97 protein-coding genes and 1 pseudogene (1 of these 98 running past the window's edge) are annotated in these 115,343 nt (G+C 48.8%); 38 read left to right on the forward strand and 60 right to left on the reverse strand.

Features of this window, described 5'->3' with window-relative positions:
• Nucleotides 1-314: 314 nt before the first annotated feature.
• The 8 genes from ACYVC2_RS00005 to ACYVC2_RS00040 form a co-directional block, all read right to left on the reverse strand.
• The gene (locus tag ACYVC2_RS00005; RefSeq protein WP_461100202.1) at nt 315-869 is read right to left on the reverse strand and encodes a DUF922 domain-containing protein; all 555 of its coding nucleotides are present in this window, start codon (nt 867-869) and stop codon (nt 315-317) included.
• A gap of 705 nt (nt 870-1,574) precedes the next feature.
• Entirely contained in the window at nt 1,575-2,402 is an 828-nt protein-coding gene (locus tag ACYVC2_RS00010; RefSeq protein WP_461100204.1) for a sugar phosphate isomerase/epimerase family protein, read from the reverse strand.
• Between the two features lie 3 nt (nt 2,403-2,405).
• On the reverse strand, nt 2,406-3,575 hold the full coding sequence (locus ACYVC2_RS00015; RefSeq protein ID WP_461100205.1) for a glycoside hydrolase family protein: 1,170 nt from the start codon (nt 3,573-3,575) through the stop codon (nt 2,406-2,408).
• Nucleotides 3,576-3,741: 166 nt separating this feature from the next.
• Nucleotides 3,742-5,766 (reverse strand): alpha-L-rhamnosidase-related protein, encoded by a 2,025-nt coding sequence (locus ACYVC2_RS00020; RefSeq protein WP_461100206.1) that lies wholly within the window; start codon nt 5,764-5,766, stop codon nt 3,742-3,744.
• A 522-nt stretch (nt 5,767-6,288) separates the two neighbouring features.
• Nucleotides 6,289-7,101 (reverse strand): phytanoyl-CoA dioxygenase family protein, encoded by an 813-nt coding sequence (locus tag ACYVC2_RS00025; protein WP_461100207.1) that lies wholly within the window; start codon nt 7,099-7,101, stop codon nt 6,289-6,291.
• Nucleotides 7,102-7,158: 57 nt separating this feature from the next.
• Nucleotides 7,159-9,576, reverse strand: a complete 2,418-nt coding sequence (locus tag ACYVC2_RS00030; protein ID WP_461100208.1) for an alpha-L-rhamnosidase C-terminal domain-containing protein — start codon at nt 9,574-9,576, stop codon at nt 7,159-7,161.
• 143 nt (nt 9,577-9,719) lie between these two features.
• Complete coding sequence (locus ACYVC2_RS00035; protein WP_461100209.1) at nt 9,720-11,252, reverse strand: RagB/SusD family nutrient uptake outer membrane protein; 1,533 nt, start codon at nt 11,250-11,252, stop codon at nt 9,720-9,722.
• Nucleotides 11,253-11,284: 32 nt separating this feature from the next.
• On the reverse strand, nt 11,285-14,302 hold the full coding sequence (locus tag ACYVC2_RS00040; RefSeq protein WP_461100210.1) for a SusC/RagA family TonB-linked outer membrane protein: 3,018 nt from the start codon (nt 14,300-14,302) through the stop codon (nt 11,285-11,287).
• A gap of 471 nt (nt 14,303-14,773) precedes the next feature.
• On the opposite strand from ACYVC2_RS00040, the gene ACYVC2_RS00045 reads away from it, so the two are divergent.
• From ACYVC2_RS00045 to ACYVC2_RS00060, 4 genes are all read left to right on the forward strand, one after another.
• Nucleotides 14,774-15,658 carry a helix-turn-helix domain-containing protein gene (locus ACYVC2_RS00045; RefSeq protein WP_461100211.1) on the forward strand — a complete coding sequence of 295 codons (885 nt, stop codon included), beginning with the start codon at nt 14,774-14,776 and terminating at the stop codon, nt 15,656-15,658.
• A 324-nt stretch (nt 15,659-15,982) separates the two neighbouring features.
• Nucleotides 15,983-16,603, forward strand: coding sequence for a DedA family protein (locus tag ACYVC2_RS00050; RefSeq protein WP_461100212.1), 621 nt, complete (start codon nt 15,983-15,985; stop codon nt 16,601-16,603).
• 429 nt (nt 16,604-17,032) lie between these two features.
• Nucleotides 17,033-17,935: a magnesium transporter CorA family protein gene (locus ACYVC2_RS00055; protein ID WP_461100213.1), complete on the forward strand. Its 903-nt coding sequence runs from the start codon at nt 17,033-17,035 to the stop codon at nt 17,933-17,935.
• On the forward strand, nt 17,904-18,167 hold the full coding sequence (locus tag ACYVC2_RS00060; protein WP_461100214.1) for a hypothetical protein: 264 nt from the start codon (nt 17,904-17,906) through the stop codon (nt 18,165-18,167). The genes ACYVC2_RS00055 and ACYVC2_RS00060 overlap by 32 nt, the downstream gene beginning before the upstream one ends.
• A gap of 283 nt (nt 18,168-18,450) precedes the next feature.
• On the opposite strand, the gene ACYVC2_RS00065 is transcribed toward ACYVC2_RS00060, so the two are convergent.
• From ACYVC2_RS00065 to ACYVC2_RS00130, 14 genes are all read right to left on the reverse strand, one after another.
• Nucleotides 18,451-21,108: an excinuclease ABC subunit UvrA gene (locus tag ACYVC2_RS00065; RefSeq protein WP_461100216.1), complete on the reverse strand. Its 2,658-nt coding sequence runs from the start codon at nt 21,106-21,108 to the stop codon at nt 18,451-18,453.
• Nucleotides 21,109-21,406: 298 nt separating this feature from the next.
• Entirely contained in the window at nt 21,407-22,573 is a 1,167-nt protein-coding gene (locus tag ACYVC2_RS00070; RefSeq protein WP_461100217.1) for a zinc-dependent alcohol dehydrogenase, read from the reverse strand.
• Nucleotides 22,554-23,408 carry an SRPBCC family protein gene (locus ACYVC2_RS00075; RefSeq protein ID WP_461100218.1) on the reverse strand — a complete coding sequence of 285 codons (855 nt, stop codon included), beginning with the start codon at nt 23,406-23,408 and terminating at the stop codon, nt 22,554-22,556. Before ACYVC2_RS00075 ends, ACYVC2_RS00070 begins: the two co-directional genes overlap by 20 nt.
• A 24-nt stretch (nt 23,409-23,432) precedes the next feature.
• A complete protein-coding gene (locus ACYVC2_RS00080; protein WP_461100219.1) occupies nt 23,433-24,461 on the reverse strand; it encodes an L-dopachrome tautomerase-related protein in 1,029 nt (342 codons plus the stop codon).
• A 42-nt stretch (nt 24,462-24,503) separates the two neighbouring features.
• On the reverse strand, nt 24,504-25,130 hold the full coding sequence (locus ACYVC2_RS00085; RefSeq protein ID WP_461100220.1) for a TMEM175 family protein: 627 nt from the start codon (nt 25,128-25,130) through the stop codon (nt 24,504-24,506).
• Nucleotides 25,131-25,260: 130 nt separating this feature from the next.
• Complete coding sequence (locus tag ACYVC2_RS00090) at nt 25,261-25,806, reverse strand: hypothetical protein (RefSeq protein ID WP_461100221.1); 546 nt, start codon at nt 25,804-25,806, stop codon at nt 25,261-25,263.
• 11 nt (nt 25,807-25,817) lie between these two features.
• Nucleotides 25,818-26,978 carry a zinc-dependent alcohol dehydrogenase gene (locus tag ACYVC2_RS00095; protein ID WP_461100222.1) on the reverse strand — a complete coding sequence of 387 codons (1,161 nt, stop codon included), beginning with the start codon at nt 26,976-26,978 and terminating at the stop codon, nt 25,818-25,820.
• Between the two features lie 795 nt (nt 26,979-27,773).
• Nucleotides 27,774-29,039 carry a sensor histidine kinase gene (locus ACYVC2_RS00100; protein WP_461100223.1) on the reverse strand — a complete coding sequence of 422 codons (1,266 nt, stop codon included), beginning with the start codon at nt 29,037-29,039 and terminating at the stop codon, nt 27,774-27,776.
• A 647-nt stretch (nt 29,040-29,686) separates the two neighbouring features.
• Nucleotides 29,687-30,247 carry a sigma factor-like helix-turn-helix DNA-binding protein gene (locus ACYVC2_RS00105; RefSeq protein WP_461100322.1) on the reverse strand — a complete coding sequence of 187 codons (561 nt, stop codon included), beginning with the start codon at nt 30,245-30,247 and terminating at the stop codon, nt 29,687-29,689.
• 6 nt (nt 30,248-30,253) lie between these two features.
• Nucleotides 30,254-30,472: a hypothetical protein gene (locus ACYVC2_RS00110; protein ID WP_461100224.1), complete on the reverse strand. Its 219-nt coding sequence runs from the start codon at nt 30,470-30,472 to the stop codon at nt 30,254-30,256.
• Nucleotides 30,473-30,980: 508 nt separating this feature from the next.
• Nucleotides 30,981-33,518, reverse strand: coding sequence for an AMP-binding protein (locus ACYVC2_RS00115; RefSeq protein WP_461100225.1), 2,538 nt, complete (start codon nt 33,516-33,518; stop codon nt 30,981-30,983).
• Nucleotides 33,502-34,263 (reverse strand): hypothetical protein, encoded by a 762-nt coding sequence (locus ACYVC2_RS00120; protein ID WP_461100226.1) that lies wholly within the window; start codon nt 34,261-34,263, stop codon nt 33,502-33,504. Before ACYVC2_RS00120 ends, ACYVC2_RS00115 begins: the two co-directional genes overlap by 17 nt.
• A gap of 580 nt (nt 34,264-34,843) precedes the next feature.
• A complete protein-coding gene (locus tag ACYVC2_RS00125) occupies nt 34,844-35,881 on the reverse strand; it encodes an alpha/beta hydrolase family protein (RefSeq protein ID WP_461100227.1) in 1,038 nt (345 codons plus the stop codon).
• A 70-nt stretch (nt 35,882-35,951) separates the two neighbouring features.
• On the reverse strand, nt 35,952-36,521 hold the full coding sequence (locus tag ACYVC2_RS00130) for a Crp/Fnr family transcriptional regulator (RefSeq protein ID WP_461100228.1): 570 nt from the start codon (nt 36,519-36,521) through the stop codon (nt 35,952-35,954).
• Nucleotides 36,522-36,913: 392 nt separating this feature from the next.
• Between ACYVC2_RS00130 and ACYVC2_RS00135 the strand changes: the two genes are divergently transcribed.
• A complete protein-coding gene (locus ACYVC2_RS00135) occupies nt 36,914-37,165 on the forward strand; it encodes an SDR family NAD(P)-dependent oxidoreductase (protein ID WP_461100323.1) in 252 nt (83 codons plus the stop codon).
• Here ACYVC2_RS00135 and ACYVC2_RS00140 read toward each other — a convergent pair.
• Nucleotides 37,152-38,030 (reverse strand): glycoside hydrolase family 16 protein, encoded by an 879-nt coding sequence (locus tag ACYVC2_RS00140; protein ID WP_461100229.1) that lies wholly within the window; start codon nt 38,028-38,030, stop codon nt 37,152-37,154. The two genes, ACYVC2_RS00135 and ACYVC2_RS00140, sit on opposite strands and share 14 nt — an antisense overlap.
• Nucleotides 38,031-39,110: 1,080 nt before the next feature.
• Here ACYVC2_RS00140 and ACYVC2_RS00145 point away from each other — a divergent pair.
• Nucleotides 39,111-41,561 carry an ABC transporter permease gene (locus tag ACYVC2_RS00145; protein WP_461100230.1) on the forward strand — a complete coding sequence of 817 codons (2,451 nt, stop codon included), beginning with the start codon at nt 39,111-39,113 and terminating at the stop codon, nt 41,559-41,561.
• 725 nt (nt 41,562-42,286) lie between these two features.
• On the opposite strand, the gene ACYVC2_RS00150 is transcribed toward ACYVC2_RS00145, so the two are convergent.
• The 3 genes from ACYVC2_RS00150 to ACYVC2_RS00160 form a co-directional block, all read right to left on the reverse strand.
• The gene (locus tag ACYVC2_RS00150; protein WP_461100231.1) at nt 42,287-42,679 is read right to left on the reverse strand and encodes an ester cyclase; all 393 of its coding nucleotides are present in this window, start codon (nt 42,677-42,679) and stop codon (nt 42,287-42,289) included.
• Nucleotides 42,680-42,780: 101 nt separating this feature from the next.
• Nucleotides 42,781-43,479, reverse strand: coding sequence for an NADPH-dependent F420 reductase (locus ACYVC2_RS00155; protein ID WP_461100324.1), 699 nt, complete (start codon nt 43,477-43,479; stop codon nt 42,781-42,783).
• A gap of 43 nt (nt 43,480-43,522) precedes the next feature.
• Complete coding sequence (locus ACYVC2_RS00160; RefSeq protein WP_461100232.1) at nt 43,523-44,137, reverse strand: Crp/Fnr family transcriptional regulator; 615 nt, start codon at nt 44,135-44,137, stop codon at nt 43,523-43,525.
• 604 nt (nt 44,138-44,741) lie between these two features.
• Here ACYVC2_RS00160 and ACYVC2_RS00165 point away from each other — a divergent pair.
• Both ACYVC2_RS00165 and ACYVC2_RS00170 read left to right on the forward strand, forming a co-directional pair.
• Nucleotides 44,742-45,197, forward strand: a complete 456-nt coding sequence (locus ACYVC2_RS00165; RefSeq protein ID WP_461100233.1) for a CHRD domain-containing protein — start codon at nt 44,742-44,744, stop codon at nt 45,195-45,197.
• Between the two features lie 301 nt (nt 45,198-45,498).
• Nucleotides 45,499-45,645, forward strand: coding sequence for a hypothetical protein (locus ACYVC2_RS00170; RefSeq protein ID WP_461100234.1), 147 nt, complete (start codon nt 45,499-45,501; stop codon nt 45,643-45,645).
• 351 nt (nt 45,646-45,996) lie between these two features.
• Here ACYVC2_RS00170 and ACYVC2_RS00175 read toward each other — a convergent pair whose 3' ends face one another.
• A complete protein-coding gene (locus tag ACYVC2_RS00175) occupies nt 45,997-46,614 on the reverse strand; it encodes a DUF2306 domain-containing protein (protein WP_461100235.1) in 618 nt (205 codons plus the stop codon).
• 23 nt (nt 46,615-46,637) lie between these two features.
• A complete protein-coding gene (locus ACYVC2_RS00180) occupies nt 46,638-47,489 on the reverse strand; it encodes a helix-turn-helix domain-containing protein (protein WP_461100236.1) in 852 nt (283 codons plus the stop codon).
• A gap of 585 nt (nt 47,490-48,074) precedes the next feature.
• Between ACYVC2_RS00180 and ACYVC2_RS00185 the strand changes: the two genes are divergently transcribed.
• From ACYVC2_RS00185 to ACYVC2_RS00200, 4 genes are all read left to right on the forward strand, one after another.
• Complete coding sequence (locus ACYVC2_RS00185; protein ID WP_461100237.1) at nt 48,075-48,410, forward strand: hypothetical protein; 336 nt, start codon at nt 48,075-48,077, stop codon at nt 48,408-48,410.
• Between the two features lie 501 nt (nt 48,411-48,911).
• Entirely contained in the window at nt 48,912-53,003 is a 4,092-nt protein-coding gene (locus ACYVC2_RS00190) for a hybrid sensor histidine kinase/response regulator transcription factor (protein ID WP_461100238.1), read from the forward strand.
• Between the two features lie 203 nt (nt 53,004-53,206).
• A complete protein-coding gene (locus ACYVC2_RS00195) occupies nt 53,207-57,544 on the forward strand; it encodes a beta strand repeat-containing protein (RefSeq protein WP_461100239.1) in 4,338 nt (1,445 codons plus the stop codon).
• Between the two features lie 76 nt (nt 57,545-57,620).
• On the forward strand, nt 57,621-57,899 hold the full coding sequence (locus ACYVC2_RS00200) for a hypothetical protein (protein WP_461100240.1): 279 nt from the start codon (nt 57,621-57,623) through the stop codon (nt 57,897-57,899).
• An 870-nt stretch (nt 57,900-58,769) separates the two neighbouring features.
• Here ACYVC2_RS00200 and ACYVC2_RS00205 read toward each other — a convergent pair.
• Nucleotides 58,770-59,567 carry a serine hydrolase domain-containing protein gene (locus ACYVC2_RS00205; protein ID WP_461100241.1) on the reverse strand — a complete coding sequence of 266 codons (798 nt, stop codon included), beginning with the start codon at nt 59,565-59,567 and terminating at the stop codon, nt 58,770-58,772.
• Between the two features lie 399 nt (nt 59,568-59,966).
• Here ACYVC2_RS00205 and ACYVC2_RS00210 point away from each other — a divergent pair, with 399 nt between their 5' ends.
• Nucleotides 59,967-60,305: a PadR family transcriptional regulator gene (locus tag ACYVC2_RS00210; protein WP_461100242.1), complete on the forward strand. Its 339-nt coding sequence runs from the start codon at nt 59,967-59,969 to the stop codon at nt 60,303-60,305.
• Nucleotides 60,293-63,037 (forward strand): ABC transporter permease, encoded by a 2,745-nt coding sequence (locus ACYVC2_RS00215; protein ID WP_461100243.1) that lies wholly within the window; start codon nt 60,293-60,295, stop codon nt 63,035-63,037. The genes ACYVC2_RS00210 and ACYVC2_RS00215 overlap by 13 nt, the downstream gene beginning before the upstream one ends.
• 170 nt (nt 63,038-63,207) lie before the next feature.
• Here ACYVC2_RS00215 and ACYVC2_RS00220 read toward each other — a convergent pair.
• The 4 genes and pseudogenes from ACYVC2_RS00220 to ACYVC2_RS00235 all read right to left on the reverse strand — a co-directional run.
• A pseudogene (locus ACYVC2_RS00220) lies at nt 63,208-63,330 on the reverse strand (helix-turn-helix domain-containing protein); the annotation flags it as partial.
• Nucleotides 63,331-63,873: 543 nt separating this feature from the next.
• Complete coding sequence (locus ACYVC2_RS00225) at nt 63,874-64,716, reverse strand: sialate O-acetylesterase (protein ID WP_461100244.1); 843 nt, start codon at nt 64,714-64,716, stop codon at nt 63,874-63,876.
• 25 nt (nt 64,717-64,741) lie between these two features.
• The gene (locus tag ACYVC2_RS00230; protein ID WP_461100245.1) at nt 64,742-65,353 is read right to left on the reverse strand and encodes a TetR/AcrR family transcriptional regulator; all 612 of its coding nucleotides are present in this window, start codon (nt 65,351-65,353) and stop codon (nt 64,742-64,744) included.
• Between the two features lie 548 nt (nt 65,354-65,901).
• A complete protein-coding gene (locus ACYVC2_RS00235) occupies nt 65,902-66,195 on the reverse strand; it encodes a putative quinol monooxygenase (RefSeq protein ID WP_461100246.1) in 294 nt (97 codons plus the stop codon).
• 301 nt (nt 66,196-66,496) lie between these two features.
• Here ACYVC2_RS00235 and ACYVC2_RS00240 point away from each other — a divergent pair, with 301 nt between their 5' ends.
• The 7 genes from ACYVC2_RS00240 to ACYVC2_RS00270 all read left to right on the forward strand — a co-directional run bounded on the left by ACYVC2_RS00240 (nt 66,497) and on the right by ACYVC2_RS00270 (nt 70,973).
• Nucleotides 66,497-67,444 (forward strand): polysaccharide deacetylase family protein, encoded by a 948-nt coding sequence (locus ACYVC2_RS00240; RefSeq protein ID WP_461100247.1) that lies wholly within the window; start codon nt 66,497-66,499, stop codon nt 67,442-67,444.
• A gap of 146 nt (nt 67,445-67,590) precedes the next feature.
• Nucleotides 67,591-68,025, forward strand: a complete 435-nt coding sequence (locus ACYVC2_RS00245; protein WP_461100248.1) for an SRPBCC family protein — start codon at nt 67,591-67,593, stop codon at nt 68,023-68,025.
• 135 nt (nt 68,026-68,160) lie between these two features.
• Nucleotides 68,161-68,517, forward strand: coding sequence for a PadR family transcriptional regulator (locus ACYVC2_RS00250; RefSeq protein WP_461100249.1), 357 nt, complete (start codon nt 68,161-68,163; stop codon nt 68,515-68,517).
• A 14-nt stretch (nt 68,518-68,531) separates the two neighbouring features.
• Nucleotides 68,532-69,221 (forward strand): hypothetical protein, encoded by a 690-nt coding sequence (locus ACYVC2_RS00255; protein WP_461100250.1) that lies wholly within the window; start codon nt 68,532-68,534, stop codon nt 69,219-69,221.
• 296 nt (nt 69,222-69,517) lie between these two features.
• A complete protein-coding gene (locus tag ACYVC2_RS00260) occupies nt 69,518-69,925 on the forward strand; it encodes an EthD family reductase (protein ID WP_461100251.1) in 408 nt (135 codons plus the stop codon).
• Nucleotides 69,926-69,974: 49 nt separating this feature from the next.
• On the forward strand, nt 69,975-70,409 hold the full coding sequence (locus tag ACYVC2_RS00265; RefSeq protein WP_461100252.1) for a YybH family protein: 435 nt from the start codon (nt 69,975-69,977) through the stop codon (nt 70,407-70,409).
• A 135-nt stretch (nt 70,410-70,544) separates the two neighbouring features.
• Nucleotides 70,545-70,973, forward strand: a complete 429-nt coding sequence (locus ACYVC2_RS00270) for a nuclear transport factor 2 family protein (RefSeq protein WP_461100253.1) — start codon at nt 70,545-70,547, stop codon at nt 70,971-70,973.
• A gap of 577 nt (nt 70,974-71,550) precedes the next feature.
• Here the strand turns inward: ACYVC2_RS00270 and ACYVC2_RS00275 are convergent.
• The 4 genes from ACYVC2_RS00275 to ACYVC2_RS00290 all read right to left on the reverse strand — a co-directional run bounded on the left by ACYVC2_RS00275 (nt 71,551) and on the right by ACYVC2_RS00290 (nt 75,266).
• The gene (locus ACYVC2_RS00275) at nt 71,551-72,534 is read right to left on the reverse strand and encodes an aldo/keto reductase (protein ID WP_461100254.1); all 984 of its coding nucleotides are present in this window, start codon (nt 72,532-72,534) and stop codon (nt 71,551-71,553) included.
• 150 nt (nt 72,535-72,684) lie between these two features.
• On the reverse strand, nt 72,685-73,557 hold the full coding sequence (locus tag ACYVC2_RS00280; protein WP_461100255.1) for a helix-turn-helix domain-containing protein: 873 nt from the start codon (nt 73,555-73,557) through the stop codon (nt 72,685-72,687).
• A 176-nt stretch (nt 73,558-73,733) separates the two neighbouring features.
• Nucleotides 73,734-74,231: a GrpB family protein gene (locus ACYVC2_RS00285; RefSeq protein WP_461100256.1), complete on the reverse strand. Its 498-nt coding sequence runs from the start codon at nt 74,229-74,231 to the stop codon at nt 73,734-73,736.
• 279 nt (nt 74,232-74,510) lie between these two features.
• Complete coding sequence (locus ACYVC2_RS00290) at nt 74,511-75,266, reverse strand: formylglycine-generating enzyme family protein (RefSeq protein ID WP_461100257.1); 756 nt, start codon at nt 75,264-75,266, stop codon at nt 74,511-74,513.
• Nucleotides 75,267-75,707: 441 nt separating this feature from the next.
• Between ACYVC2_RS00290 and ACYVC2_RS00295 the strand changes: the two genes are divergently transcribed.
• The 3 genes from ACYVC2_RS00295 (at nt 75,708) to ACYVC2_RS00305 (ending at nt 77,967) form a co-directional block, all read left to right on the forward strand.
• Nucleotides 75,708-76,520, forward strand: a complete 813-nt coding sequence (locus ACYVC2_RS00295) for an oxidoreductase (RefSeq protein ID WP_461100258.1) — start codon at nt 75,708-75,710, stop codon at nt 76,518-76,520.
• Nucleotides 76,521-76,636: 116 nt separating this feature from the next.
• On the forward strand, nt 76,637-77,104 hold the full coding sequence (locus tag ACYVC2_RS00300) for a hypothetical protein (RefSeq protein WP_461100259.1): 468 nt from the start codon (nt 76,637-76,639) through the stop codon (nt 77,102-77,104).
• Between the two features lie 35 nt (nt 77,105-77,139).
• Nucleotides 77,140-77,967 (forward strand): helix-turn-helix domain-containing protein, encoded by an 828-nt coding sequence (locus ACYVC2_RS00305; protein ID WP_461100260.1) that lies wholly within the window; start codon nt 77,140-77,142, stop codon nt 77,965-77,967.
• A 199-nt stretch (nt 77,968-78,166) separates the two neighbouring features.
• On the opposite strand, the gene ACYVC2_RS00310 is transcribed toward ACYVC2_RS00305, so the two are convergent.
• Nucleotides 78,167-78,877: a hypothetical protein gene (locus ACYVC2_RS00310; RefSeq protein WP_461100261.1), complete on the reverse strand. Its 711-nt coding sequence runs from the start codon at nt 78,875-78,877 to the stop codon at nt 78,167-78,169.
• A gap of 266 nt (nt 78,878-79,143) precedes the next feature.
• Nucleotides 79,144-79,602 carry a hypothetical protein gene (locus ACYVC2_RS00315; protein WP_461100262.1) on the reverse strand — a complete coding sequence of 153 codons (459 nt, stop codon included), beginning with the start codon at nt 79,600-79,602 and terminating at the stop codon, nt 79,144-79,146.
• A gap of 222 nt (nt 79,603-79,824) precedes the next feature.
• Here ACYVC2_RS00315 and ACYVC2_RS00320 point away from each other — a divergent pair, with 222 nt between their 5' ends.
• Entirely contained in the window at nt 79,825-80,982 is a 1,158-nt protein-coding gene (locus ACYVC2_RS00320) for a sensor histidine kinase (protein ID WP_461100263.1), read from the forward strand.
• The gene (locus ACYVC2_RS00325; protein WP_461100264.1) at nt 80,966-81,697 is read left to right on the forward strand and encodes a LytR/AlgR family response regulator transcription factor; all 732 of its coding nucleotides are present in this window, start codon (nt 80,966-80,968) and stop codon (nt 81,695-81,697) included. The genes ACYVC2_RS00320 and ACYVC2_RS00325 overlap by 17 nt, the downstream gene beginning before the upstream one ends.
• A gap of 217 nt (nt 81,698-81,914) precedes the next feature.
• Here the strand turns inward: ACYVC2_RS00325 and ACYVC2_RS00330 are convergent, their stop codons facing one another.
• Nucleotides 81,915-83,228, reverse strand: coding sequence for a serine hydrolase domain-containing protein (locus ACYVC2_RS00330; RefSeq protein WP_461100265.1), 1,314 nt, complete (start codon nt 83,226-83,228; stop codon nt 81,915-81,917).
• A 503-nt stretch (nt 83,229-83,731) separates the two neighbouring features.
• Between ACYVC2_RS00330 and ACYVC2_RS00335 the strand changes: the two genes are divergently transcribed.
• Nucleotides 83,732-84,028 (forward strand): type II toxin-antitoxin system HigB family toxin, encoded by a 297-nt coding sequence (locus tag ACYVC2_RS00335; protein WP_461100266.1) that lies wholly within the window; start codon nt 83,732-83,734, stop codon nt 84,026-84,028.
• A 12-nt stretch (nt 84,029-84,040) separates the two neighbouring features.
• Nucleotides 84,041-84,427: a helix-turn-helix domain-containing protein gene (locus tag ACYVC2_RS00340; RefSeq protein WP_461100267.1), complete on the forward strand. Its 387-nt coding sequence runs from the start codon at nt 84,041-84,043 to the stop codon at nt 84,425-84,427.
• A gap of 106 nt (nt 84,428-84,533) precedes the next feature.
• Here ACYVC2_RS00340 and ACYVC2_RS00345 read toward each other — a convergent pair whose 3' ends face one another.
• The 4 genes from ACYVC2_RS00345 to ACYVC2_RS00360 all read right to left on the reverse strand — a co-directional run bounded on the left by ACYVC2_RS00345 (nt 84,534) and on the right by ACYVC2_RS00360 (nt 88,397).
• The gene (locus tag ACYVC2_RS00345) at nt 84,534-84,917 is read right to left on the reverse strand and encodes a GNAT family N-acetyltransferase (RefSeq protein WP_461100325.1); all 384 of its coding nucleotides are present in this window, start codon (nt 84,915-84,917) and stop codon (nt 84,534-84,536) included.
• A 244-nt stretch (nt 84,918-85,161) separates the two neighbouring features.
• The gene (locus ACYVC2_RS00350; protein ID WP_461100268.1) at nt 85,162-85,593 is read right to left on the reverse strand and encodes a DUF1801 domain-containing protein; all 432 of its coding nucleotides are present in this window, start codon (nt 85,591-85,593) and stop codon (nt 85,162-85,164) included.
• 582 nt (nt 85,594-86,175) lie between these two features.
• Nucleotides 86,176-86,886: a CPBP family glutamic-type intramembrane protease gene (locus tag ACYVC2_RS00355; RefSeq protein ID WP_461100269.1), complete on the reverse strand. Its 711-nt coding sequence runs from the start codon at nt 86,884-86,886 to the stop codon at nt 86,176-86,178.
• A gap of 383 nt (nt 86,887-87,269) precedes the next feature.
• Nucleotides 87,270-88,397 (reverse strand): LytTR family transcriptional regulator DNA-binding domain-containing protein, encoded by a 1,128-nt coding sequence (locus ACYVC2_RS00360; RefSeq protein ID WP_461100270.1) that lies wholly within the window; start codon nt 88,395-88,397, stop codon nt 87,270-87,272.
• 186 nt (nt 88,398-88,583) lie between these two features.
• Between ACYVC2_RS00360 and ACYVC2_RS00365 the strand changes: the two genes are divergently transcribed.
• Together ACYVC2_RS00365 and ACYVC2_RS00370 are read left to right on the forward strand one after the other, a co-directional pair.
• Nucleotides 88,584-89,186 (forward strand): DUF305 domain-containing protein, encoded by a 603-nt coding sequence (locus tag ACYVC2_RS00365; RefSeq protein ID WP_461100271.1) that lies wholly within the window; start codon nt 88,584-88,586, stop codon nt 89,184-89,186.
• Complete coding sequence (locus tag ACYVC2_RS00370) at nt 89,183-90,586, forward strand: YncE family protein (protein ID WP_461100272.1); 1,404 nt, start codon at nt 89,183-89,185, stop codon at nt 90,584-90,586. Before ACYVC2_RS00365 ends, ACYVC2_RS00370 begins: the two co-directional genes overlap by 4 nt.
• A 341-nt stretch (nt 90,587-90,927) precedes the next feature.
• Here ACYVC2_RS00370 and ACYVC2_RS00375 read toward each other — a convergent pair whose 3' ends face one another.
• The 4 genes from ACYVC2_RS00375 to ACYVC2_RS00390 form a co-directional block, all read right to left on the reverse strand.
• Nucleotides 90,928-91,176 (reverse strand): hypothetical protein, encoded by a 249-nt coding sequence (locus ACYVC2_RS00375; protein ID WP_461100273.1) that lies wholly within the window; start codon nt 91,174-91,176, stop codon nt 90,928-90,930.
• Nucleotides 91,177-91,199: 23 nt separating this feature from the next.
• Complete coding sequence (locus tag ACYVC2_RS00380; protein WP_461100274.1) at nt 91,200-92,114, reverse strand: helix-turn-helix domain-containing protein; 915 nt, start codon at nt 92,112-92,114, stop codon at nt 91,200-91,202.
• Nucleotides 92,115-92,162: 48 nt separating this feature from the next.
• A complete protein-coding gene (locus ACYVC2_RS00385) occupies nt 92,163-93,005 on the reverse strand; it encodes an SDR family NAD(P)-dependent oxidoreductase (protein WP_461100275.1) in 843 nt (280 codons plus the stop codon).
• A gap of 253 nt (nt 93,006-93,258) precedes the next feature.
• Nucleotides 93,259-93,606, reverse strand: a complete 348-nt coding sequence (locus tag ACYVC2_RS00390; RefSeq protein ID WP_461100276.1) for a nuclear transport factor 2 family protein — start codon at nt 93,604-93,606, stop codon at nt 93,259-93,261.
• A gap of 354 nt (nt 93,607-93,960) precedes the next feature.
• Between ACYVC2_RS00390 and ACYVC2_RS00395 the strand changes: the two genes are divergently transcribed.
• The gene (locus tag ACYVC2_RS00395) at nt 93,961-95,595 is read left to right on the forward strand and encodes a S41 family peptidase (RefSeq protein WP_461100277.1); all 1,635 of its coding nucleotides are present in this window, start codon (nt 93,961-93,963) and stop codon (nt 95,593-95,595) included.
• Nucleotides 95,596-95,902: 307 nt separating this feature from the next.
• Nucleotides 95,903-96,400 carry an energy transducer TonB gene (locus tag ACYVC2_RS00400; protein ID WP_461100278.1) on the forward strand — a complete coding sequence of 166 codons (498 nt, stop codon included), beginning with the start codon at nt 95,903-95,905 and terminating at the stop codon, nt 96,398-96,400.
• 235 nt (nt 96,401-96,635) lie between these two features.
• Here the strand turns inward: ACYVC2_RS00400 and ACYVC2_RS00405 are convergent, their stop codons facing one another.
• Entirely contained in the window at nt 96,636-96,917 is a 282-nt protein-coding gene (locus ACYVC2_RS00405) for an SAM-dependent methyltransferase (protein WP_461100279.1), read from the reverse strand.
• 103 nt (nt 96,918-97,020) lie between these two features.
• On the opposite strand from ACYVC2_RS00405, the gene ACYVC2_RS00410 reads away from it, so the two are divergent.
• A complete protein-coding gene (locus ACYVC2_RS00410; RefSeq protein ID WP_461100280.1) occupies nt 97,021-97,248 on the forward strand; it encodes a hypothetical protein in 228 nt (75 codons plus the stop codon).
• 106 nt (nt 97,249-97,354) lie between these two features.
• Here the strand turns inward: ACYVC2_RS00410 and ACYVC2_RS00415 are convergent, their stop codons facing one another.
• The 3 genes from ACYVC2_RS00415 to ACYVC2_RS00425 all read right to left on the reverse strand — a co-directional run bounded on the left by ACYVC2_RS00415 (nt 97,355) and on the right by ACYVC2_RS00425 (nt 99,236).
• Nucleotides 97,355-97,864: an SgcJ/EcaC family oxidoreductase gene (locus tag ACYVC2_RS00415; RefSeq protein ID WP_461100281.1), complete on the reverse strand. Its 510-nt coding sequence runs from the start codon at nt 97,862-97,864 to the stop codon at nt 97,355-97,357.
• 516 nt (nt 97,865-98,380) lie between these two features.
• The gene (locus ACYVC2_RS00420) at nt 98,381-98,641 is read right to left on the reverse strand and encodes a helix-turn-helix domain-containing protein (RefSeq protein WP_461100326.1); all 261 of its coding nucleotides are present in this window, start codon (nt 98,639-98,641) and stop codon (nt 98,381-98,383) included.
• A gap of 232 nt (nt 98,642-98,873) precedes the next feature.
• Nucleotides 98,874-99,236, reverse strand: a complete 363-nt coding sequence (locus tag ACYVC2_RS00425) for a DUF6597 domain-containing transcriptional factor (RefSeq protein ID WP_461100282.1) — start codon at nt 99,234-99,236, stop codon at nt 98,874-98,876.
• Nucleotides 99,237-99,636: 400 nt separating this feature from the next.
• Here ACYVC2_RS00425 and ACYVC2_RS00430 point away from each other — a divergent pair, with 400 nt between their 5' ends.
• On the forward strand, nt 99,637-102,183 hold the full coding sequence (locus ACYVC2_RS00430) for a TonB-dependent receptor (RefSeq protein WP_461100283.1): 2,547 nt from the start codon (nt 99,637-99,639) through the stop codon (nt 102,181-102,183).
• Between the two features lie 207 nt (nt 102,184-102,390).
• On the opposite strand, the gene ACYVC2_RS00435 is transcribed toward ACYVC2_RS00430, so the two are convergent.
• From ACYVC2_RS00435 to ACYVC2_RS00450, 4 genes are all read right to left on the reverse strand, one after another.
• Nucleotides 102,391-103,395, reverse strand: coding sequence for an alpha/beta hydrolase (locus ACYVC2_RS00435; RefSeq protein WP_461100284.1), 1,005 nt, complete (start codon nt 103,393-103,395; stop codon nt 102,391-102,393).
• A 146-nt stretch (nt 103,396-103,541) separates the two neighbouring features.
• Complete coding sequence (locus ACYVC2_RS00440; RefSeq protein WP_461100285.1) at nt 103,542-103,952, reverse strand: Dabb family protein; 411 nt, start codon at nt 103,950-103,952, stop codon at nt 103,542-103,544.
• 90 nt (nt 103,953-104,042) lie between these two features.
• Complete coding sequence (locus ACYVC2_RS00445) at nt 104,043-104,885, reverse strand: helix-turn-helix domain-containing protein (RefSeq protein ID WP_461100286.1); 843 nt, start codon at nt 104,883-104,885, stop codon at nt 104,043-104,045.
• Nucleotides 104,886-105,156: 271 nt separating this feature from the next.
• Nucleotides 105,157-105,873, reverse strand: coding sequence for a hypothetical protein (locus ACYVC2_RS00450; RefSeq protein WP_461100287.1), 717 nt, complete (start codon nt 105,871-105,873; stop codon nt 105,157-105,159).
• 244 nt (nt 105,874-106,117) lie between these two features.
• On the opposite strand from ACYVC2_RS00450, the gene ACYVC2_RS00455 reads away from it, so the two are divergent.
• The gene (locus ACYVC2_RS00455; RefSeq protein WP_461100288.1) at nt 106,118-106,372 is read left to right on the forward strand and encodes an antibiotic biosynthesis monooxygenase; all 255 of its coding nucleotides are present in this window, start codon (nt 106,118-106,120) and stop codon (nt 106,370-106,372) included.
• Between the two features lie 384 nt (nt 106,373-106,756).
• On the opposite strand, the gene ACYVC2_RS00460 is transcribed toward ACYVC2_RS00455, so the two are convergent.
• Both ACYVC2_RS00460 and ACYVC2_RS00465 read right to left on the reverse strand, forming a co-directional pair.
• Complete coding sequence (locus ACYVC2_RS00460) at nt 106,757-107,851, reverse strand: Fic family protein (protein WP_461100289.1); 1,095 nt, start codon at nt 107,849-107,851, stop codon at nt 106,757-106,759.
• Nucleotides 107,852-108,048: 197 nt separating this feature from the next.
• Nucleotides 108,049-108,399 (reverse strand): hypothetical protein, encoded by a 351-nt coding sequence (locus ACYVC2_RS00465; protein ID WP_461100290.1) that lies wholly within the window; start codon nt 108,397-108,399, stop codon nt 108,049-108,051.
• Nucleotides 108,400-108,841: 442 nt separating this feature from the next.
• On the opposite strand from ACYVC2_RS00465, the gene ACYVC2_RS00470 reads away from it, so the two are divergent.
• Complete coding sequence (locus ACYVC2_RS00470; protein ID WP_461100291.1) at nt 108,842-109,714, forward strand: hypothetical protein; 873 nt, start codon at nt 108,842-108,844, stop codon at nt 109,712-109,714.
• Nucleotides 109,715-110,009: 295 nt separating this feature from the next.
• On the forward strand, nt 110,010-110,297 hold the full coding sequence (locus tag ACYVC2_RS00475; RefSeq protein ID WP_461100292.1) for a hypothetical protein: 288 nt from the start codon (nt 110,010-110,012) through the stop codon (nt 110,295-110,297).
• A 70-nt stretch (nt 110,298-110,367) separates the two neighbouring features.
• Here the strand turns inward: ACYVC2_RS00475 and ACYVC2_RS00480 are convergent, their stop codons facing one another.
• Together ACYVC2_RS00480 and ACYVC2_RS00485 are read right to left on the reverse strand one after the other, a co-directional pair.
• Nucleotides 110,368-113,418, reverse strand: coding sequence for a ligand-binding sensor domain-containing protein (locus ACYVC2_RS00480; RefSeq protein ID WP_461100293.1), 3,051 nt, complete (start codon nt 113,416-113,418; stop codon nt 110,368-110,370).
• Nucleotides 113,418-114,194, reverse strand: coding sequence for a LytR/AlgR family response regulator transcription factor (locus ACYVC2_RS00485; RefSeq protein ID WP_461100294.1), 777 nt, complete (start codon nt 114,192-114,194; stop codon nt 113,418-113,420). The genes ACYVC2_RS00480 and ACYVC2_RS00485 overlap by 1 nt, the downstream gene beginning before the upstream one ends.
• 275 nt (nt 114,195-114,469) lie before the next feature.
• On the opposite strand from ACYVC2_RS00485, the gene ACYVC2_RS00490 reads away from it, so the two are divergent.
• On the forward strand, nt 114,470-115,343 hold the 5' portion of the coding sequence (locus ACYVC2_RS00490) for a hypothetical protein (protein WP_461100295.1). The gene runs 212 nt beyond the window's last position; 874 of the gene's 1,086 nt are visible here — the first part of the coding sequence; the start codon lies at nt 114,470-114,472; its stop codon lies beyond the right edge, outside the window.

Consider the following 115,343-nt stretch of genomic DNA (forward strand, 5'->3'; position numbering starts at 1 on the left):
GAAGGGAGGGGTGAGTAAAGTGGCCTGGAGAAATGTTCGACGCTTCATGGCAGGGGATTGGGAGTCTAGCTGAACCAGCCGGATCTGGTTTAGTGGTTTACTGAAGTAAGTTACCAAGGAGCTCAATAGGCTTGTCGGGAATTTTAGTAAGCGGAAAAGCACGCCTGTAGTAGCTTAATCAGCAGCCCCTACCCTGTGCGCTTGTAAAGCCTGGATTGGTTACTAAACCCATGCGGCCAATCAATTGACCACTGGCACTATGTTAAACCAGACCCAGCAATAAACCTAGAATTAGAACACTCTTGTAAACACATTCATAGAGCTAAGAGCAAACCATTAATTTTTTGATTCCATCTTTTCTGGTCAGATTTGTTGAGCGAATGATTGGTTTCTTCATCGTACTGTAAACCCATGAGCTTGGCGTTGATTAGATGGAGCTGGAAGACTAAGTTTATTTTCTCCCTGTAGGTGTCTTTCAATAAGACTGTTGATAGGATAGCCTTTTTGAACTTTAATGCATGTATCCGGGCAATATCAAAATGGCCCTGTTCATGAACTAAAAGTTCATCGCTTCGCTGAGTCGGTTTTACCCAAGAGTTCCCTCTCAATCGAGTAGACACCTGCAGATTAAGACTGACCCGACTTCCTTTTATGGAAATTACTTTATAGGTATAGACAATCTGGTAATGGGTCGTAGCAGCATATTTCGAAGTGGGATCGACGGGACCACTAAAATCCTCCCATTTCAATTTACCATTTGCAATTATCTTGCTGGTATACGCTGCTTGGGCCTGACCGAGTAGAGGGCTAAAAGTTGTTGAAAGGAGCAATAGAATAAATTTGCTTTTGAGCCAACGTGGTAAAATCATATGAATTTGGCTATGAATATCCGTTGATGTCTATTACAAGATTAGTGGCAAAACTGATAAGCTTTCTGTTGTATAATCTGTTATATGATAGCCAAAGTACTAAAAATCAGACTAACTACTGTTTCAATAAAAGCCCGTTTTTGTGGACGCGCCCTCGTCTCAAGCGGGAGCCTTTTCTAAGATTGACATAAGGCCGTCAGCTTAGTAATACGTTAACTGGTTTCCTCCTTTACTTTTCAACGTGTAAAACAATTTACTGAGTTGAAAGAGTCTAACCAAGACCACTTCACCGCTACTTCACCAAAACAGACTCTGCTGTATCCTAATGCATCTTGGCATTTTGGGCTGGCTGTCGGCATAATCTGGCTGGGATTTTCCCGATCTTATTTTTTCCCGACTGACCTCTACCATCATCTGCATGGGGCTTCCGCAGGAGTATGAATGGGTCTATTGATTCTACAACTTATTTTGTGTCGACCTAGGCAATGGGCTTTGCATCGAAAATCGGTTGCGTCGTCGTACCCCCCATTTACGGACCGTAAGAAACCCCTTGTCTCAGGAGAGAGCGTTTTATGAGACGAATAGGTTTCACTAACTGTCAAGTTCGGAGCAGCCGATTTACTGAAATAGTTTTTATTTGCCCAGGATATTACAGGAATGATTTTAAGTTGTAAAAACCTGGCTCTCATTGATGACACTAGTAAATTATGGGGTCATTGCAGCAACATATCTGTCAGTGAGCAATTTCTTCATAAAGCAGTTGATGTCAAATTGACTAGCGATTGGCTTACCGGTAAAAGGAACCTGTGGCATATAGGGAACGGGTCCGAACTCGGTCGTGAATGTTAACAAATCTCTGTGCTTGAGTGCATTCACTTCCACGATTGCATCCCACCAGGCTAAAAACTGGTTAAGGGCATAAGCCCACTCCGGGGCTCTGGGATCGGCTACCTGCGGACCTTGTTCAAAACCTACGCGGGCATGAACGTGCCGGGTTCTGGAAATTGCCTCATTAAGAATAGGTTTGAAATGTGCTAACATACTTTCAGTAACACACACCCAGTGCGAAAAATCAGCTGTTATTTCCAACTCCGGCCGTTCCAGGAACAGATATTCCATGGTCTGTGGTGAATAACCCATTCGGCCACGGTGCGTTTCGTGTACGATCGGAATGTTTGTTTGGGCTGATATCTCGGCAGCAATGTCGACCAGAGCCAGGTTTTGTTCCGGCGTAAAATAGTCTCTGCCGGTATGTGAATTGATTAGCACGGGCAATGCGTCTGCACAGGCTTTCAGGTTTCTTTTGAAACTGGCCTGAAATTCGGTGAACGTATCACCTGCCGCTTCATGCTGATGAGCAACAAAGACAAGCCCTTTTTTTTCAAGGCTATTCAAAAAACGTCTTTTCGTCTTCTGATCCGCTGGAAACCAGGTATCGACGCCATCATAACCAGCCTCGACGATTTTATCGATAAAGTCATTCACTGGCAGGTGTTCATGGCCCCACTGTGGACTCAAGATCTTGATTTCCATATGTCAATTATGAATTCGGATGGGTAATGAAATCCAGGCCAGCCCAATATTTCGTCTCATATGGCTTATGCTTTCGCCCGGCGCTGCGTCATAGAGCAGCGCAAGCCTGTTTCCCATTGGAATGACCGTAGGCATGCCAATAGCTCCTTTGGACCAACTGCAGTTTTGTTTGTCCAGAACGATGGCTTTGTTTTCTTTTTGCCAGTGAAGTATATCCTTCGTCCAGTACACCCAGATAGCGTCTGTGAACTCGACTCCCTGTTTGGTAATACCAATGTGATTGGTGAACAGATACCATGTTTTCTGGTCCTTGTCATAATAAAGACTTGAGTTTTCGATCTGTTCCTCCAGCGGGAAGACAGGTGCCTCGATGATGTTCCAGGTGCTATTGAGATCCCGGGTTTTTGCCAACCCAATCGTTCGTTTCACCACTTTGTTCTCATTTGCCGAACCGCTGAAAAATTGTAAAAACTCATGGTTATACCTCACAATAAATCCAGGGCTAGCCGTCAATGCGTAAAACGTACCAGGCTTTGTCGTAAATGGTTGCAAGTCGTACTGTTTTATCCAGGGTCCTTCGATCGACGAGGCTCTGGCTTTCATGGTCAGATACGGAAAGGAGGGAATCCGATCGGGGGCAGGGGTTGCGTTTGGAGTACCCAGATAAAACATATGCCAGGTGTTTTTATCCTTTATGACCCAGGGAGATGACGCGCTTTTAGCGTCGTTTTTTGTCGAATCGCCCAGTTCAAGAATGGCCCCTTTTTTTGTCCACGTTATAAGGTCTGCACTGGTAGCAAGGCAGGCTTTCCAGCCATCTTTTCCGGCTCCGTCATAAAATAGGTAATAGGTATCACCCACTTTATTCAGTACAGCTTCTCTCGCTCCATATGCATCACAGCTGTCTTTTCCATCACCATAATGCAGCACTATACCCTGATCGGTACAATCAATTCGATGACGAGCCGCCGGTCGTCCATCAACGTAGCGTTCATTTTGAGGAAAGGCGTCTGGTGATCCTAAAAAACAGACGAATAAAAACAAAAGGGACAGGCGGTTTTTCATTTTAGATATAGCCTTGGAAAAAAACTTAACAAGTTTCGTATGTACTTGATCTATCCTGTTGATTGTCAAATTGTTTATACTTATCTGGTCATATTTCGCCCGATGCATTGTTAATCAGCTTGGTACTTACTGGGAGAAATTGTCCGACAGATCATCTGTCGGACATTTACGAAACCATCCTATCTATACTTGAAAATACCCATTCCGAACGGCAATAAGTTTAAGTCTTCATAAAGCGTTACAAATGGCAACGTAACAGGTTAAATGATTACGATTAGCTCACCTTAATTACGTGAAATGTCGTTGCGTTCCGGCAATCATGTTTCAGACTTATCTCGCCATCTGGGTTTGCTTTAATAATTTTAGTCTGGTGGTTGATGTGGATTCGGTAACGCGCATTCGGCCGTAGAGCGGTGATTCTAAATGTCGGTTCAGCCATTGATCGGGTTACCCAGGCACGAGAGTCGGGCTTCCAGGTTTTAATGTCAACCTGAACAAACGTATTAGCCGGAGCCGTGATCTGGAGCAGCGAACAGTCTTCATTGTGGTGAAAGTAGGTTAGCTTGTTGACTGCTTTGCTGACACCAAACCGCTCGTGGCTGGTAACGGAAAATTCCTTGGTACGCAGACGATACTGACCAACCCGTAAACTAACCTGATAGATTGTGTCCCGTAAGGTATACGTAAAGGCGGTACCATCGAGTGCTTTGCTCATATGCGGCTCAAGGCCCATGCGGTTCCATTTTGGCCGAATTCCGTAAATATCCCGATACAGGGCGGTTATCGTCGTGCTGATTCCCGCCAGAATATCATCGCCCAGACCCAGTTGAGTTTTGCGGCTGTAACGCTGGGACGAAAGCCCGTCTTTTCGGTACTGGGTAAGCAAATTGTTAACGTAGCGCAGGGCAATCTGGTTATTGTACGTGGCGTACGCCCGGATTCCCAGGTAACCCCAGGTCGGAAAAATATCGCCATTCTCATATTTAGGAAACGGCCAGTTTCCTCCCTGAACTTCTTCCCGCTTAAAGGAGTCAAAACAAAGTGGCCAGTGAAACAGCTTTTCCTGATCCATTCGCTGCTCAATCTGCCGGAGAATCTGGTTGATCCGCCGTGGATCATCACAGAGGCCAAAGGCAATAGCCGCAAAATTCACCGGAGTGACCAGGTTATCCCCATGCACCGAGCCATCCTGATCACGCCAGTAGACGTACTGCTGGTTGACCTCCGACCAGAAACCCCCTTTTTCCAGGGGTTGATTAAACGCCTTTTTCAACCGGGCGGCAATCTGCAGGTAGTCAGCCGCTTTCTGGCGATTACCCAGGGCTTTCTCACAGTCGGCCCAGAGGGTAAGCGATTCATACAACTGAGCGTTAACAAACGCATTTTCATAACTGGCCCAGACAATATCGACCCAGTCACTGGCCTTCTGTTCGGCAATGCCCGTAGTTACCATCTCGAAAATGCCATTCTGATTAGCATCCCGCCGAATCAACCAATCCAGGGCTTTTTCGCAGCTACTCTGATGTGAACGGAGCCAGGCCAGATTACCTGTCTGGGCAAATTGCTCACTGGTATTGATGACATAACCCGTCTGCGAATCAACTGTATATCCCCATTGGGCTTCGTAATATCCAGTTTCTTTATTATATGTCCCAGGTATTTCGTCACCCGGTGTGTTATGCCATCGCGATAGTACCCGCCCATCGGCCAGCATGGCCTGATCCCGTTCCTGATCGAGGGTAGCGGACAGGTTCCTGGTGTAATTGGGATCATTTAACGCCAGGCCAATCTGGGCAAAAAATGGCTCATGTAAGCACTTCCAGTTGGTCAGCCAGCCATTACCGCCGACAATGTTATTGTCGACAACCCCGTAGCGGCCTGTCGTGTTGAGCAGTTCGCGAACGGCCTGACTATCGATACCGGGAAGCCTGCCACGGGAGTAGTCTTTGGCATAATCTACATATTGCAATTCATATTCGACCGTTACTGCCTGATTTTGTGTCTTGAACCCCGAAAAGATGTCCGCTTTTCCGGCGACAAAACGGCTTAGGTCATACCTCGGCAGTAAGCCAGAAGGGGTTGCTGAATGCGTGCAGGTAAATTCGTTCTGCGGGCTGTGTGAGAATTTAGCAGCGAGTGAATCCTTCGAATGAGCCTGAATACGTAGCGCATGACCGGTTATATCATTCCAGAACGTAACGCCACCCGTGTGAACACCGTACGAATCATCGCGTTGTTTTAAGTATTTACACCACACTACTCCTCCATTATCCAGTATTCCTCCTTTCCACTGGCCCATACTCCTAAAATTCCATCGAGGAAAAGCAGTTTCCTGGAGCTCTAACGGGGTGCTATATACGCGGGTTATTGACCAGATGATTTTATCATTATGCAAATGAAAATGCCAGTCCTCGGTGATCTTATTCGCCGAATCCCCATAGGTCATGCCCTGAAGCGTAAGACCCGTCGAATCCTCATGTATTTGCGGCCGGACAAGCAGCTTTTGGGAAGTGTATTGTTTGCTGCCAATGCTTATACCAGTAAAAACTCCCGCTTTCGATAACGTATTTTCAGAATGGATTCGTAGCTCGTTGACTGTGCAACCGGTAGCGTAGTCAACGACCAAGGACAGTTTTTTATCTGGAACGGTAATTGTGATGGTGCTGGTCGTCCGGTTATGGTCAATACCTGGATTTTTAGCCTCCACAACCCAACACGCTGATTGGAAAAAACTTAGCCAAATAAGAAATCTCGGTCTTAAAAACATACACGTTCTATTCTGAATGAAACGGCCCGCTACAATGGTTCAAATACGCCTGGATCAGGAATGGGAGTAAATTAAAGGGGTTACTGCATCATTATTCAGTAAACTACCGATCGATAATTTAGCCACTTCGTCATCACTCAGGATATTCTGGGTTCCATTGAACGTGTTGCCATCAGGCATATAGGCGCAGGTCATGGCTCGTCGATAGCCGGGTGTCATGTTTGCGTGGGCACCGTGTATGGTTAGCCCATTGTGAAAGGAGCAACTGCCTGCTTTCATGGGAACAGCCACCGATCTGGTTTTATAAAATTGCGGGTAGGTTGTAAAAATAGCCCCCATATTCTTACCGATCCCAGGATTCTCAAAAGTGGTTTGCTGATGCGAGCCCGGAATAAAAAACAGGCAACCGTTTTCCAGCGTGGCATCATCCAGCGCTACCCAAATCGATAACGCCCTCCGGTCCGTGAACGACCAATACGGAGTATCCAGGTGCCAGGAAGTCGGATTGGCCCAGGGCTTTTTGATAAGTGCCTGATCATGCCAGATGCGTATCCCATCTACCCCTGCTAGTTGGGCTGCCATTTTGCCGATCCGCTCGTCGAACATAATTTTTTTGATTCCCGCATTGTCCTGCCAGAGATTAAGCAGTTGGTCAAATACGTTATCGTAATACGATTTGTCGGCATCATCTCCTTTGCCATACACCTCTTTCCGGCCCGGTAGCTTGTTTCCTTTCCTGTTCACTAGGGCTTCGTTCAATGCATTGCGCCACTCGGTTAATTCGTGCTCAGACAGGAAGTCTTCGATGACAATGAAGCCATTCTGTTGGTAGCTGGCAACGTCCTGAGGGGTAATTTGTGTTTTCATGATAATACTGGTTGGGTAGATGGACTCTACCGGTTTAGAATAATTGTTCTTCCGTAATTAGTTAAAAAAGATGCCGGCCAGTGCTGCGTTCGGTCCCCGCACATGATTCACTCGCACGCGAAGGGGACGATCCACTTTGAACCGAAGGTATTTACCATTCCCGTAATTGTCGATCACTTGTACGGGGGCCAGTAGTTCGAGCGTTTCAGCGTCAAACAATTCAATGGCCGAGCGCCTGCCTTTGCGATCCCAGTCCAGGAAATACAGCGTCAGGTAATACGATTCGTGGGTATGGCCAAAAACATCCAGTGTAAAGGTCTGGAGGGTGGCTTTAGGGTCTTGTGTGATGAATGCACTGGCCCACCTGCCCTGCGTTTCTTCCTGCTGTAAAGCACGGAGGTCATTCGTTTTAGCCTCCCATGACTGATTGATCGCTCGAACGACCCGCACCGAATCAATGTACGCTGGCTTTTTAAGTAGGTTGCCTTCACTTTTACTTCCCGCAAAAAAATACCCATCTTTCCCATAACGGTTTTTCCAGTTCCCACCAGTGATGGAGTCGACCGCAAATTCGGTTAGGGCGTATTGCCATTTATCGGAATGAGCGTCTACGGACGGTAAGGCTTTTCCATAACTTATCCGGATGGCGTAGCTGCCTGGAGAAAGGTTTTGAAGATAAGCGTACTTTTCATCTTCGGCCACGGCCCTGATTGGATGATTATTGACCGTTATCTGTTTGATGGGTTTACCGTTCTTGGGAAGACCCAGTTTGGTCGCTGTTGTGCCAACAGGAATAAGTACCTCGCAGTCACCGGTTACCGAATTAAACGACGCTGTTATTATCCCCCGGGGCGTGGGCACCGAGCCTTTCACGCTGAAAATCGATTCCGTCAAAAAGGGAATAATGCTAAACGTTTTAAAGCCGGCAGAAACAGGCCGTATACCCAGAATTTCATCGGATAACCATCTTGATACGCCTGCCCCCCAGGGGTGAGTTAAACTGGTATACCCACACTGATTATTGATCGGAGCACTGTTAGGGGCTAATACGTTGTTCCAGGAGGGCCGAAACACTTCAAAGAATGTGGTGCCTCCATACCTGATCTGCCCGCCCCACTGATCCTTAATGGTTGTGATCGCTTCGGTTTTATAGCCAGCCTGGGCCATCCCCTGCAGAATGAAATACTGATTGAAGGGCGAATAGGAAAGGCGGCTATTCCGATCCTCAAACCATTTTTTTGCCAGCGCCTGCACACGCGATGATTGATCAAATCCGGCATTGAAGACTTCAGCCAGTGCGTGCACGCCATAATCAGCGAATTGATTTGCCACAAGCTGCTGTTTTTTGGCAGTGGCGTATCGGCTGTATTTAGCCGCAAGAGCCGTGTCGCCAATCGACAGCATACACTGCGAAAATTTTGACCAGGCGTTGATGCATAACCAGCGATAAGTTCGCTGACTTTCGGCCATGTTAGGTCGTTCGAATCCCGCGCCCAGCCGCTCATCCCAACCCATAAAGCTCAGGTTGGGTAACGTATCAAAATGCCCAAAAGCCGTATCCAGTCGTTTAGTTGCGTTGTCGATGTAATCTTTGAAAAAGGTAGTGTCGCCGGTGTACGTGAAGTAATCCAGCAGTCCCAATACCCAGTACATCGAATAGGCTGGAATTCCATTATCCTGCGAAGCGGTAAAGGCTATGTTTTTTCGGATAAAATCAAAATTGCCAAACGCTACCATGGACGCGGCCTGCGAAGGGTATGCATCGCCCGTCCAGGAATGCCGGTCGCTCCGCTCCATCAGAATCGCCCCCAAATAATCCTGCAGCAGATTAAGCTTTACCGTATAGGCTCCCGTATACCAGATTCGATTGAGCAGCGTATCGTTGCAGGAAAAACTTCCGAGGTAATTAACGGGCTTTGTCTGGCAGATCAATCGGAAATTAGTCAGCTTCCAGGGTCTGGCGAACGTTTTTACGTGTAACCACGCAAAACGAACTCCCTCGTATAACTGATGATTCAATTCGAGTCGGTACGTATTACCATACCGTACGGGTTTAAGCGTTTTTACGGGATGCTGAGCACCCGCGTTAAGGATCGCCGGTTCGTTGTATTCGCTGATGCTTAACAAGACCTCACCCTGCAAATCGCCTGAATCAAATTCCAGCCATCCGGCATTTACCTGACCAAAATCGAATTGCAGCTCTCCCGTTCCCAGTATTGTAATAGCGGATTTCTCCAGCCGGAAAGCGCCTGAGGGCCGGGCGATCTGCTGGCGAGGAAACAACGGATAAATCTGTAAACTGTCGTCTGCTTTTGGGTTGTTCCAATGATAATTGATAATAGGATCGGGAGAAGTCTTTACCCGCATCGCCTTGAATGCGCCACCATGCAGGGGCAGATAAGGCTCCTTTGTCTGCCCCTGCCCTGACAAACTCCATAAGCAAAAGGCAAACATCAGTAGCTTGTTAGCGAACATGGGGTTTACTTTTTTGCGCTGTATTCTTTCAATGATCATGGCAACGCTCCCTGATTTGAACGGATTTACTACCCCACCTTGTCGATTTGATCCAGTCTGAGCCTTGGCCTGGAGTTACATTCATCTTTTCGGCCGCTAATGGCCTAATAGCCCGGATTCTGTACCAGCCTGGAGTTTATCTGCACTTCCCGGAAAGGTATTGGGTCCAGCAGCTTTTGCGGAGTGGCATTGAAAGCAGATGGAAGAATCCAGCCATACTGGGCTTTCAGCCGGTTCCCTTTGGCTGTCGCGGTTTCGATGGCTTTGCCAATCCGGATTAGGTCCTGCCAGCGATGGTTCTCGAAGGCCAGTTCATGCCGCATTTCATTCGATACAGTTTCCAGCGTAACGGTCGTTACTTCCGCCAAACCAGCTCTACGGCGAACCATATTCAGGTAGGGCAAAGCGGCTCCCCCTTTGTTTTGCTGCACTAAACATTCCGCCAGCAATAATAACGCTCCTGAATACCGGTAAACGGGAAAATTATCGGGCGTATTGAAGGCGATATCGTAAGGCGGGTGAAAATATTTACGAATCATGTACCGGTAGGCTTTGCCTGCTTTCGGAGTATAATTGACAGGTGAACCAATAAAGTCGGCCGTGAAATCTTCCACGCCACTAATGACTCCTTCTACAACGGCAATGGAAGCTGGGAGTCTTACGTCACCTTTCTCATAGGAAGCTACCATTTCGTCAGTCGGTACGTTCCAGCCGCTGAAGATATTCATCCGGCCACCATCGAAACCCATCAAAAACGTAGGATTCGTCACTTTAGGCATGAACTGCCAGGCAAAGGCGCTTTGCTGGCCACTAACCCGGTCTGCCATGTACTGCACGTCGAAAATAGACTCCTGGTGATTTTTGTTGGCGGGGTCAAACACTTTTGCGTAATCGGCCAGGAGTGTATAATTCATTTTGGTAATGTCAACCAGCTCTTTTTCCGCAGCAGCATAATCTCTGGTTTCTCCCGACATCAGGGCGTAGGCCAGTAGCATTTTAGCCGCTCCCTTCGTGGCCCGTCCGCTTTGCGGAAAACTGTTCACCGTGGGAAGCAGGTCGATGGCACTCTTTACGTCAGTTTTTATCTGGGCATACACTTCGGCGGGCGTATTCCGTGCCTGGAAGGATGCTTCAGGATTGGTTACTTGGTTTAGCTGAAGTGGAACTCCGCCAAAGTGAGTGACCAGGCTGAAGTAATAATAGGCCCGTAAAAACAGCGCTTCCCCGAGTATGGAATTCTTAACGTCATTGGATAAACTGGTATTGGCCGCCAGCCGGTCGATGACTGTATTGACGTAGGCTATCCCCCGATAACTGGCGTTCCACCGACTACCCGGTGCATTTGGAATACTGGAAACGGTCGCATCAATGGTGAACTGTGGAAACGCTTCCCTTGATTTTTCCAGACCACGGTTTGCCTGGTAAATAGTGAAGAAAGTATTATCCGAGCGCATCTCATCGTCGTACACCCCAACATCGGTAAGTTCCCGTAAAGGCGTGTAAGCTGCGTTAACGGCCTGTCTGAACTGATCCTCCGTTTGAAAAAAGGTAGCCGAACTTAAATTGGTCGGTGGTGTGAGGTCCAGAAAACTTTCTTTACAGCCTGACAGTAAGACGGCTATTAGTCCAATAAACATTATTTTTTTCATGATCGTCAGAAAAGTCAGGGTCAGAAATTAACGTTAACACCAAGGGTATACACTCTGGCAATAGGAAACGCGGTAAAGTCACGACCCTGATTGAGTCCATTTAAACCCGCCAGGCCAACTTCGGGGTTCATGCCCGGATACTTGGTAAAAAGAACTGGGTTCTGCGTGCTGAAATAAGCCCGGAAGCTTTTGATTGTCTTATTGTTGCTAATCGGAATAAGGTACCCGAGGGTGATGTTCTTGACGGCCAGATAGGTACCGCTGAATACCTGACGGGTTGAAAAATTCCGGAAGTCGGCGGTCGTGCCCGCCCGGGTTCTGGGATAAATGCCATCGCCCGGATTCTCGGGCGAACGCCACCGACGGGCCACTCCCTTCCGCACGTTAAAGACGCCGTCTATGTTTTCCGTCGATTGAAAAGCATCATCGGCAATGTCATTCCCAACGGTTCCGGCAACCACAATGGACAAGTCGAGCTTCTTGTAGCTCAACGTATTGGTCATCCCGTAGACAAAATCGGGGTTGGGATTGCCGATAAACGTCCGGTCATTAATGTCGATTTTTCCATCCGGCTTTCCATCCGGACCACTGATGTCCGCAAAACGGGCAGTACCTACCATCGACGTAGCCCCATGTGGCTGGCTATCAAACTCCTGCTGGGTCATATACACACCCGTGTTGATATAGCCATAAAACAGGCCGATCGGATGTCCCACCGCGGTTCGGTTGTCATCCCAGTACTCCTGATACCCCCCAATAGGGGCATCGTTGGTGCCGAGTTTACGAACAAGGTTACGGTTAAAGGAAATGTTGAAACTGGTGCTCCACGTAAACTTGCCTTCTATGTTTCGCGTATCAATGGCAAACTCATGACCCCAGAAGTCAAACCGGCCAATGTTTGATGAAACGGCTGAGTACCCCGACTGTACGGGAATGTCGATAGCATACAACAGGCCATCGGTCTTCTTTTTATAATAGTCGTAGGTAAAGTTAACGCGGTTGTTTAGGATCGAAAGATCTAACCCGAAATCAAAACCCGTTGTCGTTTCCCAGGTTAAATTGGAATTTCCAATACCCGCCAGAACGCGGCCGGACACCAATGCATTGTTAAATACGTAATTCGATGGGTTAACGCCGGCCAGGTACGTGTAGTTACCAATGTTGTTATTGCCTACCTGACCGTAGCTGGCTCTGACCTTAAGAAAATCAATGATCTTATAGCGATTCATGAACTTCTCATCGGAAACTACCCAGCCAAACGAAGCCGAAGGGAATGTTCCGAATCGCTTATCAGGCCCAAACCTTGATGAGCCATCGCTTCGAAAAGCCAGTGAAAGCAGATAATTTCCTTTGTAGTTATAATTCAGCCGGCCCAGGTAGCTAATCAATGAATAGTCACTGGCACCCACGTTTCCAATTCGGTTGGCTGCTACGTTCAACCACTGAACACTGTTGTCCGGGAACTGACTACCGTTGATGCTGCTATTCTCCATCTTGACCTTCTGGGTCGTATAGCCAAGAAGGGCTTCCAGGTTATGATTGCCAAAGGACCGGTTATAGGTCAGCGTGTTTTCGGATAACCAGGATAAATAATTGGCAGTATTGTAGCTACCACTGGCTGACGCTGCCGGTGTTGGTCCGCCTAAAATCGTTGAGGGTTGGAACAGCCGGTTGATATCATTACTGGTATTGATATTAATGCTTGACTTAAAATTCAGCCCTTTCAGTATCTGATAATCGACATACGCATTGCCGATGAGGACCATGTACTTAGCCGGATTCACCGTTTGCTTCAGTACCTGATAGTAATTTGGTGTTGAAAACATACCCGGTGGCGCAAACCCGATTGGATAGGTACCGTCATCATTTCTGTATTTCAAGGTGGGATCCGATAAATAGGCCACCTGAATGATGTTACGGCCTTCGCCCAAACCGGGGGTTATGTTGGTAACGTAGTGCGTAGCTGCCAGATTCAGGCCAAGTCTGAGCTTGGGAGAGACCGAAAAAATATTATTGGCTCGAACCGTAAAGCGACTGGCGGAATTATTGAGCATAACGCCATCCTGCTTATTGTAGCCTAAATGAACGGATGACTGAATGGTTTTGGCGTCGGTAGAAATGGAAAGATTATAATCCTGGATGGCGGCCGTTCGCAGTAAAACATCGAACCAGTTTGTACCATCGTTCGGACTGTATTGGGAAGGATTCTGGTATTGCTGTGGAACGCCACCCTTGTAGCCCTCGTACAGAGCGGCATCTTCGTAATATTCCTTTTTAAACTGCGCAAATTCCGGGGCATTCATTAAATCGGGCTTCCCTCGATCTGAAACGGACTGCACCCCAACAAAGCTGCTGAACTGGACAGTTCGTTGTCCGTTCTTCGCCTGCTTGGTCGTTACCAGAATCACGCCATTAGCCGCCCGTGAGCCGTAGAGCGAAGCCGCAGCCGCATCTTTTAAAACGGTAATTGACTCAATGGCATCCGGGTTTATTACGTTCAACCCACTCGTTGTTGGAAAGCCATCCACAACAATCAGAGGATTATTGCCCGCATTAATAGAGGCAGCTCCCCGAATCCTGATGCTCAATTCTGCGCCCGGCTGGCCTGTATTCTGATTAATTTGTACCCCCGCCAGTTTTCCCTGAAGCCGCTGGCTGATGTTCGTGGCGGGAATGTCTTTTAACTCAGAAGCTTTAATGTTACTGATAGCTCCAGTCAGTTCACGTTTGGTTTGGGTACCATAGCCAACCACGACCACCTCACTCAAGTTGGTTTCATCAGTGACCAGTTGAATGTCAAGCACATCAGCATTATTGATTTTTTCACTGACAGGCTGGTAGCCAATAAAGCTGAAGGTAAGGGTATTTCCTTTCACGGCTGGAATAGAGAAATTTCCTTCAACGTCGGTGATCGTACCAGTTGACGTACCGGCAACAACCACACTAACACCTGGAAGCGGAGCCCCCTGCACATCCCGAACAGTGCCGGTGATTTTTTGCGTTTGTGCTACTACGCTGCTATAGCTGAATAGCAGCATAATTATCATTAAGGTGATAGAACAGTGTGTCCAGCCACGATTGTAATGGTGTCTCATAAGGCTAAGGATTAAGGTCAGAAAATGCGATCTGTTACAGTAATTTTCTGATCCGAAATTACATTTTGCCAATATGGACAGCCTATAAATAGCCTATTTTTATGTCAAAAAGTACAAAAAAATGTTCAGTCCTGTAAATTTGGGCTCACGATGCAGTCTATTTAAGCCCGATTTTCGCTACGGGGCTAATACGTTGAATCATAAAGTAAAAATGGCATCGTTCTCCGGATGGGTTGTTTTACCGGTTGCCAGAGCGCGTAAAACCAAATGAATCGAACCCCTCATCGGATCGGCAACAGGACGATAGTTTTTATGTGGTTTGTACTTTTTGATAGGTAATGGACTGCCTATAAGAAGTCGTTGAACCGGGGCTTTGGATAAGACCTGCGACGAAGGATAAGGCAGTTAAAAACTATGTCGAACAACTTTTTCAAGTATCTGACTGTCGGTAAGACAGAAGAGCATTGGGGTTTGTATGTAACCACAGTAGGTTACTCGAAAGTTGAACCCAATCAACATTACCCCAACGAGCCTCATCCAGATAGTCATAAACTGACCTGGAACCGGGGAAGGATCCTCAACGACTACTACATCATTTTCATAACCAGAGGCAAGGGCGTCTTCGATGCGAAAGATTTGCAACCGACCGAAGTCAATGCGGGACAGTGTTTTTTTCTTTTTCCGGGTGTGTGGCACCGCTATAAACCCGACCTTAAATCGGGCTGGGAAGAATATTGGGTCGGTTTCAACGGATACTATATCCAGCAATTAATGGATAACCTAAACTTTAATCCGGGCAGGCCATTTGTGGACGTAAAGTCAAACAAAGAAATTTTGGTGCTCTTATACCGGATATTTGATCAGGTGAAGGCTGCTAGTGTTGGCTATCATCAGCAAATTGCCGGGATCACTTTGCAGATATTAGGGGTATTAAATACAGTGTCGAAATTTAAAGATTATGATCATGACCCCGTGGGAAGACTAATAGCTAAAGCTGAGTTTATCTTGCAGGAGTCCTACGAGACGCAGGTAGACGTAGAAGAGTTGGCCAGTCAATTACCAATGGGCTATTCTGCTTTCCGAAAAGCCTTCAAGCGTATAACCGGCGTCTCGCCTAATCAATATCATCTTAATCTTCGCTTGTCCCGTGCCAGAGACTTGCTCATCAATACGAATCTGAATATCAGTGAAATTACCAATCAGACCGGTTTTGAATCGGTTTATTACTTTTCAAAACTGTTCAAAAAGAAAAATGGTCTTTCACCCGTCGCCTTTCGAAAGCAGGAGAGTACATCCTGACATCTATCGGGAACGAGAGCCACTATGTAAACTACTTACTGGAACACGGTGGTGACGGTCAGCCGCTCCTGGCCCCATGGCAATTAGTAGAAAAAACGGCCCATTGTACGCCCGATGTATGCCAGGGGGATACCGGCCGCGTCGATAATAACTCACAGATGGGATCGCAATAAACGTCCAATTTATAGGTAGCTGCTTAGCCGGTCGAGTCAACCCCTGCATAACCTGCCTAAAATAAACCACCTACAAAAAGCGAACCCCCTTGGGCGATAACCTTTTGACCCTTAGTGAGTTTTATAAAGGAACAACTTCAGCTGATGAACGATGGATTTCCAGGAACTCATGCTTACCTACGGCTACCCCATCCTGTTTCTGGGAGTGCTACTGGAAAGTGAAGCCTTTTTATTGGTGGGGGTTTATTTGGCTCACCAAGGCTATTTTTCGCTACCGGTTGTCATTGGGCTGGCCGCCCTCTCTTCGTTTTGTGTCACCCAACTCTGTTTCTGGCTGGGCTATCGGTACGGTGCTGCCTTTATGCGCACCCGGCCTCGCTGGCAGCTTCGCTACCAGCGAATTGAGCGCTTGATGACTCGCTATGGCACGGGGCTGGTGGTGGGTTTTCGCGCCTTATATGGCTTACGGGGGGCCATACCAGCCGCGGTAGGGCTGGCTGGCTTTTCTGCGAGGCAGTTTATGGTCTACAACGCCCTGGGGGCGCTGGTCTGGGCGCTACTGATTGCTCTTTTAGGTAACAACTTAGTGCAAGGGTTTAAACAGCTCTATGATCGCCTTCACCCTTCCGATACACTAGTGCTTATGGTGATAGCCATCTTCGGGGGAGCCTGGCTACTTTACCAGCTTGTTAAACGATATGGCTTAAAAAAACAGCCAGTTGGTAAGGCTGTCATGGAGTCTTCATCCCATTCGGTTAACCAGGCTTCATAAAACTATATATCGGTCTAACTTAATCCGAAGCCTTCAGGCCTGGTAGGCGGGACAGCTTACCCACGCGGGCTATGGTGATGCCTACCAGCAGCATCACCATACAAATGAGTCAAAACGCATCGGGTATCCGGTATACCCGCGTGTTGGCATTGGGAGCATTGCCGGGCAGAGGGTCCAAAGGTTGGACAGGGTAAGCGTTACCAAATTGACTCAGTGACTGATTTATAAAACGGTATGGGCAAAGGACACCTCGGTCCGGTTGACTGCTGGCCTGGCCAATTGCCCCATCCTAATCGCCAAAGCTGGCTGTAACAGCAAAAAACTGGTTCGGTTTGTTGATTGGGTTAAATCTTAATTAACCCGGACCTGCCAAACACTCAATAAGCGGATAGAATACGAACTTTATAGCTGCACTAGTTACCCTTCCGCATGCAGCAAGAATTAGCCACGAAAACCGAACACGCCTTCACCTGGCTCGATCTGAATGATCCTTCGCCGGATGAGCTCAATAAAGTGGCCCAACAGTATGATCTCTACTACACCGTCATTAAAGACTGCCTGGACCCGGATCATCTACCTAAATTCGAGTCGATCGGGCAGGTAAATTTTATTATCACCCGCATTTATAACCCCGATAAGGATATCGACGCCGATACCATCCAGGAGTTAAGTAATAAAATAGCCATCTTTTATAGTCAGGAGTTCATCATTACGGTCCACCGAAATGCCCAACCGGTACTGGATGAAATAAAAAAACGATTTGTGGCTCCGGGGCATTGTGAATCAACCGCTGAGTTAACCATTCGCATTGTGCGCTGGGTGCTCAACAGTTATATCGATCCCGGCTTGGCGTTGGCCACCGAAATAGACAACGTCGAAGCGGCTTTATTTTTAGGCAATCCCACTAAAGAGGTGCTTCAGCAACTTTATTATTTAAAGCGTAAAGCCTCTTCGGCCAAACGAATCCTAACTCTGACGGAGGATGTCCTGCATTGTTTGCAACGAACCGAAGGGGTGTCCCCGGTCTTACAGGACACCCTGGATTTGTTCCTGAAAGCCCGGACCATTTATGAACAGTTGGAAGAAGCGGCCAGCCATCTGCTCACCATTTATTTGTCGATGGCTTCTCAGCGGACCAATGAGGTCATGCGGGTACTTACGGTCTTTTCGGCCTTCTTTCTGCCCTTGACCTTTATCGTAGGCATTTATGGGATGAACTTCACGCACATGCCCGAATTAAGCTGGCGCTATGGCTATCCGGCTGTACTGGTGACAATGCTTGCCGTTGCCCTGGGCATTTATGGTTGGTTTAAGCGAAAAGGCTGGCTCTAATCAGGTAGGAGTAGGGCCTGACCCGCTGAACGGAACGCCCATTGATCCGGGAACGCCGGGTAAGCAGTCCCTGTACGTTACGCTGGTCAGTAGTGGATCGGCCCTGTCGACCATTCCAGTGACAGTCGCCGGGACGTACTCGTTCACGGGCGTATCCTCCGGTACGTATTCGGTGGCGTTTAACACGAACGCTTCGGGCAGCATATTAGCAATGTTGATGCAGAAAAAATAGAGTATTTTCAACGATAGGGTTGCCTGCTCCTATAGGGTAGTTGCAGCTCAGCGTAGCGACAGGCTACTGAATTGACCTCATGATTTAAGTAAGACGAAGTCTTTTTCCTGGCTGGTTTAGTAACAATGTGAAAGCCCGACTTTCGGGCACCAATGCACCGGGCCGCCGGTGCGGTGCTTTGGGGGCCATCCAGTCAGACTGTAAAGCAGCCGGACCAAGATGAAACGAGGTGGAAGGTTACCCGAAACTAACTAGGTAGTGCATTGACTTGTAGTGACGTTGATTAGGGAGGACTTAGCTCGGGATTCAGAATGTTCGCCAGGAAAGGAGCCGTGCGGCTTGCCTGACTCGCTGCGATCTCGGCGGGTGTGCCTGCTGCAACGATCGTGCCGCCCTGATTCCCGGCTCCGGGGCCTACGTCAATAATCCAGTCACACTGGGCGACCGTACGCATATCATGCTCGACGACGATAACAGTGTTGCCCGCATCAACCAGGCGGTTAAGCTGAACAAGAAGCCGGTCGACATCACGCGGATGCAGGCCTGTGGTCGGCTCGTCCAACACGTAGAGAGTGGTGCCGCGTTGGGTACGTTGCAGTTCGGTGGAGAGCTTGATGCGCTGGGCCTCCCCGCCGGAAAGTTCGGTCGCGCTTTGCCCAAGTTTGAGATAACCCAGACCAATATCCCTCAGTGTGTCGAGGGAGCGCAACACCAACGCTTCCTGAGCAAAAAACAGGCAGGCTTCATCAACCGTCATGTTCAGCACATCCGCAATGGATTTGCCGTTCCAGTTGATCTCCAGCGTCTTCTCGTTATAGCGTGTGCCATGACAGGTCGGACAGGGGGCATACACGCTCGGCATGAACAGCAGCTCGATGCTGACCTGGCCTTCTCCCTCACAGGTAGGGCACCGTCCTTTGGCGACGTTGAAGGAAAAACGCCCGGCATCGAAGTGTCTCCTACGGGCTTCCGGCGTGGCGGCAAAGAGTTTGCGTACCTGATCAAAAAGCCCGGTATACGTGGCCAGGTTGGAGCGTGGGGTTCGTCCGATTGGTTTTTGATCCACCTCAATCAGTCGCTGGATGGCCTCGATATCGCCCCCCAATCGACCGATGGTTTTTTCGGCTGGGGTATTTTCCAGCGTATCTTCCTCGGCCTCTTCCCGTCTCATGCCCAGGTGCGCTGCCACCAGATCCAGCAGAGACTGGCTCACCAGGCTGGATTTACCCGACCCCGAGACACCGGTTACGGCAGTAAAGCAACCCAGCGGAAACGAAACAGTCACCCCCTGGAGATTATTCCGTCGGACTCCTTCCAGACGTAGCCAGCCTTGAGGGGGACGGTTGGGGGACGCCAGCTGGGCTGTTTCTTCAAACAGGTAGGGCCGGGTGCGGGACTCGCTGACCGCCCTAAGGCCTTGTGGTTCTCCACTGTAGAGAATGCGCCCGCCCGCGCTGCCCGCTTCAGGGCCAACATCAACCAGCCAATCCGCACGACGCATCAGCTCAACGTCGTGTTCGACCACGAAGAGTGAGTTACCCGACGCTTTGAGTCTGTCCAGGGCGTCGAAGAGCGCGTGGCCATCGGCCGGGTGCAGTCCGGCTGTCGGCTCGTCCAGCACATAGATGACCCCAAAGAGCTGGGAGGAAAGTTGAGTGGCTAGCCGCAGCCGCTGCAACTCCCCGGATGAGCAGGTGGGCGTGCTGCGGTCAAGCGACAGGTAACCAAGACCCAGCTCGATGAGCGTTGTCAGGCGATCCAGCAGATCACCGCACAGGCGCTCGGCAGCGATGCGCTTTTCAGGCGAGAGATCATCCGTACGACGCACATCAGGGGCGCCCTTGTGCGCTGAGCCACCGGCCTGCACGCGATTATCCAGCGCGGCTTTTGCCGCCTGGCGACTTACCAGCGACATTGACGGATTCCTGTCGGCGGTAAACTCGCCATTCGCGGCCGGCCTGATCACGTCTGCCAGTTGGTCCAGGGAGAGATGCGAAAGATCGGCGATGTCGTAGCCGGCGAAGGTAACCGAAAGTGCCTCGGGCTTTAGGCGCTTGCCCTGGCATACCGGGCAGGGGCTACTGATCATAAACTGCAACACGCGTTTGCGCATCGCTGCACTTTCCGTGTTGGCAAGCGTGTGCTCCAGGTTTCGCCTGGCGCTGCTGAAGGTTCCCTGATAGCTGGGTTCCATCTTCAGTCGCTGAGCCTGACGCGTTTCGGTTGGGGTGAGGCCCGCATAGACGGGAACCGTCGGCTGCTCGTCCGTAAAGAGAATCCACTGTCGATCCTTTTTGGGCAGGTCTTTCCAGGGTATGTCGATGTCATAGCCCAGCGAGACTAAAATGTCGCGCAGGTTCTGACCGCCCCAGGCCGTGGGCCAGGCGGCAATGGCCCGCTGGCGGATGGTCAGCGACGGATCTGGAACCATCGACTCTTCCGTCATGGTATGCACCCGGCCCATGCCCTGGCAGCGTGGACAAGCCCCTTGGGGGGTATTGAAGGAAAAATCCTCGGCATAAAGCATGGTCTGGCGGGGGGGGTAGGTACCCACGCGCGAGTAGAGCATGCGCACCAGGCTCGAGAGGGTCGTCAGACTCCCCACTGTCGAGCGGGCATTGGGCGTGCCGCGTTGCTGCTGGAGTGCAACGGCTGGCGGAAGGCCGTCAATGGCATCGACATCCGGCACGCCGACCTGATCGATGAGCCGTCTGGCATATGGGGAAACTGATTCTAGATACCGTCGCTGTGCTTCAGCATAGAGGGTGCCAAAGGCCAGCGACGATTTGCCCGAGCCGGAGACACCGCTGAAAACCACCAGCTGATTTCGTGGTATGGAGACGTCGATATTTTTGAGGTTGTGCTCACGAGCCCCCCGCACGCGGACAAATCCGGATGCTGCATTGTCGTCCTGGTCGTTGGCGTTTGTTTGTCGAGCCATGCTAAAAGGGATACCGAATGTGATTGGTGGTTTGGCAGCCTGCCTTAAAAAGCTCTAACGGATCCCCGTTTTTTCAATTGTAGTGTGTATTGAATGCTGGGCAAAACGTTAACAGACTCTCTTACACAAGAAGGAGGGAGGACCATTTAGCTAACAAATTCATGGTCACTCCTTCGTCTCACTAAAAACGGTAAACAGCTTCATTAGTTTAGAAGCGACGGCTGGTCAGGCGGATGGAAACCCGCCGTTTTGACGCGCTATCGCGGGCTTCCTCCCGCCTGACCAGCCGTCTAATCCCTTATTGTGGCGCAAAAACAACCCGCATAGTTTCTTTTTTATTGAACAGATCGTAGCCTTTCATGCCCTCATCAAGCGACATTTTGTGGGTGAGCATAAACCTTGAATTAAGCTCTCCTTTCTGCAGATGCTCCAGCAGCCGGGGAATGTAGCGCTGCCCGTGTTGCTGGCCCATTCGGAAGGTCAGGGCTTTATTCATGGCTGCCCCCATCGGAATGCTGTCGACTAAGCCGCCATACACGCCTATAATCGAAACCGTGCCGCCTTTCCGACAAGCCAGGATGGCTTCCCGCAGCACAATTGGCCGATCGGATTCCAGCCGGACAAATTGCTTGGTTTTATCGTAATAATAATCCAGCCCCTCGCTAACCGCTTCCATGCCCACGCAGTCGATACATCGGTCGGGGCCACGCCCACCGGTCATCTCCCGCAAGGCTTCCTGAATATCGACTTTCGAGAAATCAAGTACTTCGGCTCCGCTGATGTCTTTGGCCATGCGCAGCCGGTCGGGTTCCCGGTCTATGGCAATCACGCGGGACGCGCCCAGCAGAAAAGCACTTTGAATCGCCATTTGACCCACTCCGCCACAGCCCCAGATCGCCACCACGTTACCCGGCTGGATGTCGACCAGATCCGCGGCCATAAAGCCCGTTGGCATCGCATCGGAAGCAAAAACGGCCGCTTCGTCGGGTAACCCTTCGGGAATGACAAAGCACCCCCGGTCGGCATAGGGTACGCGAATATAATCGGCATGCGAACCGGCATAACCGCCAAACGCGTGGGAGTACCCGAAAATCCCCGCCGGCGAATCACCGTAGGCTTTTTCCGGTATCCAGGCGTGGGGATTGGAGTTGTCGCAGAGCGACCATTGCGTACTCTGGCAATATTGGCACTCGCCACAACCCAGAATTGAACACACCACGACCCGGTCACCTTTCTTGAGCTTCTTCACCTCGGAGCCAGTTTCAATCACTTCGCCCATAAACTCATGGCCAATGATGTCGCCTTCGCGCATGGTCGGCACGTAGCCGTTGAGCAGGTGCAGGTCGGAGCCGCAAACCGATGAGAGAATAACCCGCAGAATCGCGTCTTTGGGGTTGAGAATAGTAGGGTCGGGAACCCGCTCCGTGCGCAGGTCGCCAACACCGTTATAACATAGCGCTTTCATGTTTTTGGTCTGCTTTAGCGTGTTCAGATACAGGTTTCTTGCCGGATTGTTGCTCAGGTTTCCGACCGGAGGGCTGCCCTTCGATGGTCGTTATTTCGCCGGTTTCCATCAATTGCTTGAACCGACGCAGGTCCTGTTTGATCATTTCCTCAAAAGCCGGGTTGAATAGTTTCATGATCGCACCGCCTAATTGCCCGGCCGGTGGACGATACTTGATAACCGCGTGAACTTCTGTACCCTGGCCATTGGGCGCATCGACAAACCTAACTTCACCGGCGTTGTCAATCCGGGCATCGGCAACTGATTTCCAAACCAATCGCTCGTTCTCTACCTCCTCAAGTATCTCCGCATTCCACTCCACCGTTCCCAGCGTTTTAGCGAGGAGACCATCCGAGAGTTTCGCTACCCAATGCGACCGTTTGTTATCGATTTGTCGAACTTCGCTCAGATGAAACATAAACTGGGGCAGATTCTCCAGTTGCCGCCAGTAGGCATATACCTCCTCGCGGGGTTTGTTGATCGTCAGGCTTTTGGCGATTTCAATCGAATCGACCACCTGATTTTCGGGGGGTGGCTCGGCCGTATTTCGCCCCAGCGCCTGGTTCATGAGACAATAGCCCGATGCCCCCCGGTAGACCATAAAGCCGCCCAACGTGGCCAGTACTAGCCCGCTCAACGAACCACGTCGTAAGCCGTACGTAGCGAGCAGCGCGCCACCAGCCGCCGACCAGATGCGTTCCGTATTGCCCACATTGATTTGACTGGAACCGCTGACGTCTGGCTCAATCTGTCCCATGCCCAGTACACTCGACACGGGCTGCTTTTTGTTTGCCATAATTTTAGGGAGATATAAGGTTTGTTAAGCAGGCAACTTCATTCGGTAAATGGCATACGGGGTGGTTCGTTTGTTTTCGCCATCATTGTAATCGGGTTGCTTATTGATCTGGGAGCAACTGAGGTATAGATAATCATCCGTCGAAATCGAATAACTATCCGGCCATATCAGCCGTTCATCGGATACGACATCTTCCAGCTTGTGCGCAGGCGTTATTCGGACTAGTTTATAATTCTGGTAATCGCCCAGGTACAGGTTGCCGTTTTTTTCAAAAATCATCCCGTCCGTAACCGCAAACCGTCCTAAATCTTCTACCGCGGCCTCCCGTTGATCTTCTGGTAATGCTTCGTTTCGCAAGAATTCCGTTCGGATGCGGTAGAGTTTATTGTCGGTGAGTGGTTTGTAATACAGCCATTCGCCATCCGGCGTTAAGGCCAAGCCATCGGATTGAAGGTGTACCGGCTGCCCCTGCTTTCTAAATTCCTTTCCGTCCACGATCAGGGTAAAGGAAGGGTCATGTTGCACCGATGGATGGTTGTGCAGTACCTGCCAGCTAGCTCCCGTTTTTAGATTAACCACCACAATGCCCCCTTCATTGGAGTTCGTCAGATACGCTACCTGTCGACGGGTATCGACCCGCACATCGTTGATATAGCTTTTGTTGGTAAGTACGCCCTCAAACCGGTACACGTCTTCGATACTGTCGGTCGCCAGGTTGAACTTGACCAGCTTAAAACTAGTGTCATAAACGTGTTCCATGTTGGGGCAGGCCGGGTCCACCACCCACAGGTAGTTCTCCTGATCAACATAAACGGCCTGCACACAAACCCATTTGTTTTTTCCATTGTCCCCTTCCTGCCAACTATTCCACCGTTCGTCCGGATAAGGTTTCACCTGGTTATTGGGTAAAATTTCGACAACACTGTATTTGTGTGGTCCGGGCCATAAAGGATAACAGCTAAACAAACGACCGTCTTTCGCTATAGCGACACCGGTTAATTGGTACGTATCGTCTGAAAAGACTTGTTCCAGTTGATGACTGCTCGTACTCATGATTGGATCGGTTTAATTGACAGAGTACCCCTAACTAGATACCTATGCTTGGCTATTCTTAATTAAATTCCCCCTTTTTTCACTTGCCCGTGGCAAAGCAAAATAGACGTATATCAACAAAACAGGGATGATACTAAAGGGTACGCTCCACAAACAAATGAGTAAGGCAGCCAGGTGCAGCGCAGGGGCAATCGCATATTCCTTTGTAAGAGAACGGATGAGCCGCTTATCTATACCGTCTTCTAAAAGTTCGGGCTTTCTAATTGCGTACCACCACATACAATTATAAAACAAGGTCATCAACACCAAGGTCGCATGATAGATCAAGGCGGCCGTACGCTCATCTGGTTTGCCTACATGCCGTGCCAATAACCCGGTGGTAAAAGACTGCAGTGTAACAAATAGCAAAAGCAAAATATTTAGGATAAGCAGGTATTGATCCGTTTGCTTTATGTAAATAAACATGTTGTGGTGGTTAGACCAGGCAATGCATATAAACAGGAAAGACGCAGCAAAAGCAGCATACGAAGGCCATTGGTTGGCGATGGCCCGCAGCAAGCCTGTCTCGGTTTCCGGCTTCGGCAGTTCGGTAGCAAGCAATGTTGCCGCAATTGCTAAAACAGCGTCGTTAAAATATTCGAGCCGATCCGTTGGTCGATGATTGTACATAAGAACGGTTTAAAATTCAACACTACTGTTGCCATGACATCATTACTGGAATCAAAAAGTATCAACCCAAAAGTGTGCAGCTTGTGGCCTCTTTTGGGTTGATATAATCAATCCTACCGCTTACTGAGACCTACTTACGCTTGTTTTTCCGTTTCAGCAGCATGAAGCCGGCCGTGATCAGCAAGGCCGTCGTCGCTGTCTTTCGGATAAAAGCAGGGCGGTTGTGCTTCCATTCCGCTCGCCAGCCCCGCTCAATCCAGGGATTGGGAAGAATGCCATGTGTTAAGTCACTCAGCTTTCCCTCAATGGCGTTGATCCGGTCGGCCAATATCAGCGTCATCCAGTGCGTAGCGGTCGCTTCACTATACTGATAGGCATAGCGACGGATAGCCCCACTGAGGCCAGAAGGCGGTGATGACGTACCAAAGACACGGGTAACGCCTGGTCGCTCCACCGAATGCAAAACCTCGATGTCGATGGGCTGCTGGGGGGCTTTTACATAATTGAGCCGTTCGTGGTCCGCACCGTTCCAATGCTTCATGGGGTAGGTGGGATCATTTTCCGGATCGGCATCCATACCCCAGCCGGGGATGTCTTTGGTGCGGTTTTTCAGGTTTCGGTCCGCAATCGTGCGGTCCTCAAATTCGGCTATTGTATCTTCTAGTATGATTTGCATAAGACAAGGGGTTAAGCCGCATTGGCACGTGGCGGAATTAACAGGGGTTTAACGATGTGGTCGAGCTTACTGGAAAACATGCGGTACGCATCCGACACTTCTTCCAGCGGCAGCCGGTGCGTGATTATTTCCTTGGGATTGATGCGGCCGCTCATGATGTGATCAATCAGTTTGGGCAGCAGCCGTTTTACCGATGCCTGGTTGGCCCTCAGGGTAATCCCTTTGTTCATCAGACTACCGATGGGTACCAGGTTCCAGGGGGGACCGTATACCCCGATGATGGAAACAATGCCGCCTTTTTTTACCGAGTTAATCGCCCAGTGCAGGGCCGTGGCATCGCCGGCTTGCAGGAGTAGTCCTTTACCGGTGATGGATTGCAAGGCACTGCCAGTGCCATCGCAGCCTACCGCATCGATACAGACGTCGGCCCCAAAGTAATCGGTGGCCTTTTTCAAGAACAACACCGGGTCTTTCATGTCCCGGAAATTGTAAGCCTCAGCAAAAGCAAACTTACGGGCAAATTCCAGGCGGTAGTCTACGTGATCAATCACAATGACCCGGGTAGCCCCGAAAAACCAGGCAAAGCGGGCCGCCATCAGCCCCACCGGACCGGCCCCAAACACCACCACGGTGTCTCCCTTCTGGATACCGCCCTGCTCGGCCGCCTGATAGCCCGTGGGCACCACATCGGTCAGCAAAACGGCGTTTTCCAGGTCCATTCCTTTGGGGATTTTAGTAGGGCTCACATCGGCGTAAGGTACCCGAACGTATTCGGCCTGGCCGCCATCATAGCCACCGCCGGTGTGGGCATAGCCAAAAAATCCGCCGACGGCGGTAGCTTCCGGATTGGACTCATTGCAGTTGCCATAGAGTTCCTGCTTGCAATGCGGGCAGGTGCCACAGGCAACATTGAACGGCACCAGCACGTGGTCACCTACTTTCAGTTTTTGCACGCCCGAGCCTACCGCTTCGACAACGCCGGTAAACTCATGGCCAAAGGTCATGCCCACCCGTGTGTCGGGCACTCGACCGTGATAGAGGTGCAGGTCTGAGCCGCAAATTAGGGATCGGGTGACCCGGACAATCGCATCATAGGGATGCTTAATCTCCGGCTCGGGTTTGTTACGGTCTAGCCTGATTTGACGGGGGCCGCGAAAATTCATTGCTAACATAGCTACCTGTCGTTAAAGGTGATTGAGCTGGTTTGCTCTAGAAAGGTGATTGAGCTGGTCTACTGTAGCCCAATTCGTTGTCATGCCGCATGGAGGCTACCTTAAGCACTATCGACAGTGCTTAAACAGGTCTATCCGCCAAGTTGCCATGCTGGCTACCTACCAGAGAGGTCGGTCAAAGAGAAGCAGCATCATTTGACTAGTATTTCCACCACAAGTCCCCACTTACGAATTGACGCTTCTGGGTAATCAGAAGGGCGTGTTAGCGGTATGGGGCAAGCCCCTCAACACGATCTGTATGGTTTATCCCTTCCGACATAGGAACAACTGTCCATCCTGTACCTGATTCACAGATACCTACCGTCTCGTAAGACAAGTACTTTCGCCTTCTTGCCCCGCAACCGACGGGTTATTCTTCCGTCGGCTACCCGTTGTGGCTCTGATAACGGCCGGTATCAGCATCGTCTGGCTCGTACTGGCGACACCTTTTCGCGATTTATGGAGTGTGAGATCCACCCCTGTCAGGTCGCCGACTCGTCAAAGACTACTTTTGTTTAATAAGAAAGTTAAAGACGAACTTAAAAAGTGAGGTTACGGACGAATATAAAAAATGGACCGAGCCTTTGCGTGCCCGGCTGATCAGCCGGACGTTCGCTTATACATCGGTAAGTTTCAGACCTTTACCCGTTGGTCAAGGGTGCCTTAAAGCCTGCGTCAGTTCTGGTGGAAACAGGGAGCTACCTCCAGACAGAGCAAAGGACTAAACTATCCTCAAGGGAACGGCGGAGGTGGCCCTTAAGCCGGTCCCTGAATTGACAGCCGTATCCGAAATAAGGTGCCTACGCCTGGCCTGCTGTCGATCTCTAAACTAGCCCGCAGTAGTTCACACAAGCCCTTGACGATCGATAAGCCTACGCCTTCCCCCTGGTGGGCAAACCCGGAGCGGTATGACTGGGCGGTAGCCGCTGGCTGAGCATAGGCGAAATCATAAGACGCAGTGGTTTCGGGGGAAGGAACTACCCGGTAGGGCCGAGAACCCACCTGAGTCGAGGTCTGTAAGCCTGGTCCCGAATCCTGCACGCTCACCATCCAGTGAGAGGTACTCTCCCGACTCCAGCAAACCGACACCCAGCCCGTAGCGGTATGCTTGAGGGCGTTGAGCACCAGATTCTGAATAATGCGCTGAAGCTGAAGGGGATCACACTCGACCGGGAAGCTGGCTGGCCCGTCCGCTTTGAGTGAAAGCCCCCGCTCGGCGGCCAGCGGTTGGTAGCTCGCCACCAGATTAGTCAACAACTGACCCGCATCCAGGGGCTGAATGTGCAGGGCTTCCTGTCCGGCTTCCAACCGGGCCAGATCCATCAACTGGGTAACCAGCGAGCGGCAAGTAGTCAGATTACGGTGCAACATGTCCAGCATCTGTTTACACTCCTGTTGGGAGTCCATCACCAGTTCCAGGAGAGAAGCGGCTCCCTGAATGATGCCGAAACTACCCTGTAGATCATGAGAGGAATGGCGCAGGACCTGTGTGCGTTGCTGGCTGAGCGCCTGGAGTTCCGCTAGGGCTTTTTCCAGTACGTTGACCCGGCTGGCCGCTGCCGTACGTTGTAAGTCGATAAACTGGCTTACACTGCCGGTGTTTATCTGTTCGGCGAACGCAAAGACGTGCTCATAGGCCAGGGTGATCATAGGCCAATCCGTTGAGGGGTGAAGTTGCCAGAAAGCCCGCAGTTCGGCCAGCATACTCTGGCCTAAATAATGCATCTCGGTCAACAATTCGGCCAGGACATAACCCTTATGCCAACGAAGCAGGCCATGCTCCGCGGCTAAGCGATCAACCTGGGCTTCTTCATGCTGATGCTGCAATTGCTGCTGGAACACATTGAGCATAAACGGAACTTTGTTGGTAAACTCGTCGGGGCTTAAGCGATTGACGCTTTTCAGGCCCGGATCGGTTTCACAAGCCGTTCGCCAGTTGGCCAGCAGCACTTGTCGCCGGGTGGCCAGAAAGGAAGCAAGTTGGCCTAGCGGAGCCGACGCGAAATGAGCAGAGGCTATCATGGTTGTGCAGGCAAGATCTCTACATCCGGCAGGAGCGGTTCGTCCGGAGGAAGTGTTCCCAACTGGGCAACCAGACGAAAGGAACGGATACGTAAAGCCGTTGTTCGTTCGGTTGTGGTAACGCGTGTTTAAACTAATTGTTTAGAAGAAGCAGGTTTCTTATCGTAAGGTATTTGTTTATTTCAGGCGATAGGCGACCAGACAAGCAGCCCTACGAATCAACTTTCTTCAGCGCTGATATAGCCACGTCAATTGAAGGCCCTTTATGGGCTCTGGCATGACCAAACCGAACGGTTTACTCGTCTGGTCACGGATGAATTCAGGGTCTGGTTGATGAGGGGAGTTGATGGTTGGGAGCAACTTTGCCGTCTCCATTTCTCTACCGCTCTTGGCGTCTTAACTTGGTATAACCAGGACAGTATTGACAAAGAAGTAGTTTTTGATGGTAGAGGAAATGTACAATTTCAAACGGCCAGATGTTCTTGAAAATAATAGTAGCTTATTCGCTTAATAGTACAAAGGGATATATCTTTTTTTCGTCCACGAAAACGCTCCCATTATTGAATAACGTCTTTATCACCTCAAATTGAAGCGATTGGTAAGAATGAGATAGATTTGCCCCGTTTCTGCAATAAGCCAATTAGGCATTAGGACTGGCTGGTCCGAATCTGTAATTTATCTGGATTGCGCACATACAACAGACGTGTGATTTGGGTAGTGTCCCAGCCAATGTAAGTCATCGAATCTAACTCACCTGTTTCCCGGTGAAAGATAAGGGACCCAGCCTGCCCGTTGACAAAAGCGGGTCGGTGGATAAATTCATTACCCTGATTTTCCGGCAACTGCATGACACCCAATAAAAACTTAAGCACCTTCTGCAATCCAAACAGGGGCTTGAGGCCAGCGGCCCGTTTGCCTCCTCCATCGCTGAATAATTCGATGTCGGTTCGAAGCAGTTGGTTGAGCGCATCGCGATCCTGCTGTTGTAAAGCGACAAGAAACGCCTTCGTGAGCGCTCCTTGAGTGGTAGGCTCTACCGGTTGAGGCTTACAATAAGCAAGTTTTTCACGTGCCCGGTGCAACAGCTGGCGACAGTTGTCAACCGATACACCGGTGAGTTCAGCAATGCTGCGGTAATCTTCCGAAAAGCTTTCCCGGAGGATAAACACCGCCCGTTCTATGGGATTGAGTCGTTCAAGCAGAAACAGTAGACCTTATTCCAGAGTTGGAGGCTGTTCGGCTTCCAGCGTGATATAGGGTTCGGGTAACCATAACCCCTTGTAGCTTTCCCGCTGCTTCTTTAGCTCCTGGAGCCGGTTAATACTTTTGTTGACCGTCATGCGTCCCAGATAGGCTTTTGGCTCTATAACCCTGTCAACCAACATCCATTTTTCGTAGACGTCCTGGACGATGTCTTCCGCGCGGTTTGCCAATGTTCCCCAGCGAGCCGGTTAATACAATGTTCATTTCTTTTGCTTTTTGTTGATGCAAAAGTCAGCAGCTTGGACAAAACCGTTTTAGCCAAAAGGCAGAATGTTTTAGTCAAAGTACCGTTGTACTTGCCATGTGTAGTTGTCGTGTTGGTTTAACAATTGCCAGGAGCACCTACTAGCTATCAGCAAGCGACCGTTTCAAAAACTGAAAATAAGTCATTTCACCCGGCAGATCTTCTTACTGGTTTACTGTAGTCTTGTGCGTCTCCCTTAAAGAAGCACCTACATGAATGCTTTTTTGGCTCACATGGGGGCGTTTAGGGAGACTGTTGTTTTTGGGCTGTCTGTCAAACTCAGGTAACAGCATACGATTAGGCCATCACTAGTTTTTATACCAGTCACTAGCGTTACAGTCCGTTGACTTGTCAGGAACTATCTGCAAATAAAATAGGCTGGTATGGGTACCCAGTCGGATAAACCAAGGATCAACTTAGCTTTTAGTCAACCTCTAGGATACTAGTATACGCCGAAGAACAAGAACGATCTGTTCACTATTGCTTTGATTCAATACATGGTAATGATTCGTAGTCAGTAAATGTTCTTCCAGCCCTGCCCTTGTGAAAGCATGCCACTTATAGTCCGGTTTGATATCCTGCTGATAATAAGACGTGTCGGTGGCTCTGAACAGCACGATAGGCCGTTCGACAGGGGTACTTACCACTACTTGTCGGCTATAAGTCTGGGCCGCAAATTCGGCTTTCTGCTGCCAATCCGATAGGGGCAATGGGGGAGTTATGGCCTGCAGACGGCTCCAGTAGCGTACCACTAACTGTTGGATATTCGTTGACCATCTGAAGGTCTCGCTGGCGGTAAAAACCCGCTGTATTTTATGCCAGCCTCGATTTATATCCTTAATGATTACTTGAGTAAAAGGGTATCGTTTGTATAAAGGGGTATCAACTAGCACCAGCCGATTCAATTGATGCTGGGGTGATTGCCGATCCAGTCGTAAGGCTATTTCATACGCTAGGATGCCGCCGAAGGAATAGCCAATCAATAGATTGGGGGCAGACGTATCAATGAGACGAGCTAGTGAATCATACAGAGCAGGGAGTGGCCTCAGTTGCCCACTCTCGGTGAAGGGAGAAAAGTAAAGACAGTAAAGGTTAGCGTGATCACCCAGGGCCTTTTCCAGCCAGAGATAAATTCGTTTGTCACCCGAAAGAGGAGGTATAAAATAGATATTCGGTCGATTCACTACAGGCTGATTCAGGGAAATTCGTTGAACGCCTGTTTCTGGGGGCGTCGTTATAAAGGCGGCTAACGCCTGAGGTGTAGGATAGGAAAAAGCCAGTTGCATCGGCAAAGACATGCCCACCTGAGCTTCGAGGGTGGCCAGACAAGCCTCGGCCGTAAGCGAGTCGCCACCGAGATCCCGAAAAAAATCATCATAATCTGCAATGGGCTCGGGATAATTCAACGTCTGAGCCCAGATGGTTTTGATTTGATCGACTAAAGAGATTGTGGGAAAATGGGATGAAGCCAGGTTAGTTGAACGGGCAATTGGGTGCTGATGAAGTAGACCGGTCCGATCAATTTTCCCGGTCCGGGTACGAGGTAATTCCGGAATGGACTGATAGACGTCAGGGAGCATTACGTTTGGTAAGCGCTCAGCCATCCAACGTTTCACGGTAGTTAACTCAAGCGTAGAATCGGACCGAAGAAAGGCCCGAATAAAGGGCTGCAGGGCTGCATTTGGATCGCTCACCACAGCCACCTCCAAGACGCCGGGCGCCTGCCCAAGCACATCTTCCAATTCAAGCAAATTGATTTTCTGGCCGTTCTTCTTGATCATAAAATCAGTACGCCCACACCAGAATAAGTGACCTGCTTTGTCGAGATAGCCCAAGTCACCAGATGCATAGCTAACCAGCCCATCGACCTGGCGTTGGTAAGCTTGCTGGCTGGCCACTGGATTGTTGGCATACCCAAAAGGAATGCTCGTTGCCTGAACGACGATTTCTCCTACTTGTCCAGGCTCAAGCCAGTTGCCGGTTTCGGCCTGAATACGAACGGTGCGCCCAGTAATGGGTTTGCCGACAGAGGCCAGGGTTGAATCCCAAAGGGTATCCGTCCGTATTTTCTGTTCGGTAATGGTCCGCGTCTCGGTCGTGGCGTAGGCAATCTGGAGTGTAGTTTGTTGACCAAATTGCGCCTGAAATCCCTCGATATCCCTTCGGTGAACGGGCTCAGCACCAATCGACAGGAAACGGAGTCGATCGAGGAGTTTAAAGTCAAACTCACTTTTCAACAGCAGCCGAAACGTACTGACAGAAAGTGTGCTGAAACTAATCTGCTCCCGCTGCCAAAAGGCAGGCAAGGATAATACGCCTTCTTTTTTGAGGTTGTGAATGACGAGGGTAGCCCCTGTCAGCAGGGCCGGAAACACACACGCCAGGGAGGCACTGAACTCAAGCGAGAATAATAAATCAATACGATCGGCAGGGCCAATCTGGTTGTCTGAAATCTGTCGATCCGTGTCGGTCAGCACGCTCTGGTGCGAATGAATAACCTGTTTAGGCTCGCCCGTCGTACCTGAAGTCGTAAACAAACAAAACGGCGTTGTGGGCTCGATGACTACCTTGCTTGGGCCAAGTGGATGGGGCTGAATCGTGTCTGGCTGAATAAGCATTAGGGAATCCGGCAACAAAGCGGGATTTACCAAACTCGTCGTTCCAATGAGTGCCAGCGCACCCACACTTTTTAGGGTTGGGTTAATCAGTAACGCCCGTTCTGGATTGACCGAATAGTAGTAATTACCGGAAAGAAGAATACCCAAAAGGGCTGTAATATGATCAACAGGAGAATCGATTAACACCGGAACGCACGAATGGCGAATCCCTAAATCTGTTAACTGACGTGCATACCCATTAGCTTGTTCCGCTAACTGGCCATAGGTGATCCGCCGACTAGTATGGCAAATGGCATCATGATTAGCAAACTGCCTGGTTAATTGATACCACCGTGCTCTAAATCCTGTGTTCATAAATCCAGTAGCCTTTGAGAGGAGCCAGGCCTAGCCGACACATATTCTGATAGCTGATACTGTTTTGGTAGGCCCAGGCTGAAATACTTTCAGGCTGGTTTTGTAAACAATACCGAAGACGGCTGACTAAAGCGCTGGTATGATAGCCCTGATTTCTATACGAGGGAAGAATGGCACCTCCTGCCAGCAGAAAATGATTGCCTTCTTGATAAAGCGTGGCAATGCCCACCGCTTGCTGATGGGCCACAACCCGGTAGAGTTGAATCGCCGATGAAGTTAACAATTGAGCAAAATTGAGTGCCACCGGCTTGGCATCGGCTCGATCAGATTCAAAACCAGCCAGGTAATCCTGGGTAAAGGAATACAGAGTTGCAGGTGACACCGGTTCCAGTTGGGCTGCGGCTGGGTATTCATCCAGTTTATGAATCTGATCGGGTGCCAGCAGCAGAACCTGCTTGCCCTTACAAATATAGCCCTGTTGTTTCAACAACGCATGGGGGAGTAACGGAGTCGTATCTTCAATCAATAACCGATGGGGAGTGTGTTGATAAAACGACTTGATATCCTCTACGATCAGTGGAATCTGATCAGCCTCTGAACAGACACAGTAGTTAAAATAGTCGACATCCGCGAAGTGTAAGCACGTGTGAGTAGTCGTAAAGTAGGTTCGTATGCGGTCAAAATTGTGAGCCAGAGAAGCGTATTTGGATAAACGTTCAAGGTCGTATCGAACAAACAATTCCATTTCTAATTGATTAGTTGATGTCTAGAGTACTAGCCAGTAGCCGTTTATGGACAAGTTTGCTAAGCTGGTTTATACCCCGCCGACTATTCAGTCAGCAGACGTCAATTTACTATCGGCCCAGCGACTTTAATGGGCTAATAAGTCGATATGCAAGGTAGGGAAAAAGTTTTTGATGTACGCTTTGTTAAACAGCGCAGGCTCCTAAAATGTCAGTTATTGCCAGCATAAATGATAAAATAAATGGATAAGCCCACTGAATAAGGACTAAGCAGTTGATCAAGACGAGTCACCCGTTTCGTTCTTTAGAAGCCCATTGACAAACAGCCTTTGGGATTGTTTGTCAATGGGCTTCTAAACGGCTAAAGATCGATTTATATGGTAATAAACTTGGATGCAGCATGGGTCGTTTCAAATGAGTACGCTTCAATCTATAGTCACGATAAACCCTCCTGAGCAGCAGTGGAGTAAACTATAATCGTCTCAGGGAGGCTGATTTATGTAAGGTCAGGAAACTTGTGACGGCAAGATCAATTAAAGCATAAGAGTCCGGTTCAAGTCGCGACCAGTACACCTTCCTTGATTAATAGCCAGACAGCTTGGTTCTGAAAAACTGAGTGGCTAAACGAATTACTTCCTTGTGAACTTGGTGGCGATTGACAGTACGCTCATCGGAAAAGTAAATCGGGTCCGATTTCTTGACTTCCTCAATCGCTTCGTTCAGCATAACGTAGTGCCCGGTTTTGCCCCCAAATTCATAGTAGTCAGACTTGGATATGAGTTCATGGAAGTGACGAGCGTTCGTGTTTACCGGGGCCATACGATCGTTTTGAGCGCCCATAATATACACGGGATCGTGAATGGCTTTCATCTGATCTTTTCGTTGAAAACCCTGACCAAGCGCAGGTGATATAGCCAGAAATGCACGTAGGCGATGTTCCTCCAGCGAAGGAATCTGCTTGATGGCAGCTTTGAGTGAGGGATTATCCAGGTACTGGGCTACGCCGGGTAGTTCTGGAATATCGATCTCCTGGCGACCCGTCGTTTTATAATAAGCAAGCAAGGCGTTATAATCCAGCACCGCCCCAGCCAGAGCAATAACCGTATAGCCTCCAAAGGAAAAACCCGCTCCGCCAATGCGTTGCGTATCAATCACCGTGCGAAAAGCGGTCGTTGTCAGCAGAGCCGTCAATGCAAAACTAATGTCTAGCGGGCGCTCCCAGGGTTTAAGAAATTCGAGGGCCACTTTGTTATCAAACGTATTCCCCCAATGGTCAACTGCGGCCACCATAAATCCATTTTGAACCAACCCCTGCGCTAGCCACTCCATCGTCAACCGCCCGCCCCCGGTACCGTGTGACAGCATAATTAAGGGCAATTTGTGAGTAGGTAACCGCCCATTTCGCACGGTATACTGCCGGATGAAGGGCGAGAAACCCTTATCCTTCGCTTTCAAGGTGTCATCAGTTGGGTACCATATCTCCGTCACGACCGGACGATGACGGCTTTGGTCCATGAACGAAAAAGTTTGTTGACCGATCTGCATAGTCGGTGGATGCTGGGCACCGGTAATGTGGGGCACCAGCAGGCAGTAAAGGATAAGGAGCCGTAATTTGTGCATGGTTTGTCTTGACTTGGTAGTACAAAACAAGCAGCAGCGTAGGGCAAAAAGATTGACAAAAATCAATAAACTATCTTTTTGTCTTTAAGCGGCTCAACGTCTCCGGAGAAATGCCCAGATAATCGGCGATAATTTTAGCCGGTAAGCGTTGAATAATCTCTGGATTGGTTTGCTGGAGGGTATCAAACCGAGCTCTGGCGTCCAACGAAATAAAGCTTTCAATGCGTTGAATGGACTCAATGTAATCGAGTTCAAGCCCAATTCGATCCATGGTTTCCCAGCCGGGTATACGCTGATAAAGAGCCTGTCGATCCTCATAACTGATCATGAGTAATTCCGATGGCTCTGGACTCTGGACCGAAGCGACCGAAGGTTGCCGGAGAATAAAGCTGGGGAAAGCCGTACCAAAACGGCCTTCAAAGACCAGAAAACGAGTTGACTCGTTTCCCTGCTCATCGGTCAAAAATACGCGCAGATACCCTTTAACGACGAAATAAACGTAGCGAGCCACACTGCCTTTGGCAACGAGGATTTCGTTACGCTTGGTGAATTTGGTTTTGAAGTAGCTGCTAACGACTGAAGCCTGCTCAGCTGATAGCGATAGCTTACCGGCCAGAAAAGTTTGAAGAGCAGGATGCATCGATAGGATAGATACAAGCTAGCGACTCAGGACCACTACGTTAATCAGCAATTTCGGTTAAGCAAGTTAAAATGTGGCAAAGTGTAACGAATTAATTTTACGCAACTAGGTAAGTCTCGGCGTTTAAAAACAGTACGGCCTGGACGCTCGACCCGGGTCGGCATACCGACTGCTGCCCCGAAAAATCACGATCCCGCTCCGGCAATTTGTGTTTCAGACAAACGCCCCATTTAAGAAATAAGCATACGGACGATCCTCCGTTTCAAGAGAGAGCTTTTTCGTAAGAATTCACGTAACCCCATACCATGTCCGATTTGAGTGCCAATTTGCCTGCCATATTGAATGGCTGCTATAGACCACAACCTTAGTTTGTTCTTACTTAAACCTTTTTCATTACTGGCGCTTCGGCAGGCATTGGCAAAGCAACAGCCAAACTATTCGCAGCAAAGGGCTGGAACGTAATCGCCACCATGCGCAAGCCCGAAAACGAGACAGAGCTGGATCAGATCGAGGGTATTACCCTGCTAGTGTTGGATGTGACCGACCCTAAGCAAATTGATAAAACCTCACAAACAGCACTGCCAATGGGCTCTATCGATGTAGTGTTTAATAATGCAGGGGCTTGCACCATCAAGGGCGCTTGAGTGGTTTATAAGCCATCCAGTCCACTTCCAATTGGTAGGGGTTTTTAGGCGCTTCCGTTGACAGCGGATTGGTCTCAACCGACCAGTTGTTGGTATGCCAGAAGTTCATCCGGTAGCGCGATGCGTTCTGGGGAATACCTAACGATGAACCCTGGTAATCCCAGAGCACAAGTTTTTCCCCCGTGATGGGGTGAAGCATCCACCAGCGCAGCCGATCAGGATACCAGTCGAAGCCGTAGGTGTAAAACTGCGAGGAGGCATCGTAGCCGGGTAAAGGAGGGAGCGTTTCGGGCTGGTTCTGCGCGCCCGTCAAGGGGGTGGGCGTACCATCGTAGTTAATTTTCTGTTCGGTGGTGTAAATAATGCCTTTAGCTAGATTGATTGTCCGGCCAACCCGCTGCAAGGCGCCAGCATGTCCTGTCCAAGTGCCGATATAAATAATGGTGGGGTCGGCAATGAGCCACTCGATATCAATCTCGCTCAGGCCGGGAATACTATCCACGTGATAGGTGAAATACCCTACCACGGCCCCAACGTTAGGTTGTATCGTCGTAACGGCAGGCACCTTCAGACGAGCCGAATAAGTGCCGAAATGCGTGAAGTTGGTGGAAATGATTTCGGGCCCCTTACCCGCCCCGGCGGCTTCATCCGGATTGATCTTAAAGGAAAGAATGGTGGTTTTGGGTTCGGTTGATGAAGCGACCCCCTGAGCGTATTTGAACGGGAGTTTCTGGCCTGTCGAGCCGTAGTTGAAATAAGGGGAAGTTGGTTTATTGAACTCTTCTTTAAAGGCTTTCTGGAAGGGTTGAGACTGTGCGCTGGCGGACAAACCGACCAGAACAAGGAGCATGAGTTGTTTTTTCATCAGGGAAGCGTCTGTACTTTGATCAACATTCCAAAAATAGACAAACCTTAATAAGCGCCACCAATACCGTATGCCCTTACAGGGTTTTACTTAGGAACCAAGTAATAAAGCTACTATGGAAACCGTAGTTTTGACTCGTCTCAGCATATTCATTGGTTCATCAGGCGAATGAGCGTGCGTCTTTTTATGTCCGCCAGTGGGAACCCTGTAACGATTGGACAAATGGTCAACATGCTTAAGGAGCGACAAATTTTACACAGCATCTTCTCAAAAGAACTGTATCTCACAGAGGGGAGCATTTCCCGAAAGGTTTCGTTTTACTACTGCTGACTAGTGCTTTGCTATCTGTTCAGTGGTCCTACACCGGCAGACCGGCCACCGCGGCTCAATTCGTAGCATACGGTTCACATCATACTTCTTTCTTTCCCACGGCCAGACCCGCTGAGAAGTTCGAGAAACTAAAGGTGGTATTTACCCCGTAGTTCAGGCCCAGGGCCTGTTAGTCGTCTTGCACCCACCCCAGTGGCTCTTGGGCGCCATTCATTGCCATGCCGGATTTAATTTAGGCATGACTTACTGCATCTTTTATTGTCCTGATCGAAAGAAGATCTGATCTGGTATCGTTTTGATCACAGGAATCGCTCTTACTTAAGATAAACGAGTCCATATGTCTACATGTGGCTCTATAAACGCCCGAATTATAAGGCAGATACATGAACGATCCTTCGTCTCAAGTAGAAGGGTATTTTGAGAATAAAATGCCAGTGGTCTTGAGTGGTTTTAAACCTGATCAACTATGAAACCACCTGAGCTGCGATTTTCACGGGGACAGGCCGGTGAGTGGGCCTATCAATCATTAATTGGGAATACAAAGGGGTATTCGTTTTGATGGACTAATAACGCTCAGCACGCCCTGACAATACCGGACAGTCGTGCTCGAACTGTCCGAAATCGTACAGCCATTGGGTGTCCTATTGCCCCTTATAGCATCCAGGAAGGGATTTTGACTTGTGGTATAGTAGTTGAGCCATCTGTAGCTGGACCACTCCGTGGCGCCCTAATAAATGAAGTAACTAGTCAATGCTACGCAACCAGTTCATTACCGCTCTGCGCGCCCTTAGGCGCAACTGGAGTTACGCCAGTATTAATGTGCTGGGCCTCACCTTAGGCCTTGCCTGCTGTTTATTATTGTTCGTTACCGTTCGCTATGAGCTCAGCTTTGACCGGCACAACCCCAATGCCGACCGTATTTACCGGATGCTCGGGGTGAACAAAACGGCCCCTGAGGGCAAGCCAAATACGGGAATCCCGTTTCCGGCGCTGGCTGCGCTCCGCAATGATTTTCCGGAGTTAAAACACCAGCTTACCCTGGTCACCCGGATTAAATCGGCCGTGGTAGCCATTGCGGGCCGGGCGACTACCGAGACCAAACGATTTCAGGAAACGGATGGCGTCATCGCATTTGCTGAACCGGAATACTTTAATCTCTTTGACTATAGGTGGGTGAAAGGCAGCCCACAATTGGCGCTGGCTAACCCCAACACCGTTGTGCTCTCAAGAAGAATTGCTCATAAATACTTTGGTGATATGAATCCGATGGGCAAAATCATCCGACTGGATAACCGGATGGACTTTGTGGTAACGGGCGTTGTTGAGGATCCGCTCGCAACGAGCAGCCTGCCATTCGAGGTGTTTCTGACGCATGCGTCGGTGCTGGCCTATGGCAGTACGTCGCCCCCCGACGACTGGAGGTCGACTTATGGGGGAGCCCAGATTTATATGATGCTTCCCCCAGCTTCCGGCGGATCGGAGACACCAGCCGCCCGGATGGAACGTCAGTTAGTCGACTTTGTCAAAAAATACCATGCCCCGGAAGAGGCCAAAACGTTGGCCTACATTTTACAACCGCTGACTGATATTCATTTTGCCACCAACCTCACCAACTACGCCCAACGAAGTATTAGCATCGAAATGATTTGGGCGATGGTGTTGATTGGGCTCTTTATCTTAGGAACGGCCTGTATCAACTTTGTCAATCTAGCCACCGCACAGGCCATACGCCGGTCCCGAGAAGTGGGGGTTCGCAAAGTGCTGGGCAGCACGCGTGGGCAACTGGTTCGTCAGTTTCTGGGTGAAACCAGTGTATTAACCGGGATGGCGGTAGTCCTTTCCGTGGCTGTTGCCCAGCTTTCTTTGCCCTACGTTGGTGAACTGCTCAATATCAAGCCGGGAGCCGTAAGCTTACTCAGTCCAATGGCGCTTGGGTTCTTACTGACCCTAGGCGTACTGACTACCCTTCTGTCGGGATTTTATCCGGCGTTAATTCTGTCAGGCTATCAACCTATTTTGGCCCTTAAAGGTAAAATTCAGTCGGCCGGAGCAGGTCGTCAGTTGGCGCTTCGCCGGGGGCTGATTGTGGGGCAGTTTGCCATTTCTCAGCTACTGCTCATTAGCACCATCATCGCCTACAATCAGATGAGCTATTTTCGCTCCGCCGATCTAGGCTATGATAAAGACGCCGTCTTAACGATCCCATTACCCGAAAATGAACCGGGACAGCTAGCCAGTTTGCGAGCCAAGCTGACCAGTCTCCCTGCCATCCAGTCCATAAGCTTCGGCATGACTTCCCCCTCATCAACCTCTAACTGGACAACGGGTTTTCGGTTCGGACAGGACGACAAAGACCCCGGCTACGGCGTAGTGATGCGCCCCGCCGATACGGCGTATGTGCGCACGTACGGCCTAAAATTACTGGCCGGACGCCTGTATCAACCAGCTGATTCCATCCGTGAGCTCATCATCAATGAGACGTTTATGAAACGATTGGGCTTTCAAAAACCCGAGCAGGTGATTGGCAAGCAGATGAGGGTGGCTGGTGAGTCGGTAAAAAAGCCCATTGTGGGTGTGGTAAAAGATTTTAACCTGTTTTCCTTGCGGGATGGCGTCGAGCCAAGTGTCTTGACAACCCAGCGGGGTAATTATCGAACGCTCGCCCTTAAACTGTCGACCCGGTCGGGCGGCCCGGCGGCCATCCGTCAACTCCTAAAACAGGTTCAAACCGCCTGGACTGCGACTTTCCCTGCCTTCGTCTTTAGCTATGAATTTTTGGATGAGACGCTGGCAAACTTTTATAAGAGTGAAGAACAGCTCTACTCGTTGTTCCAGTTATTGGCAAGCATCGCCCTGTTTATAGGTTGCTTGGGTCTGTATGGAGTTGTGGCGTTCATGGCCGAAACTCGTACCAAAGAAGTGGGTGTCCGTAAAGTATTGGGTGCTTCAATCGCTCAGATTTTGGGTTTGTTTTCGCTCGACTTTGTTCGACTGGTTTTGATCGCTTTGCTGCTGAGTGCGCCGGTAGCCTGGTATATCATGGATAAATGGCTTCAGAAGTACACCTATAAGATCGCCATCGAGTGGTGGATGTTTGGGCTGGCTGGCTTACTGGCAATTGGGGTTGCATTGCTGACGGTCAGTTTCCAGAGTGTGAAAGCCGCTCTGATGAATCCGGTGAAGAGCCTGCGTAGTGAATAACGCTTTGGTAAACGGCAAATGCATTGATCAATTGTGGATGTGTTTGCTGTTTTTATCCATCTCGCTAAACGCCCAGTTAAAGAGATAGGTACAGTAGTTGTATAGGCAAAATCATTCTCTTTGAGGTCCAGTCTCAAATAACCATTTCACCGGCAGAACGCTCCCTCGTTTAGGGTTAATGCTGGCTATATACTTAGTTTCGCTTTTGTAGCCAAGACGCTTCAGTCCGACCCTAGACCGGTCATCACCGCTACCCAACAGTTTCCTGTCGCCATTCGTGAGCAGCAGGAAGCTTCGTTTGACCATCGATTTAACTATTCCAAATCAGGTTCGTCAGTTACCTTCGCAAATGGCCCCTATCGTTTTTTATTGAAAACGACGTAACCACCACCAAGTTTGCGATTGTTTCGAGCGTGCCCGTAAGCGATAAAGCCGAAGCATGATCAGCCTGCTGCCAACCATCATTAATTAATGATTTCCGGGCGCAGTTACGAACGGGTACCGAAATGAAGTAGCCCCGCAGCCGGCTTCCATTTTTTAGCTGGTTAACGCTTATTTGGCCGCCTGGAAGCCATGCCCGATCAACGATCCACTCATCCTGATTAATTAGTGGTTCAGAAACTGCTCGCGGAAGACCTCGCTTCGGCGGTCCGATACCGATTTTCTGACCATCTGTGATAGTACCCCAGCCGCGGACGGTCGGCCACCTGTCGCTTGTCGACTGACTACGGAATGGGTACCGCACCGATTTGTTGTAGTAACCCTAACATATCCGGCTGTCCATGCTCTTCAATAAACTGGCCAGCCGACAACCGGTAGAAGTTCATTGCCTGTACCCGAATAGGCTTCCCAGATGGCGCAAAACCCAGGAAATTACCCTGGTGCGTACCCCGCATGATAAAGCGGGCGGCTACCGTGTCTCCTTCGGCAATCATTTCTTCCAGGGTCCATTGAATGTCAGGGAACCCACCTCGTATCATCCCAACAATCGAGAGGTAGCCAGCCGGACCCCGCTTCGGTTCGGGCTGCCCTGGAACATAAAAGAGCGCGTCTGGACTAATCAGTTCGGCGGCAAGTTGCTCACTGGCGGTGTTGATGAATTCAACAAAACGGTCCATGATGCGTTTGTTGTTTTCTGAAGTCATATTGATTCGGATTTAATAGCCGCTCCTGTTAACCGCCTGGTTACTGAATTACAGAGTCCGTTCTTTTGCATGGGTCATAGTTTTTCCTTAGCCTCCAGTAAAGAAACCGTTTTGCCCAATGCCCCAAACTCGTGCAAATCGCCAAATACTTCCAATCGAATAGACTGATCCAGGCCACCTACCCGCAGCGGTTCAAAACCTGCATCTACAATTAGTTCGTTAATTTGTGAATCGATGCGCTGATCGTCAGTGGCATAGAATAAAACGGCTAGTTCGGGCTTCTGACCAGAGGCATTAGCTAGCGAAGCTGCCCCCAATGTGCCTAAAGCTTTAGCTAACGTTGCTCCTTTCGGTAGGAATGAGGCATTGATCTGACCAGCGGACTGGGTTTCTCCAATCGTTTTAACAAAACCTCCCTTATCATCAGGAGCTATTGGATTGGATGGATCAACAATAAGTTTACCTTCAAGTTGGGCTTCATACTGTTGCAGGAACTCTTTGATAGAAGCAAACCAAATGGCTAAGATAATGATATCTGCTTGCTGAAGAGCGTCTATTATTTCCAGGGGTTGAGCCAGGCTACCTACCTGCTGGGCAACTTCCTGCGCTTTAGTAAAATTGCGGTCAGCCAGAATGACAGGCCGATTGCCGTTGGTTAGATTAGTGGCCAATACACGACCGATAGTACCCAGGCCAATAATAGCGAGCTTAGATTTAGTGGTTTTTGTCATGGTCTTGTTTGTATTAGTTGACCAGGCAAAGGTCCGGCAGATAGCCGGAAGGCACTTATAAGCTAGCTTAAGAAATAACCTTAAACTAGGTTAAGTTCGGACCGGCGCTCCGGTTGAGCTCTGAGGAAGCCAGATCTTTTCGGATTTTGCTTAGGAATTCAGGGGTGATGCCCAAGTAAGAAGCAATTTGCGTATTGGGAAGCCGTAAGGCTAACTTAGGGTATTGTTCCAGAAAAGATAAGTAGCGCTCCTGTGCCGTGGAGCTGATCGTCTGCAAGACCCGGTTTTGTAGCTCAACATATTTGTTTTCAACGATGACTTTGAAAATCCGGTCGAGCTTGGGGATGTTTGTATAAAGAAAATATAAATCCTGTTTTTCAATTTGCAGGATCGTGGATGGTTCAATAGCCTCGATGAACAAGCTGCTGGGTTTACCCGAATGAAAGCTGCCAATGTCGGCAATCCAATCATTCTGTGCGGCAAACTGTAGATTATGTTCGACACCTTTGGCGTCAACCCCAAACATACGAAAGCACCCTTGTATAATGAACGTGAAGTGCTTACAGGGAAACCCTTCTTGCAGGATGGCCTGACGGCGTCTGATCTGACGCTGAACAGCTCGGCCTTCCAAGAGCTGTTTCTCGCTTTCTTTGAAAGGGATATAGCTCTCAAAGTGGTTAATCAGGGGAGCTAAGCTCAATTCGTTAAGCGGGTAGAGTTGTGAACGATGTCTACATGACTACTCCTATCCAAGAAAAGTTCGAGCTAGTGAAATTAAGGTACGAATTGGTAAAAAAAGCGTCTCTTGAAAAGCCCGAATTATAGAAAATCCCTCGTCTAAGTTTAGAGTGTTTATTGAGATTGGGTGTATTTGCCGTACAGAACGGCACCGGCACGGATCCGGAAAATTCGGGCCCGTGGACCCCGACCTAACTAAAATACTACTTAGCTGACAGGCTCTACTTTACCTTTTTTCAGACGGCTGTAAAACGCCAGTTAGAGTCAGGGAATTTTGCTGGAATCACCACTCCTTGTTAGTGGCAGAGAGGGGGCGGATTGTCCTTTAAAAAGCCAATCGCTGTGCGGAAGGAATGTACCCCGGTAGTAGGTCAAGGGAGTAGGGGTAAAACCTTTCAAGCGTATTGCCGCCAGCTGGCGTAAACTCAACTGTCTGAATCCTACTGCTTTGCACTGTTTTTAAGCGCAAATAAATAAGTCGCTTTACTTGCGGATTTAACGGACAGTAGAGTAATTTGTCAGGCTCAGGATTTTCCATGACTACACAAGCTTAATCTCAATCCTATATGATCCTTAACTACACAATCCTATTTGCTACTCTCGCCTTAGGGCTAACCCAGTTGTCCTGTCAGGATCATGCAAATCCACCAACTACCGTTGCCCTGAAAGCGACGCTCGATGGTAAATCGGTAAAGCCAATTCCGATTAATACGTCGGCGACTGGTTTGTTTACGGGTAAACTTGATTTGACAACCAAAGTGTTAGAGTACTCCCTTACCTATTCGGGTTTGTCATCTCCAGCGGTAGTGGCTCACCTGCACAAAGCAACGTCAGTAAACGGCACGGGTCCTGTTGATATTATAATCCCAACGGCGGGTAACACATCGGGTAATGTTAGTGGAATCCCATTTCTGCTGAGTCAGAATCAGGCTGACAGTCTGGTGGCAGGCTTTTACTATGTTGATCTGCACACGGCAATTTATCCGGGGGGTGAAATCCGGGGCGAGGTCATAAAGCAATAGGCTGTTATATGTAGCCTCAGTTAGGCCAATGGCCCATCGAAGCGCTATGGTCAACCAACGCATACCGGATTCACGATGAGCATCCTACCGACAGTCAACGCTATGAACAAACCTGGGACAATCGCTACAGCTAGGCGTCAGTGTCTGAACCAATAGACAATGTTGAGCCGCTCCTATGACACGCGAAATTTGCTACTTCAACACAGCTCTCATTCTGTTAGCTCCCTATGACCTGGATCCAATTAATTCGAGCCAGTCACGCAATGGCTAAATCTCTGGGCTACCCCCGTATACCGTAGTCTTGGGTCATGCCACCTACTATCCTAAGTTTGGCTACGAACGGCTCAGTCAGTATCCCATTGAGCTGCCGATTCAGGTAGCCGACGAAAACAGCATGATTATGGCTTTAGCCGAAAACGGGTTAGAAGGCGTAAGCTTGTTTACGTAAACGAGTTTTTTAGTTAGTTTTAGTCCTGACACTGAGATCGGTTACAAACTACGTTTCTAGTAGAAGGATTGTCAGCTTAAGCCCATATTTTTCAGTTATTCCTTTAATTTTTCTTTCTCTGGCAACCTGGCAGCTTGTAGGCGGTATAAACCGTCCCTTTTTGAATTACTCTTGTTTTGTCAGAAGTCAAGAACACTGGTTTCGTAACTTTCCAATTTAATCAAAAACCATTCAATCCGATTTACATCTTCAGAAAGAAGTGCAAATCGGATTGAATGGTTTTGTGCACGGTATATGAAACGGCTTCAAATAAAAAAGGAAACCAGGCTCGTGAATAAAGGTACTATTTCCTTATTCATGGATCATTTTATTAATCCGCTTCTGCTTGATGATTTGGTAAACACTACCGACGATAAACAGAATTAAAAGAGTCAGAAGCGTTTTACCAATCAATGGGTCTGTAATATCCTTTGCCAAAGGATGACCAATAGGAACACGAGTAAATGTTTCATTTACGGTAGGGATTAATGATAAGAAAAAACTCAATGACAGGCAAAAGTTCTCAATAAAACGAGAGGTATTATTGCCTTTTCTACGAGCATAAAGCCAAAAAGCAACTACGACCAAAATGGCGATGAGTATAGAAAAAACATGACCAGGATTAAAGCCCCCATGTTTCGATATGCCCAGGGCCGTTAACGACGTAATGACCGTACCGAAAAAATAAATTTTACCAGTACGGCGCGATAAATTTACTTTGCCGTACCGTATAAACGATAGGCTGGCCGCGATAAGGGCAACAAGGCCAATCACGGTGTGAAATATGCCTAAATTAGATAGTCCCATTTTTTTCTTTTTTTGAACCCTGCAAAGGTGCAGGGAAAAAAGGGGACGGATTTTATGATTTAGTTCAATTGTTTGGCAATTTAGTTCACTGTATAAGCTACCTTTAAAAGCCAGAATGATCAACGGTTGAAACGAAAGTATCTTTACTATGATTTATTCGATAGCTTCAACCGGTAGTCTGTAGGTGTACAATTGTATCTGGTACTGAAGCTTTTGGTGAAATTTGCCAGGTCATTGAAGCCACACTCGAAAGCAATGTCCGTAATGCGTTGATCCGAAGCCAAAAGGAGTTGAGCCGCTTTTTCAAGCTTTTTGGTTTTCATGTACTTGGCCGGTGTATCGCCATATACTTTGGCAAATTCTCGTTTGAAAGAAGAGATACTTAGATTCGATTGCTGCGCCAATTCATCCAGGGTAAGCTGCGAAAACAAATGGGCTTCAATGATCTGTTTGAACGTATAGGTGGTTGGTGAAAAAAGTTGCGATAGAATAACTTGTATTGCCTTCACGTTCTGTGTTTGCGAAAGTAAAAGCATAATTTCCTTCAATTTCAGAATGAGAATATCCTCATTTACTAAAGATGGGTTTTCGAAATAAAATAACAAGCCTTCAATATACTTTTGAATTAAAAAGTCATTATTTATTTTTTCACTGGATTGATTTGAAACTAGGTTTTGTGGCGCCTGAAGTACTAGCGGTATTTCCCGGTCATATATTTTCTTTAGAATATCCGGATAGAACGTAACGATAATCAGTTCACAATTACTTTTTGTGCCCAGTATTTGCTGTCCTGAGTTGATGCAATTTAGAAACAATGAGTAGCTTGTAGGGATCTCTTTTTGTTCCTTATCAAGTTGATAATGTATGTTCCCTTTCAGTATATATAAAAAACATGCTTGATTCGCAATTGGAAAATCAAATGTAAATGGTGGTTTTAGGCTAACTTTTTGAATGAATGATTTTCCAAACAAATCAATTTTTTTATAATCGTCTACCATGTCTCTGCTAGTTTAGTACAATACGGTTCCTATTCACGAATGGAAAAACTATGATTCTTGATTCTTGAAATAAATTTCCCGTTTAGTTTTAGCTTATAGATCTGTGAATTAACTTGTACTAAAGCCAATTTCTTGTTTATAGAAGAACGCTTGTACCAGTTTAAGGTTTTCGGCCAAACGTTTGATTTGGTCAAAAATCGCTGAGGTCAGCTCGTCTAAGTTGGTGAACACTTGATATTTTAGGGTACGCTTCAGATAAGTCCATACTAACTCAACCGCTCCTCCGGCGGCCCGGTGGATTCAGTTCGGGACTGTAAGCCGGTAAGCGTTCTACATGGATTCGCCCCGCTTTTTCTTTCAACAAGGCCTTGACGAATTCACTGCGATTATAAGCTTATTCACGGATCAATAAAAAGACCCAGTCTGCATATCGGTCAGCCTCATTATCATTAGCTTTCTAAGCCAATTTACATCGGTTGTAGTATATAATTTATAATTGGTGGCAGGGTTAAAGGGATAAGCATAGGATACCAAACAATACTCCTCACTGTTTAATGTCATGAGCTCCCTTATGATTGTAGAGTTATGATTCTCGACAAAGAAGTCATTTATAAACTCAGCGGTAATCCATCGTTCGTTAACAAAAAGAGAGGATTTGCTTTGATCAAGAGACAACCCCCAAGACAGTCTCACCCCAAAGAAAAATACCTGGGACTAGCTGATTTCGACCATATCCCCTTGAGTGCAACCCTGTCCCAACTCCTCGACCGGTTTTGCACGCACACAACGGCCAATCCCGACTTTGCGATTCGTGACCAGATCGACTACACGTATCAGTCGCTGGCGCTAGAAGGCAGTTCCCTGACACTTCCGGCCGGTGCTCCAGGCCTGGGCTTCGACGCTGAGTCGGCATACGGGTGATACGATTCATACCCTGCTGGGCAGTTACGACACCCGGCGCGGTGAGTTGCGGGCCGATAGCGGAGGTCAGCGGGCGCAAACTCATCGATGCTCAGAAACTTCCTGAGGCCTTCAAGACGCTGGTGAAAGAGATAGACTTGTCCTTGCCCCTGTTGAAGACACCACGTCAGGTGTATGATTTCTCGTTCACCGCTCATTTTCAGTTGCCGACCCTACACCACGTCAGATCAGAGAATAAGCCCTTGGGTTTATGATGATTTACGTTTAGCAGTATCATCAACTGCCGTTAAGCCGGGTCTATGCCGACAGCCGATGTGAAGTTGAGTTTAGTTTGAAATCTGACCATTTATTTACCTACCATTGAGTTGTTAGTATATAGAAAATGGCTAGTAATTGGCTCAAATGAGCGAACTTACAAGCTAATTTAGTTCGTGGTAAACCACTTTATAACTCAAATTGAAAGCTGTAAGCTTTATTGTAGGTATACTATTCTGCCTTTGTTTGGTAGCTAAGGCCCAGCAATTTGCCGCTTCTGTACAACATTATGGCCCAGAAAACGGCTTGTCGCATCGGGAAATAAACGCCATTTTACAGGACCGGCGGGGCTTCATGTGGTTTGGTACCAAGTTTGGTCTGAACCGATTCGACGGGCTGAAATTTACCACTTATACCAAAGAGCGTAACGGACTCGATTTCAATGAGATAGGGTCTATTGCCGAGGACGCCGATGGCCTTTTGTGGCTCATGGGCGCTAATAAGGATAGCAAGGTGCGGATTACCCTGTTTAATCCGTTGACGGGCACGGCTATTTCATTAGATGAGAAATTCAAAAAGTATTCCCTGCTAAGCTCTTTAATGGCTGGGCAGCACGTGTTGGGCAGTCCTGACGGCACGATCTTCTTCGCTAATTATCAACCGGCTATCCTGACATCCTACCATCCCAGGTCCGGCCTTCACTACGTGCCCCTTGCCCACTATAAGAATCTGACCATTCACCATGCTACCGCCCGTAACACCATCTGGGCCATTGCTGATGACAATCAATTGGTCGAATTAACCGCAGATGGCCGTGTTCTCCATACCTTTCGACATGATCCAGGCACTATTAATATCTGTTTAGGCCAGCCACATGCGGGTATCGAATTTTTCTATACTGTCTACAGTTCAGACACCGATCTACAGGGAGTGCAATATAGTATAGATCAGCTGGGGAATCGACGGCAATTACCGGCTTCATTGCGGCAAGGAAGAACTGCGTTTTTCTCCCCGGTATACTATGCGTTTGATCGTAGCGGATTGATTTGGACGGGCACTCAATTACGGAGTGACACCAAAGGAACCCTATTGGATTTGAAGGAGCAACTGGCAGGCCAGTCGATTGACAATCGCTGTTTCTTCGCCGACAGAAACGGCTGGATGTGGCTAGGGACCAGTTTTGGCGTGTACCAGGTCAAGGTAACTGAAAACTATTTTCACCGCTTCTTTTACGAACCAACCAATATCCAGGAAAAGGCAGCATCCATTCGGGGTATCTCCGTTATTGGGAATAAGCTATACGCCAACCTGGAAAAAAAAGGCTTGTTTAGCTGCGATCTATCGGGTGAGTCAGCCAGGAAGTTATTGGTACGTGGCATTTCGTATGGCTTAACCAATAGTCAGCCTGGAAAACTAAATATAGGCCAGATCGATTTAGTCACGTATGACATTCGAACCGATTCGCAATCGCTCTCTCCATTGCCCAATGGCGGATCGATCTGGACAATGTTCCCATTTAGTAACCAGCACTCTCTGGCGGGTGGGCTAGTAGGTCTCTGGCTTGTCGAGACGAAAACGGGACAGGTTTTGCCTTTCACCCGCTACAACCAGTTTCCCGAACTAGCCAAGTCGCATGTGCTTCATATTGGTGCCGATCGACAGGGTACCCTTTGGATCTGTGCGACTACGGGTTTGTACACGGTTGATCCATCAGGGGGCATCACGGCTCGTTACTGGAGTGGAGGCAAGGGGCGCTTTCGGTTGCCTACCGACAGTTACCAGCATTTTTACCAGGATCCCCAAGGCCTGTTTTGGCTGGCAACGGCCAATGCTGGGCTCATTCGTTGGAACCGGCAGCAAAACACCTACCGGCAATTCAGGCGTACCGATGGGTTATCGAACGACAATATTTACGCCGTCTATGCCGACCGGCGGGGCCATCTGTGGCTGAGCAGTGATTACGGCATTATGCAGTTTGATCCGGCCCGAAGGATAACCCGGTCTTACACGGTTCAGGATGGCATTACCCACAATGAATTCAACCGAATTGCTCATTTTCAGGCCCCGAACGGCCAGCTTTACTTCGGGGGGCTGAACGGCATAACCGCATTTAATCCACCCGATTTTGAACACGAGAAACCGCCGATTACCCTTCCGCTGCAAATCGTCTCGTTTCGCCAGTTTGATAATGCGCTGGATAAACTGGTTGACAAAACCGAAGAAGTGGTAAAAAGTAACCGGATTAGTTTACAGCCCGGTGACCGGACGAGTGTGCTGGACTTTGCGCTGCTCAATTACGCCGACGCCCAAAAAAACGTGTACGCTTACCAGTTTAAGGGACTGGACAACGAGTGGACGTATCAGACTGAGCCCTCTATCCGGCTGAGTAATTTACCGTATGGCGAGTATCAATTATCGATAAAAGGACAGGCGGCCGATGGCCAGATGTCATCGGCGAACCTGGCCATCCAGGTCATCGTACAACGCCCGTTTTATCTGCGCAACTGGTTTCTCATGATTATGCTGTTTTTGCTGATCGGCTCGGTTTGGGGATGGGGCCGGTGGCGAGCCTGGAGGCACCAGCAGGAACAAACCCGGTTACAGATTCAGATCAAAGCGGCCACTGAGCTCATTGCGCAGCAGGCACAGGACCTGCTGCGGCTCGACGAAACCAAATCACGTTTTTTTGCGAACATCTCGCATGAATTTCGGACGCCCCTCACCGTCATTCTGGGCATGGCGGCCAGCCTGAACCAAAAGTTCGACCCCGAGTTGCGTCAGATGGCCGGCCTCATTGAGCGCAATGGTAACAACTTACTACGGCTGATCAACCAGATACTGGACCTCTCGAAACTCGAAGCCGGGGAGATGGCCATTCACCTCGAACGGGCCGATCTGGTCAGCTTCGTGGGCTACGTCGGGGAGTCGTTCCATGCCATCGCTCAGGCGAAGGGTGTACACCTGCAGTTTGAGTCTGAGGAAGCGCAATGCGAAGCTGACTTCAATAAAGATAAACTCCAGGATATTTTAGCGAACCTGCTGGTCAATGCCCTGAGATTTACCCCTACGGGTGGTCAGGTAATCTATAGCGTTGCCGTTCAGAACCGTTGGCATTCGCTAACTGCGGCCGGATACCACGAGGAGCTAATCCCGACTAGACACCTCGATCAGCCGTGGATTCAGATCACAGTGAGCGATACCGGACCCGGCATCGAGCCAGCCCATCTGACGAGGATCTTTGATCGTTTTTATCAAATCGAGAACCCGCAGAACGCATCGGGCGGAAATACCGGAATTGGACTCTCATTGGTGCGGGAATTGGTGGGGCTTATGCAGGGTGGTCTGGCCGTTCGTAATCGGCCCGGCCTGGATGGGCCCGGGCAGGAGGGACCCGGCCAACCCTGGCCGAACAATTCGGGGCAGGCCCTTTACAGCCGGGGAGCTGAGTTTGTTGTCAGTTTACCCCTCACCCGTCGGGCATCCCAGGCGGAAGGGCCATCTCCCACACCGTCATCCATACATCCAGCCCAACCCCAGTGGGGCGAACCCACGCGGGACGTGGCCAGTGAGCGGCCCGTGGTGTTACTGGTGGAAGATAATGAGGACGTAGCCACGTATATTCAGATTTGTCTACAGGATGAATACCAGGTGATTCGGGCCGAAAATGGGCAGGTCGGTATTGACCAGGCGTTGGCGAGTATTCCGGACCTGATTCTGAGTGATTTGATGATGCCACTTAAAGATGGCTTTGCGCTCTGCGACACCCTGAAGCATGACGAACGGACCAGCCACATTCCCATTGTGTTACTGACGGCCAGGGCTGCAGTGAGTGACCGGATCATGGGGTTACGCCGGGGGGCAGATGCCTATCTGGTGAAGCCTTTCTCCCGCGAAGAGTTGAGGGTCGTGTTGAGTAACCAGCTACAGATCCGGCGTCTGTTACAGCGCTTTTATAGTCAACTAGCCCTGGGCGTTGCCGGGCCGATTCCGACCGATGCGCCTGAGATGGGGGAAGACCAGTTTCTGACCAGGCTACGCAGCAACGTACTGCCGCATCTGGATAACCCGGCGCTGGATATTGAGATGATCTGCACGATGATGGGGACGAGTCGCAACTCCCTGCACCGCAAGATGACCGCCCTGACGGGGTTGTCTATGAACCGATATCTGCGAACACTGCGCCTGCAAAAAGCCAAAGAATTACTCCTGTTACCTGACCTGAACATTACCCAGGTCGCCGATGCAGTAGGTTTCCAGGACCCCAGTTACTTCGGCCGGGTCTTTGCTGAGGAATTCGGCCTATCGCCCAGTCAATACCGGGATGTAAACAAAAAATAATCGCTTTCACCCCCGACTGGGACAATTCTCCGAGTTTTTGGGTGAAATCTCCGACTGCTTTGCTGCCGAAACGCCTAATCTTGCCCCAGCGATAAATGGGGCTTTTTTTAGGCTTCGCTACGCTCTGTACATCCGCCGGTTTTTTTGGCTGTCCACCCGTCCGATAACTGGGGTGGCCGTCTATCAACGTTTTGACTTAGTATATGAAAACACGATTACTTCCTGCTGGTTTTGCGCTTAGGCCTGCTCACTCTCTTTACTACACCCTATTGCTGATGCTCGTTGGTATCAGCTCCGTTTTAGCCCAAGCGGGCACCATCCGCTACGTCAAAGCAGGCGGTACAGGCAGCGGCAGCTCCTGGGCCAGTGCCAGTGGTGATTTGCAGGCCATGATCAATGCCAGTGCCTCGGGCGACCAGGTGTGGGTGGCCGCTGGTATCTACAAACCCACTACCACAACCGACCGTACCATCAACTTCTCGATGCGACCTGACCTGGCCATCTACGGTGGTTTTGTGGGCAATGAAACGTCCCTCGGCGCCAGACCAACAATAAACCCCATCACGGGTAACCCCTCCAGCACCACCCTCAGCGGGGATATCGGTACGGTAGGCGATAACTCAGATAATAGTTACCACGTCATCGCTAATTTTAATTTTCTAACGACCACCGCTATTCTGGATGGGTTTGTGATTACGGGCGGTAATGCCAATCTGACTAGTTCAAATCGCAGTACGGACAGTGGTGGGGGTATGCACAACTTTACCAGCTTTCAGGGTGAACACACGAACCCCCTGATTCGAAACTGTTCTTTTGTAGCCAATTCGGCGTTGTCTTCAGGCGGGGCAGTCTATAACGGTGCCGTTGGGTGTGCCAGCGATTGCAACCCTACGCTGATTAACTGCTTCTTTCAGGGAAATTCGGCCAAGCAAGGCGGGGCAATGGCCAATGATGGGTCAGCGAACGATGCGTTTTGTAGTCGTAGAAGCAGCCCTGCGCTGATCAACTGTTCGTTTGTGGCCAATTCGGCCAGATTTGGTGGGGCGATGTACAACAGCGGGTTTGGTGGTGGTGGTTATGGCGAAAGCAGCCCTACGCTGACCAACTGTTCGTTTGTGGCCAATTCGGCAAATGATATAGGCGGGGCAATGTATAACGTTGGGACGAGCAAGGGCAGGAACTACGCCAAGCTGACTAACTGTTCCTTTCAAGGCAATACAGCTTCCTACCAGGGCGGGGCTATATCCAACGATGGGAGTGATGGCGTGTGCAACCCCACGCTGACCAACTGCTCCTTTCAAGGCAATACAGCTTCCTACCAGGGCGGGGCCATGTTCAATACGTCTGTGGCCAACACGACGACTGGCGAATGCAGCCCTACACTGACCAACTGTGTGGTATTTGGTAATGGGGGGGCCAACACGTTCTACAATGTACAAGTTTATCCGCGAGTCTATTACTCGTTGCTCGAGGCCTCGGTGACGGGCTGGCAGAATACTAGCAATAACCTGACGACAACAGTCTCGCCCTTTGCTGGTACGAACACCACCCAGTTACGGGCCAACTCGCCCGCCATCAACGCTGGGGATGGCAGTGTCGACGCTGGCGCAACGGACTTAGCGGGTAATCCCCGCATTGTGGGTTGCAAGATAGACATGGGCGCCTTTGAATTTCAGTATACCTTCCTGCCAATTGCCATTAATGCCCAACCCGCCAGTAGTTCGGTGGTCTGTGCGGGCACTGCCGTCTCGGTACCCGTGAGTGTGAGTGGTACGGTCTCGGGCTACCAATGGTACAAAGGTAGCTTTAGTAATCCCGTGGCGGGCCAAACCTCGGCCACGCTCACTCTGAACAATCCACAACCTGGCGATGCAGGCAGTTATTCGCTGGTGGTGACCAGCAACTGCAACTCACTCACCTCTACAGCCTTCAACCTGACGGTCAATAAATCGACGGTCAGCATCAGCCCCAGTTCAGCAACGGTTTGTCAAGGTCAGTCAGTAACCTTAACCGCCAGTGGGGCCAGTTCCTACACCTGGAACAACAATACCACAGGCAACACCCTTACGGCGACCACCACCGGCACTTACTCTGTGACGGGGGTAGATGGCAATGGCTGTTCCAACACCGCTTCCGCTCAGGTGACCGTGTACAGACCTACCGTCAACATCAGTCCCAGCTCGGTCAGCATCTGTGAAGGCCAGTCGGCATTACTAACCGCCAGCGGGGCCAGCACCGGGGAGACGCTCTCCTACACCTGGAATGACAACACCACGGGCAACACCCTTACGGCGACCACGGCGGGAATCTACTCCGTGACGGGGGTGGATGGCAGGGGCTGCTCCAACACAGCCACGGCCAGTGTAACGGTCAATAGCTTACCTACTGTTAGCATCAGCGCCAGCCCGTCGGCCACCATTACCCAGGGCAGCTCCGTTACCCTGACGGCGGTAGCCACCGGAGCAACGGCCTTCACCTGGGTAACGGGCAGCACCAATAACTCGATCGTGGTCAGCCCCACCACCAGTACGCCCTACTCGGTAACGGCCCGCAGCGCTGCGGGCTGTACCACCAGTGCCAGCCTGACCCTTACCGTTCTGCTTCCCACGTGCAACCCGATCCTATATGTAACCCAGCAGGGGGCGGGTCTACGCGACGGCAGCAGTTGGAGCAACGCATTAGGCGCCAGTCAGCTCCAGATCGCTATCAATACGGCGGCCGACTGCGGGGGTAACAGGCAGATATGGGTTGCCGCCGGGATATACAAACCGACGAACAGTAGTGACCGTACCCTCAGCTTTGCCATGAGGAACGGGGTGGCCATCTATGGCGGTTTTGCGGGCACCGAAACCGCCCTGACCGATCGTCCGGCCATCAATCCCGTCACAGGACAGCCTTCCAGCACCACCCTCAGTGGTGACATCGGTACGGTAGGCAACACCAGCGACAACAGTTTTCGGGTCATCAGCAATCCGGCCAGTCTGAGCCTGACCACCACAGCGGTGCTGGATGGGTTTGTGATCACGGGCGGAGCGGGTGGTACCTTGGGGGGCGGGATGTTCAACGATGCCAGCAGCCCCACCGTCCGCAACTGTAGCTTTGTTTCGAATTCCGTGTCGGTGACCAGCGGTTCCACCAGCCGGGGCGGGGCTATGTACAATGGCAACGGCAGCAGCCCACAGCTGACCAACTGTCGGTTTGAGATCAATTCCATTTCGGGTTCGAACGGGAGCGCTAGCTATGGTGGTGCGATCAGTAACTTTACTAACAGTAGCCCGCTTCTTCTCAACTGCAGTTTCCTGGGTAACTCGGTTTCGGGAAGTGCCAGTAACTTCGGGGGAGCAATGGCCAATAACGTTAGCAGCAACCCCCAGTTGATTAATTGTAGTTTTCTCAATAACTCGGCCGTGGGCGGTACCACTACCCGGGGCGGAGCCATCAATAACGGCAGCAGTAGCCCTCAGCTGATCAACTGTAGTTTTCTGAGCAATTCGGTTTCGGGAGCCTCCACTAACCTGGGCGGAGCAATTGCCAACGGCAACACTAGCGTACAACTCACGAATTGTGTGTTATTTAACAATGGTGGGAACAATACGTTCTATAATACTGTCGCATCCGTCACGGCGAGCTACAGTTTGTTTGACGACACCGTAACGGGCTACACCAGTGATCCTACGGACCTCACGGCAAGCAGTTCTCCTTTTGCCAGCACCACCAGCGTGAGCTTGAATTTCTGCTCACCAGCCATCAACGTGGGCAATCCTGCCAGCCTCACCTCCGCAACAGGCCCTTACTCCGGAACGGCCCTACCCACTACTGATCTGGCGGGGAATGCGCGGATCATGGGGGGCCGGGTCGATATGGGCGCCATAGAGTATCCGGGCAGCCCTTTAACAGCGACAGCCTCCTCCTCAACGGCCCTGGTGGGTGAGGAGGTTATCTTGAGCGCCAACGGGGGAGACAGCTTTCAGTGGACAGCTCCCCCGGGCGCTACCCTAAGCTCACCCGCCACCGCTTCTACCGTCTCCGCCACACTGACCAGCGCCGGGCCCCAAACCTTCACCGTCACCGTCAGTCAGGGGAGTTGTAGCCAGACGACCACCGTGACCGTGACGGCCGTGCAACTGCCCGACCTGACAGCGGTGCTCTACGCGCGTCCATCGACGGCCAGGGGCAATCAGCCCATCACCGTAGTGGTCGATGTGTTTGAGATCAATGGGATTCCCACCAGTGGTCCCATCACGCTGAAAATCGCCAAAGATGCCAACGTCACGCTGAGCTTCGATGGGAGCTTGAGTAGTGTGGGGGGCAAGCCGGTGCAGAACAGCCAGTGGACGTTTGGGGGTCTCTCGGGCGGGTATTACACGTTGACCAGCAGTGGGGTGCTGGCCGGTACGAGCTTGTCGGTGGGGTTAACGGGCACGCTGTTGGGAGGGTCTTCGACGGGGGTGGTGACGGTGAGTGGGATTGTGTTGGGGGGAGGGGATGGAACCCTTGACAACAACACCGATGCCGATAAGATCGAATACTTTCAGCAATAAAACCTACCTGCCAGCCGGGCTGATGGGCTGGGCTGGCAGGTTTATAGGTCGGGTATGTCCGGTTTGTGTCTGCGCTATGGCTGCCTATAGAGACCTGCGCTTTCGGACGGTCAGCTGCTTGTTTGAGTGTTCGCTTTGTCCGGTGCTGGCTCATCAGCCGGGTTTTATCGACGCCCGATTTTTGGCCGAGCCGGGTCAGGATCGGTGTCTGGTAGTGAGCCTGTGGGTGAATGCCGAGTGTTGTCAGGAGGCCCAAAGTAACCACGCCTGCCAGACGGTGTTTCAGCAGCTGGAGAAGTATTTTGCGGCTCAGCCCACGGTGGCCTGCTGTGAGTTGATGGGTCAGATCAGCTGATTGCCGTCAGCAGTGATTAGGATTAAAGCTGGTTGGTCAGGCGCAGGATGCGTTTTGGCTTTGACTTCATATGAAATACGATCTCTCCTAGGGGCGGCACCAGATAGCCATCGTCGGTAGCTTTTCGTGGAATCGCATAGTGTGTTGTCCTGATTTTATTCCGAGGTTTTGTGAATGATTCTTATTTGCCCTTTAGTTTAGCGCAAACTTCTCGTTTTCAATATGTCAGTAGCTAAAACAGTGAAGGAATGGACACCTTTACGTGAACGATTTTAGGTAAAAGTCGTCCAGGAATCAACTTATAGTGCAGCCTCCATCTATAGAATAGGGCAGAAGGTATAGCACATTAAGGTAGCTATTGCATATAATGTTACGGCAAAATAAGTTTATGCCGTACGCCCTAAACCATTCATGAGTCTATAGCATTAGGGATACATGGGGTTGCTCTTCCGGGTTTGGTCGTGTTAGCAAATTTTCTATACTTTTACTGAAGAAGTGTCGTTGCAACGCAGGACTTTAACGGTTTTAAAGCGAATCCAGCGGGAGAGAAACGCAGCTCGAAAGGGGGAAGTTGACTGCTGTATCAGGCTAAGACATCATAATTTATTGAGTTACCAACGATACCATCTGATTCAACATAAGACAATTGGGCTCTCCCTGATATATTTGTCGGTATGGGGGTGCACGTTGAGTAAGAGACCAGTATAGTTTGGGATGGCATAACTAAAAGGGCTGGTATACACCTTACCCTAAGGTGGCTGATGCCGCTCATCGGTTGCCTGTTGAGTCCCCCAGTTCAGGCTCAAGCCTTACCCGAGCCTGAATTAATTACCGACCGCCAGGGGTTGCCCCAGGCCTTTGTGCCCGACATTATCCAAGATAAACCGCAGCAGCCATTTCCTGAGGAATAGAATACGGCATGAGTACACCGGCTCCATTATGTCCTCGCAGCCGCCGGGTCTTGATTCGTCCAGCCTGGGTATGGTTCATCTTCAAGGGGTGGCAGATATAGGTTTGAATTAGTTGGTCATAGGGCCTGTGATACACGCCCTCTAAAATGTAGCCTAGTAGTTGAGCAGCTGCATTCGAATAACGCAACTTGATACCCGGCACCGTGTCCAGTCTGACCTGGTGAAGGTCAGTAAAGAATGCTTGGGGCGTGTAGCCCCGGCGATGCTGTTCAAAGGAGCTAGAGTCTGCTGACGTATCGAAATGGCTCGGTTTAAGCGGTAAGTTAAACGGTAACCCTGAACTATGGTTGAGTAAATGAACGAGCCGGATTGGTTGCCCTTGGTATTCCAGGTTTGGGTAGCTCCCGGACATATAGCGCCGGATATCGTCGTCTAGTTTTAGTTTGCCGTCGGTGACGGCTCGGGCTAACAGAGTACCGGTGAATGTTTTGGTGATCGAGCCAATTTCATAGATGGTCGACGAACTGGGTCGTCGTTTTGAGTTAGGCTGGACGATACCGAAATTGTAGAACCGGTTGTTGCCGTTTTGGCTGACACCAATGGACAAGGCCGCAAAGGGCGCTTGTTTTAGAAAGGCCGTCGCTTGCTGGTGCACCAGCGAATCCAGATTAAGCAGCCCACTGACTGGCTGCCCATGTGCGCTAGAGACTCCCAGCAACAGACTCAACAGGATGGTTGTGGTTTGATAAAAAGACATCTTCTTCATGTTTTTGCTGGAAACTCCGGGCTAGTCTGGAGGTTACAGCAAAACATGGAAACGCTACCTCGCCAGACATGTTCTTTGCCTAATTCATCGTCTTTTTGAACCTCCGAATTACGGGTACATAAATCTTTCTTTATATCAGGCAGGAAGGATTTGTGAGACGAAGGAGTTTCTAAACTTAAGCACTTATCCTTCCAACATAGGCTTACTAGTTAATCGATGAGCTGTCCGTTACGGTACTGGAACTGTCCATTTTTGGACAACACAGGATTCGCTGATGTGATAAAAAAGCCGTTTCGTGGCCATCCAGCCAGGGTGTACTAAGTTGGTAAGGTATTTGTTCGGCAAAAGCTATACTAATCGTACTGACAATTGGTTCAACCGCTTTTGATCATGAAACGACCCTTTTTAGGTGAGTTGGAAGAGGTCGTCCTGCTGACGGTAGCCGCCCTGCAAGAAGGGGCCTACTGTGCGGCAATCACCCAAACCATTGACCAGCAAATGGCCCGCAGCATCAGCTTTCCGACGGTCCATACCACTTTACAACGGCTTGAGGAAAAAGGCTTTGTGACTTCCCAGATGGGCGGGGCAACTACCGAACGGGGAGGGCGTCAGAAACGCCTGTTTACGGTAACCACAGCCGGGCAGCGGGCACTCATTGAATGTCGATACCTGCGGACCCAGTTGTGGGACCAGATTCCAACGCCAATCCTACAACTATGGGGCGCTTAACCAACGACAAAGAGCCACCACGCTGGGCTGTCTGGCTACTGAACCATTACAGTCCACATGGCTTGGAAGATGAGTTACAAGGTGATTTACAGGAGATGTATACCTACTGGCTGAAAACCATTGGCGTATCGAAAGCTCGTTGGCGATATACACTGGCAGTCCTGCGGTTGATTCGACCGTTTACAAGGTCGAAAAGCAGCCAAAATCCCAAGTACACAAACCCAGAGTGCCGGACCTCTCCATCTATTGTTCAAGCCGCTATGCTACCTGCCTATCTCAAAATTACCTCTCGCAAGCTGATTCGAAACAAGCTCTATTCGTTCATCAACGTAGTGGGCTTGGCGTTAGGCATTTGTGCCTGTCTAGTGATTTATTTGATTGCCCGCTACGAATACAGTTTTGATACGTTTCATCCGAACCTTGACCGCATCTATTGTGTGGATGCGGTCGTGTTTGGTGGTCGTTGGCATTGCATACCGGGTCCTATGCCGGCTGCTATGCGCCAGGAAATGACGGGTATGCAGACGGTAGCTGCCTATCAGACCTATGGTGCCAGCGTGACCATACCGGGTGATCAGCCGGGGCAATCAAGGCACTTTGATGACGACGGTAGTATCGTTATTGTGGAACCCCAGTACTTCGATATCTTTCGCTACCAGTGGTTAAGCGGAACTGCCAGGACTGCCCTGAGCAGGCCCAACTCGGTTGTGCTTACCGCCGAAAGGGCCCGAAAATACTTTGGCGATTTTGATCCGGACAGGATCATGGGTCGGACCATCTATTACCAGGATTCGCTGATGGTTACCGTAACCGGGGTTGTCGCCGATTGGCCGGGCAGTAGTGATTATAAGTTCAGCCAATGGATTTCGTATGCGACCATCCCCGCCAGTTTTTTGAAGGGAGACATTGCGTTGGATCGCTGGGACAAGTTAAATCGGTCCAGCCAGGTGATCATTAAATTGGCAACGAATGTAAAACCTTCCCAGATTGATGCGCAATTTATCCCCTTTGCTAAACGGCATTACGGCCCTAACCCGGGGTTCACCGCCCAACTGAAACCGCTGGCGGGTAGCCATTTTCATCCCGAATATGGGGGTGGGGGCAGAAAGGCCAGTCTACCGGTCTTGTACGCGCTGATGGCGGTGGCGGGATTTATACTTATTCTGGCCATTGTCAATTTTGTCAATTTGTCGACCGCGCAATCCACGCAACGAGCGAAAGAAATCGGCGTTCGTAAGGTGCTGGGCGGTAACCGGTCGGGCATCGCTGTGCAGTTTTTTACCGAATCCCTCTTATTGACCGTAGCCGCCGTGGTGCTTGCCGCGCTGCTGGTCAGGCCGGTGATGAACGTGTTGGCCGATTTGGTCCCAGCGGGCGTTTCTTTTCGGGTGGATAGTACGACTGTTTTATTTTTTCTGTTGGCAACGGCGGTGACAACGCTGCTGGCGGGGTTTTATCCGGCCCAGGTGTTGGGCCGCTATCAGCCCGTAGTGACGCTGAAAGGAATCACGGCGACAGCGGGCAGTGGAAAAGCAACGCTGCGCCGAGGACTGATCGTCTTCCAGTTTACTATCTCGCTGGTGTTTATCATTGCGTCTCTGGTTATAGGTTCGCAATTGCGGTATGTGCTTCATACAAATCTGGGTTTCACTACGGATGCCATCATCACCCTCGGTGGTCAGCCAGCCAACCCTATGCATAACACAACGGTCGGGTCGGACAAGCATAAGGGGCGGCTACCGGCTATGGCCGAGATAAGTAAGCTGGCCGTGCTGGCGGATAAGATCCGACAAGTAGTTGGTGTCGAGCAGGTGATCCGACAGTGGAAGTCACCCATGGACCAAAAGCATAGTGGATTTGGCGGTGGTGGTCTGAAAAACAGCCCGAAAAAACCCATCGATATATCCTTCCATTTCGGCAATCAGGATTACGTCCCTTTTTATGCCATGAAGCTGGTTGCGGGGCGAAATTTGCTTCCAGCCGACAGTGGCCGGGAAGTGCTGATCAGTGAGCGTTGTGCGCATGCCTTGGGTTTTGTCGATGTGAGCCAGGCTATCGGCCAGGAGCTCGTCGCCAGCCCTGTTGAGGTTTATCCGATTGCTGGCGTGGTGGCCGATTTTTATGAGAACTCGTTTCATCAGGCGAGCTGGCCGATCGTCATCCGACACGACCCCGCCAAAGAGAACGTCATCGCGGTCAAACTAGCCGCAAAGGGTATGACCGCTGGAGAGCTGCACCCACTCATCGGCCAACTAGAGGTAGAATGGAAGAGGGTCTTTCCGGAGAAACCGTTTGCTTATTCTTTTCTTGACGATAGTATTGCTACAATGTACGCGGACGATCTTCGAACCGAACGGTTAACCAATTTGGCGATGGGGATTACCATTTTTATCTCTTGTTTAGGCCTGCTGGGACTGGCCATTTTTTCTACCCAACGAAGGGCCAGGGAAATCGGCATCCGAAAAGTGTTAGGGGCTACCGTATTGGGTATTGTCGTTATGCTTTGTCAGGAGGTCGTCGGATTAATCCTGATCGCTTTGCTGCTGGCCAGCCCACTGGCCTGGTATTTCATGCATGGCTGGCTCGAGAGCTTTGCTTACCGAACAACGCTAAGTGTATGGCTGTTTGTGGGAGCGGGGTTGGCGGCTATCGGCCTGGCGCTGTTGACAGTGGGCTTTCAGGCCATGCGGGCGGCACTGGCTAATCCTGTCAACTCATTGCGTAGCGAATAAGCTTCCCCTAGGGCAATATTCATACAGATTTTAGTTTCCTCAAACGCCCGAATTAAGAAGCAGATACATGAAGCTTCCAGCGTCTCACATAGGAGTATTTTATGAGACGGATCATACACGGTTTGTATCAGGCAATCTCAGTGGAATACTTCCAGTTGGGTATGTAGCAATCAGTTAAACGAAGTTCTGAATGCCAACGGGGTCTGATGGGTCTTGCTTTTAAATAGCTTGCTGAACGATTGCGGATGTTCAAAGCCTAGTTCGTAAGCAATCTCACTGATAGAAAGACTGGTGTATGGCTTGATTTTTTTGTCAGCGCCGTATTCCATAAAAAGTCGGGATGGATAAACTGCATCCAGCCACTCAAGTGATGCGGCAGACCATTGCCTTCGCTGCGCAATAGTTGCTCCGGAGCCAGAAAAGCCATCACCCCTTCGTCAAAATCATATTTCTGTTGCCCGTAGAAAAAACCAACACTATCAAGCCGCCTATTGACAACGTGTATCGTATCGAAAACGCAGCCTACCAGGCGCCAGCCCCGCGTAACTTATTCGGCAAAATTGTAATTCACTTAGAGTGAAAAGTAGGCACCCTGCCAGAGGTCCAGGTTACTTCATTTCCTAATACTATCTGATTTTCCTTAGCTTAACTCTTCGTCCCTGTCGCTCAAAGGGTGAGTGCAGCACGACAAACGCAATCAAACCTCAACGTGTCCAGCTGACAATAGGTGTCAGAATACCGCTTATCGTCAGTTGGACACGTTGGGAGTGGTGGATGCCTTAGATTAGTCGCATACGCCTGCGGTAATCCTACCTTTTTCGGCCACCTTCGCTTCATTATTCAAGCTGTGCTAATTGTTCTTCAAGTTCATGAAGTGCTAGTTCACCGCGTGCAAAACTGATTTCCAATAACGTACTTTTCTCATTTTTTGTTAAGGCCCTATCTTGTATAGTGGCGATCAAATCTAATTCGTCGGGAAGCGGGGATAAAACACTTTTTCTACTATGAAAAGCGTCAAAATAACGGATCCCGAATTTGCGTTGTGACAGGGCATCAAAATGAAGTCCGTCGGCATTTGCAGTGAGTCCGTTCGAGGTTACAAAATAAGCGTTCGGCTTGGTCTGCGCATACGTTTGCAGCGCCCGATTGACCTCGTTATATTCCGTAAAATAGTTGCCATACCTGCCGCTACTCAAAAAGTCGCCGAGCCCACCTGCGATAAAAGGAATTTCTGGCGTGTTCAACTCCAGCCGAAGCGCATCCACGATAATGCATAGCTTGTCGTAATAGGCATCAGAACGCCCGGCCATACTATCATTCTCTCCCTGATGCCACAAGATCCCGTCAAGTTTGCTTGTCCGCTGGGCAAGTTTGGCCTGGAATACCGCATTGTCGAAAAGTGCTCCGCCGACAGCCCAGTCATCCAGACTGGTGCCCCCGTCAGCGCAGGGAATGAGACCGATCTGTTCAGGTTCATTTTTTAATCGCCAGGCACCTGCAAATGATGCGGCAAGCCCTACACCCGCAGTAGGCCTGTCGTAATTGATGGGTTCAGTCATCGTCTGCCAGCGTCCGTTGACCAACATCCTGATCTGTTCGTCGTAGATCTGTTTTACATCGTTCAGGTATCCTCTTCCGGCCATATTTGATTGCCCGATCATTAAAAAGGATCTTGTCATAAGGTATAGATTGTATAGTGAAACCTTATTTTTTTAACGCTTTTATTACCCGATCAAAAGCCGACCAGATCAATTCATCTGTAATCTTGAACGGTACGCCTGTTATACTGCGACCCTGTTGGTGGAATCGCATAAGCGTATACAAAGGGCCGAAAGCGATTGACCAGTAAACGTCAAGGGTCATGTCATCTATTTCGCCCCGCTTTACCGCATTGCTGATAAAACGCTCCATATTGCTTTTAAATGGTTGAAGAAAGCCATCTGACCCGGAAGTGAACATGTCAAGAAATTGATGATGATAGGTTGAACTGCTGATCAGGTCAAAGAACTGTCCCAGCAGGGGGTTCTTCATCATATAAGCGAACCGGTTTCGCCATTGCACCCGTAAACCGTCTTCCAGCGTAGCATCCGGATCGAAGTCCTGATTCATGGCTGCTTCCATCAATGTACCCTCTTCAAGAACGATCTTTAAAATAAGGTCGTCCTTATTTTTGTAATACACATAGGGTGTCCCTACGGATATCCCGCACGCCTTTGCTAACTTATTGATTGTAAAACCTTCCAGGCCATGCTTAACTATGATTTCGATGGCCTTTTGTTTTACCAGTTGCTCCTTACTGACATTTCTTGTACGCATATCAAATAAAAAAACAAAATTAAATGATTATTCATTTAATCATAAGCGTATTGTTATTTTTTGAAGCGGTCATTGAGATCGTTTAAGGCGATGCACCACTAACAAGTAACCCTGTTTTGAGTTACCTTCTTAACTAATCAATAGAAACGGATGAAGAATATGTCGATAACCTTTCTCCTGGCGGGGGCTGTATTGGGCCTGCTTTTAGTTGTCACGGTAAACCAGGCCCGTACCAACCTGAACCGATCGCTGAAGACTCAGTAGTTGAGTGTAATTGGACGGGAGGGAGCGCCCGCATCGGCGGACCGACTGCGACGCGAGCAGGCAATTACACACTTGAGAACGTACTGTAAATAGGAGCGTTTAAAGAGATTTAATCTATATTATTGACGTTGGTACGCTTGTGAACAAATAAGCTTTAATGAAGCATACACCAGCGTTCAGGAGGGAATTTTGAGGATAAAATAAATATCGCTTGATCTGGAACAGGGTAGTGACTTTCCTACTTTACTTCCCAAAGTGGAAAAGTCGCTACCCTGTTATAACTGTTACTTCACGGCGAGTAACTCAAGCTGTTCGATCACAGGGGGCACACTCAGTAAAGTAGCCGCATTGGCCATCAACCCCTTCGCTATTTCACCGCTCAGGTGGGCTTGCCGACCTTCTTCGCTCCCAAAGGTGTCGAAGATACCAAACGTATTCTCATTGATCTTGAAGGCATACCAACGAAGGGTGCCCTCTTCGAGTTGAGCCAGTGCCAGCGCTTCTTTCAGAAAGTTCTCGACAGCAACTTCTTGGCCAGGCTTGGCTTGCACACGAGCCAGTAATGAGAGAGTTTCCATGATAGTATAAGTCTAAAGGTTTGTAATCCGTATGCTAATTAACAAACGTACGTCTTTAGTGATACTTTTTGTAATTCATTCAAGACACGTGATAGAGAAAATAGATTGTATCACTTGAAACGCCCATTTCCTGAAGCAGATATGAATGAAGGTTCCTTCGTCTCATGGGGGAGGTTATTTGAGAAGTTACACAACTGATTTAAAAAACTGACAAATTTCTGCTTTTCAGTAATATTGAAGGTTGAGTAGTTAACCAGCTTCAATCAACTACCTTTCTTCGAAATAGCAAAACGTCGTCACTATGACTAAACCCTTCATGCTCCTGCTTCTGGCGATGGCTGGTGGCCTGATCAGTCCGGTCGATTTTAAGATCCAGGCTCAACCTTCAGAACCCGTCAAACCCAAAATAGCCTTTACCTTTGATGACGGCTCAATCCAGGATTTTGGTGAGTATAAATTGGAAACCTGGAATCAACGGCTGCTGGACCATCTGAAAAAAAACAAGCTCAAGGCCATCTTATTTTCGGCGGGTGCCAACAAGTCTGGCTCTAAAGGAAAATACGTACTTAGCTCCTGGAGCAAGGCGGGACATCTAATCGCCAATCATACCTTCTCGCATGTCAACTTTAATAGTAAACAGGTCAGTCTGGAGGATTTCAAGCTTGAGCTAACTAAAAATGACAGCCTCATTAAGGAGTACGCCCATTACGCCCCTTACTTTCGATTTCCCTACCTTAAGGAAGGCGACACCAAAGAAAAAGTGGAAGGGTTCAGGGCCTTTCTGAAGCAGAAAGGGTATAGAAATGGCCACGTTACCATCGATGCTTCCGATTGGTACATCGATGCCCGCTTAATCGAGCGCCTAAAAGAAAGCCCTGAAGCGGATCTAAGCGGCTATCGAACCTATTATAAAAATCACTTACTGAAGCGGGCTCTTTACTATGATTCGTTGGCCTATCAGCTAACCAAGCGGCATATAAACCACGTACTGCTGCTGCATCATAACCTGGTCGCAGCCCTTTTCCTGGACGATTTGATCAACCATTTTAAAGCCAATGGCTGGGACGTTATCGACGCCGATCAAGCCTATAAAGACAAGATCTATGCAGCTGTGCCCACTGCGATTCCCGCTGGCGAAAGCTTAATCTGGGCCTTAGCCAAAGAATCAGGCCACTTTGAGTCTGTGTTGCGCTACCCTGCTGAGGACGGCGAGTATGAAAAACCACTAATGGACAAGTTAGGGCTTTGAACTAACCTGCCCCAATCAAGATGCCCTTGTTTAAATGCCCTTTCGTCTCTCTTATGAGCCTATTGTGAGAATCTGAATTTTTGGTAGATTGATTAGCATAAGTGGCTGATACTACTCTTTATTCACCCGTAAATCCCAAGTCAGTAATGATTGTACAATTCTCTACCGATGTTACAATCCAAGCTAAACCAGCTCAGGTATGGGCTGCTTTGACCCAGCCCTCACGAATGACAGAATGGTTAGCTGAACCAGAAGCTCAAGTAGAGGTCGTCACCAATTGGCAAATCAATACCCCCATTGCCATTCGGGGATTTCATCACGTAACATTTGAAAATAAAGGCATCGTTCTACGCTTTGATCAAGAGCGAACATTATCGTATTCGCATTTGAGCTCAGTTTCTCGACTAGCTGATTTAGCCGAAAACTATTCCGTTCTTGAGTTTACGCTAACCCCAGTTAATCAACTCACCCACTTGCGGCTCACCATTGAAAACTTCCCCACTGAGTCGATTCAAAAACACTTAGCATTCTATTGGCGAACGACTCTTCTTCTGATTAAGGAACTTGTTGAGCATGCCTAAGCGAACGAAAGACACCATTCATTGCCAACGTTTCAGGAGCACGTACATAGGAGCACTTTTTCAGCCTATTTTGGAATTAGAAAAAAATATAATACCTAAGATTCAGTAGTATATATAATATTAGTATATTTGAGCATGAATACTACTTCGCACCAGCTACTCAAGGGCAGTCTTAGTGCCATAATCCTTAAACTGCTGGCCCAGACCGAGTGGATGTACGGCTATGAGATCTGCCAGAAAGTAAAGCAACTCACCGATGGCCAACTCAAGATTACCGAAGGTGCTCTCTACCCCGCTTTGTATAAACTTGAAGCCGACGGCATGCTGATCACCAAAACCCAAATCGTCGACGGCCGCGCCCGTAAATACTATGCCATTGCCCAGGATCAACAAGGTAACGCCGTGGATAAACTCGCCCAGATTGAGCTGTTTATCCATCAGCTGCAACGAATACTTACCCCCAGTGATCTCAATCAGCTTCCTACTACCTAATCAACCTCACCGCTATGACACAGGCCCAACAGGCTCGCATCACTACCTTTCTGACTCAGAAATGTCAGTTGATTGAAACCGTCTTTATCCAAGAGATGACCGATCACTTTGTTGTTTCCGTGGAAGCCAGGGTCGCCGACTCACTTTCGTTTGAGGAGGCCCTTCAGCACACGATTGATGACTTTGGAGGACCTACTCACATCCAGAAGATGGAATGGACCTATCGAAAGGTGTTTTTGAGAAGTCTGCTGCGGGACTGGTGGGCACTGGTGAAATCTCAATTCGCTACGCCCAAACGAGTTCGTACGCTGCTGATAGTCGGTCTGGTTACGTTTGCAAGTTTGTATTTTGGCTTGATGACAGATTTTTTAGGAGCATCTGGAGAGCATATACTATGGAATTCAGCTCAATGGGTGAGTGGTCTTTGGGTTCTGATGCTAAGCTGGTTTTTACTCCAACGGGTTGCTCCCCGACTTAAGAAAGTGGGTGTAGTCCGCTTTCCCACCTTGTTGATCCGGTTGCTTACGTATTTGTTGTGGATTGGTACTTTGTTGCTTTATTCAGGCATTGGTAATCTGGAGGTGTCCTTGTTGGTGAAAAGCTTAATTTATTCCACCCTGTGGTCAACGTTGGCTATCTTGTATCTGGGGCTCTTAGATTTCTCGATGCAAACAGACACTGACTCGTCGTACCAAACCAGGTAAATACTAGTTGCCCAAACTAATTACTGGTTCAATAAACGCCCGAATATTGAAGCACCCTATATCTGGAAACTTCTTCGTCTCACACTGGATGGTTGTACGAAACAGTCAGGTAAAGCCAAGAGCAATCGGTTGATTCACCTGGCCAGAAAGATGTCGCAATCGCTCCCTTAATTTGTCGCATTCTGCCTGTGTCCTTTTCTTAAAGCACTAGTAGATTTGATGCGTGATGTACTCAAAATCAGAAAGTTAGTCTTATTTGTCCTTGCGGAGTCTTTTATCCTTTAAATAAACCAATTATGACAGGTAAACTGATCCTAACGGTTGTTCTTTTAACGACTTGTTTAGCTGCGTTCGGTCAGGAAAAGCCCACCACAGCTGTTGGCGAAAAAGGCTTACTTAAAGTAGTGGTCATGTATCCCTATACCGAGGGGAAAACCTTTAACATGGACTACTATCAAACCAAGCATATGCCCATGGTAGCCGGGTATTTAGGGGCTAATCTGGTTAAGTACACCATTGAAAAAGGAATTGCCAGTGGTAGTCCGAATCAACCCCTGCCGTTTATGGCTATTGGTACCTTCTATGTAAAAAGCCTAAGCGATTATCAAGCGGCTATCGGGGACCACCGAGACGCCATTCGGGCCGATTTTCCCAACTACACCAACAGTAGTCCCCTTATTTTGGTCAGTGAAGTGGTCAAGTAAACAAGGGGAAGCCAGCCGTAGTTGTTGATCATCACCATAAGAGTCGCTTATGAAAAGTAAATCAGGATTTACTCAGATTGACGAGTTCTTTACTATTTATCAAACCGCTGCCTGGCATAAGGATACATTGGCCATGATCAATCTTTACCATGAGCAAGCCATTATCTTTGATCTGTGGGATCAAGGCTACGAATCAAACGCCAAAGCCTGGAGTAAGCGTATTGAAGACTGGCTTGGTTCCCTGGGCGAAGAGAAGCTACAAGTCGACTTTGAGAGGGTAGCCATTCATCAGTCGGAGACGATCGGTTTTGCCAGTGCATTGATTCAGTTTCAGGCCATCTCCAATGAGGGTACCCTTTTACGAAAAATGAAGAATCGACTAACCCTTGGCTTTTCAAAATCTGACTATGGCTGGAAGGTAATACACCAGCATACGTCCGCTCCCATTCGTTCTGAGGGCCTGAGGGCCATTCTGGACATTTAATATTGATGCCTGGATTAGTCCCTGGCTTTTCACTTATCCTAAAACAGATACCTGAAAGCTCCTTCGTCTTATAGGGGATGATAATTTATCACTCTAGCGAGCTTATCCTGGTGCCAATCGGCCAACAATGCTTGAGTGATACCACGCCTTAATCAACTACTAACCATGAGCGCCACGGCGAATAAACACCTGATGGCAACTATTTTCGCCCACTTGGCGAAAGGCAATGATCAGCCCTTCCTGGACGCGATGGCCGACGACATGCAATGGAGGTGGATGGGCAGTGGGCGATGGGCGAAAACCTTTCAGGGCAAGCAGTCGGTAGTGAATGATTTATGGGGGGCGGTGAGGACCACCTTACTTCCGCCCTACAAGGCGATGGCTACGCGTATTTTAGCGGATGAGGAGTACGTGGTGGTCGAAGCAAGCGGTGATAATAGGACGCCTGATGGTAAGATTTACAATAACCGCTATTGCTGGGTCTGTTGCATCAGAGACGGTAAACTACGGTCGATCACTGAGTATATGGATACTGAACTGGTGACAACCACCTTCCAGGAATAGTCTTTGACTGGGCCTCCCATGAACCATGTTAAAAGCAAGAAATGGAGCCAATTATGAGCTAGTAGCTTTTAACTAGCTGGCAACGACTGTTACTTGCCTACGCTAGTTAACATGAAGCAGCTTGTCACCCATGACTTGGCCAGTTACGGGAAACCAACGGCCTGATGCATCCTTTCTGACTGAGCCTGGTCTTTTTTTACGATAGCTCGCTGGTAGTTGTCGGATAAATCCTCAACTTCATACCCAGCCACTCATTTCATTGGTGAAAACGAACCCACCTAGCCACAAACCAGGCTGATCTAGTGACCAACGAACAACCGCATCAATGCCGCTAGAACCATCCGATACGCTGCTGGGCGCTATTATTCTAGTGATTGCTTTGCCATATCCCAATTGGGTTGCCGTTATAAGTAAACTTGCCGCTGCTTTATCAATGGAGAGCGACGAAGCGATATAGCGCAACAGCGGCTGTGCTCAGTACAGGTTCGCTAAAGCAATGCCTCCCGAAACAGCAAAAACCCAGGTTAGGCTAGCTGACATTCGAGCATGACTTGCTGGCTGCATAGCTGACGTAGCGTTACTGGTGTCCAACGATTTTGTGTGGCACGTAAGGCTCTTCTAAAAAGGCAATTTCCTCCGCACTCAGCGTAATATCCAGGGCCGGTACCGCATTTTCCAGATGGGAAAATTTCGTGGCTCCGATGATGGGAATAGTTACCGGTTGCTTCTGGAGCAACCAGGCCAGTGCAATTTCTACACGCGCTATCCCCCGTTTTTGGGCGATGGAAGCCACCCGCTCGATGACGAGCTTGTCGGCATCCGCGCTCGCATCGTACTTTATTTTCTGCACCAGATCTGTTTCACTCCGCTCGGTCTTTTCAGTAAGGTCGCGCGTCAACCTACCCGATGCCAGGGGGCTATACGGCGTTAGAGCAATGTTCTCTGACTTACAGTAAGGAATCATCTCCCGCTCTTCTTCCCGGTAAAGCAGGTTCAAGTGATTCTGCATCGAGACGAACCGCGTCCAGCCCCGTTGATCGGCGATCTGATTGGCCTTTTGGAACTGCCAGGCATACATGGAGGAAGCGCCGATGTAGCGCGTCTTGCCGGCTTTCACCAGGTCGTGTAAGGCTTCCATGGTTTCTTCGATGGGGGTCGAATAATCCCAACGGTGAATGATGTAGAGATCGACGTAATCGGTACCTAGCCGCTTGAGGCTTTTATCCATCTCACTCAGGATTGCCTTTCGGGAAAGTCCTTTCCCATTGGGTTTATCCGTCATCGGAAAGAAAACCTTGGTGGCGATGACCACCTCATCCCGGCTGGCGAAGTCCTTTAACGCGCGTCCTACTATTTCTTCACTGTTGCCAAAGGCATAGGCATTCGCCGTATCAAAAAAGTTGATCCCTACTTCCAGGGCTTTCTGGATAACCGGGCGGCTGGCGGCTTCATCGAGTCCCCACTGGTTTTGTGACCAATTTTCGGCCTGACCGAATCCCATACAGCCTAAGCATAGTTGGGATACGTCCAATCCAGTATTGCCAAGCTTAACGTATTTCATGACTGTTTGCGTGATAGGTAACTGCCGCCCTGATCAGGAGCGAATGACACCACAAAGGTAGGTCGATCAACCGGGCCCCGGTTAACACATATCAAACAAAAAAGTAATGATTTCAAATAATCACTTTGATCAGTTATTGGCGGTGAGCCATCAGCCTCGGAAGGATTTAGGGATACTTCCGGTCACTCGTTTGAAGTAGTTGTTGAAATGAGTGGTATAGTCAAAGCCCAGGCCGTAGGCAATTTGGGCGATACTCCAATCGGTATGCTGCAAAAGCGCTTTGGCTTCACTGGCAATGCGTTCGGCGATATGATTGGTGGTGGGCTTGCCCGTAATTTCTTTCACCGATCGATTCAAGTGGTTGACGTGCACTGACAGCCGATCGGCATAGTCCTGAGCGGTGCGTAGGGTTAGCGGTTGCTCTGGGCTGTCGATGGGAAACTGTCGCTCCAAAAGATCTAAAAACAGGGCCGCCATGCGTGAGGCAGCACTTTTGTGTTGAATCAATGTGTCGGAGGGCTGGATTTTTAGTGCCTCGTGAACCACCAACTGAATATAATTGCGAATCAGTTCATCCTTAAAGGGATACTGCCCGTCCTGCTCGCTGAGCATCTTGTTGAATAATTCGTCAAAGACGACTACCTGATCGGCCGTAAGGGGTAGGATCGGTGTGCCCCCGATCCTGAATAAAGGCGATGTCTGAATACTTTCCGAACGCTCAACGGCTTTGAGAAATTGTTCACTAAACAGACAGGAATAGCCAATTTGCCTGGGCGAAAGCAGTTCGACTGAATACGGGATATGGGGGTTACCGAAGAACAAAAACGGGCCATTGACTTCCACGCTGCAATTAGCATAGTGAATGACCATGTGAGCGGTTGAGAGAATGATTTTATAAAAGTCTCTTCGCCGATAGGTGGGTGCTCCGCTGGCCGGAATATCGACCGGATAAACATTGAAACCCCGGAGTTTTAAATTCACCGAATTGGCTTCAAAAACTGCGTCAACCGTTTGGTTATTCATAGCGCAAAGTTAATGAAATCAATCGGCCATTCGATTAGTCTCCCGAGTTTCCTTGGAACTCAGGAGTTGGGCGTTTTGGTCTGGGTTTATTGTCGTACTATTCTAGGAAATACGAAAGGAAAGTGGTGTCGCATTAAATGTCCCATTTAGGAAGCAGATTTGAAGGCTCTAGCGTCTCAAGCTTTGCTTAGTATGGAGGCCATGTAATCAGCCTTCATTTTTGAGTAAGTAATCAAATCGACTGCTCCTCGGTCAACAATGGATTTTTTCAGATTTCCGTATGTCGTCTTCTCCTGTGGATGGTTGAGGAAGTAATCTTTAAATCGAATATTAGTGGACCAAATCCTATCATTCAATAGCACCACATGAGCATTGAAAGAGGTACCACTGCGTTTTCTAAAGTAAACTCTACCGGGTACACCCGCTTCTCCTAAATCTTCATAACCCGCAGTAATCAGACCGTTTTTCACGCCCTCGAAGAACTCCCAAGTGGGTAAGCCGAGCATAATGTCGATAATAGGTTTTGCTAGTAATCCTTCAATCGCCGTGCTGCCAATATGCTCAACGGCTATGGGCATAGGCTTACATGCCTCTACAAGCTGGTTAGCCTCTCGAAGGTAGCGCTTGGGCCATTCGGGATTGTACTCCTCTAATCGGATGGTTTCGTTAATCATTGGCGTCTACAGTATATAAGGAGTGAGTGGAACGTTGCCCCAACCCCAACTAGTGGAAAAATGGGTTTCCTCATGTGTACGAAAGTCATTCAAACGACTTCTATAGTATTCATTATCCGTTTCAGGAAACGCCCATTTATCAAAGCAGATATATGAACGCTCCTATTTAAAACATAGGAGCCTTAATCGAGACAAGACAATCCAAAGGTTTCCTTAACTGTCTTCCAGGAAGCCCTCGATAGGCAGTCCTCTTATGTTAGCTCAAAGGGATTCGGTATACTAAAGGGATGAAGCCAGCCGGAACCCCAGGTTGGCGTAGCCTAACCGGAAGGGATTGCGATAGGCTACACGGCTTTTAGCAGGTTCGAAGGCTCGGCTCCCCCCGCGGAAAACACGATGCGGCCCTGTGGCAGGTCCCTTCGGATCATGTTCTGGACTGTTCGCATAATAGGTCTCATCATACCAATCGGTGCACCATTCAAATACACTGCCCGACATATCATATAAGCCCAGCTCATTGGCCTGTTTCTGTCCAACAGGGTGAATAGTGGATCCGCTGTTGGCAAACGTCCAGGCTACCGCATTGACATCCTTACTACCGGCATAGTCAAATCCCTTACTCTTTGTACCCCCTCTAGCCGCATACTCCCATTCGGCTTCGGTAGGCAGGCGATAAGTCGTACCCGATAAGGTATTCAACTTTGTTATAAATGTCTGGATAGCATCCCAGCCGACAGCGGTTACCGGGCAATCCATACAATCGGTACGACCCAAAGGATTACTGCCCATAACCTGTTGCCATTGTGCCAGCGTAGTTTCATACTTAGCTAGTTTAAAACTGCTTAGGGTGACCGTATGGATTGGCTGTTCATTGTTATGCTCATGGCCGCCCATTGCAAACCTGCCACCCTGCACCGTGACCATGTCCGGCTCATGGATAGTACCAAACGCGCTTGCGTTTTCTGATCGCTTCGAGTTGCCTGTCGGGGTACCGGCCACCGTTATAAGCAGAACTGCGATTAAAATGTAGTTCATTACTGGATTTTTTGCTGGCGTTTCGGGAACCTCTCCTTATAATTCAATGAAGCCACGTTTCTACTTTGTGTGTTTAACGCCAATCGGCTGGTAGTGTGTCGAGTAAGCCGCCTAACAAGCTTGCAGTCAGAACAAACCAATGAGGCAGCGTGAATCATGAAACGCCCGAATTATTGATAGGCAAATCTCTCAGTTGTCTCAGAAGCGAGCAATAGTAAAAATTGGACAACTGACAATATACCCGATCTGGTAAACACTCAACTAGAATGGGTATACTGTTGGTTGACCCTACTGGCAGCCTACAGGCTTGACTAGTGTAGACGCAGGGACAGTTGGTAGAATCCAGCGTAGGGTGAACGTCTCAGCAAACAAACTTGGACGTCTCACCAAACCCTGTTCGCTGGGCTCAGACTAATTTTGCCTCATAAAACATTCATCATCATGGCAAAAATAGTCTTAGTAACCGGCGCTTCGGCAGGAATTGGAAAAGCAACCGCCATATTTTTGGCACAAAACGGTTTTCAGGTATACGGGGCGGCCCGCAGGACGGAAAACATGCACGATCTCAACGCGTACGGCATCAAACCCGTCGCTTTGGACCTGACCAAAGATGAAACGATTACGGCCTGTGTGGAACAGATTCTCAACCAAGCCGGACGCATCGACATCCTGGTCAACAACGCCGGCTTCGGTTCGGAAGGAGCAATTGAGGACTTACCCATACAAGACGCCCGTTATCAAATGGAAGTAAACGTGTTTGGGGCCATGCGTCTAACCCAATTGGTGTTACCCAACATGCGACAAAACAGATCGGGTAAAATCGTCAACATTTCTTCGGTTGGCGGAAAAATCGCCTTGCCACTAGGGGGTTGGTATCACGCCAGTAAGTTTGCCCTGGAAGCCCTGAGTGACTCCATTCGCATGGAAGTAAAGCCATTTGGGATCGATGTGATTGTGATTGAACCGGGCGGCATCAAATCAGAATGGGGTGGCATTGCCATGGAAAGTTTGGTTCGTGTTTCGGGAAGCTCGGCCTACAAAGAACTGGTGAAAGGAGCCCAAAAAAGTTATCAACGAACGGAAACGAATAACTCCGACCCGATTGTCATAGCCAGATTGATTAAAAAAGCCATTGAAGCCAACCAGCCCAAAACACGATACGCGGGTGGTTCGATGGCCAACTTGTTGTTGTTTTTGCGAAGCACCTTATCGGATAAACTGCTGGATCGGTTGATCCTGAGTCAAACAAATTGATCAATTATAAAAGCAATACCCCTCGTTAAGCTCTAATTACTAGGCAGAAATCCTCTTGATAAGGGCTGTCGAAGCAGAAAGAAAGTTGGTAAGGGTCATGAAAATTCACTTCAACTATGTTTACGACACTTTTGGGGATTCATTCCTTAGTTCGTTGGCTCGTTCTGCCGAGTTTACTGTTTGCTATCTACCGGGCTTTTAGGGGTTGGTCTTCCGGTAAATCCTTTACAAAATTTGATGAAACGGTTAGGCTCACTACGGTAACCATTACCAATATACAGGTTAGTCTGGGTCTTGTTTTATACGCGATTAGCCCAATCACGGCTTACTTTTCGCACCATTTCCAAGTGGCCGTCCACATTGGCGAGCTACGCTTTTTTGGCCTAGAACATGCCTTTATGATGATTATTGCCACCCTACTTATTTCCATTGGTTCGGTTAAGGTAAAAAACAAAAGCAATGACCGGGAGAAATTCAGGACAATGGCCATTTGGTTTACTCTAGGACTTCTTGTGATTCTGATCGCTATTCCGTGGCCGTTTTCACCGTTTGCAAAAAGACCCCTTTTCAGATTAGTTTACTGATTAAATCAATCATGATTCCCCTACACTGACCAATCATGGAAAACACCATCAGCCTTCAACACAATATCCTGTATTCCCATAGCTCCCAAAACATAAGGAGTACTGAACATTACTTTCCGGAGCACGCACTGGGCATCATGTTATCGGGCGAATCGCACTATTTTACCAACGTGGGAACCTTCGTGATGAACCAGGGGGCCATTTGTTTGATGCGTCGACATCAGCTATTCAAAAAGGTAAAAAACCTGGGGCCACAGGGTGAGCCCATTGCGTTGATCAGCCTCTTTCTCGACCAGGAATCGTTACAGCAATATGCTACCGAAAACAAGATCGTCAAACAAAATGCCTATAAAGGTCCACCCATGGTCAACCTAACCGGCAATGTGTTTTTGAAAGGTTTTTTTGATTCCTTAGTACCCTACATTAACTATCCCGATAAGCTTACCGAAAAAGTAGCGGAGCTTAAAACCCGTGAAGCCATTGAGTTACTACTTCAAACCGGCGATGGGTTTCAACGATTTTTGTTTGACTTCCAGGAGCCTTACAAGATCGATTTGGAAACGTACATGAATCATCATTACCAGTATAACATCCCCCTGCTATCTTTTGCCAAACTGGTGGGACGCAGCCTGTCCACCTTTAAACGAGATTTTAATAAGATCTTTGAAACGACGCCTGAGAAATGGTTACAGACGAAGCGGTTGGAGCAAGCCCACTATTTAATATCGAAGAAAAACTTACGTCCCTCCGAGGTGTATTTGGAAGTTGGTTTTGAAAACCTATCACATTTTTCGAGCGCCTTCAAACGAAAGTATGGTGTAAATGCTTCGGAATTGCAGACCCACTCAAGCCTATCCATCTAGACCACGGGATAAACGATAACGCGCCCTATTTGAGTGGATTGGGGAGCAGTTCGTTCGACCGAGTTATACAGCTACAAGTTATTTTGCCCTATTCTTCCCGTTCACCGAGTCATAAAACGCCCCATTAGCAGACTGGTGAATATCCGTAGTCTCAGGTAGGAGGGTTATTTGAGACAACAAATCTTCCCATCGGTCGTGTCTACTGCTTATTTAGAAGCTGGCTGAGGAGTTGTTTTAGGGCTGCAATTTCCTGCTTATGCTGCTTTTCCAGCCGATCAATTCTGGCCTGCTGGAGCTCTACTTTCCTGTCTTGCTGAATAGTATACAAGGTCAACTCCTTTACCTTTTCCAGAAGGGTAGCGTTTATCTTGACTAGATCAACCCCTTCTTTGGTTACTTGCTCTGCCGAGGGTACACCGGGTAAATGACCATGTTGACAAACATAGTCGGCTACGGCGGATAAAGGGCGAAGCTGATAAGCTGAGCTAAATACCTTATCACTCCACTCTGACGGATTGTTAATTCGTAGCTGATACCGGGCTTTGATTACATCCCCCTGTTCGTTGACCGCCAGGAATTGGTCCGTAGCCTGGCTGGTCTTACTTTGACTGGTCAGGTTAGAAAGCCGTAAGCCACTTTCATCAGCCTTATCAGCCACGACTTCCAGTTTTTGCTTTGGTGCGGAGGTACCGATGCCGACATTCACGCTATTACCCAGAATCAGCGAATTACTAGCCGCTACCCGGCTTTTGGTACCGATGGCAATCCCGTTAAAAATACCCTCCTCTGCTTGACAATTGTAGCCCATTAGTACATTGTCACTGCCATCGCTGACGGTTGTGCCCGACTTGGGCCCAATGATGATGTTGTTATTGCCCGTGGTCAGCTTGCTGCCCGCCAGGTAACCCACGATCGTATTTGTGTTGCCCGTAGTAGTCGATTGACCCGCCTGATAGCCTACATACGTATTTTGGATGCCCGTCGTGTTATTTTCACCCGCGTAGCCGCCTAGAAACGTATTGAGGCCAGTTCGAACAGCAGGATTAACGACAAAAACGCTACCCTCACCTAGAGCCGGCGTTTACTATTGGCTTAACCCAGTCAAGTACGTGTCAGCTTGTGCACCTATTTGTGCTGGTTAGGCGAGACAGCAATTTAGTAACCAGGATAAGCAGGTTATTTACCCGCAACGGGAAATAGGCTTTCATCCACCTGCGTTCCCTGACCGGCTACGCGGCACCAGCCAGTGGCTGCTTTATGGTACACTTCCAGCCGACGTACGTTGATAGTCAAATCTTGCCCGTCAACCACCAGCTTTACAGCCATCAGCGAGTTAACCACGGCCATCGTGCCCTCATAAATTCGGATAAATTGGTGTCCGGCAACGGGTTGTACCGATTTGAAAACCAGCTTTTCTTTTTTCTGCACCGCTAGCCATTGCTGATGGGAAAAGGAAATATCGCCTTTAGGACCAACCGCAATAAAATCTGCACAGTCGATCAGGGTGCCGGGTTGCTGGTGGCGTAGTAATTCCCGGATCGCCTGTCGTTCTTTCGGATAGCTGGCCGTGTCTAGCTGTGCGAACACACCAGTGGTTGTCAGGCTTAATAAAAGCAGGGTGAGTAGCGTTTTCATGGACTTCGTTTTTCTCAAAAGTAGACAAGTCTTTACTGCATTTTTTGAGAAGTCGCCTAACCATTCGGCTCTGAAAACAGACAGTACTTTTTTGGCCATAAGCGCATTTGGTCGTCGACCAACTGATTTTATCGACAACTCATTGACCTTGGTCGAATACGTACTTGATCATCGTTGTATCTGGTTACCGATCTGTATCTTAGCAGCAGACCACGGCCAATCATGGAGCAACTCCCGTTTATTTATTCAAAAAATACAGCCTGGCGGTTAGGGCGGCATCTGACGTTCTGGCTGCTTTGGTTTTTGTTCCAACTGCTGCTGTATTCCTTTTCGCCCTCACCCGCTTTGCAACGGCAACCCTTTGGGTATCGCCTGTTGATTACCTTACCGGAAACACTGATTTACCTCATACCCAGCTTATTTCTGGCTTATTCGCTCATGTATCTGGTCATTCCCAGGCTAGTCATTCCCGGTAAGTACGTCCTGGCTACTCTTTGTGCTGTGGTATTAGTCGTACTAACCGCGGCTTTATCGGCTGGCTTGTCGATGACGATTATTGATCAGCTCCGCCACCAACTGGCCGATCCGTTGTCCCCTGTTGTGGCTAGGGAGCCGCATCCGGCCTTCTCCGTTCAGTTCGGCGTAGCCATGCTGGCCGGGTTACGGGGAAGCATTACCGTAGGCGGGGTAGCTGCGGCCATACACTTGTTGAAGTGCTTTCAGGAAAAGCAACAGAGGGCTCTTCAGCTGGAAAAAGAAAAGGCCAATGCGGAGCTTCAGATGTTGAAAGCCCAGTTGCACCCGCACTTCTTATTCAATACGCTCAATACGATTTATTCATTTACACAAGACGTATCCCAGAAAGCATCGGGGATGATCCTGGGGCTTTCGCACTTGCTGCGGTATATCCTGTATGAGTGTAATCAGCCATTGGTTCCCCTCCAAAAGGAGTTAACTATGATCAGTGATTATTTACAGTTAGAAAAGGCGCGGTACGATCAGGGGCTTGACATGGTGGTGCAATTGCCTAAAACAACCACTCATCTCATTGCTCCACTCCTGCTGTTGCCCTTTCTCGAAAACGCCTTCAAGCATGGGGCCAGTCGCATGCTTGAAAACCCCTGGATCAGCTTAACCGTAACCCTGCACGACGATACGCTTGCGATGAAACTGATTAATGGCAAGCCAGCGGGCCATGCGCATCCGTTACCCGGTATAGGCATAGCCAACGTTCGGAAGCGGCTGGCCTTAAGTTATCCCAACCAACATGAACTAGCCATCCATGATGAAGAAGAGATGTATATTGTAAACTTGACGCTTACGTTAACACACGCCTATCCGGAGCCTATCAAATCAGTATATAATGGAGTCGCGGAATAACTACACCTGCCTGATCGTCGACGATGAGCCCCCTGCCCGGGAAGTACTACGTCGGTATATCAATCAGGTTCCCATGCTTACCCTGATGGGCGAATGCACCAACGCGATTCAGGCCCTTACGGCCTTAAAACAGCAGCCGATCGATCTGCTGTTTTTGGATATTCAACTGCCGCAACTAACGGGTATCGAGTTGATCAAAACGTTAACCCAACCGCCTAAAATCGTCCTGACAACGGCCTTTGAGCATTATGCCGTACAAGCTTTTGAGCTGGACGTTACCGATTACCTGGTTAAGCCAGTAAGTTTCGAGAGGTTTTTAAAGTCGGTTAGCAAAGCCTTACCCGACCACAAGCTTTCACCAATCAGTCAACCGCTCACAGCGCACCAACCCGAAACGGCTACGGATGCCTTTCTCTACTTCCGGGCGGAGCGGAAAATGGTTAAGGTTTTTCTACGTGATATTCTTTATGTAGAGAGCCTCAAAGACTATGTTAGGATTCACACAACAAAAGGCTCCATCATCACCAAATACGCCATCACGGCCCTGGAAGCGATGCTGCCCGGCCCCTCGTTTCTGCGGGTGCACCGTTCCTTTTTGGTCTCACTGGACAAGATTGATTCGTTTACCACCGAAGAGATAGCTATTGGCAGTCACTTGATACCAATCGGTAAATTATACCGGCAGCAGACGTTAAAATTGTTGAACCCTCCCTAGCCTGACTGCGTCAAAAATTGACGGTGCGGAAAGCGACCCACCCGCCAGCCACCCGCTTGTTAAGAAGTGACAATAAGCTATTTACAATCTAAATTGAGTATTTAGTGCGGTATTGATTCGTGATTCGAGCGATTTGTAAGACGACGACTAAGGCGATATTCAAAACGATCTGCTCACTCAACTTCCATCAGTTAAACGCCTATCAATAGCCGAACAGTTAGCGTTTTACCCACATAAGCTGCCCCATATTTAACACCGTGATTTCGTTGCTTTTATTCGGAATGAATTCATAGCTTATACGGTAGCCCCCCTTCCCAGGACCGCTAAAGTGATTAGTGCCCGTCGCTTCTAAAGGGGCTTCGGCTAAAACACCCGCCAGATAACTTGAGTATAACTTCCCCTCGTTTAACCAAATCCGTAGAGTATCTTCTCCCCCTGCCAATCGATACGTGCCTGTAAATCTGGTGAGATCACTCCCGGACTTGGGACTAAAAACCGGCTGTACTAGCCCACTGATGTAGGCATTAATTCTGGAAAAATCAAAATCGGTCGTATTCGTCAAAATCACCCAACCTAGCTTTAAATCAGGATTAATGACCAGTTCACAGCGATAACCCAGCATGGCCCCTTCATGGACTAGGTAGGGATAAGCTGGTTTCCAGCCAATGTTGAAGGCTTGCATCATCGCTCGATTCTTTTCAGAGAGCACTTGATTCGCTTCTCTAGAGTTACCTTGGAATTGAAAGCGAATAAAGTTAGCTAGGTCCCGGGCGCTGGCATAAAGCCCCCCAGCAGGAACTGATGAATTGGGTTTAAAGATGGGCACTTGACGAAAGTCTTTGGTAGCCTCATCGTAGAAATACCCTTTGGCAACCCCAGGACTATTGGGGCTTTCCGCGTAAAAGGCACTATTGGTCATCTTGAGTGGCTGACAAATAAGCTGAATAACGTAGTTTGCGTAGTCTGTTTTCGCGGCCCGTTCCAAGGCAATGCCCAGCAGTGAATAGCCCAAATTGGAATAGTGCCGATTGCCATAGCTGAGCAGTTGGTAGTCAGGGTATTCTTTAGGGATCGAAGCTAAGGATTGTAGAAACGCCTTTTTAGAAGCAGCCTCAATGGCTATTTCGGGGCTTTGAGCTAAAATCCATCGATCAATTTGTTTGGTAAATTGGATGTCCGCTGGCGAATTGCGAGGCAAGCCCGCAGTATGAGTCGCCAGTTGGAGCAGCGTCGTGCCTGCCTGTTTATCTCCTTGTTCATCAGCCTTGTATTCAGGCACATATTTTTTCACCGGATCATCCAGTCTTAACTTACCCTGTTGGATGAGTTGCATAAACATGGTAGCGGTAAATACTTTGGTCAGCGATTGCAGGGAGTACTGGGCATCCAGACTAGCGGGCACTTTTTGAGCTATATCCAGATAGCCAACGGATTCGCCGAAGATGATTTGATCCTCATGGACAATGGCCAGCACCAGGCTGGGTGAATGATATCGACTTTGAAAGCCGGTCATTCCTTTTCTCAAGGCCATAACGGTAGAATCTGGTAGGACAGGAAGAGATTGACAAAAAACTGGCAGAATTAGGACCAAATTGGCAACCAAAACAAGTAAGGTCTGTAACACGATAAAAAATAGTAGTGGGTCAATAGACGAATAATAACCTTTAGTACCGAATACTGTGCCAAGAATAAATGACTGATAACCAGATACTTAATGTAAATAGTGTTGGAGTTGCGGTGCGATACCGCACGAGTCGTGTGAAATCGAACTAGAGCCGTGTTGAGGTTAATCAACACTAGCCTGGCCTCATTTTCCTTCTCGCCAAATGCCCATTTATAGAAGCAAGTACGTAAACGTTCATTCGCCTTACGTAGAGGCATTCTCTGAATCATAGGTTCCTATAAAATTACGCAAACGCCTAAGGTTATTAAAAAGCTGATCCATTATAGTAGGTTTTTTACATAATATGTAAGTTAATGCTTCATAATGTAAAAAGAATATAGTAACTTTATCTTGTTGTCAAGCAGATATTAATGGTCATTATCAGCAAAACCATTCTCAACGAGTTTGGCCTTCAACACACCAGCGCGGCTGCGGCTCTTAATGAATGGTATACTATCGTGAAGGCCGCTAACTGGAAATCCCCGGCTGATGTCAAGCAAACTTTCAACTCCGTAGATTATGTGGGCAATGACCACTATGTCTTTAACATCAAAGGCAATTATTACCGATTGGTAGCGATGATTTTCTTTGACAAACGAACTGTATTCATTCGCTTTATGGGCACCCATGCTCAGTATGATAAACTACCTGACTGCTCAACTATTTAATCCCTTACACCCATGCAACAGCCAGCCACCTACGCCGACTATCAGCAATTGATGGCTCAGATTGAAATCCTGCTTCAAAAAGCGACAGCAGGAGGGGGCTTCGTTGCGTTGACCCCCGATGAAGCCACGGAGTTGGCCCAGCTTTCGGAGTGGGCCGAAGTTTATGAAGATAGCATTCCCCTGATGCCCATTAAAGTGCCGCAGTCGATTCCAGAAATGATCGAGTTCAAGATGTACGAGAAAAAGATGAAACAGCGCGAGATGGCTCAACTGTTAGAAGTACCCGAAACGCGTTTATCCGAGATCCTGCGGGGTAAGCGCCGGGTCAACCTGGCCATGGCCAAGACCTTACGCACCAAATTAAAGATCGATGCTGACTTTATTTTGGAACATGCCTAAGCTCACAACTATCTCACTTTTGGGAACGTTTTAGGATACAGATATCCCACAAGTTGTTAACCTGACGTTTTGTTAGTTATTGTTTGGCGTATTCACCCTAGGATTGTCAATTACTTTTTTTCAATTGATAACCGAGTAAATCAGGATCTGTACTGCCAGTCTGGTTGGAAGCCCTAAACGAGAATTTCTCCAACAGCTTTATGGATCGTTGATTAGCTGGGTGAAGGGTTGCTTCAATTGCTTGCACATGAATGGTAGCAAAGGCATAACTAATCACGGCCCTAACAGCCTCCTGCATGATCCCCTGTCCTTGATAGGCAGGCAATAGTGCATAGCCGATTTCAGAGTTACCCTTGTCTCCGGAAAAGCCAAAAAGACCAATTGACCCAATTAAATCAGCGTGGTTACTGACCATTATTGCCCAATAGATCGAGTCATTTTTTAGGCTATTCTCAGTGATCTGATTGATAAAATTTCTGGCCTCATCAATGGAATTGCCTGGTTGTCTAGCTAGCTATTTATTATGTTCACGATTAGACCGTAGACTGAACATTTCCTTTTCGTCATTCATTCTACTTGCCTGAGCGTAAGCCTTTCCGTTTTCAAAATGGGAAAAGGGGTGAACATTCGATTCAACATGGTATAAAATTTTGCTGGATTGACCCCGTGATCATCAGTAGCCTGATCGCTAATTCTCAACTAGGCGAGCGTTTAAAAAAATTGAGGGTTGAAACTTACTCTTCACTGGTCATCTCAATCCCATATCGTATGGCTGCCTCAAGGATATCCAGGTGGATATCGGTTAACGTTTTGAACTTGATGCAATAGCCGCTCACACTTGCCTTGCCAATCGTTTCACCAAACGTTTGCGCTAAGTACGTCTTATCGTCAAGGCCAAGGATGTAGACGGAGGCCCCAGTTGAGTTCCCACTAATACCAATTTGATAAAACTCTTTGGTCTTTCCATCCGCATAGGCAATGGTGCGCACTCCGTAGCCTATACTTGGATTGGTCACCGGTTTATTTTCCTCGTTTTTACCGTCCAGGAACCAGACCTTCGCCTGGGGCATGAGTTGCTTAATGAGCTGGTGCAAGGCTTGCAGATCACTGCGTTTTGGTTCAGCTTGAGAAGTGATATAGGCTTGGATTTGTTCGTGTGTGTTCATGGGGGGTTGGCTGTTGGGCGTTGCTCCTTTAGCTGATCAAGAGCCGGTTTATTTTAGGAGGGTCGGTGCTAGGCCTAAACAGAAAAGAGTCGGCCTGGTAGCCTAGGAAAGTCTCTTAGTTACTATTGACGACAAAATTAACCGAACTGACCTTGGCCTAAGGGGGGTAATCACGACAAAATAAGGGCTTTTTAACATGTTATTACCCTTTTAAGGAAAGCTAGGGACGGCTCCCTTCTGGAAGAACTCTTATCTATGTTTAACTAAAGAAGGGTTTTTTGAGAATACATAATTTGAGGCAGGTATATAGTCTGGATAAGACTGGCTTGTACAGCAGGAACCTTTCTGCTGGCGGGGGCTGTATTGGGCCTGCTTTTAGTTGTCACGGTAAACCAGGCCCGTACCAACCTGAACCGATCGCTGAAGACTTAGTAGTTGAGTGGAACGGAAGGGGGGGGGCGCCCGCATCGGCGGACCGACTGCGACGCCGAGCAGGCAATTCCTCACTTGATTAATAAGAAGCGGAACGTACTGTACTCTTGTACAGTATGAACTAGTCGGTGATGAGACAGGGCTACTCCGTTAGGTTAAAAACGTATCGACTACCATATCCGTCAGTTGATGGCTGGTCCAACCGGCCCACAAATTTTTTGCCTTCAGTACGGCCCATGCCATCAACCCAGCACCCAACGCAATGGCTACACTCTTTTCGGTTAACCCGTGGGCCAGGCCGAACACCACCGATGTCCACACCACGGCCCACCCTCTAGTCCAATAGCGAACGCAACAGGCTAACAGCAACCCTCGACAGATTATCTCTTCATATAAATTGGTAAACCCATTAATTCCGTACCGATAAATATCGACTTTAGGATTAATTGGTTGGCCCCTTACGGCAACGACCAGAAGTGGAATAGCGGCTAGAATCATTCCGGCAATCAGGCCATACGTTAATGAAGGTAAAGTATAGGTTGTCGTCCCACTCCATTGATCACGATAATCCATTTTTAGCCCATACTTGCCAATAAGAAGGAGGGCAAGAGCCAAGGAGAAGAGGCCCAAAAGCCCGTTTCCATAATCATAAAACAGGACATGATTTAGTTTGTCGCCCAAGCCCAGCCAGGAGACAACCCATTGACGGGTAAGTTGAATGCCATATAAACCGGCGAAGACGAAACTGCTCAAACCGAATGGAATGTAAACGTTGTCATTCAGCAGGTGTATTCTACCCCCAATAAACCCGAGTAGAGCTAGCAGCAAGAAGCCAATAGCCAGGATTAAATAGTCGTTCATTGGGGTAATTTTTCAATTTGCGTTTTGGGCTGGCCAGCCCACATAGGGCAAGCAAGTATGTTTCAGGGTAAAATACAAGCCTAGAGGGGAATGTAGAAGGTTGGTAAGCTTGTCTGTATCACTGGGGATATCTTTTCGACAACTGCGATGCGTCAGCAACGTATTCAGTTTAAGGCTAGTCCCGACGCAAGAAGCTACTACATGAATATTCCTTTGTATCAGGTGGGAGTGTATTTTGAGAATAGACTAATACGATCGTCATTAGTTATCGAATGCACTCAAGTGGCAACCCTAATAAACCAACAAGCCCATCGGATCAACGCCAACTAACAACAGGTCATCGAGTTGCGACTACCGAGTGCCTATCTATCAACAGCGGCCAATTACCGGTTAAGCCACTGCTTGAACTCGGCCGCTTTATTTTTGCTGATGAGTATATCCTCCGATGGCGGAGGGCTAATCGCAATTTTCAATTGATGCTTGCCGTACATAAATATCTTCTCGATGGCCCGAATAGAAATAAGAAACTGCCGGTTGGCCCGAAAAAATTGCTCGGCATCGAGTTCCTTCTGGAGTTCATCCAAACTCGTATTACTGGTGTATACTTTGGCATCCTGGCAGTAAATGTAAGTTAGGGACTGTTCGGTATGAAAGTAAGCGATTTGATCGGTGCTAATCACCACCAACTCGTCTTTCCAATAGGTCAGTATCCGGCGTCGGTTACCCGCTTCTTCCGCTTGCATGGCCTGCCCATCGACGGTTGACTCCATCGGCTGGTTTTGAACTCTCGACTGATAGCTCACCAGGCTGGCATTCAGGGCCGTTAAGCTTTTGACTTCATCGGTGAGCTGGTTCTTCTCCCCTTCCAACTGCTGTTGATACCGATTGCCAATCCATCGAACGGCTAAAAAGGATAACAAAACCAGCAAGGTACCAGCCAGTCCCTGGACTAACAAAAACTGGGTATGCAACTCATCCAGCTGTCGATGGATGGCGCGCAGGTTGGCATGGGAGGCCAGCATCCAACTCGTATTCGCGATCGGTTGCACATAAATAATCTCCGATCCTCGCCCACGGGCGCTAAACGTTCGCAGGCCTCCAGTGGCTTTTCCCTCGTTGAGCAATTCGTAAAACGATCGGCTTTCACTACCCGTAATCGGTCGAACCACCGAATTATTCTGGTCGATCTGCTGACCGATTCGACTTGGATCGGGGTGGCAGATTTCTTTACCCACCGTGTCATACATGCACACAAAGCCAGTTTGGGTATCCGTATTTTCGATGCTTTTCTGCAAGCTAGTGGCTACCTGTTCTTGCCCAATACCACTACGTAACTGTCCTTCCAGCAGCCGTTGAATTTCCCGAATCTCCCGTTGGCTGGATTCCAGTTGCGACTCGAGCAGTTGATGGGTCACTCTGGAAAACAAGTAATTCAGGGTTAACAGACTAATCAGCAGGACAATCAGCGAGAGCGCCAGCCCGGTGTACAGATAGACCTTTTCTTTTTTCATTTCATCCAATTTACCAAACTACGTCCTAAAAAAGGACGACTTAGGGAGACTTTTCAGCGCATTTTATTCGGCTTTACCGCTCATTTTTTCCCTTTGGCGTCCATTTCTCGACAGGGATTAGGTTCGAGCTACCATCTTTGCCCGACAAGCTACGAAGCGTATTCGATCCCTAACACACGGATACTTATGAAAACCGCCTGCTTACTTTTTATTCTCCTCCTCATTAAGCCGTGGGCCCATGCCCAGCACAGGCATCATAGCCAGCCTGTCCCAGCGACTAAAAACGTGTATCTGGCCATGATGGATACAATGATGATGCAGATGGACCAGGCACCGACGGGCAACTCGCCAGCGGCAACGTTTCTGCACCAAATGCTGGCTCATCATCAGGGTGCCATCGCCATGGCACGCTACGAAATCGAAAACGGCCATCACCAGCAGATGATTCAATTAGCCAAGAGCATTCTGACTGAACAACAAAGCGAGGTTGAGCAAATGCAGCTTTGGCTGAACCAAGTCGGGGCCAAAACCACGCTCCCGTCTGCGGCATTCGATTCCGCTATGCAGCAGACCATGGCTGGGATGATGAACGACCTACCGTCAACGGAAGCGCTCTCTGATACGGATCGGGCGTTTGCCGCTGTCATGAAACCCCACCATCAAGCCGCCCTTGCCATGGCAAAAGTCATTTTGCAATTCTGTGATGAACCGGTTATTCAGGCTTATGCTCAAGGGCTTATGGCCAGTCAGCAGATCGAAATTGACCAAATGATGAATTATTTACGATGATGAAACAGAAAAGCTTTCTTTTGGGGTTACTGTTAGTGGGCAGCGTCCCTTCCCTGGCCCAATCCCGGTACGCTCACGACCGAGTGTACACGGCCAATCAAGTCTCCAACACCGTATCGGTCATCGATCCCTCGACGAATCGGCTATTGGGCGAAATTGATCTGGGTAAACCGTACCCGAACGTCCTGTCACCCCTCTATCGAGGGCAGGCCCTGGTGCACGGCCTGCGCTACCTGCCGGCCAAAAAACTACTGGCGGTGGTATCCATTGGCTCCAACTCCATAACCTTTATTTCGACTCAGACGAATCAGGTGCTGAAAACAGTATATGTGGGCCGCTCTCCCCACGAGCCGACCTTTACGCCCGACGGCAAACAAGTCTGGGTTTCGGTGCGGGGTGAAGCCTACATCAGTGTCATCGATGTCGCCAGCAAGAAAGAAGTCCGGCAGGTACCGGTAGCAGATGGCCCCGGCATGGTCTCGTTTTCGCCCGACGGCCGGCTCGCCTATGTATGCTCTAGCTTTACCCCCGAACTGGACATTGTCAATACCTCGACCTACCAGATCATAAAAAAAATACCGGTGGTTAGCCCCTTTTCGCCAAACATCTTTACCAGCCCCCAGGGGGAATGGGTAGCCTTTACCCACAAAGATGTGGGTAAGGTGACGGTACTGGACACGAAAACTCAAGGTATTGCCAAGGTCATCAACACGGGGGCTATTACCAACCACGTAACCTTCACCTACATCGCCAACAAGCTGCGGATGCTGGCTACAGTAGGGGGCGAGAATAAAGTTCGAGTATTTGACCCGTCCCAGGGGTTTGCCCAAACAGACACCATCAATGTAGGCGCGCTGCCGCACGGGCTGTGGGCGGCTCCGGATGGCAAACTTATGTACGTTGGTCTGGAATATGCTGACCAGGTACAGGGTATCAACTTGGAAACACGACAACCCCTGCCGCCCGTTAAGATCGGGCAAAGTCCCCAGGCTTTGGTGTACGCTGAACATGCCGTTAGCGATGAGGGAAACCAGGCCAACCTAAGGCCTCTATCCGATTCGACGGCTACCCAGCTGATTATGCTTAACGCTACTGCTCAGGGTATCCAGGCCCAGGGCAAGCTGGCTGTACGGCCCATTGGACTGACTGACCTAGTGGAACAGATTTTTTCGGGCCTTCCCCCCAATCGTTCGTACACGCTGGCCTTGAGCCGTTCGACTAAGGCTCCCTACACAGCTGATTATGAAATCAACCAGTTTCACACGGATGAAAAGGGGCGATACATGGGCCAATCAACCGGCTTAGTGCACTCGGTTCAAAACCAGGCGGCCTCCCCTTACCAGCACATTATCCTGGTAGATAGTCGAACGAACCAACTTCTCTTAGTGGACAAGCCTTAGTCGGTAGTCCTAAAACTACTCACGGGTAAAGTAACAAAAATCTGTCTTGATGTTGTGTTCCCCCTTGTAAAGGCGGGGCCGCGCTACGGGGCAGCCCAGGCGGACAATACTTATGTCAGGCCGCTGGTGCGGTTGCGTCAACGATCTGATACAGACTGCCTGGCGGCCCAGCCTAGTCACGGACGATGCGATTCGCAGTCTGGAATGACTAGTTATTTAGTGTAAGTCAAGGAGCGGTATTTTGAGAACCAGTGGTTGGAGACATTAACTGGGTTAACTTGTACAATCTATAGTGATAGAACTCTTTCTCAGGTCATAGCGAATGACTTAACCCATCTTCCTCATTCGCTAATCAGCCCGACTCGAAACATACTTTCTGCACAGGATAACACCGCTTCTCTACTGTCAATGGGTTGCCAATCCAGCAACTGCTTGGCTTTGGTGCTGTCTCCTTGGCGTACCTTGTCCAGATCAACGACTACGGCCGCTAACGATGGATCAAACCGGCCCAAAACCCGCAGTAGCGGCATAGCCGGATCGGCTGATACAGGATAGGATTTGCCGTTGATGGTTAGCGTGTAGTACTTCATCGTGTCAGGGGTTAACGAATGGCTTAATTCATGGCGGCCCGGAAGGCCAGGGGTGTCTGCTGGGTTTTGGCCTTAAACAGCTTATGAAAGCCTTGCGGATTCTCGTAGCCAAGCCGAAAGGCAATTTCGCCCACCGTCAGGGAGGTGGTCGCCAGTAGTTCTTTGCCCCGCTCAATAACGTGGTCGGTTAAGTGCTGCTGGGCACTCTGCCCCGTCAGCACCCGGAGCATATCGCTCAGGTAAGCCGTCGACAGCTGTAGTTGGTCGGCTACCTGCTGCACCGTCGGTACGCCCAATCTGGCGGCTTTGTCGGTAGCAAAATAATCCTGGAGCCAGGCTTCCAATCGGGACAGTACGTCGTGATTGGCTTTTTTGCGGGTGAGAAACTGCCGGTGATAAAACCGGTTACAGTAGTTAAGCAGCAGTTCCAGCTGGCTGATGAGAATATCCTGGCTGAAGTTGTCAATGCCAGCCTGGTATTCGTAGCGTATGGTGCCCATGAGTGTTTCGATGAGCTGTATTTCCTGCTCGGAAGGATGCAGGGCTTCGCTGAGCGCGTAGGAGAAAAAGCCGTATGCTTTCAACCGATTGAACAGCGGATAGGGATGGATGAAATCGGGATGAATCAGTAGGCTCCAGCCCCTGAGCTGAAGCTCATCCGTCAGCTCGGAGGTGATGACCTGCCGGGGCCCGTGAAAGACCATCGCTCCTTCGTCGAAGTCGTAATAAGTTTGTCCATATTTCATGGTGCCCGCGTAGCCTTTTTTCATGCTAATGGTATAGAATCCGTAGGTTTTGGTCCGCAACCGGTCGTCCGAAAACTGGGTTACGTCCTGATGATCAATCACACTGAAAAGGGGATGCCTGGGCTTGGGCAGTCCTAAGAGCTGGTGGTATTCCGCAATAGTCCGGATGGCGTAAGGCAGTGTCTCTTTCATAGAAAAGCAAACGAATTAATCCAGGGGCGTTCGGCTGATGGGAAACGATTAGTCGAGGTTGGTCGACATCGTTGTTTCCTTATAGGCCTCAAACTCCGCCAAATCTTTATCCCGTTTTTCCATGATCATGCGGTAGCTGTCAGGGCCCAGAATCAGGTGGACAGGGGGCGTTTGGTAATCGGCAAGTCTCACGAGTTCGGCGACCAGCTTATCCGGATCACCGGGCTGGGTACCCGCCCGTTTGCTCATCCCATCCAGGGTTTTCTCACTGCCGTACTCGGCAATAGGCGTCTTGACGTAGGTTAAGGAGCCGTCTTCCAGAAACTGAGTTCGAAACGAGCCGGGTAAGACCACGGTCGCGTAGACACCCAGCGGCTTTATTTCAGCGGCCAGCGATTCGGTTAGACCGACCATGGCAAACTTGGACGCAGCATAACTGCCCAGATTGGCCACGGCAACGTAGCCGCCTGCCGAAGCAATGTTGATAATATGCCCACTCCGTTGCTGACGTAAATAGGGCATGGCTGCCCGAATGACGTTAACGGTACCAAACAGGTTCACATCCAAGGCATAGCGAAACTCGCTATCCGTCATCTCTTCCAGGCTACCCACGTAGGCAAAACCCGCATTGTTGACCACTATATCGATCCGGCCAAATGTTTCCACCGTCTGCTGGATGGCGTTTTGGACACTTTCCTCCGAGGTCAGATCCATCTCCAGGGGCAAAAAGGTTTCCGTATAACCCTGAATCTGGCGACTCATGGCCTGCTTGTTTCGGGAGGTGGCGGTTACGGTGTGTCCCTTGGCCAGCAGTAACTTGACCAGGGCTAAACCCATCCCCTTCGACGCGCCAGTGATAAACCAGGTTTTTGTTTTTTTCTCGCTTTCCATCCTGTTATTCCCTTATGTATGACTAAAGCAAAGATGGTGGGCGTTGATAGTAAAAAAGTATCCAAGTTCGGAGAAATCGTATCCGACTTGCTGATGGGGTTATGTGGTAGTGTATGAACTAGTTGGTAAAGGCAGCTCAAACCCCATAACTGGTTTCACCAACTCGTCAGGCCTGAGCCATCATATAAAATGCCCCAATTGTAAAGCAGATGCATAAGTGTTCTATCGTCCCAAATTGGAGCGTTTTAGGAGACTATGCTTTGATGACAAATGCTTTTAGTGCAGCCATTTTACCTTCGCGAAAGCGCCAGACATCGCAATAAGAATAGCTGGCTGTCTCACCAGTGGCGTCTTTCAAATCGATTCTACCCATAGCCGTAACAAAATCGCCCTCCGCTATAAAATGGTCGACTTTAAATTGGGGAGCCTCTACATAGGCCGTTACCATCCACTGCCGAACCGCTTCTTTTCCTTGTAATGTTCTTTCTCCAACAAATTCCCATTCGGTATCATCCGTGCAATAAGCTAAAAAGCCTTCATGGTCACCTTCTGAGATAGCAGCGTTTGCTTTTTCTAAAATGGCTTTATTGGTCTCAATCATTTTTGTATAGCTTTTCAGTAAAATTTATCCCCATAAAGTGCGTTGGATTAGATTTTGTTCCACTGGAATAGACAAAGGTATGCGCTCTTCAAAAGCCTACCTGGACGTAACTCTGGCGGTTCTACTGGTAGGTCACATTCGAGGGATTTACGAAGAGTAAACTCCAATTGTCTCAGGTATGAGCATTTTTTGAGAACAAGTATCTCACAATAATAAGCTAGCTCAGAGCTGAGCATCGATCAACAACGGCCAGTTTGGTGAAGCCATAATTCCATTTAACATACTTTAACCCCTCTTACCTAGCGTTAACAAGTCACTGTTCATAAGTTTGAGCCCATAGACAAGCCCCAAACTATGCGGTATCTTCTCGTCCTGCTTCTCCTGTCATCGACGGCACTTGCTCAATCTGTAACGCAGACCCAGACCTTGGTGACCATCGGGAAAGTATGGGGATTTCTCAAATACTACCACCCTCAACTAGCTACCGGAAAAGTCGATTGGGATGGCCAGCTCATTCAACTCATCGATGAATCCGCTACCATCCACTCTAAAGCTGACTTGTCCGCCCGAATCCTGAGCTGGGTTGACAAACTTGGCCCGGTTAAACCTTGTTCGCGCTGTTCACCGCCCGACTCAGCTCGCTTTAGCCGAAACTTGGACTTAAGCTGGCTGGCCGATACGGCTCTGTTCAGCCATGCCCTGCGCCAGCGACTAACCTTTATTGCCGCCAATCGAAACCAGCACACCAATGCATATGTCCACTGGGACCCCTTTCGCAACCGATTAGCCTTCTCTGAAGCGGAGTACGCCACCATGGCCTTGCCTAGCGTATCATACCGGCTGTTGGGGCTGTTTCGCTACTGGAACATCATTGAATATTTCCATCCCACCAAGTACGCCATGGCTCAACCTTGGAATCAGGTGTTGACCCAGTTTGTCCCCCGCTTTCAACAGGCTACCGATACCCTACGCTATCAACACGTCTTGCAGCAGCTAATTAGCGTGATCCACGACGGCCATGCCGAACTGGCCATTCCCCCAGCGTATCGGCTTCCCTGGACCAAACCGGTTCTGTTTCCTCCCTTTGACTACCGGCTACTGAATGACTCGCTGCTGGTGAGTGGCTACCTCAATGACTCGCTCAGCCAACTCGATGATATTCGTCGGGGGGACCGCCTGATCCGCATTGGTAATCGCTCAGTAACTGAACTCATCGATCAGCGAGCGCCGGATTTTTCGGGCTCAAATCGGTCGGCGCTGATTCGGCAGATTTTACCGGTTCTGCTCACTGATTCACAACCCGTGGTTCAGGTTGATCTGATCCGCGGTGGGCAGCGATTACGAAAAACGGTGCATCGCTACCGATTCGAGCGGTTTGGCTACCGCCCCCCGTTGCCCGGCCATGCCAAAGCTATGCCCCCGACTATCGGCTATGTTAACCTAGGTACGCTCCAGGTGGGTGAGGTCAAGTCCGTCATGGAGCAATACCGAAATCGGAAAGGGATCATTTTTGATGTGCGGTCCTATCCCAAAGGGACTTTTCAGCGAATTTGTGAATATCTAAATCCAGCACCCAAGGGGTTTGCGCTATATACCAAACCCGATCTATCTTCTCCAGGACTGTTCGAGTGGAGCAAAGTACAATACGTTGGGCGAAACAACGCGGATTACTACCGGGGTAAAGTTGCCATTCTCTGTGACGGCCGTACACAAAGTGCAGCGGAATCAACGTGCATGGCCTTACGAACGGCCCCGCAGGCCAAGATTATCGGTACCCAATCGGCGGGTGCTAACGGAGATGTGAGCTATGTGGTTTTCCCAGGTGATTATCAAACCCGCTTTAGTGGCCGGGGTGTTTACACGCTGGATGGCCAGTTGATTCTGGGCCCTGGTGTCCCCATTGATATAGACGCAACCCCCAGTGCTGCTGACTATTTATTGGGCACTGATCGAACCTTACAAGCGGCTATCAATTGGATCGGTCAGTAGAAGGTCCTTGTCCAGCCGGCCTTGATGCGGTCAAGGTCAGTTTCCAGGCGGCAATTTGTCATCTCTCAGTCGTCTCATACGGGAGCGAATTATAAGACCGCCATTTTTATAATCCGTCAGCTACTATCGGTCGCATAGGCGTTGACCGAAGGCTAAATTTATTTACGCACTCAGGCAACCGCAAACTACATTGTCCATTGGTTCGCATCAGTAGTAGCGCGTTACTAACGACTCAGGCTATGCCTTCACTCACTCATCTAATCGAAGTCAATAGCTTTCAGTTTCCACCTCATCCAACCCCATGTTTATGGTTCAGTCACTAAGAAATGGTCCGGCTAATAGCGATTGGCTACTAGCACTAATCAGCACACTCCTTACTGGATTTATAATGGCCTGCGGCCAACGTAGCGTGCCAACCCATTCAGGTCAGGCCATCCGTGAATCGTCCACCTTATCCACCGATCAATCGCCCTGGGTAGAAGAAGTTTTTACGGTTGTAGAGGTGCCACCCCGTTTCCCAACTGGAAACGATCAAATCGGCACTTACCTTCGACAGCACTTACGCTATCCGGAAGCGGCTCTCAAAGCAAAAGTTGCGGGGAAAGTGATGGTTTCGTTCATGGTGACCTATGAAGGCCGTATTCAAGATGTGACCGTGTTAAAAGGGTATGGGTATGGCATCAATGAGGAAGCCATTCGCTTGATACAGACCATGCCCAGCTGGATACCCGGAAAACAGGCTGGCCACCCCGTTAATGTAAAGTATAATCTGTTTATTCCTTTTGAGTTACCCAGTCAAAAATAGCGGGTTGTGCTTCATCCATCTGTGAGGGGTTGCCTAAGACCATTATTTATTGATAATTGTCTAAGGCAACCCCTTCAAATTGAGCTGATATGGATATCTTACATCTGCATATTTAATGAGCGATTATGTAAGAATAATTAATTAGTATCCATAGATCAGAAAATCATCAACTGTTAGGTAAAGTCGTGATTTTCGCGCTCCAGGTAATTTAAATCTGTTCGGGAAATAAGGCTACTTAGTTTGGACTGTGTAAAAGCGGAGCTTGTGTGTATGAGGCCGAACACAGTAAATCGACGGCCCATACTTGAACGCCAAACTTGTGGTGGAGAAAGATGGAGGACATCGCCCGTCCGCAGCCCAGATCCAGCACCCGCAGGCCCGGTTGCAAGTCCAATGCCTGAGCCAGCCATTCGGTTAGCCACAAGGGGTTAGCTCCACCACTAACGCCCGCCTTTATCCACTCGGGATGGTACTTGGTGGAGCGAGGAAACTCGGAGGTGACAAATAGATCTTCCACTGGCACGAATAGGCTTAACGGTTTTTTACTCGATTAGCTACCTAAGTTGCTTAGAAAACTGGACCTAAGCTAATCAAAGCCTGAATGATAAAGTTCTTCATTGATGGATGAACATCCGGGCTTCTGCTGCTTATTTTTTTCTAATGAAGAGGTGGAGCAACGAGGTGCTTCTGGATCTTTATTAAAAAATGGCTGGTTTTGGCCAAATACCGATCGTACAATCCTAAGTGTTCTGGAAATAATTCCGTTGAACACCTGGAATTTGACTAGTCCCGATGCGGCTTTAGCAGCTTCTCGTGCACTTTATTTAAGAATGCAGGAACAGGCATGATGAACTGATGGCACTATAAACGGTCGTATTCGATTTCCTGATATAGCCTTGCCTGATGATGGCAAAGCCTGCTTACGCATGAGTTGTCAGCATTAGGTTATGCCCTTTAGTCGGGAATAGGGATGCCCGGTTTTACATCGACATTGTGATAGGAGACAATTTTCCAAACGCCCGCATCTTTGACCAGTACCTGTAATAAACGAGTATTGAGTTGCCCCTTGGCGTCTAGCTGAAGTCTTGCTGGAATACCTTCTTTGGCAAAGCCTGATACTTGACATAAGGTCTCTAAAATGGCCACATCGGAGCGGACAAATTTTACCGATACAATTTTTTGTTTTAAAACGGTATTCTTAAAAAAGCTTTTGAAAATCACATCGTGCTGATCCACAAACGCTTTGTGGCCTTTGAAGAACATACCCCCAATATTGGTAAAGGTGCCATCAGCGGAAAAGGGCTGGGAGTAGGCCGGGGCATCGCCCTTATTCCAGGCCTGATCTTCCTGTTGAAGGATGGCTCGAATGGCCACTGAGTCCGACGCAGTTTGGGCCAGCAGAATAGTTGATTGAAGGAGCAAGGCAAGCACTAAGCTTCTATTAAGAACCGAATATAGTTTCATGATAGTTGATTTAGAATGAGCATAGTATTGTAAGCTACAAACCGGACTGCCTGACGCCTATTTTTTTAAGTATCGGTTAACGGGTAGAAAATCTGAAACCATGCATTTAAACAGTTTGCTAATCAGGCTCTCAAGCTGCCTAGAATTCAAGAGGGTTTCGCTCAAGTAGTAGGGGGTAAATCGGTCGGAGTCGAGTTTCTCATCGTATAAACGTAAAGGAATTGATACTCAATCAGGGATGTTAAAGAAACGGACTTGGTCCAAAACGGAGCTGACTACCGCCAGGCTATACTTGAACCGAACCCGACTGGGCTTGCCCGTTGACAGTCTGCATGGGAAAGACAAGAAATCAACCCCGTAGACACGTACTTATTCCTGGGCTTATGAACGTAGCCGTGTTAATCATCCAAGTTTAATAAGTCCAAAAGTAGCAGGTGCTTACACAAAGAGATAGTAAAAATCCGCCAAGTTCATCAAGTGATTCTTAGCCATAAAAAGGAACTATCGCCGAGAAGTTTAGTAGGAAGTGGAGGAGCATTGGGATGCCCGTTGGTCGGGTTGCTCGGTGATGGCAGCTGACTGAAGGAAAAAATCAGAGGGGCTCAGCTGGGCGAATTGTTTGAATTCCTTAATCATATGCATTTGGTCATAATACCCATATGCATAGGCCAGATCGGTCAGGCTTCGAGCGGGACGCTGAAGTTTGGCTTTAACCACCTCATTGAATCGGATCAATCGCATATACAACTTAGGGGAACACCCATTTGCTGGTTGAATCGTCGTTTAAAGTTACGTACACTCATATTGCAGTAGTCAGCGTATCGATTCACCGTTAACCAGTGCCGTGTCGTCCATAGTTGCTGTGTGAGTGCCTTAATTGCCGGATAGTCTACCGGCTTGTTGGGGTGCCGGTTGGATAAGGAAAGTAAAAATGAATCGGCGAAACTCGCCATCTGCTGGATATCGCCTGCCCGCCAGAGCTGCTCCTGCAAGTCATTGATGCTGTCCCCTAAATATCTTCCCCCAGGATTACTCGATTGGTCACTTCACAGGCGGGCAGGCAAAATAAGCTCGTAAAGCCGTTAGTTTTAAACTGAATAATAAAGGTGTGATACCTACCCTGGAAATTAACCTGGCCATTATATTGGCTTAATAAACCAATCAGGCAATTGGGCTTTTGGGAAAGCTGCGAATCTGGCTTTCCGGTCAGGGGCAGCGGTTGGTCAGCTAAGTAAAAGACGAGGGATGTTTCCGGGCTGGCCGCCCAATTGCCCAGGATTGTTACCTTATCTCCCTGTGAAGTAGACAGCACATACTGGTCTACATACGGGGCTAAACGGGCATGGGGCGCTATGGTATAATCGTTGATCAAACGGAATGAAGCTAAACGTTGGCTACCTTTTAAGGCAATTTACGACATTTTCCCCGCTGCTCAATCGCTAATTTGGCTAGAGGGTTTCCTCCCGGACCAGCTCGCATAAAATGGTCGATTAAGGACAATTGACTTTAAGTGTCCATTGTTCGATTTAGGTCGGATGAAGATTCTTGCGTGTGGCTTCGTCTCAGGTTGGAGCGTTTTTGCGAGACTCTAGTTTTTACTACCTGTCTAACTAAACCAGTCACATACGGCAGGCCACGACTTTATTTGTTAACTTACCTTTTTGGTCATTCACCCATTATTTAAAGGCATTGGGGACAATTGTTTTCAATTCGTCAACAACCAATGGCAAGTTTATACAATTAGGTACCGTTCAACTAGTTAATCTTAGGGTATGTGGGTAAAAATTACGGGCTTTCTTTATTTACTGACAACGGGTATAACCCTGGCACAACTACCGGCTAGCTCCCCCAATGCGATCCCTCCGGGCCAACCCAATCACACGGTCCCGACTACCCAGGGAATTAGCGATATAGCCCCGAAGGGCAACGCCAAAATTTTGGGCTACGTTGTCGATTCAACCTTAACTAAAGCCGTAGAATTTGCCAACATCGCGGTTTACAATACACTCACTAACAAACTCGTTGACGGGACCGTCGCCGATGACAAAGGGAAATTTAGCCTTAAGCTAACAGCTCCCGGTACGTATAGATTGCTGATTTCCTTTCTGGGCTACACCGCCAGAACGGTCGACAACGTCGTGCTGACGAAAGGGCAGGCCAAAGACATGGGAATTATTAGGCTGAGTGCCAGTACGCGAACACTGGGTGAAGTTACCGTAGCCGGCAAGAAAGCGCTTGTCGAAGATAAGGTCGACCGGCTAATCTATAATGCCGATAATGATGTGGCGGCTAAAGGGGGGGATGCCACTGACATTCTAAGGAAAGTGCCAATGCTTTCGGTTGATCCGACAGGTAACGTCTCCTTGCAAGGGAGTAGCAGCGTGCGGGTGCTGATCAACAATAAACCTTCTTCCATTCTGGCCGGTAATTTAGCCGATGCCCTACGGCAGATTCCGGCCGATTTAATCAAAACGGTGGAAGTGATTACCTCTCCATCGGCCAAGTACGATGCCGAAGGAAGCGGGGGAATTATTAATATTATCACCAAAAAGAACACATTACAGGGGTTACACCTCGACGTGGACGGTGGAACAGGTAACCGCAATTCAACACTGGGGGTAAATGGCAGTTTCCGAAAAGGTAAACTGGGCCTTAATCTTAACGGCAATGGTCGTATTATTTACAATCCATCAGCCTCCGACCTGAATCAAACGACTTTTCTAGCATCCGGAGCAACACCGGTTCAGACTCGTCAGCGGATCGACGCCTTCGACAAAGGCACCTTTGCGCAGTATGCCTTAGGCTTAGATTATGATCTGGTAAAAAATCAATCGCTAACGGGCGGGGTCCGGTTAGGCATTCGTAATTTAAGCCAGGATCAACATCAACGAACCAATATACTCTCCAGCGAACGCATCGCTGCTCCCTCCAAACGGGATGTCAACACGCAGAATCTATCCAATTCCATTGACGTGAATTTGGACTACCTGCATACCTATGAGGGATCTTCGAAAGAGTTAAGCTTTTCAACCCAGTATAGCCGAAATAAATTGACCAATAACTTCGAGGCTAATAACCTGGATACCCTGGGGCTCATCCGCACCCAGCAACAAAACCTTAATGATGCCACCAACCAGGAGTTTATTCTTCAGGCCGATTACCAAACCCCGGTTAGTAAAGTGCTCCAGTTGGAGTTCGGGACAAAAAACACGCTTCGCCGGGTAACCAGTGACTACAACTACCTGCTGGCCGGGCCGGCAACCGACTTTGTTATTGATCCAAGCCGCCCATCGGGTTTGCTTAATTATGATCAGAACATAGCCGCTGCCTACTTATCCACCACCTTTACCCTGCCCGGTGAGATCGTCCTGAAGCCAGGGTTACGCTATGAATACACCAGTATTCAGGCCCAGACTGGAGGGTCCCAAACCGGAGTGTCATCTGGGAGTGAACCAACATCTACTTCGATTCCGGACTACGGGCGCTTATTGCCCAGCATCAATGTGGGCAAAAAAGTGGGGGAGAGCAGCAGCCTTAAAGTTGGGTATACACGCCGGATACGCCGACCGTTTATCGACGATCTGAATCCCAACTTCAACACGGCTAATCCCCTGAACATCCGCGTAGGGAACCCCTATTTGAAACCGGAAACTGTTGATCGGATCGAAATCGGTTACAGCACCCAGCTTAAGAAAACATACCTGAACGTTTCGCTTTATACCCGACTGAATACCGATGATATTCAATCGATTAGTCAGCGTTCGGATACCTTAGTGGGAGCCGTTGTGACGCGGGTGACCAACCTGGGTAAAGAATACAATTATGGCACAAATTTGTTTGCCACGATTAATCTGACTCCCCGTTGGAGCGTAAACGCCAACCTCGATATTATGTACCGCTTTCTTCAAGGTCTGGCTTTGAATATTCATGGCCTGTCGACCACCATCAGTAATCAGGGATTGCGTTGGGGTGGCCGTATGGATACCCAGGTGCAATTTGATAAAGGGTGGGTGTTACAGGCCAATATTGGTTATCGGGGTAAAGACATTGCGTTGCAGGGCTACCGAATTGGCTTCGCCCAGTATTCGCTGGGGGCCAGAAAAAGCTTCACCAATAAACGGGGCAGCATCGGCCTGGTGGGGGAGAATTTTCTGACCCAGGGGATGGGCTTTACCTCGGTTCTAAATTCTGCCCAGTTCAACCAGGACTTTCGCCAGTACATTTATAATTCCAGCGTTCGGGCCACCTTCAGTTACAAATTTGGTAGCCTGAACGCAGCCAAGGTGAAGAAAAGCAAATCCCTCAGCGAGGAAAATTGATGGCTTAGCCTGTAAAGGAGTTGCGTACTATCCGCAACCGTAGGCTACGGCTAGTACAAAACAAGAAATCAAACAGGCCGTCCAATCAAACGCCCGAATACGTGTACTCAAATTTCTCTTTGTCTCAGGTGGGAGCGTAGTATTATGATACGCTTACAGGTTATCGATTTGTCCAAATACCCGACATACCTACCTTACAGGTATTCATTATTTTCTCTCCGTCTGTAAATACGTAGTAAAGAAGGGAAGCATTTCAGTATAAAGTCTGCCTGTTAAACCCCCTAGTTTATTGACGTGACCGCCCAGATATTCTTCGGCAAAATGCTTGACACCATAGACCTCTAACTGCTTACTGAGTTGAAGGCTGGTGATGGGAATGTGAGCAAATTCCTCGTTACGACCCCAATCTATTTTTAAGCCGTTTAATTGCTTCAGGGCAGATACATGTTGCTCAAGCATATTTACCGGAAAATTAGCCTCCCACCTGGCCAAGGTTTCTTTATGGATGATTAAACTGTCGCGCATATACGTAACCGGCAGGGAAGCCGAAAGAACGTTTTTCCCTGTATCAGGCGAATACGTTCGAGCCAGATCGGCCATTAGTTGAACGTCGAATTTCTCCCGTTTCCCCTGAATTAAGTCGGTTAGTATTTGACCCGCACTGAATTCATTCCGGAACGAATCCATTCGTTTAAAGGCGGCATTGGTCAGGCTAAAGTCAGCGGCCCAGTTTAAGAAAGCCGGACTTAGCGCATACACTGCCCCAAACACATCGGGATACAGCATGCCAATTTTTAATGCGCCATGGCCCCCCATCGAATGCCCGCTCAATCCCCGGCTATTTCGGTTTGGAATCGTTCGATACATCTTGTCGATGTAGCTGACAACATCTTTCCCAATATAATCGGCCCAGTTTCCGGTCAGTGCTGAATTGGTATAAAAGCTTCCCCCAAACTTCGTGTCACTGTCTGGCAGGACTAGAATCATCGGGCGCGACTGGCCGCTCTGAATAGCCGCATCCATCAGTTCCTGGAACCGATAATTCACCATAATTGAACTATCGTCATTGATAAACCCATGCAAAAAATAAATAACTGGATAGTGCTGATTGCTTTCCTGATAGCCGGGCGGCAAATAAATGGTTAGCCTACGCAGGGCGTTTTCACCAGCCCGATTGCCCTGAATGGATGGGGCCAGGAATTTAACAATCACGACCTTTCCCTTTTTACTCTCTTGGGCTGAGGTGTTTCCAAGCGAAAGAAATAGGAATAGACAGAGCAGAAACGGGTTCATACAGGATTCATTGAGGAAGGGGAACAGGTACACAAGTTTCAGTAGTCGATCTAATCGGTAATAGCTTACGAATCATAAAGTTTGACCTTGGACACAACATCCTTAAAATCAGTAAAAAATTGGCTATGAAAGGGGTGTTTAAGGTAATTATGCTTATCCTGTTTACTAGCAAAAAGGGCCAAATAGGAAAAGGTATAGGTAGCGTCCGTGTCACTACTGGACGGCGCACCAACATGAAGAAACTTTACCTCTTTGATTTTTTTAAGCTCTTTAAATGATTGGCGCATACAGGCATAAGTTGCCTTATCGTCTTTGTCTTTTAGCCAATATAAACCATGGTGAACAAAGGCAGCTTCAAGGAGAAGCGGGCCAGGACCTATGCTCGTTGGTGATGGCGCTTGAACTTGGGCAAACGAAGTAATTGGTGCAGTCAGGCCAGCCAGCAGGCCGGTCGCCAGGAAATTTCGACGTTCCATAACAGGATGATTTGTTATGTAAAAGTGAAGGTCTTCCTGTCGTGATTAGTGGTACAAAAACGACTTTTTAGGCTTCACCTCCTTGACGCTTTACTCGTGTAGGCCCAAAAGCCGTTCGGGAGCCTGATTGTCCAGCTGAAAAAATGAGGGGGGCGTAAGCCCAGTGATGGCTTTATAGTCTCTCACTAAGTGCTGATAGTCATAGTAGCCACACTGAAGGGCAATGCTTAACCAGTCGGTTTCGGGCTGGGCATTTTTCATCCGGAAGGCTTTATCAAAGCGGGCAATTCGCACCAGTTGGGGCGCGGGTACGCCCATCCGCTCTTTAAATTTTCGCTCGAATTGGCGGGCACATAAACAGGATTGGCTGGCCAGCCAATCCAGGCCGGGCCAATCCATCGAAATTGATTGCGTGTTGTGCAATAGTAGTTGAGCTACCTGATCAATCCCATGCGCATCCTTTTTGGATCTGCTGATCAATTTGAGGACAAACAACTCCGCCCACTCCAGCATTTCAGCATACGAGTTGGCATTTCTTAATTGTTCGGTTAGGACTCGTATGTCTCGCGAAAAAACCGCTTCGGCATCGATATAGGTGTTGGTCAGCTCGTACGCAGGAATGCCCGTTAATCGAAATAAAACACCGGGTTGAAACTTGATATTAAGGTATAAAAACTCCCGTCCCACATACCGATTGGTCACAAGGGTATGTTGGCCATGCAGGAAGGCCACGGGTCGTTTGGTCTTAGTGGTTTCTCCCGGATATTGAACGTATTCGGGGTCCCGGAGAAAAAATTCCAGGGAGTCACCGGTTTTTGGGGCATAGGCTTTCATCGGAATGGGTTCATCGGATGGAAACTCCAGATGGACAATGCCGATATTTTCGATGTACTCCCGTAAAGCCGGGCTGGGCAAAAAACCTTTCAGCAGCATATCCCCTAACTGACGTTTCTTTGCTAAAGTTAACCGGTTTAGTGAATTTTCACCAATTAGTTAATGGCCGTTATCCCGCGCATTTACCCATTCCCTTACCAATACAAAGATGTTGTAGATAAACTCGTGTAGATGAGAAACTAATTAGTATAATGACTCAATAAGCGCCCGTTTTTGTGAAAGATCTATGTCTTTAAGCTATCAGGCCAAAAAGCATTCCGGTTTGAACAGTCATTCATAAACCACTATTAATTACGCTTGGTATCTCTCTTTAACGAAGAGGGAGGAGCTTGCCAGCGGCATCCAAGAATTCGATTTTCGCTTCCCCCTTCCTGTCGACGTACAGCTTGATGCGGGCATTACCCGCTTCATCACGAATGAATACACCTGTTTCTGACCGATACGTTTTCCCGACGAAAAGTCGCTCCTTCCCAAGAAGACGTTTTGCTTCCAGATCAGCTATGCCTTTTTTGTACAAGGTTTCGTTATTCAGTTTTTCTAACGAGTCGAGTCGATTTACAAGTTGGCCCAGTGTGAAATTGTCGGGTCGATCCCATAATTTCAACCCATATGACCGGGCTCGCTGCTTACCATCAAGTTTTTCATCATACTGTAACTGCATGAGCTGATCATTTTTATATTGATCAATCGATAAAGCCAAGGATGCCCGCTTTTTAGTGCCTTCATAGACTAACCCGCCACATTCATCCCCTTCCCTATTGAAGAAAATGATTCCTGCAGAACGCTTACGAGGAGCCATAACTTTACCATCCACTATACCGGGATGTTGCTTTGCCTCATTACTAATGACCATTTTTAGGGTTCCATCCTTTTCAACCACGTTAATCCGTTCTACGTCTATTTCCTCAAATCGCTTCGGGGCATTGCTCGGGTTAAATGCGGTAAATAAATAAAGGGAGAAGATGGCAGAGGTCGTAAACGTATAGATTTTCAACCACCGAAGTTGTGTCAGTACTTTCTCTTCCATGAGTTTTTGTGGAGTTAATGTCTTAAGAAGATCTGCTAACAGAGAGGACAGTATTTGTTATGATTTGAATAGCTAGAAATGCCCATAATCATAAACTCACAAAGCTACGTATGCTATAGGATAAGATTGACAATGGTGGCCCAGCGTCCGATGCCGACAAAAACGAGTATTTCCAGCAATAATACCCGCCTACCCGCTTGGACCATGAATCAGGCTAATGGGTTGATGGCTTTACGTTCCTAATATGTCACGGTACTGGCTGAGTTATGGCTGGTTGGTATGGCTGTCGGTACGGGCAGGCTGCCTGCCGGAGGTCAGCCGCTTGTTTGAGGGCTCGCTCCGTGGGGTGCTGGCCCATCAGCCGGGCTTTATCGAGGCCCGGTTTTTAACCGAGCCGGGCCAGGATCGGTGTCTGGTGGTGAGCCTGTGGGTGAGTGCAGACTGCTGTCAGCGGGCCCAAAGCAACTGGGGGTGTATTTTGCGGCCCAGCCCACGGTAGCCTGCTGTGAGGTGATGGGTCAGATCAGCTGATTGCCGTCAGTAGTGGTAGGGGGTAGGGCTGGTTGGTCAGGGTACAGGATGGGTTTTGGTTGAGCATTGGGTGCTGGTCAACGCGAGTAAGGTTGAACAGGCGAACTTGATTTTACAAGCATTGTGATCTCCCTTTCAGGCGGCATTGGCAACCGTGAGTCGGTAGCCCTTGGAGGATACACGGTGTCTGGTTCTGAGTGTAATAGGACGTTTTTTTGGACGGTTCTGGCAGCTGATCTTTAAAAAGTTCAGTTAATGCTGACAATTAACCTTTTTGTGAACGATCAAAAATGAACTGGTGTACACCAGAAAACCAATATAGGCTACATCGTATATGCCGCTGGTCAGCTGACTATTGACGTAACAAATTGAAGAGGGCAGTATTAATAAACAGCGTTTCTTTCCACTTCTTCTCAGCACGAAGCACGCCTAGCTGCGCTAAGCTACGCAAATACTTTGAGGCCGTCCGGCGGTCAATTTGTAGGCGATCCACCAAGTACTCGATTTTACTATAGGGATACTCGAATAACACCTCGATCAACTCTTTACTATATATTTTGGGCGCTTGGCTGCGAACTTGCTCAACCGTCTGGTCAAATAGCCCTTGAATACGCGTAATTTGATCAATCGTCTGCCGAGCGGTTACCTCAACGGCTTGTAAGAGGAACAGGATCCAATCCGCCCAGTTCTGCTCCGTACGCACAGCCTGTAAAAGCCGGTAATAATCCGCTTTATACTCAATGATGTAGCCACTTAAATAAAGGATGGGTTCACCTAATAAATCGTGCAGGAGTAAATAGAGTACATTGATAATGCGTCCTGTACGCCCATTGCCATCATAAAAGGGATGAATGCTCTCAAACTGGTAATGCTGAATAGCCAGCTTAATAAGCAAAGAAACCTGGTCAGGCTCATTCGTATTGAGATACTCTTCCAGATTATGCATCAACTCAGTTAGAACAGCAGGATCGTCGGGGGGTGTGTAAATAACTTCGTTGGTGCGATCATTGCGTAGGCTCGTACCAGGAAGCCGACGGATGCCTGCCTGATTTTGCTCTAGTTCCTGCTGAATCTGTAGGATGCCGTTGGTACTTAAAAATCCTTTCTGCTTGATAAAGTGATAACCCGTATAAAGAGCTTGTCGGTAGCGAAGAACTTCTTTAGTCGCTGTATCCACATCTTGTCCTTTTACAGTCAAGGCCCGGTAGAGCTTGTCATCGGTGGTAATAATGTTTTCAATTTCTGAGGAAGCCTTGGCTTCTTTGAGCACCAGCGCATTGATTAAGATAGCGGGATTGGGTAACAACCGGCTCAGTCCTTTTAATTCAGCCAGCGCCGAAGCCGCCCGGCTTTCCTGACGCAGGACAGGTATGGTTTCAACGAGTTCTGGGGCCGGCGGTAAGAGAGGAAGCTTATTATAAGGAAGTTCGGCTTGAAATTGATTCATGTACAAATATGAGCAAAAAACGTACACGATGCGACACTCATGTACATTCTGTGTACATGAGTGTTTTGACACGCCCAAACGAGAAATTTTTCTGCAACCCATTTAGGTTGCAGAAAAATTGAATCGAAATGCTGAGATCTTTTTTAAAACAAGCTGGACGTCTTTCTGAACGGTTTTTTATTGGACGGCAGATATTATTAAGCGCTTGTTGTTAAGTCATTAAGCCAGGGTTTTTTCAATGCCCATACCGTTAATTGGACGATTTTAAGATTGACCTCATAATTAAATACGGCTTTTTTGACGCCCTTCTGTACCCTTGCTATCCTTCCATCTGCCTGATAAGTTAGCACATACTCGCCCTGTTTAACAAGCGTATATTTTTTGGGTATCGTTGGGGTGATTGTCTGCAAGGCGGTCTCATGGGCTATGCCAGCCGACTTGGTATCTGGTGCTGTTGGTGTTAGTAAGGCGTCTTTTTCACAGGACGACAGACCGATACAAAAAGCGATACTCAGGGTACTAGTAGTAAGCTTCAAAAAAGAATTCATGGTAGTTGTTGTTTGCGTTATGAATGTTGTCAACTCACCTGGTGTGATTGAACGTTACAAAGGTGGGATCTACCGGGTTGGTCAATCAAAAATAGAAGCCTTATTGGTTGCGTTGAGCGCTTGATGGGTAGGTGATTCGGGCTGAGTTGTTTTAGCCTGTTTGTTGATGGTTAGCTGTACATTATTGCCGCTATAGAACACGTAAAAGTCCTCTAACGCAAACCAATAGCCTTTCCTTAGGCATGGCATCGGTATGATTGGTGTAAACTGGCTCCTAATGATCCAAAACACTTCAGCTTGAATTGCCTACTAGTTAATTGGCGGACAGGACCAGTGGAGCTAAAACAGTTGGTGACCAACCCCCGTCAGGCTCACCTTTGCCCAACAATAAACAACAAGGGCACCCACACCGGGTAGCTTCAGGCTAAATCAAAACAACCAAATGTTAATCAAAACCTTCATTAAACAGAGTACCCTACTGACAACTGTATTGCTGTCGATTGGACTGACTGCCTGCGAGAAAGACAGTTTTCTTACCCCAAACTTAACCGGTAGTGCCCGAACGGCAGCTCCGCCAGATGGTATCGACGTCGGCATCCCCCAAGTGCACAAGCTTACCCGATATGGGGAGGCTAAGCTGACCTACGCTGAAAATGGTCAACTGCTGGCTGTGACGACTCCCGTTCGGGGCAGTATGCCTATTCAAATCGACTACACCTACAGTCCTGGCCAGATTAGGGCGTTTACCCACCAGGGAAAGATCGTCCTTCATGATGAAACGTTCAGCCTCGACGCCAGCGGTCGTTGCACGGAATCTGTCGAAGCCGGGACCTATAGTGATGTTCACTGGGTATATACGTATACGGACAAGGGCCAGTTATGGTCTTGTATGAATAAAAACAGTTGTGTTGGCGGAATCACCTACAACTATAACGCAGAGGGCGATATGGATCGAGCAAGGCTTTCTACGGGTGTTTCAGAGGGAGTTGATATCAAAATTGGTTATAATGAGCCACTGGGGGCCCCCTTGCTGAATGATGCCTACCCATTGAACATGACTGTCCCCAGGATGGCTGCCCATGATACCTACCTGCGCATTTTCGGTAAGCCCAGTAAACACCTACCCAAACATGTATCGTATGAGCGATCGCCGGGTAGTTCCTTCTTTTATGTTCCTAGTGATTTGTTTTATGTCTACTCGCTAGACACGGATGGCTTTGTGACGAAAAAAATAGAATACAATGGCCAAAGCGGTGTGTTACCCAAAACGTTTCTGTATGAATACGAAATGGCCAATCTGACCGTGAATCCTTAGTGCGTATATGGGGATACGTTCGAGCGTATTCGATTTTTCTCGTAAAGACAGGTAGTACAAGCATTTTAGGCATTGAAAGTGGTTCCGGTGTTTGCGTCGGAGCCATTTTTAACTTTATGATTGACAATGAAATGCTATAGAAAACAGCCCTTGAAGACTGTTTAGACTTTATAAAACATGAAAAAATAAAATGCTGCTTGCTTATCACTTAACGAGTAAATCGTGTCCACTAATTTTTTAGAGGTAAGGCTTACCCAAGCTCAAACGGTACGGATAGTCGTTTATCCCAATAAATATGAAAGAAATTGTATCCCATTGGTTTGAAGCGTCCGAAGCTTCGCAGCCTGACCGGAATGGCTCTTCTGTTGCTGGCCATAAGTGGGTGGAGGTCCGACCCGGTAAACATCTTCTGTTTACCATTATCCATCAGCGTAATGGCGACTTTGTCATTAGCTGTGATCAAGCCAGTCTGACGGTTGCTCACCTGACTTACCAGCCCTGCACGATTTATGCTTCACAGGCCCTGGCAATGCCTGCTCAGGTAATCTGGAGCATCATTTTAGAAGGTATCAAATCCGTTTAAGGCCGCGAAAAACTCAGAATTGTTCGGTTTCGTGCAGGCTGATAAATGGCACTAACCGAAATGAAGAAGCTCAAAGCAGGGGCACTTTCACGATGAATGTCGTGTCGGTCTCCTCGATTAGCAGCGGCTGGTCACTTAGGTAGGCATATAGTTTTTTGAGACTATCCAGCCCCTGTTTGTTAGAGGTTTTGACCAGCGGCTTCTTTTGACGATTATTCACCACCCAGACATACTTATCCTGCACAAACACGCGAATTCGAAGCGGGCTGTCCTCGTCAGTGGTATTGTGTTTGATGGCGTTCTCAAACAAGTTTTGAAGCGTAACGGGTACGATTTCGTAGGCTAGGTAGTCAGGGGCTACGTCTATGGAAATTTGTAACCCATCCTCCAACTGCGCTTGTTGCAATTCAATGTATTGTTGCACAAACACCAGTTCACTACTCAAACTAATGGTTTCTTTCTCCTTGTTCTGTAAAATATAGCGGTAGATCGCTGATAATTTTTGCAGAAACCCGGAGGCCTGTTTGGGATCTAGGATGATCAGGCTGTTGAGCGAAGCGAGACTGTTGAACAGGAAGTGCGGATTGAGGTGATTGATCAGGTTCTGATACTGGATTTCGGTTTTGTCCCGTTCGAGCCGGGTCGCCTGCACCTGAAGGTGATGCAACCGGGCGGTTTGGCCCACTCGGTAGCGAATCAAACCAAGGCCGATGCCCAGTAGGGTTAACAGTAAAAGCGCTCGGAAGGCGGCTGTTTGGTAAAACACCGTGTCGATATGAATCGAGAGTCGGCGGATGGGCGTTTCCGTGTGGTTAATCGACACCCCTTTGACGGCAAATACGTAATCGCCCCCCGGCAGTTTGGTATACCCGGCGCTGGTTTGGGAGCTGGCTTTGCTCCACTCTGCATCGTAGCCTTCCAATTTATAGCGAAACAGGTATTGCTTTTCGTGGAGCGGCCCCAGGACCGAGTATTGGATGGAAAACGAATTGTCGGAAGCCTTCAGTTGCACCGTCGGCGTTGGCCCGTTTAAGAGGTACGTTGAATCGCTGGCTACCAGCCCACTGAGTAGAACCCGAGCCTGCTTAATGGAGAATCGTGACAGCACTTCGGGTTTAAATTCGATCAGATACCCCTTAATCGAAGCCAGGATATGACCATTTCGTAGCGGCCACATGTAATTAAAATACTCCTGATTATCTTCACTGTAGGGCAAGCTAATGGTCAAAAACTGATTACGAGCGGGCGTAAAGATGGAAAACAAGTTATAAGACCCTACCCAGATATTTCCATAGCGATCGGGAATAGCCGCCAGACAGTGATCATCGCCTAATCCATCGTGGACGCCCCAGAACCGATACTGCTGGTTGCGGGGATCATAGCGGGCCAGTCCGTAGCCATTGGTCGCCAGCCAAAAATAGCCGTTTTTGTCTTCGGTAAACGAAGAAATCGTATTCTCGTATTCGGCTTCGGCGGGCCCTTTTTGCAGGATAAATTGCCCTGTCTGGGGGGAGAATTTGGCAAAGCCTTCCGGATAAAGCTCCAGCCACACCGCATTGTGGCGGTCAATCAGGGCATTTCGCACCCAAAACTTAGGATGATCGGAATTCGATACAATGGGATACTGGTGCCACAGACCCGTCGTAATCTGATAACAAAGCGTCTGCTTGTTCTGGTAAAAAAGCCAGATTAAATCGTTCTGCTGAAGCAGCCGATACCGCCCACCCCGAATCTTGTCGGTTCGAACATAAGCGGGCAATGGAATGGGAGTGAATTGATGAGTCTTTTTGCTAAACCGGAGCAGGTGGGTTGGGCTGGCTACGTATAAATCAGGGCCGTAGGCACCAATGCCATAGGCGAAGAAGGCACCCGGTGCCGGGTATCGTTCCAGGCGATCAGTCTGAGCCGCGTAGTGCAGCAGCGTTGCCGGGGTATGTTCCTCGCTACCCCACCAGGAGCCATCAGAGTCCTCATAAAAGTTATTGATCAGCGCCCCTATTTTGAGGGTTGGAAAAAAGCGGCTTAAGGGGTTCGCTTCGTAGATCGCCCGGCCTGGATTGGTGTAGGAAATGCCATTGACGGTGCCCAGCCAGATGGTTCCGTCATCATCCTGCCAGCCCGCCCAGAAACAACTCCCCACAATGGAAGTGCGCCGGGTGTCTTTATGCATCAGTTCACTCACCTGGCCCGTGCCTGCCTTGACGTAAAACATCAGGTAACTTAGGCTACTGATCCAGATATTATGCTGGCGATCCACAAAAATCGCATTCAATTCATCGACCCGGCGACCCGTTTGGCTAATGGGTTTGATCGTTCGAAGCAGTCGACGGCATTTCAGGTCGAAGATGACAATCTGCTCTTCATTATTGTCGACGTACAGCATCTGCGTGCCATCGAGCGTCAGCGCTCCCGTAAAATGGGGCGCGAAAATGGGTAATGCTTCCGGATTATGGCGGTAATTCTGACATTCACCCGTGGCTATGTCCAGATAATTTAAGCCACCGTCCTGCCGGGTCCCTATCCAGATCCCGTCCCGAAAAGGATCTTCCAGCAGCCCATTTCCGGAAATGAAGTTTTCGGATAGTGACCGCGGATCCTGGGGATTATGGGTATACAGGGTTAAGTGGTCAGTACGTACCTCATATTGAAACAAGCCATGATGAATCGTCGAAAACCAGATCCTACCGGACCGGTCGCAGAGGATATTGAGACAATTACCTAACGTGCGCCCAAGACCCGTCGAAATCGTTCGGAACTGCGCCGTCTCCGGATTGAATTCACTAATACCGGTATCGGTGGCTAGCCAAAGGTGCCCGCTTTTATCCTGACAAATGGCATGAACGGTGTTGTTTCCCAGCGAGTGCGGGTTGGCGGGGTCGCGTCGAAAGATAGTAAACCTACTGCCATCAAATCGGTTGAGGCCGTTATTAGTACCAATCCATAAAAACCCATCCCGATCCTTAAAGAAACAGTTGACATAATTAAAGGATAAGCCGTCGGCCTGTTGGATGTGATTAAATTCATACGTCACCAGGGGCGGTTGCTGCGCCCATAAGGCGGTATGAAGTAACATTATCAGTAGCCAACTGACATAGCGGATGCCTTTTACGAAGGCCATCATTACCGGTTCAGCCAGCGTTTAAACGCCGGTGCTTTATGGCGGCTGATCTGCACATCGACCGTATGGTGGGGCGGCCGTAACCGAACTACCAGCTTATCATTTTCGACGCTTTTGACCGACTGAACCGTATCGCCGTTGATAATGAGTTGCCGGTTAGCTCGAAAAAACCGGGCCGGGTCCAGTAGTTCTTCGATCTGTTCCAGGGTGTCGTAATCGACGGGATAGCGTTCGTTGGCTAAGGTGACGATGAAATTGATGGAGTCGTACTGGAAATAAGCAATATCTGTCGTTTTTACAGGCACCCAACCCGCCCGTGAATTACCTAAAAATGTTTCTTTGTGGGTCGGCTTCAGCGACAGGCCGGGCTGACCAAACAGGGCCAGTAATTGCTGCATATCGGCTGGTAAATTGGTCTTATTCTTATTAAGACTGCGAGCTTTCTCGATGGCTATTTTTAATTCAGCTGGGTCAACGGGCTTGAGCAGGTAATCGATGCCGTTGGCTTTAAAAGCCTGGATCGCATATTCGTTATAAGCCGTCACAAAAATAACCGGACAACTCAGCGGGAACTGTTTGAAGATGTCGAAGCTCATCCCATCGGCTAATTCGATATCGGCAAACACCAGGTCGGGTTCTTCGTTTCGACCAAACCAGCCCAGTGCGGTTTTCACGGAAGGCAACGTCTCAATGATGCGGATAGCGGGGTCGATTTCTGCGATCTTGAAGGCTAACTCTTTAGCAACCAGCTTGACATCTTCAATAATAACGGCATTCATCGGTGTAGAAAAGAGAAGGGTGAACGAATCGTCAAAGTTTAGGATAAGGCGGAAGATAGACAAAAAAAAGCAGTTGAGTGGTGGGAAAAACGGAATGAAACGCAGAGATAAGGGGAAGGAGGCTGGCTGGATGCACGTCAAACCGGTCTACGCACCATTCATTCACTTTGTGGTACGCTTCGGCCACAAATAGTTTACTAGCTCGGTTTCGCCTTTCATTTTTGTCCATCCATTTAGCTCATAGCAAAAACTGGATTAACTCCCGGACAACTTCTATGCAACTACTCGCCTACATTCTCTTTGCCGTCACCGCCTTATTCTATATAGGTCTGGTGCTGTTTTCATCGGCGAAAACTGTTGAGGGAATCGACGCTAGCATGGGCTACGGATTAGGACTGGTTCTCTTGTCGCTGGGCTTTGCCTTGAGCAGCTTAGCCTTAACGGTCCTTATTCGTTCGAAAAGTGGATTTGACTGGGTGGCTCAGGGATCTGGCCCGCGCACAGCGCTTGTCTTTATATTCTGGTTATGTATGGCGCTAACGGCTTTTTTTGGGGCCATATTCAAACTGGAATGGCATCCAGAGGGTGCCTATCCCCAATTTTTGCGCTGGTTGTCCCTAAGTTATAGCCAGTTATGGATACCCCTGCTGTGGCTGGTCGTGTGTTTCCTGTCAATACATCCGGCCTGGCAATTGATCGTTTCAGGCCGTGCGTTTGCCATTCCGTTTTGGATTGGATTGGGTGTCAGTGCCTTTTTTGCTGGTGGATTAGTAGTCGGTTATGTACGCGATTCGGTACAGCAGGCTGAAGCCGCAACGGCTACCCAGATCGACGATGAAAAGCGTTACCATCAACAGCATCTGGATGAGATTGCCGCCCATAAACCCAGTGACTCGATCCTGGGTTTATTACCCTTTACGACTCAGTATCAAGCCGAGGATGTCCGGCAGGCGGCTTTAACAAAAATCAAATCTCATCCGGATTGGGAAGATTTACTGCTGGATCTGTTAGCGAATAAATACGCTTACCGGGAAGTCTACTCGTTCCTGGGTAGCAACCCGGTAGCCCATCCGGACGCGTTTATCCAGCCATTGAATCAGAGCCTTGCGCAGCTGGCAGCCGATATAAAAACAGACATTGAAACCAGCA

The sequence above is a fragment of the Spirosoma koreense genome (genome assembly GCF_054777875.1).

Excerpts from the sequence above, each read along its gene's own strand:
- ACYVC2_RS00005 (WP_461100202.1), bottom strand. The coding sequence starts at position 869 with ATGATTTTACCACGTTGGCTCAAAAGCAAATTTATTCTATTGCTCCTT.
- ACYVC2_RS00010 (WP_461100204.1), bottom strand. The coding sequence starts at position 2,402 with ATGGAAATCAAGATCTTGAGTCCACAGTGGGGCCATGAACACCTGCCA.
- ACYVC2_RS00015 (WP_461100205.1), bottom strand. The coding sequence starts at position 3,575 with ATGCATCGGGCGAAATATGACCAGATAAGTATAAACAATTTGACAATC.
- ACYVC2_RS00020 (WP_461100206.1), bottom strand. The coding sequence starts at position 5,766 with ATGGGCCAGTGGAAAGGAGGAATACTGGATAATGGAGGAGTAGTGTGG.
- ACYVC2_RS00025 (WP_461100207.1), bottom strand. The coding sequence starts at position 7,101 with ATGAAAACACAAATTACCCCTCAGGACGTTGCCAGCTACCAACAGAAT.
- ACYVC2_RS00030 (WP_461100208.1), bottom strand. The coding sequence starts at position 9,576 with ATGTTCGCTAACAAGCTACTGATGTTTGCCTTTTGCTTATGGAGTTTG.
- ACYVC2_RS00035 (WP_461100209.1), bottom strand. The coding sequence starts at position 11,252 with ATGTTTATTGGACTAATAGCCGTCTTACTGTCAGGCTGTAAAGAAAGT.
- ACYVC2_RS00040 (WP_461100210.1), bottom strand. The coding sequence starts at position 14,302 with ATGCTGCTATTCAGCTATAGCAGCGTAGTAGCACAAACGCAAAAAATC.
- ACYVC2_RS00045 (WP_461100211.1), top strand. The coding sequence starts at position 14,774 with ATGTCGAACAACTTTTTCAAGTATCTGACTGTCGGTAAGACAGAAGAG.
- ACYVC2_RS00050 (WP_461100212.1), top strand. The coding sequence starts at position 15,983 with ATGGATTTCCAGGAACTCATGCTTACCTACGGCTACCCCATCCTGTTT.
- ACYVC2_RS00055 (WP_461100213.1), top strand. The coding sequence starts at position 17,033 with ATGCAGCAAGAATTAGCCACGAAAACCGAACACGCCTTCACCTGGCTC.
- ACYVC2_RS00060 (WP_461100214.1), top strand. The coding sequence starts at position 17,904 with ATGGTTGGTTTAAGCGAAAAGGCTGGCTCTAATCAGGTAGGAGTAGGG.
- ACYVC2_RS00065 (WP_461100216.1), bottom strand. The coding sequence starts at position 21,108 with ATGGCTCGACAAACAAACGCCAACGACCAGGACGACAATGCAGCATCC.
- ACYVC2_RS00070 (WP_461100217.1), bottom strand. The coding sequence starts at position 22,573 with ATGAAAGCGCTATGTTATAACGGTGTTGGCGACCTGCGCACGGAGCGG.
- ACYVC2_RS00075 (WP_461100218.1), bottom strand. The coding sequence starts at position 23,408 with ATGGCAAACAAAAAGCAGCCCGTGTCGAGTGTACTGGGCATGGGACAG.
- ACYVC2_RS00080 (WP_461100219.1), bottom strand. The coding sequence starts at position 24,461 with ATGAGTACGAGCAGTCATCAACTGGAACAAGTCTTTTCAGACGATACG.
- ACYVC2_RS00085 (WP_461100220.1), bottom strand. The coding sequence starts at position 25,130 with ATGTACAATCATCGACCAACGGATCGGCTCGAATATTTTAACGACGCT.
- ACYVC2_RS00090 (WP_461100221.1), bottom strand. The coding sequence starts at position 25,806 with ATGCAAATCATACTAGAAGATACAATAGCCGAATTTGAGGACCGCACG.
- ACYVC2_RS00095 (WP_461100222.1), bottom strand. The coding sequence starts at position 26,978 with ATGTTAGCAATGAATTTTCGCGGCCCCCGTCAAATCAGGCTAGACCGT.
- ACYVC2_RS00100 (WP_461100223.1), bottom strand. The coding sequence starts at position 29,039 with ATGATAGCCTCTGCTCATTTCGCGTCGGCTCCGCTAGGCCAACTTGCT.
- ACYVC2_RS00115 (WP_461100225.1), bottom strand. The coding sequence starts at position 33,518 with ATGAACACAGGATTTAGAGCACGGTGGTATCAATTAACCAGGCAGTTT.
- ACYVC2_RS00120 (WP_461100226.1), bottom strand. The coding sequence starts at position 34,263 with ATGGAATTGTTTGTTCGATACGACCTTGAACGTTTATCCAAATACGCT.
- ACYVC2_RS00125 (WP_461100227.1), bottom strand. The coding sequence starts at position 35,881 with ATGCACAAATTACGGCTCCTTATCCTTTACTGCCTGCTGGTGCCCCAC.
- ACYVC2_RS00130 (WP_461100228.1), bottom strand. The coding sequence starts at position 36,521 with ATGCATCCTGCTCTTCAAACTTTTCTGGCCGGTAAGCTATCGCTATCA.
- ACYVC2_RS00140 (WP_461100229.1), bottom strand. The coding sequence starts at position 38,030 with ATGAAAAAACAACTCATGCTCCTTGTTCTGGTCGGTTTGTCCGCCAGC.
- ACYVC2_RS00145 (WP_461100230.1), top strand. The coding sequence starts at position 39,111 with ATGCTACGCAACCAGTTCATTACCGCTCTGCGCGCCCTTAGGCGCAAC.
- ACYVC2_RS00150 (WP_461100231.1), bottom strand. The coding sequence starts at position 42,679 with ATGGACCGTTTTGTTGAATTCATCAACACCGCCAGTGAGCAACTTGCC.
- ACYVC2_RS00165 (WP_461100233.1), top strand. The coding sequence starts at position 44,742 with ATGATCCTTAACTACACAATCCTATTTGCTACTCTCGCCTTAGGGCTA.
- ACYVC2_RS00180 (WP_461100236.1), bottom strand. The coding sequence starts at position 47,489 with ATGGTAGACGATTATAAAAAAATTGATTTGTTTGGAAAATCATTCATT.
- ACYVC2_RS00185 (WP_461100237.1), top strand. The coding sequence starts at position 48,075 with ATGATTCTCGACAAAGAAGTCATTTATAAACTCAGCGGTAATCCATCG.
- ACYVC2_RS00195 (WP_461100239.1), top strand. The coding sequence starts at position 53,207 with ATGAAAACACGATTACTTCCTGCTGGTTTTGCGCTTAGGCCTGCTCAC.
- ACYVC2_RS00200 (WP_461100240.1), top strand. The coding sequence starts at position 57,621 with ATGGCTGCCTATAGAGACCTGCGCTTTCGGACGGTCAGCTGCTTGTTT.
- ACYVC2_RS00205 (WP_461100241.1), bottom strand. The coding sequence starts at position 59,567 with ATGTCTTTTTATCAAACCACAACCATCCTGTTGAGTCTGTTGCTGGGA.
- ACYVC2_RS00210 (WP_461100242.1), top strand. The coding sequence starts at position 59,967 with ATGAAACGACCCTTTTTAGGTGAGTTGGAAGAGGTCGTCCTGCTGACG.
- ACYVC2_RS00215 (WP_461100243.1), top strand. The coding sequence starts at position 60,293 with ATGGGGCGCTTAACCAACGACAAAGAGCCACCACGCTGGGCTGTCTGG.
- ACYVC2_RS00225 (WP_461100244.1), bottom strand. The coding sequence starts at position 64,716 with ATGACAAGATCCTTTTTAATGATCGGGCAATCAAATATGGCCGGAAGA.
- ACYVC2_RS00230 (WP_461100245.1), bottom strand. The coding sequence starts at position 65,353 with ATGCGTACAAGAAATGTCAGTAAGGAGCAACTGGTAAAACAAAAGGCC.
- ACYVC2_RS00235 (WP_461100246.1), bottom strand. The coding sequence starts at position 66,195 with ATGGAAACTCTCTCATTACTGGCTCGTGTGCAAGCCAAGCCTGGCCAA.
- ACYVC2_RS00240 (WP_461100247.1), top strand. The coding sequence starts at position 66,497 with ATGACTAAACCCTTCATGCTCCTGCTTCTGGCGATGGCTGGTGGCCTG.
- ACYVC2_RS00245 (WP_461100248.1), top strand. The coding sequence starts at position 67,591 with ATGATTGTACAATTCTCTACCGATGTTACAATCCAAGCTAAACCAGCT.
- ACYVC2_RS00250 (WP_461100249.1), top strand. The coding sequence starts at position 68,161 with ATGAATACTACTTCGCACCAGCTACTCAAGGGCAGTCTTAGTGCCATA.
- ACYVC2_RS00255 (WP_461100250.1), top strand. The coding sequence starts at position 68,532 with ATGACACAGGCCCAACAGGCTCGCATCACTACCTTTCTGACTCAGAAA.
- ACYVC2_RS00260 (WP_461100251.1), top strand. The coding sequence starts at position 69,518 with ATGACAGGTAAACTGATCCTAACGGTTGTTCTTTTAACGACTTGTTTA.
- ACYVC2_RS00265 (WP_461100252.1), top strand. The coding sequence starts at position 69,975 with ATGAAAAGTAAATCAGGATTTACTCAGATTGACGAGTTCTTTACTATT.
- ACYVC2_RS00275 (WP_461100254.1), bottom strand. The coding sequence starts at position 72,534 with ATGAAATACGTTAAGCTTGGCAATACTGGATTGGACGTATCCCAACTA.
- ACYVC2_RS00280 (WP_461100255.1), bottom strand. The coding sequence starts at position 73,557 with ATGAATAACCAAACGGTTGACGCAGTTTTTGAAGCCAATTCGGTGAAT.
- ACYVC2_RS00285 (WP_461100256.1), bottom strand. The coding sequence starts at position 74,231 with ATGATTAACGAAACCATCCGATTAGAGGAGTACAATCCCGAATGGCCC.
- ACYVC2_RS00290 (WP_461100257.1), bottom strand. The coding sequence starts at position 75,266 with ATGAACTACATTTTAATCGCAGTTCTGCTTATAACGGTGGCCGGTACC.
- ACYVC2_RS00295 (WP_461100258.1), top strand. The coding sequence starts at position 75,708 with ATGGCAAAAATAGTCTTAGTAACCGGCGCTTCGGCAGGAATTGGAAAA.
- ACYVC2_RS00300 (WP_461100259.1), top strand. The coding sequence starts at position 76,637 with ATGTTTACGACACTTTTGGGGATTCATTCCTTAGTTCGTTGGCTCGTT.
- ACYVC2_RS00305 (WP_461100260.1), top strand. The coding sequence starts at position 77,140 with ATGGAAAACACCATCAGCCTTCAACACAATATCCTGTATTCCCATAGC.
- ACYVC2_RS00315 (WP_461100262.1), bottom strand. The coding sequence starts at position 79,602 with ATGAAAACGCTACTCACCCTGCTTTTATTAAGCCTGACAACCACTGGT.
- ACYVC2_RS00320 (WP_461100263.1), top strand. The coding sequence starts at position 79,825 with ATGGAGCAACTCCCGTTTATTTATTCAAAAAATACAGCCTGGCGGTTA.
- ACYVC2_RS00325 (WP_461100264.1), top strand. The coding sequence starts at position 80,966 with ATGGAGTCGCGGAATAACTACACCTGCCTGATCGTCGACGATGAGCCC.
- ACYVC2_RS00330 (WP_461100265.1), bottom strand. The coding sequence starts at position 83,228 with ATGGCCTTGAGAAAAGGAATGACCGGCTTTCAAAGTCGATATCATTCA.
- ACYVC2_RS00335 (WP_461100266.1), top strand. The coding sequence starts at position 83,732 with ATGGTCATTATCAGCAAAACCATTCTCAACGAGTTTGGCCTTCAACAC.
- ACYVC2_RS00340 (WP_461100267.1), top strand. The coding sequence starts at position 84,041 with ATGCAACAGCCAGCCACCTACGCCGACTATCAGCAATTGATGGCTCAG.
- ACYVC2_RS00350 (WP_461100268.1), bottom strand. The coding sequence starts at position 85,593 with ATGAACACACACGAACAAATCCAAGCCTATATCACTTCTCAAGCTGAA.
- ACYVC2_RS00355 (WP_461100269.1), bottom strand. The coding sequence starts at position 86,886 with ATGAACGACTATTTAATCCTGGCTATTGGCTTCTTGCTGCTAGCTCTA.
- ACYVC2_RS00360 (WP_461100270.1), bottom strand. The coding sequence starts at position 88,397 with ATGAAAAAAGAAAAGGTCTATCTGTACACCGGGCTGGCGCTCTCGCTG.
- ACYVC2_RS00365 (WP_461100271.1), top strand. The coding sequence starts at position 88,584 with ATGAAAACCGCCTGCTTACTTTTTATTCTCCTCCTCATTAAGCCGTGG.
- ACYVC2_RS00370 (WP_461100272.1), top strand. The coding sequence starts at position 89,183 with ATGATGAAACAGAAAAGCTTTCTTTTGGGGTTACTGTTAGTGGGCAGC.
- ACYVC2_RS00375 (WP_461100273.1), bottom strand. The coding sequence starts at position 91,176 with ATGAAGTACTACACGCTAACCATCAACGGCAAATCCTATCCTGTATCA.
- ACYVC2_RS00380 (WP_461100274.1), bottom strand. The coding sequence starts at position 92,114 with ATGAAAGAGACACTGCCTTACGCCATCCGGACTATTGCGGAATACCAC.
- ACYVC2_RS00385 (WP_461100275.1), bottom strand. The coding sequence starts at position 93,005 with ATGGAAAGCGAGAAAAAAACAAAAACCTGGTTTATCACTGGCGCGTCG.
- ACYVC2_RS00390 (WP_461100276.1), bottom strand. The coding sequence starts at position 93,606 with ATGATTGAGACCAATAAAGCCATTTTAGAAAAAGCAAACGCTGCTATC.
- ACYVC2_RS00395 (WP_461100277.1), top strand. The coding sequence starts at position 93,961 with ATGCGGTATCTTCTCGTCCTGCTTCTCCTGTCATCGACGGCACTTGCT.
- ACYVC2_RS00400 (WP_461100278.1), top strand. The coding sequence starts at position 95,903 with ATGGTTCAGTCACTAAGAAATGGTCCGGCTAATAGCGATTGGCTACTA.
- ACYVC2_RS00410 (WP_461100280.1), top strand. The coding sequence starts at position 97,021 with ATGGATGAACATCCGGGCTTCTGCTGCTTATTTTTTTCTAATGAAGAG.
- ACYVC2_RS00415 (WP_461100281.1), bottom strand. The coding sequence starts at position 97,864 with ATGAAACTATATTCGGTTCTTAATAGAAGCTTAGTGCTTGCCTTGCTC.
- ACYVC2_RS00430 (WP_461100283.1), top strand. The coding sequence starts at position 99,637 with ATGTGGGTAAAAATTACGGGCTTTCTTTATTTACTGACAACGGGTATA.
- ACYVC2_RS00440 (WP_461100285.1), bottom strand. The coding sequence starts at position 103,952 with ATGGAACGTCGAAATTTCCTGGCGACCGGCCTGCTGGCTGGCCTGACT.
- ACYVC2_RS00445 (WP_461100286.1), bottom strand. The coding sequence starts at position 104,885 with ATGCTGCTGAAAGGTTTTTTGCCCAGCCCGGCTTTACGGGAGTACATC.
- ACYVC2_RS00450 (WP_461100287.1), bottom strand. The coding sequence starts at position 105,873 with ATGGAAGAGAAAGTACTGACACAACTTCGGTGGTTGAAAATCTATACG.
- ACYVC2_RS00455 (WP_461100288.1), top strand. The coding sequence starts at position 106,118 with ATGTCACGGTACTGGCTGAGTTATGGCTGGTTGGTATGGCTGTCGGTA.
- ACYVC2_RS00460 (WP_461100289.1), bottom strand. The coding sequence starts at position 107,851 with ATGAATCAATTTCAAGCCGAACTTCCTTATAATAAGCTTCCTCTCTTA.
- ACYVC2_RS00465 (WP_461100290.1), bottom strand. The coding sequence starts at position 108,399 with ATGAATTCTTTTTTGAAGCTTACTACTAGTACCCTGAGTATCGCTTTT.
- ACYVC2_RS00470 (WP_461100291.1), top strand. The coding sequence starts at position 108,842 with ATGTTAATCAAAACCTTCATTAAACAGAGTACCCTACTGACAACTGTA.
- ACYVC2_RS00475 (WP_461100292.1), top strand. The coding sequence starts at position 110,010 with ATGAAAGAAATTGTATCCCATTGGTTTGAAGCGTCCGAAGCTTCGCAG.
- ACYVC2_RS00480 (WP_461100293.1), bottom strand. The coding sequence starts at position 113,418 with ATGATGGCCTTCGTAAAAGGCATCCGCTATGTCAGTTGGCTACTGATA.
- ACYVC2_RS00485 (WP_461100294.1), bottom strand. The coding sequence starts at position 114,194 with ATGAATGCCGTTATTATTGAAGATGTCAAGCTGGTTGCTAAAGAGTTA.